Below are 109,841 nucleotides of genomic sequence, written 5' to 3' on the forward strand. Positions count from 1 at the left end.
AGCTCGGCGCTGAAGGCGTGCTCCTCCAGGATCTGATCGCGGCTCCAGCGGCCCGGGCGGTAGAACTTCAGCACCACGCGTTCGCCGTCCTCCAGCACGGCCTGGTAGACGCGGTTTTCGTAGGAGGCCAGGGCCGTGAGCCGGCCATCGCCCCACAGGCCGACCGAGGCCAGTGCGTCGAGCACGGCGTCGGGCGTAAGCCGGGCATAGGCGTGCGAACCGGCATCGGGGACGGCACTCAGATCAGGATCGTATGGTGTGGCAGACATGGGGAGATTGTCGCCGGGCTGGCTTAAGCTTTGCGTCCGCCCGACAACGCCGATCCGCCCGCCGTGCCGCTGCTGCCCCACTTCCTGCAATCCCATGCCATCGCCAGTGCGGCCGGGCCATCCGACGACTGGAGCGCCTGGCACCTCGGCCGTGGCCGCTATGCGGTCTGGGTGGTGACGATGCAGGCGCTGGCCCCGCCTGTGCGCGACGCAGTGCAAGCCGCCTGTGCGCAGGCACGCCGCTGGCTGGGCGCGGCGCTGGTCCCGCACTGCCAGCGGCAACTGCACGTGACCCTGGCCACCGCGGGCTTTCTGGATGGCGGTGCGCAACTGCCGCAGGCCTACGGCGCGGCGCAACTGTCGCGCGACCTGCTCGCGCTGCAGCACCTGCCGGCCGCGCCGCTGCAGCTGGAGTTCGGTGGCTGGGGAAGTTTCGAGATGGCGCCCTACCTTCAGGTGCGCGACGGCAGGCCGGACGGCTGCACGCTGCACGGACTGCATGGCGTGCTCGCGCAGACAGGGCCAGGGCTGGCGCTGACCGAGGCGATGCGCCCCTACGTGCCCCATGTGACGCTGGGCGCCTGGAGCGCTGCCTGGCCCCGTGACCAGGTGCTGCAATGGATGAGCGGCCTGCCAATGCAGGAGCACTGGCAGGCCGCCGTGGGCGAGATCGCGCTGGTCAGCTATGCAGCCGATGTGCTGCACGGGCCGTTGACCTGTCACGCCCGCTACGACCTCCTGGGCCGCAGGCTGCACTGGCTGCAGAGGCCGGACTGGGCCTGATCAGGCCAGGGTGATCTGCACGTCGATGTTGCCGCGCGTGGCGTTGGAGTAGGGGCAGACCTGGTGGGCCGCGTCCACCAGGGCCTGGGCGGCGGCCCTGTCCATGCCGGGCAGGCTGACCTTCAGGCGCGCGGCGATGCCGTAGGCGTTGGGGATGGTGCCCAGGTCCACTTCGGCGTCGATGGCCAGGTCCTGGGGCAGGCTGATCTTCTGCTTGCCGGCCACGGCCTTGATGGCGCCGATGAAGCAGGCCGAGTAGCCGGCGGCGAACAGTTGCTCGGGGTTGGTGCCCGTGCCGCTGGTGCCCGGCGAGGACAGGGTCACATCCAGGCGTCCGTCATCGGTGCGCGAGGCGCCGTCGCGGCCGCCGGTGGTGTGGGCACGTGCGGTGTACAGGACTTTTTCGAGCTGGGCCATGGTGTCTTCCTTTTGCAAAGTTGTCCGGCGTGCGGACGGGTGGAGGAAATCGTCTGCGGGTGGTCGTCAATCGCTGCGGCGCGGCACCAGCCGCTGGCGCAGTGCGCCCAGTTGCTGCGTCAGCGCCTGCAACTCGGGCAGCGTGCACTGCGTGCTCTGCAGCACGCAGGCGGGAATCTTTTCAGCCGCATCGCGCAGCGCCCGGCCTTGCGGGGTGAGCGTGATGCGCACGCGCCTCTCGTCCTGCGCATCGCGCACCCGCTCCAGCAGGCCCGCGCCTTCCAAGCGCTTAAGCAACGGGGTCAGCGTGCCCGAATCCAGATACAGCTGTTCGCCGATCTCGGACACGGTCAGGCCGTCGCGCTCCCACAGCACCAGCATCACCAGGTACTGCGGATAGGTCAGGCCGATGCCATCGAGCAGGGGCTTGTACAGCTTGGTCATGGCCAGCGATGCCGAGTACAGCGCGAAGCAGACCTGGTTGTCCAGGCGCAGAAGCTCGGAGCTGTCGAGAGGAAGGGGGGGGCTGCTGGGCATGGGTTGAATTATTGCTGTCAATTAAATTGTGCACAACTTAATTTGAAAAACCCCTTCGGATCGGAAGGTGAAGATCCGCAGGGGTCGAGGGACCGAGGGGGCCTATCGGCCCGTGAAGCGAGCGGGGCGTTTTTCGATGAAGGAGCGCACGCCCTCGGCCGCATCCTCGCTGCTGGCCAGGCGCTGCTGCACGGGAATGAAGTCGGCCACGGCGGCGGCCTGGCCCAGCTCGATGGCCTTGAGCACATTGAGCCGCGTGGCCACCACGGCCTGCGGGGCCTGGGCGGCAATGCGCTCGGCAATGCGCAGCGCCTCGGCCAGCTCCTCGCCGGCCGGCACCACCTTCTGCACGAAGTTCAGGCGATAGGCCTCGGCGCTGTCGAATTCGTCGGCCGTCAGCAGGTGCAGCATGGCATTGCCCACGCCCGCACGTTCGGCCATGCGCAGCGTGGCGCCGCCCGTGGGCATGATGCAGCGCTGCACCTCCAGCTGGGAAAAGCGGCAGTCATCGGCCGCGACCACGATGTCGGCGCCCAGCATCAGCTCGATGCCCACCGTGAAGCAAATGCCCTTGACCGCCACCACCATGGGCTTGGCGCGGCGCCGGTAGCCGACCAGGCCGTAGTCGTGCGGCTCCACCAGGCCTTGCGGGATGGCCTTCCTGCCCGAGCGCAGGTACTCCGCCATCACCGGCAGGTCCAGCCCCGCCGTGAAATGGCTGCCGAACGCATGCAGCACGCCCACGCGCAATTGCGGGTCGTCGTCCAGCCGGGTATAGGCCTCGGCCAGCTGCTGGAACATGGGGGGCGTCCAGCCGTTGCGCTTGGCGGGACGGTTGATGCCGATCAGCAGCACATGGCCGCGCACTTCGCAGCTGATGCAGCCTTCGGGCGGCGGGGTGGGGGTGTTGATGTCCATGCGTGTCTCCTGCGCATGGACCTTAGAGCAGGCCAGGGACGGGTGCAGTCGCGCAGAGGACGGTTGAAAACGAAATGAATATCTAAGCAATGCTTTCGTTTTCTGAGGTTTGGGAAGCTGATCGATGAAAATCGATAAGTTCGTTTCGATTCATTGCCAGCGCCATTGCCGATCGATAAGATCGAAACCATGCTTTCGATTTCATTGAAGCCATGAAGATCTCCATCGACTCTGTGGATGCACTCGGTGACGCGGTATGGGCCGTTCGCAAGGCGCGGCGCTTGCGCCAGGACGATGCAGCAGGCGCCGCAGGCGTGAGCCATGTCTTTGTGCGGGACGTGGAGCGCGGCAAGCCCACGGTCCAGTTTGGGCGCGTGCTGCAACTGCTGTCCGAACTGGGAATCGAGGTGCTCATCGACCTTCCCGAGGGAACCGAGCAGGCCTATCTGCAGCGCCGCCAGGCCAGGCTGCCACCTGAGTCCCATGGTTCCCACGAGTACCGAACGCGCCAGGGCGCACCGGACGGAGGGCCAGCCGCTGAAGTCAGGGAGGAGCCCGGTGCCCGCGACTCGGACGATGCGTTCTTCCGCACCGCCTTCGAAAAGAACAGGCCGTGACCGCACGCATCCTGGACGTATTCATCAACGGCCGGCTTGCCGGAAAGCTGGTCGAAAACAGGGATGTCTGGGGCTTTGCCTATGAGGAGGAGTGGATGGGCGACCCTCGCGCTTTCCCATTGGCGCCCGGCATTTCCTTGGCAAAGCGCAGGCACATCGACGGATCTACGCACCGCAGCGTCCAATGGTTCTTCGACAACCTGCTGCCCGAGGAAGCACTGCGCAGTGCGATCAGCAAAGAGCTGGAGGTGAATGAGCACGATGCCTTCGGCCTTTTGCAGGCCCTTGGCGCGGAATCGGCCGGATCCCTGGTCCTGCTGCCGCCTGGGGCGGGTGCAGCCGAGCGCGGCGCAAGGAGGCTGGAGTTCGGCGAACTGTCGCTGAGACTCAGGAACTTGCCGCGCACATCCTTGCATGCCGGATCACCCAAGCGCATGTCCCTGGCTGGAGCGCAGCACAAAATGGTGGTGCTGTACGACGAGAAAACCGCTCGCCTGCAGGAACCCTTCCAAGGGACGGCTTCCAGCCATATCCTCAAGCCGGACTCCACGGCCGAAGGCTATCCGCACTCGACCGTCAACGAGGCCTTCACCATGAAGCTTGCCGGGCGCCTGGGGCTTGATGTGCCGCCGGTACACCTGCTGTACACGCCCGAGCCGGCCTATGTCATCAACCGCTTTGACCGCGTGTTTGATGAAGCGTCCCAAGAGTGGCTGCGACTGCATGTGGTGGATGCCTGCCAACTGCTCGACCTGGCCCGGACTTTCAAATATCAAGGAGCCAGCATCCAGACACTGGCGTCGTTGATGGACCGCTGCCGCGAAAAGGCGCAAGCCCGGATGGGCATCTATCAGTGGCTGCTGTTCAACACCCTGGTGGGCAACAGCGACAGTCATCTGAAGAATCTGTCGTTCCTGGTGGACCGGGGCGGCGTCAGGCTGGCGCCGTTCTACGATCTCCTGAGCACCGCCGTCTATCACACGCGGGCTTACGCCGATGAACATGCGGTATGGCCACAGGAGCGGCTGACGGTTCCGCTTGCGGGTGCGGCCTTCTTTGCCGACGTGACCTACGGAAAGCTGCTGGCCGCAGGTACGGCCTTGGGCCTGACCCAGAGCACAAGCGGACGTGTGCTCGACAGGATGCTTGGCATGCTGGCTCCGCAGGCCGATACGTTGATCGCAGAATTCGAGGCTGGCCAGCTCCACCAGCCTGCCGACTCTGCAATGGACCATTCCACAAGAAGTGCCCACCTGAGAATGCTCAGGTCGATACGTCACATCGTCATCGAGGACATGCTGGCGCTGGTGCGCAAAACCAAGTAGCGCGCGGCCACCAAAACAAAAGGCGAAGGCCAGCCTGAGCTGCCTTCGCCTTCGCTTGGCCTTGGGGGCGGTGTATCAGTAGCTGTACACGCCGCGGCCCGTCTTGCGGCCCAGGCGGCCGGCGGCCACCATTTCCTTGAGCAGGGGGCAGGCGCGGTACTTGCTGTCGCCGAATTCCTTGAGGTAGACCTCCATCACGGCCAGGCACACGTCCAGGCCGATCATGTCGGCCAGGGCCAGCGGGCCGATGGGCTGGTTGCAGCCCAGCTTCATGCCGGCGTCGATGTCCTCGGCCGATGCCAGGCCTTCGGCCAGCACGAAGAAGGCCTCGTTGATCATGGGCACCAGGATGCGGTTGACCACGAAGCCGGGTGCGTTCTTCACGGTGATGGGGCTCTTGCCCAGGCGCTCAGACAGTTCCTTGACCGTGGCGTGCGTCTCGTCGCTGGTCTGCAGGCCGACGATGATCTCCACCAGCGCCATCATGGGCACGGGGTTGAAGAAGTGCATGCCGATGAACTTGTCGGCACGGCCCGTCACGGCGGCCAGCTGTGTGATGGAGATGGACGAGGTGTTGGTGGCGACGATGACGTCGGCATCCAGCAGGGCGTCCAGCTGCTTGAGGATCTTGACCTTGAGCTCGTAGTTCTCGGTGGCGGCCTCGATGACCAGCTGCGCGCCCTTGAGCGCCGCGTAGTCGGTCGATGTCTTGATGCGGGCCAGGGCGGCGGCCTTGTCGGCCTCGGTCAGCTTTTCCTTCTTGATCAGGCGGTCCAGGCTGCCCGAGACGGTGGCCACGCCCTTCTGGACGGCGGCATCGGAGATGTCCACCATGACCACGTCGATGCCCGATACCGCGCAGGCCTGCGCGATGCCGTTGCCCATGGTGCCTGCGCCGATGATGCCTACGGTTTGAATTGCCATGACTGTCAGTCTCCTCAAACGAACAAAGTGAATGCGAACGTGAATGCGATCCAGCGATCGTAGCGGGATTCGGAGCATCCACCGGGTTTGCCCCGGCTTGCGGCGCCGCGCAGGCGACTGCAACAGTGGATGGCTACACCGCAGGGGAGGGGGAGGCATGCTGGACTACATCGTGATCGGAGGCGGCTCGGCGGGCTCGGTGCTGGCCGGGCGGCTCAGCGAGGATGCGCAGACGCAGGTGGCGCTGCTGGAGGCCGGGCCCCCCGACTCCAGCGTGCTCATCCACTGCCCGGCGGGCATGGCCGCCATGGCCAAGGGCGTGCGCCACAGCTGGGGCCTGTCCACCGTGCCGCAGCCGGGCCTGGGCGGGCGGCGTGGCCACCAGCCGCGCGGCAAGGTGCTGGGCGGCTCCAGCGCGGTCAACGCCATGGTCTATGTGCGCGGCCAGCCGGCCGACTACGACCACTGGGCCGCCCAGGGCAATCCGGGCTGGAGCTGGAGCGAAGTCCTGCCCTACTTCCTGCGCGCCGAGCACAACGAGCGCGGCGCTGACGCATGGCATGGCACGGGCGGGCCCCTGAACGTGGCCGAGTTGCGCGATCCCAACCCGTTGTCCCGGGCCTTCGTGCAGGCGGGCGTGCAGGCCGGCCATGCGCACAACGCGGATTTCAACGGCCAGGCGCAGGAGGGCGTGGGCCTGTACCAGGTCACCCAGCGCAACGGCGAGCGCCACCACGTCGCCAAGGCCTATCTGGCGCCGCACCGTGCCAGGCCCAATCTGCGCGTGGAAACGGGTGCCCAGGTGCTGCGCATTCTGTTCGAGGGCCGGCGCGCCGTGGGCGTGGAGTACCTGCAGGGCGGTACGGTGCAGCAACTGCACTGCCGGCGCGAGGTGCTGCTTTGCGGCGGCGCACTGCTGTCGCCGCAGCTGCTGATGCTGTCTGGCGTGGGGCCGGGCGATCACCTGCGTTCGCTGGGCATCGATGTGGTCCACCACCTGCCCGGCGTGGGCGCCCATCTGCATGACCACCCGGATGTGGTGCTGGTGGTCGATGGCGCGCAGCTGACCGACAGCTTCGGCCTGTCACTGGGCGGTGCGCGCAGATTGCTGGCCGCCGTGGGCCAATGGCGCAGCCAACGGCGCGGCATGCTGACCACCAACTTTGCCGAGGCGGGCGGCTTCATCCGCAGCAGCCCTGGCGAGGCCGCGCCCGATCTGCAGCTGCACTTCGTGGTGGCCAAGCTGGTGGACCATGGGCGCAAGACGGTCTGGGGCCACGGCTATTCCCTGCATGTCTGCGTGCTGCAGCCGGCCAGCCGCGGCAGCCTGCGCCTGGCCAGTGCCGACCCGCTGGCCCTGCCGCTGGTGGATCCGGCCTTTTTCTCCGACGCGCAGGACCTGCGGCGCATGGTGAACGGCGTGCGCCGCGCCCGCGAGATCCTGGCCCAGCCGGCGCTGGCGACCCTGGGCGGGCGCGAGATGCCGGCCTCGGCCGGTGCGCAGGACGATGCGGGCATCGAGGCCTTCATCCGCAGCCATGCCGACACCATCTACCACCCCGTGGGCAGCTGCCGCATGGGGCCGGGGCCCATGGACGTGGTCGATGCGCAGCTGCGCGTCTACGGCATCAAGGGCCTGCGCGTGGTCGATGCCTCGGTCATGCCGCGCATCGTCAGCGGCAACACCAATGCGCCCACGGTGATGATCGCGGAGAAGGCGGTGGAAATGATCCGCGCCGCAGCGCGCTGAAGAACGGCCGGATCTCAGGCCCTGAAGCGCCTGCGCGTCATCGCCAGCGCAAACCAGTAGGCCGCCACCGTGGTGGCGGCCAGCACCAGGCCGTGGCGCAGCGGGTGGGCCGGCCACTCGTCCATGAACAGCGGGCGCACCAGCTCCACGGCATTGGTCAGCGGCAGCCAGTCCGAGGCCAGGCGCACGGCCTCGGGCAGCTGCTCGCGCGGGAAGAACACGCCGGACAGGAACATCATGGGCGTGAGCACCAGGGTGAAGTAGTAGGTGAAGAAGTCATAGCCCTTGGCCAGGGCGTTGAAGATCAGCGCGATGCTGGAGAACATGATGCCCACGCACAGCAGCACGGGCCAGGCCACCAGCAGCCTGGGCGAGTGGCTGATGCCCAGCGCCAGCATCACGCCCAGGATGGCGGTGACCGTGAACAGCGCCTTGAAGGCGGCCCAGAGCATCTCGGCCAGCAGCACGCTGTCCAGGCTGATGGGCGCGTTCATGATGCCGTCCCAGGTCTTTTGCACATGCATGCGCGAGAAGGCCGAGTACAGCGCCTCGAAGCTGGCGGCATTCATGGCGCTCATGCAGATGGAGCCGCTGGCTAGGAACAGGATGTAGGGCACCTGCCGGCCCGTGGCGCCCACGGTGACCTCGCCCACCAAGGCGCCCATGCCGTAGCCGAAGGCCACCAGCCACATCAGCGGCTCGGCGATGTTGCCGATCAGGCTGGGCAGGGCCAGCTTGCGCCACACCAGCAGGTTGCGCAGGAACACCGGCCACCAGCGCAGCGACAGGTCGGGCGGGCGCCAGATGCTGGGGGTGTCCGATGCGGGTTCGGTCATGGTGGTTCAGCCGTCGGTTCTGATCTGTCGGCCGGTGAGCTTGAGGAACAGGTCCTCCAGGTTGGCCGGGCGGTGCAGGGTGCGCAGGTGGCTGTGCGCGGCCAGCGCCTGCAGCAGCGGGCGCGCGTCGTGCGTATAGAAGAAGACGGTGTCGCCACTGACCTCGGTGCGCCCGGCCAGTGGGCGCAGTGCCGCGTCATGCGCCAGGCCCAGGGCGCCGTTGCCGTAGGCCTCGACCACTTCGGGCTCCAGGTGCTCGGCGATGAGTTCGCGCGGGCGGCCTTCGGCGATCTTGCGGCCGTGGTCCAGCACCAGCAGCCGGGAGCACAGGCGCTCGGCCTCGTCCATGAAATGCGTGGTCAGCAAGATGGCCTTGCCCTGCTGCAGCAGCCACTGCAGACGCTCCCAGATCAGGTGGCGTGCCTGCGGGTCCAGGCCCGTGGTGGGTTCGTCCAGCAGCAGCAGGCGCGGGTCGTTGACCAGGGCGCGCGCCAGGGACAGGCGCCGTTTCATGCCGCCGGACAACTCGCCCGGCCTGGCCGCGGCCTTGTGCGACAGCGCCGCGAAGTCCAGCAGCTGCGGTATGCGGTCACGCATCTGCGCCGTACCCAGTCCGAAGTAGCGCGCGTAGACGCCCAGGTTTTCCGCGCAGCTGAAGTCGGGGTCCAGCGTGTCGTTTTGCGAGACCACGCCCAGCCGCGCCTTGATGGCCAGTGCATCGGCAGGCATGTGCAGCGGCGGCGAGCCGTCTTCGGGGTGGTAGAGAACATGGCCCGCATCGGGTGCCGTCAGGCCCAGGCAGATGCGCAGCGTGGTGGTCTTGCCCGCGCCATTGGGGCCGATCACGCCCAGGCATTCGCCGGGAGCGATGGAAAAGGACAGGTCATCGACCACCGTGGTGTCGCCGTAGCGCTTGCGCAGGTTCAGGGCGTCGAAGAGCGCGGGCATGGAGCGTTTTCCTGGGGTCCGGGGCTAGCGCGCAGGCTTGGCGGCCAGTGCGGGCCTGGCCGGCGCATCCGGCGTCTCCGACGTCTCCGATACAGCAGGCGCATCGGCGCAGGCCTGCTGCTGCGGTGGGCTCAGCCGCACCTGCGTCCAGCAGTCACGCCCGCGGCGCTTGGCAGCGTAGAGGGCGGCATCGGCGGCGGGCAGCAGCATTTCCAGGCGCAGGCCGTCCCAGACCTGGGGCGCGTGGGCGCAGCCGGCACTGAAGCGGACTTCGAAGCCCAGCGTCTGCGTCGAGGCCTGCAGCAGCGCCGACTGCAGCCGGGTGCACAGGGTGTCCACACCGTCGTCCGTGGTGTAGAGCAGCAGGCAGAACTCCTCGCCGCCCCAGCGCGCAGCGATTTCGTCACTGCGCAATTGCTGCTGCAGCAGGCGGGCGAAGAGGCACAGCGTACGGTCGCCCATGGCATGGCCGTATTCGTCGTTGACATGCTTGAAGTGGTCCAGGTCCAGCATCACCAGGGCCAGGGCCTGCCGGTGGCGCTGGGCATGCGCCAGCATGGCGGGGGCGCGCTCCAGCAGGGCGCGGCGGTTGGGCAGGCCGGTGAGCATGTCCTGCAAGGCCATGTCGCGCAGCTGCTGGTTGGTCTCGTCGCGCCAGGCCACCAGCACGGCCACCATCAGCAGCGTGCTGCTCAACGTGACCAGCAGGGCGAATATCTGGTTGGCGCCGCTGTCGGCCGTGAAGCTGGGCAGGAAGGGCGTGGCCAGGGCCAAGTAGCTGCGCACCAGAAGTACCAGCCCCATGAAGACGGCCACGCCGCACATCAGATAGCGCCAGCTGCGTGCCACGGGGCGGCGTGGCGCCAGGCACAGGCCGGCCAGCGCCAGCAGGCTCAGTCCGTGGGCGGCGCTGAACCAGCCGGTGCGCAAGGACAAGTGGGGCAGCAGCAGGGTGAAGCCCAGCGGCCCCAGAAAGCACAGCGCGATCAGGCCGCGTTCCAGCCAGGGCGGCCGGGGCCCCAGCCATTCGCGCAAGGCGCGCGCCATCTGCCACTGTGCCGATGCCGCGCAGGCTGCTGCGCCCAGCGACAGCAGTTCGCGCGAGAGCAGGCCTTGCGGCAGGCGGCTGGCGATGAGGATGAAGATCCAGGCACCGGCCTGGATCAGGAAGAAATGCTGGGCATGGCGCGCGGCACCGCTGACGCGCCGCCCCATGGCCAGCGGCAGGGCGGCCGACATGGCCATCATGTTGAGGGCCACGACCGAGGTCATGGAGAAAAAATCCAGGGTGGGCAGCGTGGATGGCATGTGCGTCCCTGGATGGCGGTGCGAAGCGGGGCCCTTGGAAGAAGGTGGCCGGTGGCGGGGCGCTACTGGAACGCCACCTCCGCGAAGCTGCGCAGCTTGCGGCTGTGCAGGCGCTGGGTGCCGCCCTCGCGCAGGATGTCGATGGCGCGCATGCCGATGCGCAGGTGCTGGTCCACGCGCTCGCGGTAGAAGTGGTTGGCCATGCCGGGCAGCTTGATCTCGCCGTGCAGCGGCTTGTCGGACACGCACAGCAGCGTTCCATAGGGCACGCGGAAGCGGAAGCCGTTGGCCGCGATGGTGGCGCTTTCCATGTCCAGCGCCACGGCGCGGCTCTGGCTGAAGCGCAGCTGGGGCAGGTTGTTGGGCAGCAGCTCCCAGTTGCGGTTGTCGGTGCTGGCCACGGTGCCGGTGCGCATGATGCGCTTGAGGTCGGGCCCGTCCATCTGCGTGACGTCGGCCACGGCCTGCTGCAGGGCCAGCTGGATCTCGGCCAGCGCGGGAATGGGCACCCACAGCGGCAGCTCCTCGTCCAGCACATGGTCCTCGCGCACATAGGCGTGGGCCAGCACGTAGTCGCCCAGCTGCTGGCTGTTGCGCAGGCCCGCGCAGTGGCCCAGCATCATCCAGGCGTGCGGGCGCAGCACGGCAATGTGGTCGGTGATGGTCTTGGCATTGGCCGGCCCCACGCCGATGTTGACCATGGTGATGCCGCTGTGGTCGGCGCGCACCAGGTGGTATGCCGGCATCTGCGGCAGGCGCGGCGGCGGCGTGCCCAGCTCGTCATTGGGCTGGGCCGGCAGGCCGGTGCGGCGCGTGACCACGTTGCCGGGCTCGATGAAGGCCACGTACTCGCTGTCCTCCCGGGCCATCTCGGCGTGGCCCAGGCGGATGAACTCGTCGATGTAGAACTGGTAGTTGGTGAACAGCACGAAGTTCTGGAACCACTCGGGCTGGGTGCCCGTGTAGTGGCGCAGCCGGTGCAGCGAATAGTCCACGCGCGGGGCCGTGAACAGCGACAGCGGCAGGGCCTCGCCCGGCTGGGGGCGCCAGGTGCCGTTGGCGATGCCGTCGTCCATGGCCTCGAGGTCGGGCAGGTCGAACACATCGCGCATCAGCTGCCGGCGCTCGCGCGACAGCGTGCCTTCGATGTGGTCGTTCTCGGCAAACGAGAAGTGGATGGGGATGGGCTTGTCGCTCAGGCCCACTTCCAGCGGCACGCCGTGGCTCTTGATCAGCAGGCGGAACTGCTCGGCGTAGTAGCGCGAGAACAGGTCGGGCCGCGTGAGCGTGGCCTCGTGCGTGCCCGGCCCCTCGACAAAGCCGTAGGCCAGCTGCGTGTCCGCGCGTGACACGGTGGCCGTATGCATGCGCACGAAGGGGTAGTAGGCGTGGACGGGGGCGGCCGGGGTTTCACCGGAGACGAAGCGCTGCATGTTCGTGCGCAGGTGCTCTATCTGCTCGCGGTAGATCTGCTGTACATGCTCCAGGGCCCGCTGGGGGTCGGTGTGCAAGGTGGCTGCGGCCCTTGAGGCCTGCGAGGGGTTGTGAAGCGAAACCATGGGCTATTGTCGTTGGACTGGATGACTGTTGTGCAACTGCCAGGCGCGCGCTCTGTCGGCCGGCATGGGCGGCGCCACAAGGTACCCCTGCATCATGCCGCAGCCCAGGTCGCGCAAAAGCTCCAATTGGGCAGGTGTTTCCACGCCTTCAGCGACGATGTCCAGATGCAGGCTGTGGCCCATCTGCACGATGGCGGTGACGATGGCCGTGTCGTCCTCGCTATCGGGCACGTCGGCGATGAAGGACCGGTCTATCTTGAGCTGGTTGATGGGGTGGCGGCGCAGATAGGCCAGCGAGGAATAGCCGGTGCCGAAGTCGTCGATGGCCAGGCCCACGCCCAGGGCCTGCAGCGCCTGCAAGGTGTCCTGCACCTGGCCGCTGGTGTGCATCAGCGTGGACTCTGTCAGCTCGATGTGCAGCCAGCGCGCTTCCAGGCCGGTTTCCTCCAGCACCAGGGCCACCTCGCGCGCCATGTTGCGCTGGCGAAATTCCAGCGCGGAGACATTCACGGACAGGGGTACGGGCCGCAGCCCCTCGTCCTGCCACTGGCGAGCCTGGCGGCAGGCCTCGCGCAGCACCCAGTGGTCTATGGCCGAGATCAGGCCGCGCGCCTCGGCAAAGCCGATGAACTCGCCGGGCAGCACCAGGCCGCGCTGCGGGTGGCGCCAGCGTACCAGGGCCTCGAAGCCCGCCAGCCGGCCATCGGCCGTGAAGGTCTGGGGCTGGTAGTGCAGCTCGAACTCGCCGCGCTCCAGCGCGCCGCGCAGTTGCTGCTCCTGCATCAGCATCTGGGTGGCCTGGCCGCCGTGGGCGGGTGCGTAGAACTGCAGGTTGCGCCGGCCGCTGTCCTTGGCCGTATGCGTGGCGCTTTCGGCGCGGTTGAGCAGTTCCTCGGCGCTTTTTCCGTCGCCCGGGTACATGGCGATGCCCATGCATGGCGAGACCACCAGCGGCGTGCCGTCGATGGTGCAGGGTGCCTCGATGATGCGTTGCAGGTGCCTGGCCTGGGTCTCGGTCTCCTGCGGATCGGGATCATCGGTGAGCACGACCACGAATTCGTCGCCGCCCACGCGCGCCACCAGATCATGGGCGCGCACGCTGCCGCGCAGGCGCTGGGCGACCTCGCACAGCAGCAGGTCGCCGGCCTGGTGGCCCAGCGAGTCGTTGATGGTCTTGAAATGGTCCAGGTCGATGAGGAGCACGGCCAGCGTGCGCTGCTTGACCGAGGCCAGCGACAGCGCCTGGCGCAGCATCTGGATCAGGCGCACCCGGTTGGGCAGCTGGGTCAGCTGGTCGTGCTGGGCCAGGAAGTCCATGCGCTCCTGGGCCAGCTGGCGCAGCGTGATGTCGCGCACCAGCACGATGCGGTAGGGCCTGCCCCCGGCCGGCATGGTCTTGGCCTCGATCTCCACGGGAATGCGGTGGCCGTCCTTGTGCTGGAGGGCGCCATCGAAACGGTCCTCGCGGCCGCTGCGCATGTACTGCAGCGCGTAGAGGCGGAATTCCGGGCAGATGTAGTCGAGGATGGGGCGGCCGATCAGCTCGTCCAGCGTGTAGCCGGCCAGGCGGGACAGGGCCTCGTTGCCGTCGATGATGAGGCCGTCGCGGTGCATGACGATGGCCTCGGTCGTGACCTCGGTGAACTTGCGCATGCGCTCTTCGCTGTCACGCACCTTCTGCGCCACATGGTGGTGGTGGCTCACGTCGGTGATCTGCACCACGGCGCCCTGCAGCCGGCCCTGCTCGAAGTGCGGCATCAGCAGCGACTCGATATGGCGCGGCGGTCCATCCGGCTGGGGCACCTCGCGCTCGTAGCGCACATGCTCGCCGCGCAGGCCGCGCTCCACCTGCGGCGCGATGAGCTGCCACACGGCCTCGCCCACGATCTCGCGCACGGTCTTGCCCACGGCCTCGGCGGGCGTCAAGCCGAAATTGCGTGCGTAGTTGATGTTGGCGAAGCGGCAGCGCAGCGTGCGCGCATCGAAATAGGCCAGCATAGCCGGAGCCGTGTCTGCTATCAGCCGCAACAGCGCATCATCGGGCCCCGTGTCTTGCGCATCGATGTTCTCTGGCATGCGTCCCCCTCGCTGGGGATTTATAGCGGAATCGCAGAGATTTTGATAGCGCTCTTGTGCGAGGGTGAGCGGCCGCTGACGCGTGGGGGCGCGTGCGGCTGTCGGGCATCAGGGGCCGCCGTGGCGGCCTGTCTTTTTTTTGCAGCGCCGCATCAAGGGCAGGCGCGGCCGGGCGCGGTGCGGCGCAGTGTGGTAGCCCTTGCGGGCGCCTTACTTGAGCAGTTCCTGCACCTGGCCCAGCGCGGCCTGGGCGCATTTGTCGTCCAGGTGGCCGCCAGGCGCGCCGCCGATGCCCACGGCGCCGATCACCTCGTTGCCCACCTTCACCGGCAGGCCACCGCCCAGCAGCAGGTAGCCGGGAATATTCACCAGGTTGGCGGCGCCGGGGTTCTTCTGCGCGCCCTCCATGATGGCCAGCGTGCTGTTCTTGGCCGATGCGGCCGTGTAGGCCTTCAGGCGGCTGGCCTCCAGCGTGTGGGGGCCCGCGTTGTCGGCGCGCTGCACGGCGCGCACGGTGCCGGCGCGGTCCACCACGGTGGCGGTGACGGCATGGCCGTCGGCGGCGCAGGCGGCCACGCTGCGTGCGGCGATCTGGTTGGCCAGCTCCAGCGACATGTTCTTTTCCGTGCGCACGGCATCGGCCTGGGCGGCGGTGGCGATCAGGCCCAGGGTCAGGCCGGCGAGGGTGGCGAGCTTGGTGGTGCGGCGTTGCATGGTCTTCTCCTTGGGGGTCAGGACGGCCCGGGACACAAGCCCGGACGGCATGCATGCACTGTAGAAAAAGCCGTCGCCGCGCACCATTCGGACGGTTACGCGCGCCGCTGCGTAGAAATACGGAGGAGCCGGGCGCGCTGGGCGCGGCGATGGCGCTTCAGGCGCCCGCCGCCGGATCGGCCAGGCTGGCGTAGCGGCGGATGAGCTGCGCCAGGCTGGGCGCATCCAGCTTGGCGAACAGGTTGGCGCGGTGCGTCTCCACCGTGCGGGGCGACAGCTCCAGGCTGCGGCCTATCTCCTTGTTGGTCAGCCCCTGCACGATCAGCCCCAGCACCTCGCGTTCGCGCGCGGAAAGCTGCGCAAAGCGCTGCTGGGCATCGCGGTCGGCCTGCTGGCGTTCGCGCGACTGCACATGCTGGCGCACGGCGCTTTGCAGCGCATCGATCAGCACTTCGTCGTCCACGGGCTTTTCCAGGAACTCGGCCGCGCCGGCCTTGAAGGCGCGCCGGCACATGTCCACCGTGCCATGGCCGGTGAGCATGATCACGGGCTGGTCCACACCCTGCTCCATCAGCCGGCCCAGCAGGGCCAGCCCGCCGATGCCGGGCATGCGCACGTCCAGCACGATGGCGCCTATGCCCTGGCGGTCCAGCCCGTCGAGAAAGGCCAGCGGATCGGCCCAGCACTGCACGCGCAGGCCCACGGTGCCGATCAGCAGGGCCAGGCTGTCGCGCACGGCCTCGTCGTCATCGACCAGATGGATCAGCGGGGACAGGTCTTGGGCGGGCGCGGCAGTCATGGGGTCGGTGGTTCCTGAGGGGCGTTGGGTGCGGCAGGTGCCGGGCCATGGGCCGCAGGCAGCAGCAGCTCGAAGCGCGCTCCGCCTTGCGGCGGGGTGGCGGCGGATGCGGCCAGCTCCAGGCTGCCGCCCATGGATTCGGCCAGGCTCTGGCTGAGCGTCAGGCCCAGTCCCAGGCCCTGGGCGCGGCCCGTGGCAAACGGGGTGAACAGGCGCTGGCGCATCTCGGGCGCCACGCCGGGGCCGCTGTCGTGCACGGCCACCATCAGGCGGCTGTCGCGGCGTGCCAGCTCCACCCGCAGATGGCGGGCTGCGGGCGGCTGCTCGTCCATAGCCTGCAGTGCATTGACCAGCAGGTTGTGCAGTATCTGCTGCACCGCCACGGGGTCGGCCTGGGCGGCGGGCAGATCGGCGGCCTGCACCATGACCTGAACCTGGCGGCGCCGCAGCTCGGGCTCCAGCAGATACAGCGCCTCGGCAACGGCCTGGTTCAGATCCAGCGGCTCGGCCTGGGGTGCCAGCCCCGGCCGCTCCACCAGGCGGCGCAGCCTGCCCACCACGGCCGATGCGCGCTTGGCCTGCTCGGCAGCCTGCCCCATGGCCTGGCGTGCGGCGTCCATCTCGGGCGGGTCCTCGGCCAGCAGGCGGCGCGCGGCCTGGCTGTTGGACAGCACGGCCGTCAGCGGCTGGTTCAGCTCATGCGCCATGCCGGCCGCCAGCTCGCCCAGCGTATTGAGCCGTGCCACCTGGCCCAGCTGCAGCAATTGCTCGGCGCGGCGGCGGGCCACGCGCTGGCGCAGCAGGGCGCGCAGCGCGGCCACGGCCAGCGCACAGCCCAGGGCCCAGCCCAGCATGGCCGTCCAGGGCAGCACCGTGGCGTCCAGCGGCTGGCGCAGGTGCAGCACCAGCGGCTGGCTGGGCGAGGCCAGGGTCTTGCTCACCTCCCACGACCATGTGTTCCAGCCGTGCGCGGCGGCTCGGCCCGGCTGGATCACGAATTCCTGCCCGCCCAGGGCCAGCCATGCGCGCACCGGGCTGGTGGCGGGCGGCAGCGGCCACTCGTCGGCGGGAATCGTGGCGCGCAGGTCCAGCAGCAGCGCGTAGCTGGCCGGCAGCCCGGCCTGCACCAGGTACAGGCGGCCCCGGACCAGGTCGGCCAGGGCCAGTTCGGCCTGGCCGCTGGCCTGGGAGCGGCGCTCGGCCTCGGCCATGCCGGGCGGCCAGGTCTCGGGCCAGGACTCGCCTGCGGTGGCCGCGCGGCGCGCCACATCCAGCACCTGGGGATACAGGCGCTGCAGCTGCCTCCATGGCGCCTGGCCGGATGCGGGTTGGCGCGGCTGCAGCAGGGCCAGCGTGCCCAGAACGGCGTCGTGCTGCACCATGCGCTGGCTCAGCAGCCGGTGGGCAATGCGGGCATCGGTGTCGAAGACCTCGCGCAGCGACTGCAGGCGCTTGTGCGCCAGCCAGGCCGCGCCACAGCCTGCGGCCAGGGCCCAGGCCAGCACCCACCCCGCTGCTCGCTGCCATCCATTCATGGCGCGGATTCTGTCATGCGGCTCGCACACGCGGTGGGCACGCGGTGGTCTAATCCGGAGCACCCCCCCCACGTACCGCAGCGCAGCATGGCCGAACCCACTCCCCCTACTGCCAACGCTCCCGCCCCCGCTTCCGCGGCCGGCTGGATGGCGCCGCACAGCCTGCTGCGCATCTCGGTGGCCGTGGCCCTGCTGACCATCGTGCTCAAGACCCTGGCCTGGTGGCTGACGGGATCGGTGGGCCTGCTGTCGGATGCGCTCGAATCCTTCGTCAACCTGGCCGGCGCCGTGTTCGCGCTGACCATGGTCACCATCGCCAAGCGGCCGGCGGACACCGACCATCCCTATGGGCACCACAAGGCCGAGTACTTCTCTGCGGGCTTCGAGGGCATCCTGGTCATCGGAGCCAGCCTGGCCATTGGCTGGGCGGCGCTGGCGCGGCTGTGGAACCCGCAGCCGCTGGAGCAGCTGGGCTGGGGCCTGGCGCTGTCCGTGGCCAGCTCTGCCCTCAACGGCCTGCTGGCAGTGGCCATGCTGCGTTCGGCGCGCCAGCACCGCTCCATGGCGCTGGAGGGCGATGCCCGCCATCTGCTCACCGATGTCTGGACCTCGGCCGGCGTGGTCATCGGCCTGATGGGCGCAGCGCTCACAGGCTGGCTGTGGCTGGACGCGGCCGTGGCCATGGGGGTTGCGATCAACATCTGCGTGCAGGGCGCGCAACTGGTCTGGCAGTCTTCCCAGGGCCTGATGGACCAGGCCCTGGACGCGCCCGAGCGCCTGCGCATCGACGCCGTTCTGGACCGCCATGCGCACCGCGCGCATGGCGTGGTCTTTGACAACATCTCCAGCCGGCGCGCCGGCGAGCGCAGCTTTGCCGACCTGCACATGCATGTGCCCGGCGACTGGAGCGTGGCCCGCGCCGCCCGGCTGCGCACCGAGATAGAGGCCGAACTGCTGCAGGCCGTGCCCGGCCTGTACGCGCGCATAGAGCTGCTGCCGCTGGGCATGCAGACCGCCATGGAAGCCGCCATCGAGGCGGCAGGCCAGACAGACACTTCTTCCCCATCCACCGACAAGAACCCGAACCCCGAACCATGATCAGCATCCTGCAGCGCGTGCAACAGGCCCGCGTGGAAATCGATGGCCAGGTCGCCGGCAGCATAGGCCCTGGCCTGCTGGCCCTGGTCTGCGCAGAGCGCGGCGACACCGAAGCCGAGGCCGACAAGCTGCTGGCCAAGATGCTCAAGCTGCGCATCTTTGCCGACGACGCGGGCAAGATGAACCGCAGCGTGCAGGACCTGGACGGGCAGGGCGCCTGCGGCGGCCTGCTCATCGTCAGTCAGTTCACGCTGGCGGCCGACACCGGCGGCGGCAACCGCCCCAGCTTCACGCGCGCCGCGCCACCGGCCGAGGGCGAGCGCCTGTACGACTACATCGTGCAGCGGGCGCGCGCCCTGCACCCGGAAGTCGCCACGGGCCGCTTCGGGGCCGACATGCAGGTGCACCTGCTCAACGACGGGCCCGTGACCATCCCGCTGTCGATAGCTCCGGCCACCGCGGCATAGCCTGCCGCAGACCTGCTGTTCTGGGGCGGATTCTGGCGCGATCTGCGAGCGCGGCCTGGTCGGAACAGCCCTGCAAAGCCCGTATTCTTGCGGCCTCAGCATTCATCGACAGACCGACGACCATGAAGAACCATCCGTTCAAAGCCTCCACCCTGGCCCTTGCCATGAGCATGGCCCTGGCGTGGAGCGGCGCGGCCGGCGCCGACACCCTCAGGAAGCCCGCGCTGGACGCCCTGGCCCAGGCGCAGCCGGCACCCACCGACTTCGCCAGCTTCCTGAAGCAGGCCGCAGCCGCGCAGCCTGCCATCGCCCAGGCCGTGCAGCGCCATGCCGCAGGCGCCGCGCTCACGGGGGATGAACTCAACCACATCGCCCGCCTGCTGGGCCTGTACACGCGGCTGACGCAGGAGCGGGCCGTGCTGGCCAGCATCGAGCGCATGGTCGCCCTGCCCACGGTGCGCGATGCCAAGGTGCCGCCCCATGAAAGCCCTGCCATCCTGGCTTTCGGCGAACTGGTGCAGCAGATGGCCAAGGACTTCGGCCTGCAGTACCGCAACGTGGACAACCGCATCTTCGAGGTCACCCTGCCTGCGAACACCACGAACGCCATGAACGCGGGCACCGATGAATTCGGCATCCTTACCCACGCCGACGTCGTGCCCGTCGTCCCCGCCGAATGGGTGCTGGACGGCCAGGCCATCGACCCCTTCAAGGTCACGCGCGTGGGCGACAAGCTCTACGGGCGCGGCACCATCGACGACAAGGGCTCCATCGCCACTGTGCTGTTCGCCATGAAGGCCGTCAAGGACAGCGGCCTGCCCCTGTCGCGCGGCATACGCCTCATGATCGAGACCACCGAGGAAACCGGCGGCGATGCCATGAAGTACTACCAGGGCAAGACCACGCTGCCTGCCTACAACATCGTGCTGGACAGCAAGTACCCGGCCGTCGTCGCGGAAAAGGGCTCGGGCGCGCTCAAGGCCGTGTTCGATGACGTGAAGACCGACCCCGCCCGCCCGGCCATCACCGCCATGGCCGGCGCCGCCTCGGCCAACGCCATTGCCCAGACCGCCACGGCCACCATCACGGCCAGCGACGAAGCCGCCATTGCCGCCATCGCCGCGCGCCTGCAGGCGGCCAAGGGTGACTTCACCACCAGTTATGCCGGGCAGGGCGGGCCGTTCACCATCGACATACAGCACAGCGGCGCGACGGCCACCGTCAAGGTCACGGGCACCTCGGCCCACGGCTCCCGCCCCGAGGAAGGCGTCAACCCCGTACCGCGTCTGACGCTGTTCCTGCAGCAGGTGCTCATGCCCACCGATGGCGTGGCCCTGGTCCAGCCCAATGCCTACAGCAACGCCCTGCGCTACATCAACGGCGCCTTCGGCCTCGACTACTTCGGCAAGCAGCTGGGCGTTGCCTATGCAGACGACTTCATGGGCCCGCTGACCCTGTCGCCCAACCTCATCAAGGCGGCCGACGGCAAGCTCGAAGTCACCACCAACGTGCGCATGCCGCGCGGCAAGACGCCCGAGCAGCTGCGCACCGAAGTCGAGCAGCGCATCACCCGCTGGAGCGAGGCCGCCAAGGTTCCCCTCACCCTGCAGTACACCCAGGGCAACTGGATGGCGCGCGATCCCAAGGGCGCCTGGCTGTCCACCCTGCTCAACATCTTCGGCGACACCACGGGCCTGGACGCCAAGCCCGTGCCCACGGCCGGCAGCACCACGGCCAAGCTCATGCCCAACGCCATCAACTTCGGCCCCGCCATGCCCGGCAAGAAGTACACGGCGCACAACGCGCTCGAATACAAGGAACTGCCCGACCTGCGCGCCGACATGCAGATGTTCACGGAAATGCTGGTGCGGATTGGGAATCTGAAGCAGATGCAGTGATCATTCACTGGGATGTAAAGAAAGGCGCCTTGTGGAAGCAAGGCGCCTTTTTATTCCTGGGGCAGGCCATTGAAGGGGATTGGCAATTTGATACAACTGCCTGCGGGAGGCTGCAATGCAGGATATCAAGGGCCAGGATCTCAAGACCATTCTCCATTCCAAGCGCGCCAACATCTATTACCTTGAGCACTGCCGTGTCCTGGTCAATGGCGGGCGGGTGGAATATGTGACCGATGCCGGCAAGCGCAGCCTGTATTGGAATATTCCCATTGCCAACACCACCAGCATCCTGCTGGGCACCGGCACCTCCATCACGCAGGCGGCCATGCGGGAGCTGGCCAAGGCTGGGGTGCTGGTGGGCTTTTGCGGCGGCGGTGGAACGCCCTTGTTCAGCGCCAATGAAGTTGACGTTGAAGTCGCCTGGCTCACTCCGCAAAGCGAGTACCGCCCCACTGAATACCTGCAGGCCTGGGTCCAATTCTGGTTTGACGATGAACTGCGCCTGCATGCCGCCAAACAATTGCAGGCTTTGCGATTGCAGCGGCTGCAGCAGGAATGGGGTGCACGTGCCTTGCGTGAATCCGGCTTTGCCGTGGACATGGAGCGCCTCAAGGCGCTGGTGCAGCAATTTGCGGCGCTGATGGCCAATGCGCCCGATGTCATGACACTGCTGACCGATGAGGCACGGCTAACCAAGGCCTTGTTCAAGCTCGCCGTGGACGCCGTGGGATATGGCGAATTCACGCGCGCCAAGCGCGGCACCGGCACCGATGCAGCCAACCGCTATCTGGACCATGGCAACTACCTGGCCTACGGACTGGGCGCCACGGCCACCTGGGTGCTGGGCCTGCCCCACGGCCTGGCCGTTCTGCATGGCAAGACGCGGCGCGGCGGCCTGGTGTTCGATGCGGCCGACCTGGTCAAGGATGCCGCCATCCTGCCCCAGGCCTTCCTGTCGGCCATGCGCGGCGACGACGAGCCGCAATTTCGCCGCCAATGCATAGAGGCCCTTACGCGCAGCGAATCGCTGGACTTCATCATCGACACGCTCAAGCGCATTGCCGTCGACACGGCGCGCATGGCCGGCGCGCCCACCACGCCCACAACGCCCGGCGCTGTGCAGGAGGGCGGCACATGAACGTGCTCTTCGTCTCCCAGTGCAGCAAGCGCGCCCTCACCGAAACGCGCCGCATCCTCGACCAGTTTGCCGAGCGGCGCGGCGACCGCACCTGGCAGACGCCCATCACGGCGGCCGGGCTCGACACCGTGCGCAAGCTGCTGCGCCAGAGCGCGCGCAAGAACACCGCCGTGGCCTGCCACTGGATACGCGGGCGTGACCACAGTGAACTGCTGTGGATCGTAGGCGACGGGCGCCAGTTCAACGCCGAAGGCGCCGTGCCCACCAACACCACGGCCAGCAACGTGCTGCGCGCCGAAGATGAAAGCCACTGGCACCACCTGCCACTGATCACGGCGCTGGCCGCTTTGGCGGCCCTGGTGCATGACCTGGGCAAGGCCACCAGGGCATTCCAGGACCGGCTGAACAATCCGGGCCTGCGCGAGCGCAACCACTACCGCCATGAATGGGTGTCGGTGCGGCTGTTCCAGGCTTTCGTGGGCGGCGACAGCGACGCGGCATGGCTGCAAAGGCTGGCAGCCTGTGTGGATGAGGCTGCCGACGCCCGGGCCTTTGAGGCGCAATGGCTGGATCACCGCAGCGGCCGCCTTCTGCGCGATGGCCTGGACGAGCCGCAGGCCAGCCAGCTTCTGCCGTTCAAGGCGCTGCCGCCGCTGGCCACCGCCGTGGCCTGGCTGGTTCTGACACACCATCGGCTGCCCTGCATGCCGGTCGCTGCAGGCCGGCAGGAGTCCGACGACGAGCTGGAGCCCGACCGCCGCCAATGGTGCCGCTTCGGCGCGCGCCCGCGCTTCGTCAACAGCAATGAGATCGAGCAGCTGCTGCAGTGCATCAGCGCCGACTGGAACGAGCCGCGCGAGAAAGCCGACCCGGCGAAAGTGCGCTCCCATTGGGACTTCCCGCAGGGCCTTCCGGTGGCCACGGCCGCCTGGCGCAAGCAGGCGGCGCGCTATGCGCTCAAGCTGCAGGAGTTGGCGGGCCGGTCGCTTGACGCTGCAAGCCTGGGCGATCCGTTCACGCTGCACCTCTCGCGCCTGTGCCTGATGCTGGCCGACCACCACTACTCCAGCATCGAGGACGAAGCGCGCCGCCAGCCTTTCCGCAACGCGGGCTATCCGCTGTACGCCAACACCCGGCGCAAGAGTGCAGCTCCAGGCGCCGCGTCCGCTTTCAACCAGACGCTGGACGAGCACCTGCTTGGCGTGCAGGCCCATGCCACGCTGGTGGCGCGCTCGCTGCCCACGCTGGCGCGCAGCCTGCCGGCACTGCGCAGCCATCGCGGCCTCAAAAAGCGCAGCAGCAACGCGCGCTTCCAGTGGCAGGACAAGGCTGCCGACCTGGCTGCCAGCGTGCGCCACCGGGCCGCCAGCCAGGGCGGCTTCATCGTCAACATGGCTTCCACCGGCTGCGGCAAGACGCTGGGCAATGCCCGCATCATGAACGCGCTGGCCGACCCGGGCGTGGGCATGCGCTGTGCCTTCGCCATCGGCCTGCGCACGCTCACGCTGCAGACGGGGCGGGTGTTCCAGAGCGACCTGGGCCTGGGCGACGACCAGCTCGCCATCAAGGTCGGCGGCGCGGCCAGCCGCGCGCTGTTCGAGTACTGGGAAGCGCAGGCCGAGGCCACGGGTTCGGCCTCGCGCCAGGCGCTGCTCGACGAAGGCGGGCAAGTCCTGTTCGACGGCAATGACCAGCACCCACTGCTGCAGCGCCTGACCGACGATGCGCAGGTGCGCTCGCTGATCGCCGCGCCCGTGCTGGCCTGCACCGTGGACCACCTCACGCCCGCCACCGAAAGCCTGCGCGGCGGCCGGCAGATCGCGCCCATGCTGCGCCTCATGACGGGCGACCTGGTACTGGACGAGCCCGATGATTTCGACATGGCCGACCTGCCCGCGCTCACGCGGCTCGTGCACTGGGCGGGCCTGCTGGGCTCGCGCGTGCTGCTGTCCTCGGCCACCTTGCCGCCAGCGCTGGTGGAGGGGCTCTACCTGGCCTACCGCGCCGGGCGCGAGATCTTCCAGCGCCATCGCGGCGAGCGGCCCGGCGAGCCCGTTGCCATCTGCTGCCTGTGGGTGGACGAATTCCACCAGCAGGCACTGGACTGTGCCGATGGCGCAGGGTTTCGCACAGGCCATGAAGGCTTTGTGCAAAAGCGCGTGGCCCAGCTCGCCCGGGCCGAGGTGCTGCGCCTGGCGGCCATCGCTCCCCTGCCTGCTGGCTGGCAGGGGCTGGACCCGGCCGCGCGGCGCCGGGATTTTGCGCGCATCGCGCTGGAGCATGCATGGCAGTTGCACCAGCAGCCTGGCAACCATGGCATTGACCCCGCCAGCGGCAAGCGTGTGAGCTTCGGCCTCATCCGCATGGCCAACATCGAACCGCTGTTCGACGTGGCCGTGGCCATGTATGGCCAGGGCGCTCCTGCACCGGGCGTGCGAGTGCACCTGTGCGTCTACCACTCGCAATTTCCGCTGCTGGCGCGTTCCAGCATCGAGCGGCACCTGGACACCGTGCTGGACCGCCGCTCCCCCGACGGCGCAGACCCCATCTTCCAGAGGCCGGCCATCCGCGCACTGCTTGATGCCAACGATGAGGTCGAACACCTCTTCATCGTGCTCGGCTCCCCCGTCACCGAAGTGGGCCGCGACCACGACTATGACTGGGCGGTGGTCGAGCCCTCGTCCATGCGCTCGCTGATCCAGCTGGCCGGACGCGTGCGGCGCCACCGGCCGGGTGCGGTGCAGGAGGCCAACATGCGGGTGCTGGACAGCAACCTGCGCGCTTTCGAGCATCCAGGCCGGGCGGCATTCTGCAAGCCGGGTTTCGAGATGGAGCCGGTGGATGACAAGGCGGATACGGCGCGGTACTTCCACCTGCGCTCGCATGACCTGCAATCGCTGCTGGCCAAGCACACCAAGGGCGAGCCCCTCTGGCCCGTGGATGCCCGTGCACGCATCGAAGTGGCCAGGGAGCAGTTCCACCCGGCCAGGAACCTCGTGGACCTGGAACACGCCCGCATGCACGACACCATGCTGCCGCGCCCCGCAGACAGCCCGGATGCCACGCCGGTGCTGCGCGCCGCCAGCCTGCACTGGGCCAGCCCAGCCTGCTTCTGGCTCACGGGCCTGCTGCCGCAGTTCCAGCGCTTTCGCTACGACCCGCTGCCGCGCGTGGATGTGGTGTTTCTGCCGGACGAGGAGGAAGAGGGCCTGCAACTGCACCGCGTGGTCGATAGCCAGCGGCGGGGTGACAAGCTGTATGTGCTGGTGCAGGACAGCCTGCTGCACCGGGAGCCATTGGACCCACGGAAGGGGGCTGTCACTGCATGGGGGCAGGCCGACCTGATGCATGAACTGCTTGCCCTGGCGCAGGGCAAGGGGCTGGCGCTGGATGCCTGTGCAAGCAAGTACGCCACGGCCAGCCTGCCCGACAAGGCACAGGGCTGGCGCTGGCATGGCGCGCTGGGCTTTGTGGGCCGGGCCTGAGGATCAGGCGGTATGCAGCTGCATCGGATGAACTTGCCTCACGGACGCCTGCAACTCCGCGTTCAGCTCTGCCGTGCGCAGGTCGTAGGCGGTCTGAAGGTTCAGCCAGGACTGCGCGTCGCCCCCAAAGAAGCGGCTCAGCCGCAGCGCCGTGTCGGCCGTGATGCCGCGCCGCTCCAGCACGATGTCGTTCACGCGCGAGGCGGGAACGTGCAGGTGCCTGGCCAGCGCGTTGGCGCTCATGTCCATGGGCTTCAGGTAGTCCTCGCGCAGGACTTCACCTGGGTGTATGGGGCGCATCTCTGCTTTGATCATCCAAACTCCAACTCCATGAAGGCGAGTCGATTTCGGCTATCTGTGTTGCACGGATTGGCAGTGCCGCTTGATCTTTGGGTTGGCAAGGTTGCCACTTGGCAGCCTGTTGAAGCACTTCAGTGGCAAAGGCGCTGCTTGTTCAGCAGAAATGTGGCGGTCATCTTGAAGAGGTGACTTTTCTGAGCTTCCTGTTCGAAAGCGGTTGCGAAGATACCACGTAGCGGCTACGATCCAGCTGCCAAGTTGGTTATTTAAACCTGCGGTTTATCGTGAAGAGTTGACTGGTTGGAATTATGGAATGCCACCACCTGCTGCGCTAACAACAGGTGGTGACTGTGTCAACAACGTGCTCTCAAGGCGCTAACCAAGAAAGAGAGGTCACAGTGGCTAGCAATCACGCGCTCAGAAGAGCGTTATGACGACTTTCCAGTCGCAACATCAAGTTCCTCGGTCAGTTCGTTGACCGAGGAATTATCTTTCATTTCTCACGAAAGGTGATCCCTATGTCCAACGCCCCGGCAACAGGGCGCAAGGCAGGTTTTCGTGCGGCAATCGACCAGTTCCTGCAAGAACGATTGCAATCCAAGCTCGAAAAGCTCAAGCCTGACGATCCTCAGCGTGACGAACTCGTCGCATCATTCCTGCGTGATACCTGGGTGGCCAGTGCTGCCAAGCGCGTCGATCAAATCCAGGCCGTCACCCACTCCCTCAAGCCCATACATCCCGATGCGCGCGGCACCAATCTCTATGTGGAGCCGGCCGGCCTGCCCGTGCTGCAGGAACTGGGAAGCCATGCGCTGGGGCAGTCCTTCTCTGGCGATGTGGTGGGCAATGCGGCGGCGCTTGACGTCTACAAGTTCCTCAAGGTCGAGGTGGACGGCACCAGCCTGCTGGCCGCGCTGCTGGCGCAAGACCCGGGCGCGCTCCAGGCCTTGCATGAGGACCCGCAGCAGGCCATGGGCTTGCGCGATGCCTTCGTCGGCCTGACCCAGCCGCGCGCGGGCATACCCAGTTCGCACACGCGGGCCAAGCAGTTGTACTGGCTGACGGGCAGCGATGCCTGTGCCGATGAAGGCTATGAATTGCTGGCGCCGTTGTTTGCTACCTCGCTGGCGCATGCCGTGCATGCGCAGGTGCAGGAAGACCGCTTTGGGGAAAGCAACAAAGCGGCCCGGCAGGCGCGGCGCGAGCGCAAGGCGCATGACCGCGTCTTCCATGACTACCCTGGGCTGGCCGTCCAGAAGATGGGAGGGACAAAGCCACAGAATATTTCCCAGCTCAACAGCGAGCGTGGCGGGGTCAACTACCTGCTGGCTTCGCTGCCACCGGTCTGGCGCAGCAGCGATGTACGGCTGCCGGTGCATGCCAGCTCCGTGTTCGACAAGCTGTTCATCGGTCGTCCCGAGGTGCGAAGCACGGTGCGCAAGCTGCGTGCCTTCCTTGCGACCGACCCGGAGCCCAACCTGCAAACGCGCGAGCGCCGCGAAGCCTTCGTCGATGCGCTGATCGATGAAATGGTCTCGCTCGCCGGCGAAGTGCAGCAGGCCCTGCCAGCTGGCTGGAGCTGCGACTCGGAACGCTTCGGCAAGCTGGTGCGCGAAGAGCAACTGTGGCTGGACCCATTGCGGGCCGAACTGCGCGATGAAGCAGATTTCGCCCGCGAATGGCTTTGGATGGACTGGCCTGCCGAGGTAGGCAAACGCTTTGCCAACTGGCTCAACAGCCAGCTGTTCGGCCAGTTGCCTGTGGGCGACGCCGAGGCGCGTGTGTGGCGGAAAGAGCTGCTGACCGATGAGGATGGTTTTGTGCAGCAGTTGCGTGAACTGCGCAAAAGGCTGGACGCCCCGGCCTATATCCCTATCCGCAAAACGCATGATGAACTGGTGATGCACAGGGGGGGCGTGGTATGAGGCAATCCCCACAACCGCAGGCCATCCTGACCTTCCCCCATCTGCGCGTACAGAACGCCAACGCCATCTCCAGCCCGCTCACCCATGGCTTCCCCTCCATCACCGCCTTCACCGGCCTGATGTGGGCGCTGGAGCGCAAGCTGGCGCAGGCCGGCATCCCCTTGCGCCTGCACGCAGTGGGCGTGGTCTGCCACCACCATCAGGAGCAGGTCAGAGGTTCAGGGAAGTTGTACGACCCTCACACTTTTCATTTGCGCAAGCCTTACGTTGCTACCGCAGACCAAGCTAGAAAGTTGGAGGAAGGTACCCCTCCTTCTATCGTCGAGGAAGGCCGCATCCACCTCGACATCTCCCTGGTCTTCGCCGTTTCGGAAAAACGCGCCGCAGGCGCTGCGGCCACGTTGGTGCAGAGTGCCGGGCCGCAGATGCAGCAATGGGCCGATGAAGCCGGGCAAATCCTGTCGCAAATGCGGGTGGCCGGCGGCAGCCTGCTGCCATCGCGCGCCGCGCCCGGCAGGCGTGTGCGCCCCAGGCTGGCCGTGCTGGCAGAAGACTCCACCGAGCGCAGCCGCCAGTTCCGAGAATGGCGGCGCCAGTGGCTGCCGGGCTTCGCCCTGGTGGGGCGTGACGACCTGCTGGCCGACCGCCTGCACAGGCTGCGCGACAAAGCGGCGCACACCACGCTGCTCGACGCCTGGCTGCATGCATCGCGCTTCAACCACGAGCCCGTGGCAGCGGCCGAAGGCCAGCCCCCGCCTGCCGATGGCAAGCAGCCATGGGCAGACCCCTGGCGCGGCCCGGGCAGCGGCTGGATCGTGCCTGTGCCCGTGGGCTATGCGGCGCTCTCGCCATCGCATGCCGCAGGCGAAGTGCTCAACGCCCGCGATGCCACCACGCCGCTGCGCTTCGTGGAGTCGGTCTACTCGCTGGGCGAATGGATCAGCCCGCACCGCCTCACCCATCTGGAGCAACTGCTGTGGCATGCGCACACCGATGAAAAGCGGGGCCTTTACCGCTGCCGCAGCGGCTACGTGCCAGACCCCGCAGCCGGGGCCGACCCTGACGACGCCGCAGCCCAGGAGCAGGAAGGCGACGACAGCTATGCATACACCTGACCAGCGTCCTTGCACCGCCGCCTTTCACACCGTATTGCCAAAGGATTGAACACCATGTCCAGCACCCTCAAGACCGCATCCGTCCTCGCCTTCGAACGCAAGCTCGACCCCTCCGACGCCGTCTTCCACGCAGGCAACTGGGATGACCGGGCGGCCTCCGCCTCCTGGCCCTCCGTCAAGCTGCGCGAGAAATCCGTGCGCGGCACCATCTCCAACCGCCTCAAGACCAAGGACCAGGACCCGGCCAAGCTCGACGCCGCCATCGAAAACCCCAACCTGCAGACCGTGGACGTGGCAGCCCTGCCCGCCGATGCCGACACGCTCAAGGTGCAGTTCACGCTGCGCGTGCTGTCTGGCGCAGGCACGCCGTCTGCCTGCAACAGCGCCGAATACCAGGCCAGGCTCGCACAAACGGTGCAGGCCTATGCCTCGGCCCAGGGCTTTGCCGAACTGGCCAACCGCTATGCGGCCAACCTGGCGAACGGGCGCTTTCTGTGGCGCAACCGCGTGGGCGCGGAAAGCGTGCAGGTGCAGGTGGTGCAGCTCAAGGATGGCAAGGCCGGGCAGGCATGGTCGTTCGATGCGCTGGCCCACAACCTGCGCACGCTGGAGCAGCCTGACGAGAAAGTGGCGGCGCTGGGCAGCGTGATCGCGCAGGGGCTTGAGGGCAAGGCCCATGTGCTGCTGCAGATCACCGCCTTTGTGCGCCTGGGCGCGGGCCAGGAAGTCTTCCCCTCGCAGGAACTGATCCTCGACAAGGGCAGCACCAAAAAGAGCAAGACGCTCTACCAGATCGGGGAAAAAGGCCAGGAGGTCGCCGCCATCCACTCCCAGAAAATCGGCAACGCCCTGCGCACCATCGACACCTGGTACGACGGCGCGCAGGACCTGGGCCCCATCGCGGTCGAGCCCTACGGCTCCGTCACCACCCAGGGCAAGGCCTGGCGCCAGCCCAAGCAAAAGCAGGACTTCTACACCCTGCTGGACGACTGGCTGCTCAAGGACAAGGTGCCTCCCGTCGAGCAGCAGCACTTCGTGATGGCCGTGCTGATCCGTGGCGGCGTCTTCGGCGATGCGAGCTGATGGCCATGACCTCGCACTACATCGACATCACGCTGCTGCCTGACCCGGAATTCAGCCACGCCCACCTGCTGGGCGCGCTGGTCACCAAGCTGCACCGCGCGCTCGTGCAACTGGGCAGCGCGGACATAGGCATCAGCTTTCCCGGCTACAGCCTGCGTCCACGCACTCTGGGCACCATCCTGCGCCTGCATGGCAGTGAAGCCGCGCTGCGCGGCCTGATGGAACAGCCCTGGCTGCAGGGCATGCGCGATCACGTGCACTGCACGCCACCAGCTTTGGTGCCAGAGGGCGCCGTGCCCTACCTGGTGCAACGCCGGCAATTCAAGACCAGCCCCGACCGCCTGCGCCGCCGCCGCATGCGGCGCAAGGGAGAAACCGCTGAACAGGCCGCGGCCGCCATCCCCGACAGCGTGGAGCGCACCCCGGACCTGCCCTACGTTCAACTGCGCAGCGCCAGCACCGGCCAGCCGTTTTGCCTGTTCGTGGAGCAGAAAGCGGTGCAGGGCACGGCGGGCCAGGAAGGCTTCAATACTTATGGGCTGAGCCTGGGAACTGCTGTTCCCTGGTTCTGACCCTTTTTCTGGCGGCCTGAAGACTGCCTTGTAAATCAACAGCTTGGCGGATGCCCCGGAATTTGGGGTGTTTGCCAGCTGGAGGTGAAAGCTCTTTCAAAATCAATGGATTGGGGAATTTTTTACCTAGTTCGCTGCCGCGTAGGCAGCTCAGAAAAGCCGGGGAGATGCTCAGGATAAAAATTTGCCTGTTCGCTGCCGCGTAGGCAGCTCAGAAATGAAGCCCGCATGAATAAAGGCTTTGCTCCCGGTTCGCTGCTGCGTAGGCAGCTCAGAAACCCTTGGCTGCTGCCTGGGCTGCGCGCTCTGCGTTCGCTGCCGCGTAGGCAGCTCAGAAATGGCAGCAGCGCCCCAGACACCTGCTGCGCCCGTTCGCTGCCGCATAGGCAGCTCAGAAAGCACGCACCCCCTCTCTTGGCTAGCCAGAGGCAGATGCGCAACTACGCGGTGCCCAATGCGATCCGGTTAAAGGCCGTGACGGCAATGAGCGAACAGACCGGCGCTCTCACGGAGCCTGCTGGTGCCACGCTGCAGCAGGGCGCCGCGCCTACTTCACCCGGCTTTCCTCCACGTGCTCCACGAAGGAGGGCGCTTCATTGAAAAGTTGCACGAGCTGCGCCAGGCGCAGGCCATAGGCGCATTGGGGGCGGCTGAACGCCTGGGCGGCCAGGACGATGGCGGCGCGGGCGAGGAACCATGCGTTGTCGAACTTCCATGCCGCGTCGAAGTGGGTGAGCTTCATCTGCCGGATGTGGTTCAGGGCCAGTTCCGTGGCCATGTCCACGTCGGCGTCCTCGTCAACCCAGTCCATGTCGGCGCAGCGCTTGTCGATCAGGGCGGCCAGCTCGGTTTCTGCGCGGTCTATGGACAGGGCAATCATCTGCTGCATGCTGGGCTTGTCTGCGGTGGCCTTCGGCTTGGCATTCATATGGATCCCTCCTCCTGCATGTCTTGGGCACTGAATCTATTGGATATCTACAAATGATAGATGTCAAATAGATTCTTTGTCATGAATCTTTCTGATGTCCAGAATCTGGCGGATGACTGACAAGCAAGTGCCGTCCTACCCGTTGCGTATGCCTGTGGAGCTGCGTGAAAAGCTCACTCTCGTTGCCAAGAACAACAATCGCAGCGTGAACGCAGAAATCATTGCGAGGCTGGAGAGCAGCCTTGACGCAACCGGCGCCAAAGCAGACTTTGGACAGGATGTGGCCGTTCGGTCCGCGATGGCGGCGTCGCTTGCGGATGTGGCCGTTTTGACGCTGACCCAGGACAAGTCATGGAAAGAGGACGTCGCACGCAGGGTTGCTGAAAGCCTGCGTGCAATGCCATTGGTGTCTGCTGAGACAGCACCGGTGGATGCACAGCCGCCAAAGAATAGGCAGCGGCCAAGGAAGGCCTGAGCCGCGGCCCTTCTTCAAAAGCCCCGCCTCACTGCCGCCAGAAAAACACCCCCGCCATCACCAGCCCCGTCAGCACGATGCCTGCGCGCAGCCATTCGGGCGGGATGCGGCGCGCCAGGCGGGCGCCGCCGTAGCCGCCTGCGGTGGCGGCGATCATCATGACCAGGGCCTGCTCCCACTGCACGACGCCGCCGGCCGCATAGATGGCGACGGCAATGGCCGTGAGCAGGGCGGAGACCAGGTTCTTCATGCCGTTCATGGCATGCAGCCTTGTCTGGCCCAGCAGGCCGAACAGGGCCAGCAGCAGGATGCCCAGGCCGCCGTTGAAGTAGCCGCCGTAGATGGCCACGACCAGCATGCCGGCGCCGGCCTTCAGGGGCGATGCATGGGCGGCATGCTCGGCGCTGCCGCGTGATGCCATGCGCCTGAGCTGGGGCGCGAAGGCGAACATGGCGGTGGCGGCCAGCAGCAGCCAGGGGACGACCTTGCGGAACAGGTGGTCGGGCGTGACCAGCAGCAGGGCCGCGCCCAGCGAGCCGCCGATGAGCGACAGCACGATGACGCCGCGCATGCCCAGGCCGGGCGGCGGCTCCATGTCCTGGCGAAAGCCCCAGGCACCGGCCATGTAGCCGGGCAGCAGGGCGACGGTGCCGGTGGCGTTGGCGGCCACGGGCGGCACGCCGGTGAAGACCAGGGCGGGCAGGGTGAGGAAGCTGCCGCCCCCGGCGACGGCATTGAGCGCGCCGGCCACGAAGGCGGCGCTCATGAGCAGTGCGATGTCCCACATGGGTGTTGTCTCCTCCTGGGGCCGGGCATCGGCAGGCCGCCGTGGCCTTGCGCGGCCAGGCCGGTGTTATAGGTCGAGGCCGATCTTAGTGCCGGACCATCGGGCGGGCTGTCGCACCGGCATGGCGGCTGGGTCAGGGCTGCTTTGCGCAAAAGGACAGGATCGCGCCGGCGTGGTGGCCACCAGGCGACTAGGGCGGCTCCACCACCGGGCCGGGCAGGCCCAGCGTGGCGCGCAGCAGGGCGACGCGCGGGTTGGCGACGGCGCTGCGGTAGATCAACGCCACGGGGCCCATGGAGATGGCGGATGTGACATGCACCCTGCGCACCCCCAGCGACCGGTGCGAGGCCTGCAGCGTGGAGTCGGGCACGGCGCTGAGCCCCAGGCCGGCCCGGACCAGTTGCAGGTTGGTGAAGGGGCTGGTGGATTCGATGACGGGCGTGGGCGCGATCACGCCTTCGCGGCGGAACACCTCTTCCATCATGCGGCGCAGCATGGAGCTGCGCGCGGGCAACCGGGGCTATACGGGGAGCCCGGCGGCCGACACCTACCGGTGCGCCGACGGCTGGCTGTTCACGGCCGCCAACACGCCGCAGCAGTTCCGCAGGCTCGCCAGCGTGCTGGGGCTCGATGCGCTGTGCGAGGACGCCACGCTGCTGGACCTCGATGCCTTCAACGCGCCCGAGGGCGGCTTTGTGGCCGCGCGCGATGCGTCCGCGCTGCAGCGGCTGCAGGCCTGTCTGGCCGAGGCCTTCGCCGCACGCAGCGCACGGGACATGGAAGCCCGGCTCAACGCCGTGGGCGTGCCTGCCGCCAGGGTGCGGCGCCTGGGTGAGTTCCTGGGCGAGGCCCGCGCTGCCGGCACCGTGTCACCTGTGAGCTATGGCGCCGGCGGCGCTGCGGTGGACACTCCGGGAATGGGGTTCCGGTGGATGGATGCCGAGCCCCTGCCGGGTGCCCCGGCCCCCGTCCTGGGCGATGGCAACCTTGCGCTGCTGCGGGAGCTGGGGATGGCGGACCAGGCCATCACCCGCCTGTGCCGCAGCGGCGTGTTGGGCGCGCCGCAGTCCTGATTGCCTTTGGATTCCTTTGCCACTGCCTTGCTGGAGACCCCATGTTCAAAGCCTTGCTGCTGACCCAACCCGTACCGCGTGAAACCCGTGCCGAGTGTGTGGAGCTGGACGAAGCCAGCCTGCCCGCCGGCGCGGTGCGCGTGGCCGTCTCGCATTCCACGCTCAACTACAAGGATGCACTGGCCATCACGGGGCGCTCGCCCGTGGTGCGCCAGTTCCCCATGGTGCCGGGCATCGACCTGGCCGGCACGGTGCTGGACAGCGAGGACGCGCGTTTCCAGCCCGGCGATGCCGTGCTGCTCAACGGCTGGGGCGTGGGCGAGACCCACTGGGGCGGGCTCGCCCAGCAGGCGCGCGTGAACGGCGACTGGCTGATCCGCCGGCCCGAGGCCTTCAGCGCACGGGATGCCATGGCCATAGGCACGGCCGGCTATACGGCCATGCTGTGCGTGATGGCGCTGCAGGCGCATGGCATCGCGCCCTCCAGCGGCCCGGTGCTGGTGACGGGGGCCAATGGCGGCGTGGGCAGCATTGCCGTGGCCCTGCTGTCGCGCCTGGGTTTCGAGGTGCACGCCGGCACCGGGCGGCCCGAACAGGCCGAGCACCTGAAGGCGCTGGGCGCGGCGCGGATCGTGGAGCGCAGCAGCTTGGATGCGCCCGGCAAGCCGCTGCAAAAGGAGGTCTGGGCGGCGGCCGTGGACAGCGTGGGCAGCCATACGCTGGCCAATGTGTGCGCCAGCCTGCGCTACGGCGGCTGCGTGGCGGCCTGCGGACTGGCCCAGGGGCTGGACCTGCCGGCTTCCGTGGCACCGTTCATTCTGCGCGGCGTGTCGCTGCTGGGCATCGACAGCGTCTATGCGCCGCAGGCGCGGCGCGAGCAGGCCTGGGCGCGGCTGGCTGCCGAGCTGCCGCGCGAGGTGCTGGAGCGCAATACCGAAGAGGCGGGCCTGGCCGATGCGGTTGCGCTGGCGCCCAGGCTGCTTGCCGGCCAGGTGCGCGGCCGGGTCGTCATCGATACGGCGCGCTGAGGCCCGCGCGGGCCCTACTTGGCGTAGGGGTCGGCAAAGCCCAGCTCGACCATGATCTCGGTCTCGTAGGCTTCCATTTCCTCGGCGTCCTGCTCGCTGGTTTCATGGTCCCAGCCCTGGGCATGCAGCGTGCCGTGCACCAGCAGGTGGGCGTAGTGCTCCTCCAGCGTCTTGTTCTGCTCGCGCGCCTCGCGCTCGACCACGGGGGCGCACAGCACCAGATCGGCCATGGCGGTGGGCTCCTGCTGGTAGTCGAAGGTCAGGACGTTGGTGGCGTAGTCCTTTTGCCGGTACTCGCGGTTGAGCTGCTGGCCTTCCTCGGCATCGACGATGCGCACGGTGATCTCGGCATCGACGGCCAGGGCGTGGCGTATCCAGCGCGTGACCTTGCTGCGGGACAGCACGGCGCGGTGGGCGGGTGCCTCGGCAAAGCGCGCGAATTGCAGGGACAGTTGCAGTTGGTTCAGGGACATGGGGGAGTGCGTGGGCGTGTGCTTGGGCTTGAGCTTTGGAGCGCCCGTGGGCGGGCGTCTGCTGTGGCTGTCGGGATCAAGGCGCTGCAAGGCGCGGTGCGGCACGGCGTGCCGGGGCCTGGCCGCGTGCGTCGTAGGCGTCCACGATGCGGGCCACCAGCGGGTGGCGCACCACGTCGGCGCTGGTGAAGTGGTTGATGGCGATGCCCTTGACGCGCTTCAAGACGCGCTCGGCATCGATCAGGCCGCTCAGGGCGCCCTTGGGCAGGTCGATCTGGCTGACGTCGCCCGTGACCACGGCGCGGGCACCGAAGCCGATGCGCGTGAGGAACATCTTCATCTGCTCGGGCGTGGTGTTCTGCGCCTCGTCCAGGATGACGAAGGCATTGTTCAGCGTGCGCCCGCGCATGAAGGCCAGCGGCGCGATCTCCAGCACATTGCGCTCGAAGGCCTTTTGCACCTTCTCGTAGCCCATGAGGTCGTAGAGTGCGTCGTACAGCGGGCGCAGGTAGGGGTCGACCTTCTGCGTGAGGTCGCCGGGCAGAAAGCCCAGGCGCTCGCCTGCTTCCACGGCCGGGCGCGTGAGCACGATGCGCTGCACGGCGCTGCGCTCCAGCGCGTCCACGGCGCAGGCCACGGCCAGGTAGGTCTTGCCGGTGCCGGCCGGGCCGATGCCGAAGGTGATGTCGTGGCGGGCGATGTTCTCCAGGTAGGCCGACTGGTTGGCCGTGCGCGCGCGCAGGTCGGGGCGGCGCGTGGACAGCTGGATGGCGTCCAGGGGCTGCTCGATGAGTTCGGTGTCGCCGGCCAGCATGAGCTGCAGCGAATCGTCCAGGATGGGGTCGTCGGCCATCTCGTAGAGGGCCTGCAGCAGCTCCAGTGCGTCGTTGGCCTTGGCCTTGGGGCCGTCGATCTTGAATTGCTCGTGGCGGTGGGCGATCTTGACGCCCAGGGCGATCTCGATGGTGCGCAGGTGCGCGTCGGCCGGGCCGCACAGATGGCTCAACCGGTTGTTGTCGTGGGGTGTGAATGTGTGGCGCAGGATCACGCGGATAATTCCAGAGATTCCGGGCGGCGGCCAGCGCGAGGGCGTGGTGCCATACCCTGTGAATGGGCCGGCGTTCGGTTGCGGACGGGCATGAAAAGCCGCCCCTGGGGCGGCAAAGGACACCAATGATAGGCAAATTGACAGGAACGCTGCTGGAAAAAAACCCGCCCGAGGTGCTGGTGGACTGCGGCGGCGTGGGCTACGAGGTGCAGGTGCCCATGAGCACCTTCTACAACCTGCCGGCCAGCGGGGCCAGGGTCAGCCTGCTGACGCACTTCGTGGTGCGCGAGGATGCGCAGCTTCTGTACGGCTTTGGCACGCACAGCGAGCGCCAGGCGTTCCGCGAGCTGATCAAGATCACCGGCATCGGCCCGCGCATGGCGCTGTCGGTGCTCAGCGGCATGAGCGTGGAGGACCTGGCCCAGGCCGTGACGCTGCAGGAGGTGGGCCGCCTGGTCAAGGTGCCGGGCATCGGCAAGAAGACGGCCGAGCGCCTGCTGCTGGAGCTCAAGGGCAAGATCGGCGCCGATACGGGCGCGCAGTCGCTGTTCGTGAACAACGACCAGAACGACATCGTGCAGGCGCTGATGGCGCTGGGCTATTCCGACAAGGATGCGGCCGCCGCGCTCAAGAAGCTGCCGCCCGACGTGGGCGTGACCGAAGGCATCAAGCTGGCGCTGAAGGCGCTGGCCAAGTGAGCGGCGCATGAGCATCCATACCGACGATTTCGGGCAGGGCGGCTTTCCGCAGGGCGGTTTCGCGCCCGACAAGGCACCGGAAAAGCCGCGCATGATTTCGGCAGCGCCGGTCTCGCGCGGGGAAGAGGCCATGGAGCGCGCCCTGCGCCCCAAGCTGCTGCAGGAGTACGTGGGCCAGGCCAAGGCGCGCGAGCAGCTGGAGATCTTCATCGGCGCGGCCCGAAAGCGCAGCGAGGCGCTGGACCATGTGCTGCTGTTCGGCCCGCCGGGCCTGGGCAAGACCACGCTGTCGCACATCATCGCGGCCGAGCTGGGCGTGAACCTGCGCCAGACCAGCGGCCCGGTGCTGGAAAAGCCCAAGGACCTGGCGGCGCTGCTGACCAACCTCGAAGCCAACGATGTGCTGTTCATCGACGAGATCCACCGCCTGTCGCCCGTGGTCGAGGAAATCCTCTACCCGGCGCTGGAGGACTACCAGATCGACATCATGATCGGCGAGGGGCCGGCGGCGCGCTCCATCAAGCTGGACCTGCAGCCGTTCACGCTGGTGGGCGCGACCACGCGCGCGGGCATGCTGACCAACCCGCTGCGCGACCGCTTCGGCATCGTGGCGCGGCTGGAGTTCTATACGGCCGAGGAGCTGGCGCGCATCGTGCGGCGCAGTGCAGGCCTGTTGAACGCGCCCATCGATGACGAGGGCGCCTTCGAGATCGCGCGCCGCTCGCGCGGCACGCCGCGCATTGCCAACCGCCTGCTGCGCCGCGTGCGCGACTATGCCGATGTGCGCGGCGACGGCAGCATCACGCGCGAGCTGGCCGACCGTGCGCTGGCCATGCTCGATGTCGATCCCCAGGGCTTCGACATCATGGACCGCAAGCTGCTGGAGGCCGTGGTGCACCGCTTCGACGGCGGCCCCGTGGGCCTGGACAACATCGCGGCCAGCATCGGCGAGGAGGCGGGCACCATCGAGGATGTGATCGAGCCCTACCTGATCCAGCAGGGCTTTTTGCAGCGCACGCCGCGCGGGCGCATGGCGACCCAGGCGGCGTACCGCCACCTGGGCCTTCCCGTGCCGGGCGACGACGCCAGCTGACGCAGGCTCATTCCTCCGTGCCGGCGTTCCAGAAGGCCTGCAGCACGCCGGGCAGGGCCTCGATGGCGGCGATCACGCGGTCCAGCTCGTCGGAGTCCACCGAGGTGGCGTAGAGCATGGCCTCGATCTCGGTGTCCTGCGGGCCGAAGGCATGGGTTTCCACGCCTCGCACGGGGTAGCTGGCGTTCTCCAGCAGCTCCAGCATCTGCTCGCGCACATCGCCCTGGGCGCCGCGGTGGCAGATGGCGTAGACGTAGTAGGTCGACTCCGTGGATTCGTCATCCACCGGGCGGCGGTTGATGCGGTTGACCACGGGGCGCAGCAAGGTGTTGCTGGCCAGCACGAACAGCGTGGCCAGGCCGGCCTCGGCCACCAGGCTGGCGCCCGCGCAGGCGCCCACGGCGGCCGAGCCCCACAGCGTGGCCGCCGTGTTCAGCCCGGTGATGTTGGCCCCTTCCTTCATGATGGCGCCCGCACCCAGGAAGCCCACGCCCGAGACCACGTAGGCCACCACGCGCGTGGCGCCCTCGGCCCCGCCCAGGCGCACGGCCAGATCCACGAAGACGGCCGCGCCCACGGCGACCAGGGTGTTGGTGCGCAGCCCCGCCGTGCGCTGGCGCACCTGGCGCTCCAGGCCGATGAGGGCGCCGAACACGAAGGCCGTGGTCAGGCTGACGAAGGTGTCCAGCATGGCGCCGGGGTTGAGGTTCTGCAGGGCCTGCATGGGGTTCCGGGCTTTCCTGGTGAATGGGTTGAAGGGGCGTTGAAAGAGGCGCTGAAGGGTGCGTCACTGCCAGCCGTAGCGGCGGATGTAGACGCGCTTGAGCAGCGTGGCCAGGCAAGCGTAGCCCAGCAATATGGCAATCATCCACGGGAAGTAGGCCGCCGGCAGCGCCTGCAGCTTGAAGTAGCCGGCCAGGGGCCCCATCGGCAGGAAGATGCCGGCCGCCATCACGGCCGCCGTGGCCAGCAGCAGCGGCCAGGACGGGCGGCTTTGCAGGAAGGGGATCCTGGGCGTGCGGATCATGTGCACGATCAGCGTCTGCGTGAGCAGCCCGATGACGAACCAGCCCGACTGGAACAGCGTCTGCTGTCCGGGCGTGTTGGCGGCGAAGACGAACCACATCAGCGCGAAGGTCAGGATGTCGAACAGCGAGCTGATGGGCCCGAAGAACACCATGAAGCGGCCCAGGTCGGCCGGGTTCCAGCGCAGCGGCTGGCGCACCAGTTCGTCGTCCACGTTGTCGAAGGGGATGGCGATCTGCGAGAGGTCGTACAGCAGGTTCTGCACCAGCAGGTGCAGCGGCAGCATGGGCAGGAAGGGGATGAAGGCCGAGGCCACCATCACCGAGAACACGTTGCCGAAGTTGGAGCTGGCCGTCATGCGGATGTACTTCAGCATGTTGCTGAAGGTGCGCCGGCCCTCGATCACGCCCTGCTCCAGCACCATCAGGCTTTTTTCCAGCAGGATGATGTCGGCCGCTTCCTTGGCGATGTCCACGGCGCTGTCCACGCTGATGCCGATGTCGGCCGCGCGCAGGGCCGGGGCGTCGTTGATGCCGTCGCCCATGAAGCCGGTGATGTGGCCGTTGGCGCGCAGCGCATGCACGATGCGCTCCTTGTGCAGCGGCGTGAGCCGGGCGAACAGCTGGTGCCGCTCCACCGTCTGGCGCAGCATCTCGTCGTTCATGTGCTCGATCTGCGTGCCCAGGACGATGTGGTCTGCGGGCAGCCCCACATCGCGGCAGACCTTGGCGGCCACCAGTTCGTTGTCGCCGGTCAGCAGCTTGACGGCCACGCCGTGCGCGGCCAGGGCGGCCAGCGCCTCGGCCGTGGTTTCCTTCGGTGGGTCCAGGAAGGCGATGTAGCCGATCAGGGTCAGCTCCGACTCGTCGGCCACGCCGTAGTCGCTCTTGTGCGGCGGCACTTCCTTCATGGCCACGGCGACCACGCGCAGGCCCTCGCGGTTGAGCTCGCGCGTCACGCGGCGCACGCGGGCCAGCTGCTCCTCGTCCAGCGGGCGCGTGCCGTCGCCCTCGCGCAGCCGGGTGCAGGCGCCCAGGATTTCCTCGACCGCGCCCTTGCAGATCAGCTCGTGGTGGTGGCCGCGCTCGGCCACCACCACGGACATGCGGCGGCGCTCGAAGTCGAAGGGGATCTCATCGACCTTGCGGTAGTCCTCGGCCAGGCGCATCTGGGTGTGCAGCTCCACGTGTTCCAGCACGGCATGGTCGAGCAGGTTCTTCAGGCCGGTCTGGTAGTGGCTGTTGAGGTAGGCGAAGCGCAGCGTCTCGTCGCAGGGCTGGCCGAAGGCGTCGGTGTGGCGCTCCAGCACGATGCGGTCCTGGGTCAGCGTGCCGGTCTTGTCGGTGCACAGCACGTCCATGGCGCCGAAGTTCTGGATGGCGTCCAGCCGCTTGACCACGACCTTGCGGCGCGACAGCACCACGGCACCCTTGGCCAGGGTGGAGGTCACGATCATGGGCAGCATCTCGGGCGTCAGGCCCACGGCCACGGACAGCGCGAACAGGAAGGCCTCGGCCCAGTCGCCCTTGGTGTAGCCGTTGATGAACAGCACCACGGGCACCATCACGGCCGCGAAGCGGATCAGCAGCCAGCTGACGCTGTTGACCCCGGTCTCGAAGGCCGTGGGCGCGCGGTCGTTGGAGGTCACCCGCGTGGCAATGGTGCCGAAATAGCTGCGGTTGCCCGTGGCCAGCACCACGGCCAGCGCCGTGCCCGAGACCACGTTGGTGCCCATGAACAGCAGGTTGCTGGCGTCCAGCACGCCGGTGCCATTCGATGCACTGGCGTCGGCGCGCTTTTCCACGGGCAGGGATTCGCCGGTCATGGCGGACTGGCTCACGAACAGGTCCTTGGCGCTGAGCACGCGGCAGTCGGCAGGAATCATGTCCCCGGCCGACAGCACCACGAAATCGCCGGGCACGACCTCGCGCAGTGGCACCTCGTAGCGGCGCGCCTGCTGGCCGAAGCCGCTGTGCGGTGCGTCTGCGGAGTCGGCATCTGCAGGGGCCGGTGGGCCGCCATTGCGGCGCAGCACCGTGGCCGTGCTGCTGACCATGGCCTTGAGCCGCGCGGCGGCGCGGTTGGAGCGGCCTTCCTGCACAAAGCGCAGCAGCGTGGACAGCAGCACCATGGAGGCGATGACGACCGTGGCCTTCATGTCCTCCGTGGCGTAGGAGACCACGGCCAGCAGCGTCAGCAGCAGGTTGAAGGGATTGCGGTAGCAGTACCACAGGTGCAGCCAGCCGGGCAGCGGCCTTTCGTGCTCGACCTCGTTGGGGCCCAGACGTGCAAGCGCGGCGCGGGCCTGCTCGCGGGTCAGGCCGTCTTCGCTGGAGCTGGTGCGCGCCAGCACGGCGGCGATGTCATCGCGCGAGGCGCGCAGCAGCTCGCGCGTGAGGGTCGGCGATACCGAGCGCGAGTGGTGCACGGCCGTGCCCGAGGGCAGGGCATTGCGCCGGAACAGCCCCAGGGCATGGCGGCTGCGCAAAAAGGCCTGGAACAGGTGCTTGAGGTTTTTCATGGCGACCTCCCCGGTGGCTCAGGCCTGGCTCGAGCGAAGGGTGGCGCGCAGCCAGTGCCAGTTGCGCTGGCAGGCGCACAGCAGGCGGCGGCGCAGCGGCGGGCGGGCCACGGTGGCCGACTGCAGCCATTGGCGCCGCGCGTGGGCGGGCAGGTGGCGGTAGACCTCGGCGCGCTCCTGCGCCGCCAGCAGGGACAGAACGTCGGCCTGCTGGCGCTGCGTGAGCGCCACGAGTGCGTGGGCGAAGAGATCGGGGCCGTGTTGCTGCAGCAGGGCGTGCAGTTGCCCGGTATGGCGTGCCGCAATGGCGGCTTGCAGGGCCAGCTGCAAGGTGCTGGCGCGGGTGGTGTGGGAGGTGCGGCTGGCGCGCGTGGAGACGGGTGCTGTTGCGGGCGTGGTTGCCGGCGTGGTCCGCAGCGCGGTGATGACGTGTTGCATGGCGGGCTTCTTTCGTTGCGGCCGAAAGAAGCCCGGCACCTATCCGTCAATGGACGTGCGCGGGTCTCCCGGCCGGGGCCTTGGGAAGGGGCGGAAGGGCCGCAGGCATGTGCGGCCGGACCGTATCGGAGGGGTCAGGGCAAGATCGACTCGGATCGGGGTCCATGGGGGAACTCCTTTCTGACGATGGGGCGGACAAGGCTGCGGCGCGCGCTCAGCGCGGCTGCAGGCTCAGAAAGCTGCGGATGCGGTGCGTGGGCCAGTGGGTCTGCAGGTCCAGGTGCATGGCGTGCTCCATGGCCGATGGGGCCTGGGCCTGCATCTGTGCCTTGGCCTGCATTGCTGCCTGGGAGGCAGCCACGCGCGTGCCGGTGGCGCCGGGGCAGGGCGCGGCAGTGGCAGGCTGCAGGCGTTGCATTGCGGGGCGAGCGAACGGTGTGGACATGGCTTTCTCCTTGGCGAACCAGGAAGACTGCCGCGGGCAGGGCCGTCAAGCAGCGTGTGCCGCGCGCTGCAACGGGGCAGGCACGGACACGCGGTCAGTGAACCACAGCAACTGGAATCTCAGGTGCAGGGGCGGCATGCCTGATGCAAGCCAAATGCCACTGCAGCGCCGGGCGGGCGCGAAGATCCAAGGGGAAACGCAGCAATGGAAGGAAGCCGGCCGACATGGCCGCTCCCTTCACAGGAGTCGGTCAGTCAGCCAGCAGCGTAGCCATTGCGGCGCGCTGTTTGTCACTGGTTGAACTGGCACTGTCCACGGAAGGACTCCTGAAAATGCGATCCCGCCATTGTGCCTTGCGAGCTGCCTCGGGTCAACCCTGATGTCGATGCGCCACGGGCCAGCCAGCCCTGCACGATCAGCAACTGCGCCGCGTAGTAGGTGGTCAGCACGGCAGCTTGCGCCCCGTCGAAAGGCTGCACGAAGCGGTTGATGGCCAGCAGCGAGTCGCTGGCCATGAAGAAGCAGGCGCCGATGGCCACGGTCCAGGCGGGCTGGCCGCCCAGGTGCCTGGCGCGGCCCAGGGCCTGGGCCGCCATCAGCGCAATGACCAGCACATAGGCGGCCACGGGCAGGCGCAGCGCGGCGGGCAGCCCCCCCTGCCAGAGCACGGCATACATGGCAACGCCCAGGGCCAGCGTGGCGGCCAGCGAGGGCCGGTGCGCAAACCAGGGCGCATCCTGGCGCAGCAGCACGATATAGGCCAGGTGGGCGAGCAGAAAGCTGGCCAGGCCCGGGATGAACAGATCGGGCAGCATCAGGAACACGTCGCCCGCCATCGAGGCCGCCAGCGCCGCGGCCAGCCAGCAGGCGCCGCGCGCGGGTTTCGCCAGCGCCGAGAACGCCGCGCTGCCGCGCCACATCTGCATGACAGCGATCAGCGCAAAGACCATGGCCAGCGGCTTGAACAGCCAGTGCCAGTGCAGCATGTCCAGCACGCTGGTGGCGGTGGCCAGCGCGCCGGCCTCGATGGCCAGGGCCACCCACAGGCTGATGCGCCCCTGCATGGCCGCGCCCAGTGCCCACTGGCAGGCCAGCAGCACGCCAAACCACAGCGCATTGCGCGCCGTCGAGGACTGGTCGGCATGCCACAGGAACAGCGACACCCCGGCGATCAGCGCCACGAACTGCAGGCCCGCAAACCAGCGCAGGCTGCGCTGCATGTCGGGTGCGTAGAGCACGCGGTGCGCGTCCAGGTCGAAGGCCGGCCTGGGAAAGCGCTGCGCCACGTCGGCAGGGCGCCACCCGGGCGGCTTGAGCCAGACGCGCAGCTTGTCGCCCCAGCGCCGCGCATGCCAGCTGTCATGGATGAGTTGCCGGTACACCACGGCGTTGGCCCACAGCGGATCCCAGCTTTGCAGCAGGCCGCGCGTGCCGTAGACGCAGGGCTCGCTGTCGTCCTCGGGCTTGAAGGTGCCGAACAGGCGGTCCCAGACGATGAGGATGCCGCCGTAGTTCCTGTCCAGGTAGCAGTCATTGACGGCGTGGTGCACGCGGTGGTTGCTGGGCGCGCAGAACCAGCGGTCGAACCAGCCCAGGCGCCGCACCTGCTCGGTATGGACCCAGAACTGGTAGAGCAGATCGATCAGGCCCACGATGGCAAACACCAGCGGCGGCACGCCGGCCAGCGCCATGGGAAGGTAGAACAGCCAGCCCAGCAGCGCGCCCGAGCTGGTCTGGCGCAGCGCCGTCGACAGGTTGTAGTCCTGGCTCTGGTGGTGCACGGCATGCGCGGCCCAGAGCACGGCCACCTCGTGGCCCATGCGGTGAAGCCAGTAGTAGCAGAAGTCGTAGAACAGCAGGGCCAGCAGCCAGCCGGGAATGCTGGTCCAGAAGGCATCGTTGCGCCACAGCGCCAAGTGCTCGAAGGCCAGCGTGTACAGGCCCACGCGCAGCAGCGTGGAGAAGACGGCGCTGGTCTGGCTGAGCATGCCCAGGCTGATGGAGCTGATGGCGTCGGCCAGCCGGTAGGCATTGCGCCCGCGCCACAGGCTCACGCCCCATTCCAGCGCGATCAGCAGCAAAAAGGCAGGCGTGGCGAAGACAATGACTTGGCTGGGTGAGAGCATGGTCAGCCAATTCTGGGCATGGCGGCGGGGCAGCGCCTTAGGCGAGAACCCTAGGACACGGAATCACAAGGGTTGAAACGGATTGCAATAAATAGGGCTTCGTGGCAAGCGTGTGGCAGGAAAATTGCGCCCTATGGCAGAATCGCCCGCTTTCCACGCGCTGGCCGTCCCTGCCCTGCAGGCCATTGCCAGCCCGCACCGCCTTCGCCGGCATGCGCCGCGCATGCCCACGCTCCATGCACCTGTCCCGACGCTCCCTGCTATCGGCTGCAGCCTCAGTGGCTGCGGCCCTTGCTACTGCACCCGCCGCCCATGCCGCGCCGGGCGCGGGCAAGCCCTGGCCGGCAGGCGGGCCCATCACGCTGATCGTGCCCTTCGGCGCGGGCAGCGATGTGGACGCCACGGCGCGGCTGGTGGCCGAAAAGCTGGGTGCGCGGCTGCGCCAGTCGGTGGTGGTGGACAACGTGCCGGCCTCCGGCGGCGTGCTGGGCGTGAGCAAGGTGGCGCGCTCGCATGCCGATGGCTACACGCTGCTGCTGGGCTTTGACGGGCCGGTGAGCATTGCGCAACTGGTGAACTCCTCCGTGCGCTATGACGCCGAGCGTGATCTGGCTCCCGTGGGCCTGACTTCGGTGGCGCCCATGGTGATCGTGGCCCGCCCTGGCCTGCCCGTGCACAACCTCAACGAGCTGATCAGCATGGCCCGCGCCCGGCCCGGCGCGCTGACCTATGCCACCCCGGGCGTGGGCACGGTGCTGCACCTGGCCATGGAGCGGCTGCAGGAGCGTGCCCGCATCCGCCTGGTCCATGTGCCCTATCGTGGCGTGGCACAGGTCACCAGCGAGGTCATGGGCGGCCAGGTCGATCTGGGCATTCTGATGACCACCGGCGCCACGCCGCTGGTGCAGCAGAAAAAGCTGGAAGGCGTGGGCGTGACCTCGGCACAGCGCATCGACGTGATTCCCGAGGTGATGAGCTTTGCGGAGGCTCCTGATTTGAAGGGCTTCGAGCTGGAAGCCTGGACCGGCCTGTTCGCCCCCGCCCGCACGCCCGAGCCCGTGGTCAGCCGCCTGGCCGCCGAACTGGCCGAGGTGCTGAAGCTGCCCGAGGTCCGTAAGCGCCTGCAGGACAGCGGCGCCACGCCCGGCTCGGGCACGCCGGCCACGTTCGCCCAATTCCTGAAGAAGGAAAAGGCGAGCTATACGCAGATTGTCAAGTCCGCCAATATCCAGGTGGAATAGGCCGCGCTGACGGTCAGCGGGTGACCGCTTTTTTCCATTGAATGAAGACTGGGCCGGCGAAATCGGCGGCATTGTCTGCAGTCGCCTTTGTGCGCCGAGTGCCACGTATTGGTGTGTGAAATCTGTTACCCTCTGCTTACATTTTTAAGGGGGCGGTGTGGGGGTGGAGAAAATCATGCGCCGGGCCATGGCATGGCTCTGGCTTTTTGCGCTTGCAGCGTCGGGCGCTGCAATGGCCGAGGACCGGCCCAATGTCACTTTTGCGGGAGTCGCCTATTCGGGCGATGCCAGTTCGCAGCAGCAGCGATTCCCTTATTCAAAGCAGTATGAGAGCCGCCTGAAGGCCGCCGGACACAGTGCCTATGCGCGGGCACTGGCATTCGTGCAGCAGGCGCCTGCACAGCATCTGCAGATATCCACCAATCCCATCGATGAGCTCAAGGGGCGCGACCAGGCCCTGGTGGTTTCTCTGGTGCTCAATTCCGAGACGGTCTCCGTGGAAAGCTTTGGCGGCGTGCGCAAGCTGTTCATCCTGATTCGTGGACAGGCCCTGTTTTTTGACTTCAAGTCCATGACGGCGGTGCGTTCGTATCCGCTCAGCTTTGCCTTCATCGACAACCTGCGCCACGAGCCGTCGCAAGAGGAAATCATGGAGCGCGTGACCAAGGTATACGAAGGCGCGGGAGGCAAGCCCGGCATCTTCGGCCGTTTTGCCCAGGTGCTGGCCACGGCCACCGTGCCCTCGCAGACGCCGCGTTTCCTGCAGGTCACCGATATCCAGATTCCCGCCGCCATGGCCGAGATGCTGCCCGGCTATCTGCAGGACCCGCAGGTGCACAAGACCTGGGCCGCCGATATCGTGGGCGAGGCCATTTCCAGCCGCATTGGTGTGCCCATCATTCCTTTTGCCATGGGCTATGCCGTGGGCAATGTGATGCGCATGCAGGTGCTTGACGGAGAGGTCTACACGCTGCAGCTGCCCAGTGCCGACTACGCCATCAGCGTCGATTTCAAGGGATTCAAGAAGCTCAAGTTCAAGGAGTCCAGCGCCGGCACCAGCTATGTCTACGGCACCTTTGCCGATATGCGCATCCAGGAACCCAATGGGCCGGTGTTTCTCGGCGCCTCGCTGAAGAACGCGGAAGTGAAGGTAGTGCCTTCCACGCAAACCCATGTCGATGATTTTCCGGCGTTCTATGACTCGCTCAACGGCCTTTTCGTGAAGCTGGCCGAGACGGTGGCGGCTGGACGGGGCAATGACTGGCTCAAGTCGGCTGCGGCCGAGAGCGACATCGAAGCGCAAATTGTCAAAACAAAAGACCTGATGAATCTATGCAAGTAATCCAGAAAATCCTCCTGTGCCTTTCCATGGCGCTGTTCGCGGCCGGTGCGGGCGCGCAGGTGCAGCAGGCACGCGGCAAGGCATCGGTCAGCTACCAGGATTCAAAGGTCAGCCCGCAGGACAAGGAGCGTGCGCTGATGGCGGCCCAGCTCAAGGCCGTGGAGTTCTACTACGCCGAAGCGGGCCAGTCGGAGGCCGAGAATTTCGACGCCGTGCGCGACAAGATCCTGGCCAACCCCGATCGCTACATCCTTGAGCACACCGTGCTCAGCGAAGAGGACAACGCCGACAGAAAGCAGTACACGGTCTCCGTGCGCGTGGCGCTGAACGTGGCCAATCTGCGCAATGCCGTCAAGGCCAACTCTGCCGTGGCCAGGGGCGGTCCCGCAGGCCGGTCGCCGCTGGCCTTCATGTTCGTCTCGCGCCAGGTGGCCACGACCAAGTCCTTCGATGACCGTGTCTACAAGCGCGTGGACGAGACCGAGGACGTCAAGGCCCAGGTCAGCGCTTCCGAAAAGGGCAGCGAGGGTGAATCCATCCGTGGCGGACGCATCAGCACGAATGCCTCCACGGCGACCTCGGGCAACGCCTCGGTCAAGAGCAGCCGCACTTCCGAAACCGGCGGCAGCACGACGCGCCGCTCGGCCGAGTCCACCTGGCGCGTGATCCCCAGCGCCAACCTGGCCCAGGTCTTTTCCTCCAACTTCGCCAAGGCCGGCTTCAAGGTGTCAGAGGCTGCCATGGTGGAGCCCTATACGGGCGGCCACTTCAAGGTCGCGGCCGTGGAGAACGACTACAAGAGCGGCATGGACCTGCAGCCCTCGACCCTGGCGGCCATGGTGGCCGGCATGCGCACGGCGCAGATTCCCTACATCGCCCTGGGTACGCTGGATGTGGGCATGGGTGAGCCCGATCCCCAGACCGGCCTGATGCGCGTGAGCGTGACGGTCAACGCCAAGATCCTGGACATCGCCCAGACCATTCCCGACACGATTGCCGCCGTCGGCCCGGTGCTGTATGCGGGCACCGGCCCGTCCGAGGATGAGGCGCGCAACAACGCGCTGAAGCTGGCCGCCAACAACGCGGCCCGCGATCTCACCAGCCAGGTCACCAATCTGGGCCTGCGCTGAGCGCTGCGGCTTCCAAGGTCCGGCTGCCATGCAGCCGGACCTTTTTCCTTTCGTTCGTTTTCCACGTTTTTATCTTCGCCGTCCGCGTTCACGGACTGCTGCAACCCGAGTCCATCTCCATGAAAAAGCTCTTCACCACCGTCGCCGTTGCCGCCGCCATGGCCAGCCCCGCCCTGACACAGGCCCAGTTCTCCATGCCCTCCATCCCGGGTGTCGGCAAGCTCATGGGCGGCAGCGGCTCTGCCGACGTGGCCGGCCAGGGCGACGCACTGGTGCGCAGCTATGTGGGCGCCAGCAAGGAGGTGCTCAGCGCCAATGCCAAGATGGCCACGGCCCTGGGCCTGAAAGAGCAGGCCGCCAGCGCCGCCAGCACGGCGGACAGCCTGGGTGATGGCGCCACCATCGGCGCGCTGGGAGATGGCAACAAGGTGGTCTCCGACACCAGCGGCGCGATTGCCGAATCCATGGCGAAGAAGCCCGTGCTCGATGCCGCCTCCAAGGCCACCTTCGCCGAGGGGCTGGTGCACCTGGTCAACGGCAGCGTGAAGTACGCCGGCATGGGCAAGGATGTATCGGTCATGGGCAAGAGCCTGCAAAGCGCCAACCCCATGCAACTGACCAAGCTCACCTCCGCAGCCTGGGTGGTGTCCAAGTTCCCCGGCTCGGCCTCCGACCTGTTCAGCACCGTGCAGACGGCCATTGCCTTCGCGCGGGCCAACGACATCGAGGTGCCGGCCAATGCGGCTGACGCCACGGCCGCGCTGGGCACGCTCAAGCTGTGATCCGGTACAGGCAAGGAGCACTTTCTATGCGTATCCGCATCATTGCGGCCGTCGTGGCTGCCTGCGCCGCCATGTCCGGCTGTGGCGACAAGCCGTCCGAGCAGCCCAGGACCGACGCGCCTGAACAACCCCAAAGCGTCGCCCCGCCCGTGCCCGACGTGGGCAGGCTGGAGACCGTCGAGGTCCAGGTCATCGGCCTGGGCCAGTCCCCTGGTGAAGCCATGGCGCAGGCGCTGCAGATGGCGCTGCTGCAGGTCAATGGCGCGGTGATCCAGTCTGCCTCCGTCACGGCCAAGTACGGTCTCGACGTGGCGCTGGGGCAGGACGCCGCCTCGCTGCGCGCCAGCGCCTTCGCCGAGGTGGTCAAGCAGAAGTCCGGTGGCGTCATCCAGTCGGTCCAGGTGGTGGATCTGGAAGAACCCAAGCCTTGGGCCAAGCGCTACAAGTACACCATCAAGGCCAACATTTCCAAGTTCAAGCCTTCGGCCGAGATGCAGAAGATCAAGGTCGTGGTCGGGCCGATGCGCTTCGAGCAGGCCTCGCTGCCCATGGGCGACCGCAGCGTTGCAGCCGCCGAGTTGTCCGCCACATTGCGCCAGCGCATCAGCGACGCCCTGGTGCAGACGGGCCGCTTTGCCGTGCTGGACCGCGAATTCAGCCCCGAGATCGAGCAGGAACTGGCCATCATCGCCACGGGCCAGGCGCCCAGCGCCGAGCTGGCCAAGCTGTCCCAGGCTGCCAGCGCCGATCTGGTGTGGAGCGCCCGCGTCAGCAGCTTTGCCTACAACCGCCATGCACGCCAGCTCAAGACCAGCGACCGCCAACTGGTGAGCTACTCGGGCGGCTGGGCCCTGTCGCAGAAGCTGGTGAACGTGGCCACGCGCCAGGTCACGGCCTCGGATTCGCTGCGCGGCTCCGTCCCTTCCACGGCGCCGACCACGCTGGGCGCGGGCGTGGATGGCAACAAGGTCATGACCGACATGAGCGATGCGCTGGTTGCCGGCGTGGTCAGCTCCATCCTGCAGCGCACCTTTCCGCTGACCGTGGTCGCCCGCGATGGCGAAAGCGTGGTGCTGAGCCAGGGCGGCCAGGCTGTGAAGGAGGGCGCACGCTACCAGGTGGTGGCCATAGGCAAGGAGATGAAGGACCCGCAGACCGGACAAAGCCTGGGGCGCCTGGAGTCACCGTGCTGCGAACTGGTGATTGATCGCGTGACCCCCAACCTCTCCTACGGCCACCTGGAGAACATGCGCGGCGGCATGGAAGACCTGCCACCGGGCGGGCTGCAGGTGCGTGAGGTGCTGAAGGCATCCGCCGCGCCCGTGCTGGCCGCACAGGCGGCATCAGGCGACGGGGCCGGTGAGCCCCAGGCCGCACCGGCACGTGCTGCACAACCGCCCGCAGCACGCCGCGCGGCATCGCCCGCCAAGGAGGCCGATGCCCCGGTCGGCAAGAAGGACGACGACAACTGGTAAGCGACAAGTGGCGGGGAGGTGCGCTGCGGCGCCCTTCCCCGTGCGGGTGCTTAGCTGAAAACCTCGTCGCGCGCACCGCCTTCCAGGTGCTGCACATCGCCCCAGCCAACCAGGCCCAGGCCCTGGGGCGTCCACAGCAGGCGGTTGATGGCCGCGTTGCCCAGCGCCCAGGTGCGCGGCGCCTGCACTTCCTGGTGCGTGGCCAGGCGGTAGAGCACATCCATCACGCCGCCATGCGCCACGATCACGATCTGCCCGCCTGCGTGGCGGCCGGCCAGGCGGTCCACCGTGGCCGAGATGCGGTCGCGCAGCATCAGCAGCGACTCGCCGCCGCCTGCGGGCACGAACTCGGGATCGCGCTTGCGCCAGCGCAGCGCGTCCTCCGGGTGGGACGCCTCGATATCGTTGAAGGTCTGGCCCTCGAAGCTGCCGAAGCAGCGTTCGCGCAGGCCCTTGTCGGCCGTCAGCGTCGCGCCCGTGGTCGCGGCCACGGCCTCGGCCGTGGCATAGGCACGCAGAAGGTCGCTGCTGTAGATGGCGGCCACCGGCTCGCCCGCCAGGGCCTTGCCGGCCTGGGCGGCCTGCCACAGGCCCAGGTCGTTGAGAGGAATGTCCAGATGGCCCTGGATGCGGGCGTCCACATTCCAGGCGGTTTCTCCGTGGCGGATGGCAATGATGCGCGTGGCTTGCATGAGGGGCTGGCGTGGGGTGCTGCAAAAAGGAGCAGGCATTGTCCCGCAAGCCAGGCAAGCCTGCATCGCGCGCCGCCGTTGAAACTGGCGCGGCCCAACTCAGGGACGCCGAGCAAGAGCCGCCTCGCGGCGGGGGCGCCCAGCCGAAGGTGTCGTCCCCCTCCGCGAAGCGAGAAGGGGGAAGCGGCGCAGCCGCTCAGGGGGTCAGATCAGCGATTTAGCGTTGTCCAGCACGAAGTCGCAGGCCTTTTCCTTGAGGTCGCCCTTGAGCTTGTCGATGCTGAAGCTCTTGCCGTTGGAGCCGGTGACCAGGCCGCCCAGGCCGTTCTGGAATCCCGTGTCCTTGGGCTCTTCCTGCTTTTGCATGCCCAGCTTGCCCAGCAACTGGTCCTTGACCTGGGCCGCCTTGTCGGCATTGAGGTAGTTGTTCTTCATGCAGTAGGAGATGACGCCTGCCGCATTGCCGGCCGTGGCCGAGGGGCTCAGGCCCAGGGCGGACAGCGCGCCCGCACCGCCTGCGCCCGCACCCAGCATGCCGCCGAGGCCGGAGCCGGCGCCTTCGCTGCTGGCGGCGGCCTTGTCACCGCCAAGGCCCGAGGCCTGGCGCAGCGAGTCGCCCAGGCCCGACGCCTGGGCAGGCAGGGCGCCCAGGCCCAGCATGGCGCACAGCAGTGCGCTGGCAATGGATGTCTTCATGGATGCTTCCTTTCCGCGGAAACCCGCAGGCTCGATACAGGGTCTGAAATTAGCACGCCGTGCGGCGCAGACCTGTGCCCGATTGCAAACCTTTGCCAGAGCGGGCCGTGTCGGTCTTTCGCGTTTTCACTAGCTGTCAAAGCCGTTGGCCTGTCCATGATGGCCGCACATCATTGGCGGGCCGCGGCGGCAGTCTTGTTATTTGGAAATGGCTTTTAAGTATAAAAATCAATTCAACAAGCTGAAAAAGTTATTTAAAGTGGGGCGCACCTATATGGCCCGCTTCTTGCGGCGCCCGGGCTGCTGCGTCGCATGGCCGCCGCCTTTCCAATCAATCCACAGGGGAGCAGACAAATGATCATGAAGATTCTGGGCAGTTCTTTGCTGGCCGCAGGCCTGTTGACCTCGGCCGCGCTGGCCCAGGCCGAGACCGTGCGCTGGGCGCGCGGCTCCGATCCGACTTCGCTGGACCCGCATGCCTTCAACGTGGGCACCAATTTCGTGCTGCTGCACCAGATCTACGAAACCCTGGTCATCCGCTCGGCCGACGGCAAGCTGGTGCCCACGCTGGCGACCTCGTGGAAGATGACCTCCGACCCGTCGGTCTGGGAGTTCAAGCTGCGCCCCAACGTCAAGTTCCATGACGGCACGCCGTTCACGGCGCGCGACGTGGTCTTCTCGCTGAACCGCGCCAAGGGCGAGAACGCCCAGGTCAAGTCCCTGCTGTCCTCGATGGAGGAGGCCAAGGCCGTTGACGATCTCACGGTGCAGGTGAAGACCAAGGGCCCGAACCTGATCTTCCCCGACAACCTGACCAATCTCTTCATCATGAGCGAGAAGTGGTCCAAGGCCAACGGCGCCGAGACCACGCAGGACACGGCCAGCAAGACCGAGAATGGCGCCACGCGCGCGGCCAACGGCACGGGCGCCTATGTGCTGGCCAGCCGCGAGGTCGATTCCCGGACGGTGATGAAGCTCAATCCCGACTACTGGGGCAAGGGCCAGTTCCCGCTGCAGGTGACCGAACTGGTCTACCTGCCCATCAAGTCCCCGGCCACGCGCGTGGCGGCCCTGCTGTCGGGCGAGGTGGATTTCGCCCAGGACATTCCCGCGCAGGACGTGGCGCGCCTGAAGCAGGACAAGCGCCTGCGCATCAATGAAGGCCCCGAGAACCGCTCCATCTTCCTGGGCCTGAACGTGGGTGCGGCAGAGCTCAAGAGCAGCAACGTCAAGGGCAAGAATCCGCTGGCCGATCCCAAGGTGCGCCAGGCCATCGAGCTGGCCATCGACCGCGATGCGATCAAGCGCTCGGTGATGCGCGGCCTGTCGATTCCCACCGGCGTGATCGCGCCGTCGTTCGTCAATGGCTACGACAAGGCCTTCGCGGCCTATCCCAAGGCGGATGCCGCCAAGGCCAAGCAACTGCTGGCCGAGGCGGGCTACCCCAACGGCTTCACCATCACGCTGAACACGCCCAACGACCGCTATGTGAACGACGAGGCCATCGCCACGGCGGTGGCCGGTTTCCTGGGTCGCATCGGCATCAAGACCGAAGTCTCGGCCCGGCCGATCGCCATGCACAGCGTCTCGCTGACCAAGGCGGACAGCGACTTCTACCTGTACGGCTGGGGCGTGCCCACCTACGACTCGGCCTACATCTTCGACTTCCTGGTGCATACGCGCGGCAAGGACAGCCGGGGTGCGCAAAATGCCACGCACTACAGCAATGCCGATGTGGATGCCAAGATCCTGTCCCTGTCCTCGGAGAGCGACAAGGCAAAGCGCGATGCCACCATCAAGAGCATCTGGGAGACCGTGCAAAAGGAGCGCTTCTACATTGCGCTGCATGACCAGGTGATCCACTTCGCGTCCGTGCCCCGGCTCAATGTGCCCGTGCACCCGGACAACGCGCTGCACTTCAAGTTCGTCAAGTTCGAGAAGAAGTAAGCGCCGATGCTGGTCCATCTGCTGCGCCGGCTGGGCCAGTCCGCCCTGGTCCTGCTGGCCGTCTCCTTTGTCTCGTTCATGGTGTTCCGCCATATCGGCGATCCCACGATCAGCCTGCTGGGCGAGGACGCGACGGTTGCCGAGCGCGAGGCGCTGACGGAAAGCCTGGGCTTCAACAAGCCCGTGCCGCTGCAGTACCTGGCATACGTGGGCAAGGTGCTGCAGGGCGACCTGGGCATCTCCTACCGGCTCAAGCGTCCCGTGACCGAGATCATTGCCGAGCGCCTGCCCGCCACGCTGGAGCTGGCGATGACGGCGGCGCTGTTCGCCCTGGTCATCGGCGTGGCGCTGGGCGTGTACACGGCCATACGGCGCGAGGGCTGGCTGAGCCGCTCGATCATGACGGTGTCGCTGGTGGGTGTGTCCCTGCCCACCTTCCTGATCGGCATCGCCCTGATCTACCTGTTTGCCGTGGAGCTGCGCTGGCTGCCGTCCTTCGGGCGCGGCGAGACGGTGAAGCTGGGCGGCTGGGAGACCGGACTGCTGACGGCTTCGGGCTGGTCGGCGCTGATCCTGCCGGCCATCACGCTGGGCTTCTACAACATGACGCTGATCATGCGCCTGGTGCGCGCCGAGATGCTGGAGGTGCTGCGCGCCGACTACATGCGCTTCGGCCGTGCGCGCGGGCTGCGTGAGCGCGATCTGTACTTCGGCCATGCGCTGCGCAATACCCTGATTCCCGTGATCACCATCGCGGGCCTGCAGATCGGCTCGCTGATCGCCTTTGCCATCGTCACCGAGACCGTGTTCCAGTGGCCCGGCGTGGGCCTGCTGTTCATCTCCTCCATCCAGGGCGTGGACGTGCCGCTGATCGCCGCCTACCTGATGTTCATCGCGCTGCTGTACGTGGGCATCAACCTGCTCGTCGATTTCCTGTACGTGATCGTGGACCCCCGCTTGAGAAACCGATGACCGATTCCGCCAAACAAGCAATCCCTGCCACGGGCTGGCGCGCCAGCGACTCGCCGGTCAAGCGCGCGTTTGCACGCTCGCGCCTGGTGCAGGCGGCGGCGCTGGTGCTGGCGCTGATCGTGGCGGCCACGCTGCTGTCGCCCTGGCTGGCGTGGCAGAACCCCTTCGATCCGGCCAATCTGGACCTGATGGATGCCTTCACGCCGCCGGGCCAGGCGGGCACCAGCGGCACGCTGTACGCGCTGGGATCGGACGACCAGGGCCGCGATGTGTGGAGCGCCATCCTCTACGGGCTGCGCATGTCGGTGCTGGTGGGCGTGTCGGCCGTGGGGCTGTCCCTGCTGATCGGCGTGCCGCTGGGCCTGGTCTGCGGCTATGCGGGCGGCTGGTTCGACACGCTGATGATGCGCATCGCCGATGTGCAGCTGACCTTTCCCGTGATCCTGGTGGCGCTGCTGGTCTTCGGCATCGCACGCGGCCTGCTGCCCGAGGGCTACCGCGACGACATGGCGGTCTTCGTGATCATCGTGGCCATCGGCCTGTCCGACTGGGTGCAGTACGCACGCACCGTGCGCGGCGCGGTGATGGTGGAAAAGCACAAGGACTACGTGCTGGCGGCCCAGCTCATAGGCCGCAGCCGCGTGGCCATCCTGGTGCGCCACATCCTGCCCAACCTGCTGGCGCCCATCCTGGTGATCGCCACCATCAGCTTCGCGCATGCCATCGTGGCCGAGTCCACGCTGTCCTACCTGGGCGTGGGCCTGCCGCCCACCCAGCCTTCGCTGGGCACGCTGATCCGCATCGGCCAGGGCTTCCTGTTCTCGGGCGAGTGGTGGATATTGCTGTTCCCCTCGCTGGTGCTGCTGGCGCTGGCGCTGTCCGTCAACCTCGTCGGCGACTGGCTGCGCGACGCACTGAACCCCAAGCTGCAATGAGCACGACACAACAATCCGGGCAGCCCCCCGCACAGCCTGCGGTGCTGAGCGTTCGCGGCCTGTCCGTCACCTTCGACACCTACAAGGGCCCCGTGCAGGTGCTGGACGATGTGAGCTTCGACATCGCGCCCGGCGAGATCCTGGGCGTGGTCGGCGAGTCGGGCGCGGGCAAGTCCATGACGGGCGCCGCCGTGATCGGCCTGATCGAGCCGCCGGGCCGCATCTCGGCCGGCACGGTGCAACTGCGCGGCGAGCGCATCGACACGCTGCGCGGCGAGGACCTGCGGCGCATGCGCGGCCGGCGCATAGGCTCCATCTTCCAGGACCCGCTGACCAGCCTGAACCCGGTCTATACCGTGGGCCGGCACCTGGTGGAGACCATCCGCACGCACCTGCCCGTCTCCGAGAAGGAGGCCGAGGCCCGCGCGCTGGCCCTGCTCGAAGAGGTGGAGATCCCGCAGGCGCGCGAGCGCATGGCCCAGTATCCGCACCAGCTCTCGGGCGGCATGCGCCAGCGCGTGGCCATCGCCCTGGCGCTGTGCGCCGAGCCCGAACTCATCATTGCCGACGAGCCCACCACGGCGCTGGACGTGTCCGTGCAGGCGCAGATCATTGCCCTGCTGCGCCGTGTGTGCAAGGAGCGCGGCGCGGCCGCCATGCTGATCACGCACGACATGGGCGTCATCGCCGAGACGGCCGACCGCGTCATGGTCATGTACCAGGGCCGCGTGCTGGAAACCGGCCCCGTGCGCCAGGTGCTGGACGCGCCGCAGCAGCCCTACACCCAGGTGCTGATGGGCGCCATTCCCAGCGTGCACCACCGCGTGCAGCGCCTGCCCGTGCCCGAGGTGGGCGGCGGCCCTGCCGCGCCCGCCGTGCCCTGGCAGCCCGGGGCCGGTGCGCAGGAGCCCGCGGCTGCCCTGCTGGAGGTCAGGGATCTGTGCAAGGAGTTCGACCTGTCCAGCGGCTGGCTGGCCCGGCTGCTGGCGCGCGAGGACAAAAAGATCCTCAAGGCCGTGGACGGCGTCGGCTTTTCGATCCGCAGGGGCTCCACCTTCGGCCTGGTCGGCGAGTCCGGTTCGGGCAAATCCACGGTGGCGCGCATGGTGGCCGGGCTGACGCCGCCCACCAGCGGCACCGTACTGTTCGACGGCGTGGACAAGTGGAGCCCGGCCGCCCAGACCGTGGCCATGCGCCGGCGCTTCCAGATGATCTTCCAGGACCCGTATGCCAGCCTGAACCCGCGCTGGACTGTGCAGGAACTGATTGCCGAACCCCTGCAGGTGCTGGCCCTCACGGCCGGCAAGGACGAGACGGCCGAGCGCGTGCAGGAGGCGCTGCGCCGCGTGCGCATGAAGCCCGACGATGCGCGCAAGTATCCGCACCAGTTCTCGGGCGGGCAGCGCCAGCGCATCGCCATCGCGCGTGCCCTGGCCAGCCGGCCCGAATTCATCATCTGCGACGAGCCCACCTCGGCGCTGGACGTCTCGGTCCAGGCCCAGGTGCTCAACCTCATGCGCGACCTGCAGGAGGAGTTCGGCCTGACCTATCTGCTCATCAGCCACAACCTGGCCGTGATCCGCCACATGTGCGACGACATCGGCGTCATGCAGCGCGGCCGCCTGGTCGAGACCGGCGAGGCCGGCGCCGTGCTCGATGCACCGCAGCATGCATACACGCGTGCGCTGATGGCTGCCGTGCCGGATATGGAGCATGTGCACTGAGGCAAGTGCACTGCCATGGCTTGGCGTTCAGGTCGCGGCAACGACTCGCACGTCGAACCGGACCTGAAGCCAGTTCTTGATGGCGGCAAAGATGGCGGCAAGATTGTCCATGCTGGGGTTGCCTTTCGGCGAGAGCATGCGGTGCAGGCTCTTGCTCGGCTTGTGCGTGAGGTCGGCCAGCGTCTCGAATCCCACCGTTGCGTTGACGAGATCGCGCAGGACGAGGCGTGCCGTTTCTGGCTCACCGCTCAGAAAAAGAGTGGCCGCCTCATCAAGCAGCGCCTGTGCGAAAGCAGGGTCGCGCTCAATGCGCTGAATGACCGTTTGTTTGAAATCGCGGGTGAGCGTCATGCCTTCGTTCCTCTTTTGGCATTGTCCGAGGGGCGTTGCCTCTTGCGAGCCTTGTATTCGCTGTGCAGGGCCACGGCTTCGTCGATGGCCTTCTGCTGACCCTTTTTCGTGCTGCCCCCGAACAGGATGATCAATCTTTCCCCGTCCTTGGCGAGATAGATGCGGTAGCCCGGGCCCCAGTCGATCTTGTATTCGCCAATACCCCGGAACCATTCGATATTGGAGGTGTTGCCCAACTCCATGCGGGCCATGGCGACGGCCACCTTGGCGGCCGCCTGGCCATCCAGCCCGTTGAACCATGTCTGGTACGCGCTGCTGCCGTCTTCGCGGATGTACTCCTGGAGCTGGATTCGCATGGATTGGATGGTAACTTATGAGTTACCAACGCTGCAAGGCGCTGTCCACATGACCTACAGCGTTCTCATGTTCCCAGGAACGAATGACAGCGATGGACCCAAAAAAGGCCTGCGGATGCAGGCCTTTGCTTCTGAGGACACGATGGCTTACCGGGCGGGTGCTGGTGGCGTGGCCGGTGCTGCCTGCGCCGCAGGTGCCCCCTGGGCCGGCTGCTGCGCTGGCGCGCCACCCTGCTGCACCGGACCGATGGTGGTGCGCACCACGCGCGAGCCCTTGGGCGGGTTGGGGAAGCCGGTGAGCGCGGCGTCGAACAGGATGCCGAAGATGGCCGGGTCGTCGGTCCACACATCCTGGCGCTGGGCCGAGGTCTCGTAGACGATCTGCTGCGTGGTGGCGTTGCGCATCACGATGCTGACGGCGCGGTAGTACTCCAGCGGCGGGCCGTCGAACATGAAGCTGCCGCCAAAGCCCATGCCCCAGCCGCGCCCGTAGCCCACGCCCCAACCCCAGCGCGGGCCGCCCCAGCGGTCGTAGTAGGGCCAGGCGGCGTAGTCGCGCGCATAGCGTGCGTCGGCGCCGATCTGCACGATCAGGCTGGCCCGGGAGTCGTCGCGCTGCAGGCCCACGCGGCCCAGTGCCTGCTGGGCCTGGGATTCGATGGCAGCGAAGTGCGTCTGCGCCTCGCGTTGCGAGGGCAGCACTTCCAGGCGGTAGGTGGGCGGCGCGGGCAGGGCGCCCAGCGTGGAATAGCTCTGGACGGTGCTCTGGACTTCGCGCACGCTGGCGCAGCCCGTAAGCAAGGCCGTGGCCACGATGGCCAGGACATGGATGCAGCGCAGCTTCATGGTGTACTCCTTGGTCGAAAAAAGGCCCGTTTGCACGGGCCTTGGTTGGAGTGGGGCGATTGTTATAGGTTCAGCCGTCAGGACGACAGTTGTACCACCTGCAGACCGGGCAGCGATGCGGACACTGGCATCTCTTCATGGTCGAAGGCCATGTCGCCGTTGGGGTCGGCAATGCCGGTGGCCTTGGCGTTCTTGAAGTCGTGCAGCTCGGGATCCATCATGTGCGTGGTCACGATGTGGCCCATGGCGCGGAACATGCTTTCCACGCGGCCCGGGAATTTCTTGTCCCATTCGCGCAGCAGCTCGCCCACGGCCACGCGCTGCAGGCCGTCCTGGCTGCCGCAGAGGTTGCAGGGGATGATGGGGAAGTTCTGGTACTGGGCCCAGCGCACGGTGTCCTTCTCGGGCACGTAGCACAGCGGGCGGATCACCACATGCTTGCCGTCGTCCGAGACCAGCTTCGGGGGCATGCCCTTCATGCGGCCGCCGTAGAACATGTTGAGCATCAGCGTCTGCACGATGTCGTCGCGGTGGTGGCCCAGGGCCACCTTGGTGCAGCCCAGCTCGTCGGCCACCTTGTACAGGATGGCGCGGCGCAGGCGCGAGCACAGGCCGCAGGTGGTCTTGCCCTCGGGCACGACGCGCTTGACCACGCTGTAGGTGTCCTGCGTTTCGATGTGGTAGTCCACGCCGATGCTCTTGAAGTACTCGGGCAGCACATGATCGGGAAAGCCGGGCTGCTTCTGGTCGAGGTTCACCGCCACCAGCTCGAATTTGACGGGCGCGCGCTTTTGCAGCTTGCGCAGCACGTCCAGCATCGTGTAGCTGTCCTTGCCGCCCGACATGCAGACCATGATCTTGTCGCCTTCCTCGATCATGTTGAAGTCGGTGATGGCGCGGCCCACCTCGCGGCACAGGCGCTTTTCGAGCTTGATCTGCTCGCGCTCGATCTTGATGCGGTTGCCGCCTGCGGTGTCTGCGGGGGCGTCGGCGGCGGCTTCTTCGGCCAGCCAGGGGTTGTCGGTCACTGCGTTCATGGGGTTCACCATTGTCCTGTCTCGACGCGAATGGCCACTTCGCAGTCGTCAAAAATTTCGAGCTTGGCGATCTTCACGCGCACGCCCATCACGCCGGGCAGCTGCATCAGGCGCTGGGCCAGCTTGCCGATCAGGCTCTCCAGCAGGTTCACATGCTCGGCCGTGCATTCATCGATGATGATCTGGCGCACCTTGCGGTAGTCCAGCACATGCAGGATGTCGTCGTCGCGCGGAGCCAGCGGCTGCGTGCCCAGGCTCAGCTCGGCATCGACCTGGATGGGCTGGGGCATCTGTTTTTCGTGGGCGAGGATGCCCAGGTTGGCGTCGAAACGCAAACCCGTGAGCGTCAGGATCTGTTGTCCGGTGGCGGAGTTCATGGGGAAAAGCCGTGGAGTGTGGGGATGGGCGCGGGCAGGCGCCTACATCATGGAAAAGTCGCGCTCGAAGCGCTGCAGGTGCTGGCCGCCATCGACCAGCAGCGTGGTGCCCGTGATGGACTGGTTGTCCAGCGCAAAGCACACGGTGGCGGCCACGTCGGCCGCGCTGGACGAGCGGCCCAGCGGGCTGAGGCGGTGCAGGGCCTCGAAGCGCTCCTGGCTCAGCATGTGGCTGGTCAGCGTCAGGCCCGGGGCCACGCCGACCACGCGCACGCGCGGCGCCAGGGCCAGCGCCAGCATGGTGCCTGCGGCCTCAAGCGCTGCCTTGGACAGCGTGTAGCTGAGGAAATCGGGGTTCTGGTTCCAGAGCTTCTGGTCCAGCATGTTGATCACGGCGCCGCTGGCATGCTCCTCGCCGGCCGCCACGCGGTCCTCGATATGGGCATGCAGCGCCTGGGCCAGCAGGATGGGCGCGCCGGTGTTGCTGCGCAGGTGGGCTTCCAGGGCCACGTAGCTGAAGCTGCCGGCGTCGTCATGCTCGAACAGAGAGGCGTTGTTGACCACGGCGTCCAGGTGGCCGAAGTGCGCAACGGCACGCGGCACCAGGGAGCGCACCGAGTCCTCGTTGAAGAAATCGGCATCCAGGGCGGCGCTGTCGCCGGCCAGTTCAGCGCAGGTGGCGGCCGTCTCCAGCGCCTCGTCGTGGGAATCGCGGTAGTGCACGGCCACCTGCCAGCCGGCGCTGGCAAGCGCGAGCGCGATGTCGCGCCCCAGGCGGCGGGCCGCGCCGGTCACCAAAACTGTGCGTGTTCGGGCAGGTGAGGACATTCGAGGACAATGTACGGATCGTGACGACAGAACCCTCAATTTTAACGGCCGCCCTGCAAACCCGTATTGCGCAAGAGATTGCGTCCTCGGGCGGATGGCTGGCTTTCGACCGTTTCATGGCCCTGGCGCTGTACGAGCCGGGCCTGGGCTACTACGCCAATGACACCGCCAAGTTCGGGCTGATGCCATCGTCGGGCAGCGATTTCGTGACCGCGCCCGAGATGTCCCCGGTCTTCGGCCAACTGCTCGCAGCCCAGGTGGCCGAGGCGCTGCAGCGCACGCACACCCGCGAAGTCTGGGAGTTTGGCGCCGGCACGGGCGCGCTGGCGCTGCAGGTGCTGGACGAGCTGGCGGCCCTGGGCGTGCGGCCGGACCGCTACACCATCGTCGACCTGTCGGGCACGCTGCGTGCGCGACAGCAGCTCAGGCTGGTGAAGTACGAAAGCCTGGTGCACTGGGCCGATGCCCTGCCCGATAGGCTCGAAGGCGTGGTCATCGGCAACGAGGTGCTGGATGCCATGCCCGTGCAGCTGCTGGTGCGCAAGGCAGGTGTCTGGCATGAGCGCGGCGTGGTGCTGCAGCCGGACGGCAGCCTGGGCTGGGAAGACAGGCCCACGCCACTGCGCCCGCCGATGGACATCGAGGGCGAGCACGACTACCTGACCGAAATCCACCCGCAGGGCGAGGCCTTCATTCGCACGCTGGGCGAGCGCATGGCGCGCGGCGCGGCATTTTTCATCGACTACGGCTTTGGCGAATCCGAGTATTTCCACCCGCAGCGCCACATGGGCACCCTGGTGTGCCACCGGCTGCACAAGGTGGACGACGATCCGCTGGCCGATGTCGGCCTCAAGGACATCACGGCCCATGTGAACTTCACGGGCACGGCCGTGGCAGCGCAGGAGGCGGGCTTCGAGGTGCTGGGCTATACCTCGCAGGCCCATTTCCTCATCAACTGCGGCCTGGGCCCCAAGCTCGACGCACTGGCCCAGGGCCCGCGCGCCATGGCCACCAAGCTGATGATGGAGCACGAGATGGGCGAGCTGTTCAAGGTCATCGGCCTGGCCAAGGGCGTGGAGCCCTGGGACGCCATGGGCTTTGTGCGCGGCGACCGCACGCACCGCCTGTAGCGGGCCGGGGCCCGCCTGCCTCAGCGCTGGACGCTGCGGCCGTTGCTGACGTCGTGGACCGTCTGGTCCTTGAGGTTGATGCGGTAGATCTCGCGCGTGACGTTGCCCGAGAAACCCAGCTCCACGATGGACAGGTTCTCGAACGTGGTCGTGAAGCCGCCGGGCAGGATGCGGTTCAGGCGCGCGGCGGTCTCGCCCATGGCGCGCTCGATCTCGGGCGTGAAGGTGGCTTCGCTGTAGACCAGGGTGTTGTGCGGGTTGTGGCTGCGCACCTCCTTGCCGGCCTGCACCTGGTTGATGCCGCTGACACCCACGCTTTGCACCATGGCCTTGGCCGAGTCGTTCATGCGGGCATAGACGGGTCCTGTCACGCGCGGCAGCGGGCCGTCGCGCAGCGGCGCCATGGCGGCGGTGGCGCGGGTGTTGAAGTCCATCATGGCCTCGTAGGCCGGGCCCGACTTGACGATGCCCAGGTCCAGCCACCAGGGCTTGCCGGCCCCCTTGGCGGCCTCGGTGGTGTAGAAATTCTTCAGGTGAACGTCCTGCAGCACGGGCGGCAGCGCCGGCAGGGCCGCCAGCATCTTGCGCGGCGTGGACGGGTCGGCGCTGTGGATATGCACCACGGTGACATGGGGCAGGTTGAAGGTGTTGGCCTCGGCCACCAGCTTCAGGCGCAGCAACTGCTCGTGCACCACGGGCGTGACCTGGCTGTCCATGATGGCCGTGGCATCGGCCGGCAGGCGGTAGACCAGGCCATAGGTGGCCTGGTGGGCGCGGAAATCACTGCGCTGCAGGGCGCTGTTGTCGATGGCGCCGGGTCGGGCTGTCGGCGCAGGTGCGCTGGCGCAGGCGGTCATCAGCAAGGCGGCGGGCAGGGCTGCGGCAAGAAGAAGGCGGCGGTTGCGTTGCATGGCGAATTCGTGGTGGTCGGCCTGGAGGCGATGAAGAGGGGGGGGGACAGCGGCAATGTAGGCAGTCCATATGTCGTGTGCATGACGCGGTGTACTCTGTATGGCCCGGTCCCGCGCCGCCGTACACTCGGCGCCATGATCCGCTGGCTCCTCGTCATCTTTCTGGCCCTGCTGCTGTTCAATGGCCTGCACGCCTGGCTGGAACGCATAGGCCTGGGCCGCCTGCCGGGCGACTTCCGCTTTCGCCTGTTCGGCCGCGTGATCTTTCTGCCCATTGCCAGCACCGTGTTGCTCAGCGTGATTGCCGCCCTGATCGCCAAGCTGGTCTGAGCATGGCTTGAAGCATGGGCGCAGCGCCCGTATATGCATGCAATTGCCCCCATGACTCGCCAACAAGAGGCCGCCCATGTCCGACAAGCTGCATTTCGTCTGCCCCCATTGCCACACCACCAACCGCATTGCGGCCGACCAGTTGGGCAGCGCGCCTGACTGCGGCAGCTGCCATCAACCGCTGGTCACCGGCCAGCCCGTGGCGCTGGATGCGCAGAGCTTCGCCAGGCATGTGGGGCGCAGCCAGGTGCCCGTGGTGGTCGATTTCTGGGCCCCCTGGTGCGGCCCCTGCCGCATGATGGCTCCGGCCTTCGAGCAGGCGGCTCAGGCGCTGGCGCCCGGCGTGCAGCTGGCCAAGCTCGATACCGAGGCGCACCCCCACGCTGCCGCGCCCTGGAACATCCGCAGCATCCCGACCATGGTGGTGTTCAAGGAAGGACGCGAGATCGCCCGTGTCTCCGGCGCGCTGCCTGCCGGCGAGATCGTGCGCTGGGTGCGCTCGGTCGTCTGATGGTTGCCGGGCCGCAAGGACCGGGCGCCTTCAGGCCCTTCCTCAGGCCTGCACTTCACCCGGCAGATAGAAGCAATAGCCGCTGTTGCGCAGCGTCTTGACAGGCAGCTGCTGGCCGCTGGCCTCTTGCACCTTGCGCCTCAGCCGGCGCATCTGGGTGTCCAGGCGGCGCTGGTCGTAGACCAGATAGTCTCCACCCAGCGCCTGCACGATCTGGCGGCGGCTGACGCTGGCCCCTGCCTTGCCCATCAGGCAGTGCAGCACCAGCAGGTCCTGGTGTGACAGCGCCACAGGGGGCGAGGCGGGGGGCTGCAGGCGGCTGGGGCCAAGCTGCAGCAGCCACGGCGCCTGGCGCTGCTGCAGGCCCAGGCGCCGCACCAGGGCGGCCAGGGTGGCTTCCAGCTCGTCGAGATCGCAGCCTTTGCCCAGGTAGTGGTCGGCGCCGATCTCCAGGCCGTCGATGCGGTTGGCGCTGCTGTTGAGCGCGCTGAAGACGATGATGCCCAGTTGCTGGCCCTGCTGGCGCAGGCGCTGGATCAGCGCCAGGCCGTTGCCGTCGGGCAGGCCGATGTCGATGATGGCCAGCCGGTGGCGCCGCGCATCGAAATGGCGGTCGAACTCCTGCAGGCTGGCCACGCACTGCGGTGCATAGCCCAGGGATTCGAGGAACTCGCCCAGTTCATGGCGCAGCACGGGCTCGTCTTCGAGCAGGATCACATCAAGCATGGACTGGGAGGAGGGCAGGCGGGTGACAGCGCAGACAGCTGGTGTACGCTGGCGGCCCCGTGGTGGACTTCAGATGCGATATTACCGTGCAACCCTCATCGTGCTGGCCTGGCTGCTGTGCCCACTGCTGCTCCAGGCCCGAACCCTCGTGTTGGACCCCGATGTGCCCATGCAGGAGACCGCAGGGCAGTGGCAGCGGCTCGATGACGCTTCGGGCCTGCTCGATGTCCGGCAGGCCGACCTGGCGCCCGGGTGGAAGGCGATGCCAGGGCACCTGAACGCCAGCTTCACGCAGGCGGCGGTCTGGTTGCGCATGCCGCTGCAGGTGCAGCAGCCCGGCAGCTGGATGCTGTTGCTGGGCAATGCCCTGCTCGATGAGGTGGAGGTCCATGTGCGCCGGCCTGGCGGCCCCTGGCAGCTGCTGGGGCGCAGCGGCGAAGAGATTCCGCGTCACGCCTGGCCGGTGGACTACCGCAGTCCCGCATTCCAGTTCGAACCTGCTGCCGCCGGGTCATACGAGTTGCTGGTGCGCCTGCGTGCGCGCAACGCGCTCGTCACCCGTATCGATCTGTGGCAGCGACTGGCGTTCGACAACCATACGCGGCGCGAGGCCCTCTCGTTCGGCCTGTACTTCGGGCTGTACCTGCTGTTGATTGGCGTGCAACTGGTGTTCTGGCTGGGCACGCGGGCTCCGGTGAGCGGCCTGTTTCTGGCCTATCTCAGCGTCTGCGTGCTCAATGAGGTGGTATCGCTGGGGCTGGTGCAGCAGTTGACGGGCCTGCCGGGTTTCTGGAGCGACCGCCTGCTGGGATGCGGCATTGCCGGCGCCCTGGCGATCTCCATGCAACTGGCCTGCAGGCAGTTGGAGCTGGCATCGCTGTATCCGCGGCTGGTGCGCCAGATCGTGCCGCTGCTGTGGCTGTTCAGCCTGTGCTGCATGCTGCTGGTGGTGTCGGGACACTACTCGGCGGGCATGGTCCCGGTGCAGGCCATGACCCTGCCGCTGACCGTGGGCTTTCTCGCATTCGCCCTTTGGCTGTGGCGGCGCGGCCATGCCCCGGCACGGTTCTTCATGCTGGCGTTCGGCATCTTCTATGCCGGCGTGCTGATCTCTTTTCTGCGCAACCTGGGCTGGCTGCCCATGAACGCGCTGACCGCGCTGGTGTCCACGCATGCGTCCGCGCTGGGCACCATGGCGCACATGCTGCTGCTCAGTGGCTGGATCATCGGCGGATACGAGCGCAGGCGCCGCATTCGAGAGCGCGAGCAGGTCCGGCTGGAGGCGGAACTGCGGCAGCGACAGTTGCGCGAAAGTGAACTCAGCGAGGCGCTGGCGCTGGAGCGCAGGGTGCGCCAGGAGCAGCGCGACTTTGTCGCCATGGTCTCGCACGAGCTGCGCACGCCGCTGGCCATCATCCTGACCAGTGCGCAGCAACTGGCGCGCAATCTGGCGGCACCGCCCGACAAGACGCTGGCACGCAGCCGCAACATCCGCGAAGCCGCCCAGCGCCTGCTGGCCCTGGTGGACGACTGCCTGGCCGACGACCGCATGGCCGACCCCCAGCCCCATGCCGAGCCGCGCCTGCAGCCGTGCGACCTGCATGCGCTGGTGGATGGCTTGTGCCTGGACTTTGCGCCCGGCCGCATCGTCTGCCAACTGGGCGGGGGCACGCAGCAATTGATCACCGATGCCGGCCTGCTGCGCATCGCGCTGCGCAATCTGCTGGCCAATGCAGACCGCCACACGCCCGAGGGCGAATCGGTCCGCCTGGACGTGACCAGGCAGGGCGAGGGTCTGGAGATCCAGGTCTCGAATCCGGCAGAGCCCATTGCCCAGGCGGACCAGGACCAGTTGTTCGAAAGGTATTACCGTGGCCGCAACGCCCAGCACCGGCCCGGCGCCGGGCTGGGCCTGTACCTGGTGCGGCGCATCGCCGAGCGGCTGGGCGGCAGCGTGGCCTTGTTGACGGCAGGAGGCGAGCAGCCCGTGTGCCTGCGACTGGTCCTGCCCGTGGCGCGAGCCTGATTCCCGTGTGTGGCGGCCTTTGCGCTCAGGCCGCCTGCGCCAGCCAATCTGCCACGGCCTGTGCGCGCGCCGCCTGCACGGCCTCGCCTATGGCCTTGCCCTGTTTGCCGCGCGCGGCGGCCTGGGCCGCGATGTCCGAGGTGGAGATGGACAGCGCGGCAGCCAGCGCATCGCGCAGGCGGGCACGCTGGGGATAGGGCCGGTCTTCGAAACCCAGTCTTCCGCGTGCATCGCACTCACAGGCCATGAGCGCCTGCTCGAAGCGCGCGGGCTTGCGGATGGCGTCGCAGCGCTCCAGCAGGCGGACGATGGCGGCGCCGTTGAGTTCGCCGCTGCGGTGGATGTTGCCGTGCTCGCGCGCCACCACGTCGCCCAGTTCGCGGCAGTCCGTGGGCACGCGCAGACGCTCGCCCACTTTCTCGGCCAGCCGGGCGCTGCGCTGCTCATGGCCTATGTGGCGCGGCAGCACATCGGCCGGCGTCGTTCCCTTGCCCAGGTCGTGCACCAGGCAGGCGTATCGCACGGGCAGGGGGGCGTCGAGCTGTGCGGCCATGTCCAGCACCATCATGGCGTGCACGCCGGTATCGACCTCGGGGTGGTACTCGGCGCGCTGGGGCACGCCCCACAGCCGCTCCAGCTCGGGCAGCAGCACGGCCAGCGCACCGCACTCGCGCAGCAGCTCGAACATGCGCGAGGGACGGCGCTCCATCAGGCCACGGCTGATCTCCTGCCACACGCGCTCGGGCACCAGGGCATCCACCTCGCCGGCGGCCACCATCTCCCGCATCAGGGCCATGGTTTCCGGCGCCACCGTGAATTCGTGGAAACGTGCCGCGAAGCGCGCCACGCGCAGGATGCGCACCGGGTCTTCGCGGAAGGCCCCGGTCACATGGCGCAGCACCCGGGCCTGAAGATCGGCCTGGCCGTGGTAGGGATCGGTGATGGCGCTTTCACCATCCCAGTCCGCAGGAGCGGCCATGGCATTGATGGTCAGGTCGCGCCGGGCCAGATCCTGCTCCAGCGTGACATCGGGCGCCGCCTGCACGACGAAACCCCGGTACCCCAGGCCGCTCTTGCGCTCGGTACGCGCCAGCGCGTATTCCTCGTGCGTCTCGGGATGGAGGAAGACCGGGAAGTCCCGCCCCACTGGCAGAAAGCCGCGCGCGGACATTTGTTCGGGCGTGGCGCCGACCACCACCCAGTCGCGGTCATGCACGGCCCGCCCCAAAAGACGGTCGCGCACCGCGCCGCCCACCATGTACACCTGAAATTCGCTCATGCCGCAATGGTAGGGCCTGGGCGGTGACATGATGGCGGGCTGCCTCCACGCACCGATGGAGTGCCGAGCGCATGCTTTCTTTCGGATTCTTTCTGGAGACACACTCAAGCAGCACCAGCCGGACGGCCGCTGCACTGGCTCCGCAACCGCGGCATTGCGCAGGCCGCGCCCACCCCAGCGCAGCAGTGCTCCGACTTTTGCTGGTGCGCCGCTCAGCCGGCCGCAGGCGCGCTGCGGTAGGGTTCCTCGAACGGCCGGAAATCGTGCTCGGCCAGTGCGCCCTGCACCCAGTCCTGCACGCCCGGCAAGGCGCGCACGCGGCGCACGTAGGCGTCGATGGCCGGGGCCAGCGGCAGCTCGTAGGTCGTCAGGCGCATGCACACGGGCGCGAAAAAGGCATCGACGATGCTGAACTGGTCATACAGCATGGGGCCGCTGGCCGTGGACAGCAGCGGCTGCCACAGCTCGGACAGGTGCTGGACATCGTCGCGCAGGTCCGCGCGCTCGGCCCACAGCCGCGCGCCGACCTCGGGCAACTGGGCCTCGATGTTCATGGGGCACAGCGAGCGCAGCGCGCCGAAGCCGCTGTGCATCTCGGCACAGAGGCTGCGCGCGCGGGCGCGGTTCAGGGCCAGGGTCGGCCACAGGTGTTTTTCAGGGAATTTCTCGGCCAGGTACTCGCAGATGGCCAGGCTGTCCCAGATGGCCATGCCTTCGTCCATGAGCACGGGCACGCGGCCCGAGGGAGACAGCGCGCGGGCGCGCTGCTTGAAGGCGGACTGCTCGTCGAAGCTGTCAAAGCGCAGCATGACTTCTTCGAAAGCAATGCCGGCCTGGCGCATCAGCACCCAGGGGCGCATGGACCAGGATGAGTAATTCTTGTTGCCGATATAGAGCGTGAGCATGGCCGCAACCTCCGCGATAGGCCCTACAGCTTAGCAAGCATGGCAGGAAAACCCATGTAGGAGCCGGGCGCTGCCTGGGCGCGCTCTAATGCGTGCCATGCAAAACGATAGCTCTTCCCCCCAGGCGCCAGCGGGGCGCCACACGGCTGCGCTGGTCCTGTTTTCCGGCGGCCAGGATTCGACCACCTGCCTGGCGCAGGCGCTGTCGCTCTACGAGCGCGTCGAGACCCTGGGTTTCGACTACGGCCAGCGCCACAGCGTGGAAATGCAGGTGCGCCAGCAGGTGCGCGAGCGGCTGGCCAGGGATTTTCCCGGATGGGCACCGCGCCTGGGTGACGACCATGTCCTCTCGCTGGACGTGCTGCAACAGATCGGCGGCTCCTCCCTGACCGAGGACGTGGCCTTCGCCATGCAGGCCGACGGCCTGCCCAACACCTTCGTGCCCGGCCGCAACCTGCTGTTCCTGACCCTGGCCGGCGCGCTGGCCTACCGTCGCGGCCTGTCGGTCATCGTCACCGGCGTCTGCGAGACCGACTACTCCGGCTACCCCGACTGCCGTGACGACACCATGAAGGCCATGCAGCTCGCCCTGAACCTGGGCCTGGAGCGGCGCCTGCGCATCGAAACCCCGCTTATGTGGATAGACAAGGCCCAGACCTGGCAAATGGCCCACGACCTGGGTGGCGACACCCTGGTGGACCTCATCCAGCGCGACACCCACACCTGCTACCAGGGCACGCGCGAGACGCTGCACGACTGGGGCTACGGCTGCGGAACCTGCCCCGCCTGCGACCTGCGAGCCCGCGGCTGGCATCAATGGCAGGCGCAGCGCGAGACAGCAAACTAAAGAAGCACAGCGCTAAAAACCGGCGCGGCCAAAAGCGAGGGACACCGAGCAAGGGTCGCCCCGCAGTGAGGGTGTCGTCCCCCTCCCCCGCGAAGCGGGCAGAGAGGGGAAAGGCGCGCAGCGCCTCAGGGGGTGCTTGTTCTACACCGGCCAGACGACTCCGTGGTCGTTCAAGATGGCGTCCAGCGGCAGGTCATGCGGCTCGGGCTCGAACTCGTCCACATAGCCGCAGCCGTAGCCCAGGCCCACGGTGAAGGGCCTGGGCTGCAGCTCGGCCAGGGTGCGGTCGTAGAAACCGCCGCCATAGCCCAGGCGGTAGCCACCGGCCGCGTAGCCCACGCAGGGCACGAACAGCAGGGTGGGGGTGAGGGTTTCGGTGTCCTTGGGCTTGGGAATGCCGTAAGCATCCTCTTCCATGGGACAGCCCGGGTACCAGGCGTGAAAGCTGAGTGTCTTACGCTGCTTGTCGATCACGGGCAATCCGATGCGGCGTCTTTGTGGGGTACCCTGTAGCTCGCCATCTTCCTTCCACCGGTGAAGCGCTGGCAGCGGGTCGAACTCCCCCTTGATCGGCCAATAGGCGCCGATGATGCTGTCGGGCCGCTGTATCAGCCAAAAGCGCATGACCTGCTGCAGCGCGTCGGCGCGCTGCAATCGGTCGGGAAGGTTGAGGCGCTGGTCTATCAAGCTGCGGCGCAGGGCTGCTTTGTCCATCAGATAATTTCCTCCATGCACTGGCTGAAGATTTTGACACCGCTTCTGGCGGCTTCCCTCTGGACCACCGCAGCCACGCCTGCGCTGGCGCAAAACCGTGGCGACGACGTCCTGCTGGAAATGCAGCAGGCCTTTCGCAAGGGCGACAAGGCCAAGCTCACGCAGCTGCTGCCTTCTGCGCGTGGCCATGTGCTCGAACCTTGGGCCGCCTATTGGGAACTCAAGGCCCGGCTCGAAGAAGCCAGTGCCGACGAGATTCTGGGGTTTTTCAAGCGCTGGCCCGGCACCTACCAGGAAGACCGGCTGCGCAATGACTGGCTGCTGCTGCTGGGGCAGCGGCGCGACTGGGGCATGTTCGACCAGGTGCACGGGGCGTTTCGCATGCGCGATGACCGTTCCGTCAACTGCTATGCCCTGCTGATCGACAACCTCAAGGGCCAGCCTGCCGCCAATCTCGGCCAGCAGGTCCGCGACCTGTGGTGGGCCCAGCGCGACGCCGACGACGGCTGCACCTATGCTGCCGGCGAGCTGTACGCAGCCAAGCAGATCAGCGAGCCCGAAGTCTGGCGCAAGGCACGCCAGTCGGCCGAGGCCAATCGCCAGAAGGCCACGCGCGATGCCGTGGCCATCGTCGCGCCCGAGGCCCTGCCCCAGGTGGCGCAGGTATTCGCCTCGCCGGCGAAATACCTTGCCGGGCAGACGCGCGTGCGCGGTGCCGTGCCCAAGGAACTGGCGCTGCTGGCGCTGATCCGCATGGCGTCCAGCGACCCGGCGGCGGCGGCCACCCAGCTGGAAGGCGGCTGGGGTGCCCGGCTGACGGCCGAGGAGAACAACTGGGCCTGGGGCGTGATCGGCAAGCAGGCCGCGCTCAAGCTGCAGCCCGAGGCTGCGGCCTATTTCGGCAAGGTGCGCAAGGACGGCGATCTCAGCGACGAACTGCTGGGTTGGAAGGTGCGTGCCGCGTTGCGTGCAGGCGACTGGCGCACGGTGCGCCGCGCCATCGACGCCATGGGGCCTGAGCGCACCGAACACACATGGACCTACTGGAAGGCCCGCGCCCTGCTGTCGGGCCGCCCCAGCGAGCAGGAGCGCTCCGAGGCGCGCCAGCTGCTGGAGGACATGGCCGGCCCCGGCAGTTTCTACGAGCAACTGGCGCTGGAGGACATCGGCCAGCGCGTGACGGCCCCACCGCCGCCTGCGCCGCCCACGGCACAGGAGAAGGCCGCCGCCCGCGCCAACCCCAGCCTGGTGCGCGGCCTCTACGCCATCCAGAACGGCCTGCGCAGCGAAGGCGTGCGTGAATGGAACTACGCCACCAACCTGCACCAGGCCGGCGGCATGAACGACCGCGAACTGCTGGCCGCCGCCGACCTGGCCTGCCAGCAGCAGGTCTGGGACCGCTGCATCAACACCAGCGAGCGCACCCGCAGCTTTGCCGACTGGAGCCAGCGCTTTCCCATGCCCTTCCACGACACGGTGCTGGCGCGCTCGCGCTCCATCGGCCTGGACCCGGCCTACGTCTATGGACTGATCCGCCAGGAAAGCCGCTTCATCATGGATGCGCGCTCGGGCGTGGGCGCCTCGGGCCTGATGCAGGTCATGCCGGCCACGGCCCGGTGGACGGCGCGCAAGATCGGCATGACGGACTTTTCCCCGTCCATGATCAATGACCGCGATGTGAATATCACCATAGGCACCGCCTATCTGAAGCTGGCGCTGGACGATTTCGACGGCTCCATGGCGCTGGCTGCGGCCGGCTACAACGCCGGCCCCGGCCGCCCGCGCAACTGGCGCAACGGCCCGGTGCTCGACGCCGCCATCTGGGCCGAGAACGTGCCCTTCACCGAGACGCGCGACTATGTGAAGAAGGTGCTGTCCAACACCACCAACTACGCGGCGCTGATCACGGGCCAGCCCCAGTCGCTCAAGAGCCGCCTGGGCACCATCGGCCCCCGTGATGCGGCCACGCCCGACCCCAGCAAGGACCTGCCCTGAGCCGCACTTGACATTCCTGCGGGGTGCGGCGATGCCTGTCGGCGCTACACTTGGTTACCGACTGGCGGGCCGCATGCCGCGGCCCCGGATACCGCAGGGGTTTCAAGAATGACAACAACAGGGAGCCGCGCGGCCTGGGTCGCGCTGGGTCTTGCATGGGCGTGCACGGCGGCAGCGCAGCCCGTCTACAAATGGGTGGATGCCGAAGGGCGCACGCACTACGGTTCGCAGCTGCCCGTCGACCAGGCCGATGCCGGCCAGATCAAGGTCTCGCCCAATGGCAGCTCGGGCGCAGGCTCGGGCCGGTTTGGCGAAGAGCGCAATCCCGACGGCACGAAGAAGCTGCCCAGGCAGGTGCGCGAGCTGGCGGACGGCGTGGCCAAGGGCCTGAGCAAGGTCGATTCCAAGGAGGTGCCGCTGAACTGCGCAGCCGCCGTGGACAACATCCGCAGCCAGGTGGACACCATGGTCGAGAACGGCCAGAAGAACCTCAAGGGCGGCTACATCACGCAGGCGCAGTTCGATGCAACCGCGGGCAAGTTCCGCGAGGCGCGCACGCACGCCACGGTGGCCGACTGCCAGGCCTCCACGGGCCGCTCCAAGGCCATGTACCAGTGCATGTCCAACAGCTACAACCACCTGATCGGCTGCGCGGAAAAGCACAAGCCCTGAAGGGATCCGATCCCTCAGGTCTCGGCCCACATGCGCAGCAGGTTGTGATATTGGCCCGCGAGGCTGAGGGTTTCATCGGTCTCGCCCAGCTTCTCGCGCAGGCGCTGGATGGTCTGGTCCATCTCGAACAGCATGGCGCGGCGTGTGTCGTCGCGCACCATGCTTTGCGCCCAGAAGAAGGCGCACACGCGCTCGCCCCGGGTGACGGGCTCCACGCGGTGCAGGCTGGTGGAGGGATAGAGGATCAGGTCGCCGGCCGGCAGCTTGACCTCGTGCGTGCCGTAGGTGTCCACCACGACCAGCTCGCCGCCATCGTAGTCCTCGGGATCGCAGAGGAAGAGGGTGCAGGACACATCGGTGCGCATCCACTGCTGCGCGCCTGGCAGGCGCCGTGCCGCACCGTCCACGTGCAGGCCATAGGTTTCACTGTCCGCGTAGCGGTTGAACAGCGGCGACATGGTGCGCGCGGGCAGGGCGGCACTGAAGTACAGCGCATTGGCCGCCAGCGCCTGCTCGATGGTGCGGCCCTGCTCCAGTGCCACGGGCGAGTCTTCGGGCAACTGGCGGTTGCGCTTGACCCGGGCGCCTTGGCTGCCCGCCGTGGCACGGCCATCCACCCAGTCGGCGGCGTCGATGGCTGTGCGGATCGCAGTGACCTGCTGGCGCGTGAGCACGTCGGGAATGTGCAGCATCATGGTGCGGGTCCTCCTCGCATGGAAAAAGCCCCGGCGGGGCCGGGGCGGTACTGGGATTGTCGGCGCTCTGCGCGCGGCGAGGCCGGCGCGGCCGCCCGTCTTGCATCCACTCAGAAGCGGAAGTTCGCCGTCACGCGCACGGAGCGCGGCGTGCCCGGGAAATAGCGGTAGCCGCTCTTGTTGATGGCGCCCACATACTCCTTGTCGAACAGGTTGTAGAAGTTCAGCTGGATGTCGGCGTTCTTGTTGATGCGGTAGCTGGCCATGGCGTCGAAGACCCAGTAGGCATCGGTGAAGTTGGGCGTGCCCACGGCGCCGTCGGTGCCACGCTTGAGTCCGCCCGAGTAGCGCGCCCCGCCAGCCAGCGTCAGGCCGAACGGGAACTGGTAGCTGGTCCACAGCGAGAAGGCGTTCTTGGGCGTATAGGTCAGGCCGCTGGAGCCGTCCTGCGCCACGGTGGCGCCCGTGTCCACCTTGGTATCCTGCAGCGTGTAGCCGGCAGTCACGCCCCAGGCGGGCGTGATCTGGCCCGTGGCGCCCAGCTCCAGGCCCTGCACGATCTTCTTGCCGGTCTGTCCCACGGTGCCGTCAGGGTTGGTGACGATCTCGTTGGTGATCTCGGTGCGGAACAGCGCGCCTGTCAGCAGCAGGCGCTTGTCCATCAGCTCCCACTTGGTTCCCAGTTCGGCGGTCTTGGCCTTTTGCGGGTCCATGTTGGGGTTGTTGGCGTTGTTGGCGGCCGTGGACAGCGTGAAGTTGGCTCCGCCCGGTGGCTGCTGCGACAGGGCGTAGTTCACGTACACGCTGCCATTGGGCGCGGGCTTGTAGAGGCCGCCGATCTTCCAGCTCAGCAGGGTGTCGGAGGCCTCCAGGCCCACGGCGCTGGGCAGCACGGTGCCTGCAGGATTGCTGCCGCAGGCCGGGCCGCTGCGGCCGCCGCAGACGGCGCGTGCGTCGTACTGCGTCTTGTAGCGGTCCAGGCGCAGGCCGGCGTTGGCCTGCCATTGCTCGTTGAACTTGAGCGTGTCGAAGGCGTACAGCGCGAAGGTGTCGGTCGAGCCCTTGCTGTCGGCGCCGTTGCGCGACCAGTTCAGGCCGGAGTTGGGCACCTGCGGGTCATAGAGGCTGGCATTGGGCCAGGCGCCCGTGGTGCCCGTGCCGTAGTTGCTCTGCTTTTCGCGCGTGATCTCCACCCCGGTGCTCAGCTCGTGCCGCACGCTGCCTGTCGCCAGCTTGGTCGTCAGGTTGGTCTGGTTGGTGACGATGTCGTTGACCTGGTTCTTGAAGGTCGGCAGGCTGCGTGCCACGGTCCAGTCGGCGGGATTGCTGCTGTTGTTGCTGGACAGCGTCATGAAGGCCGTGAGCAGGTAGTCCTGCTTGGTGCGGCCCCAGCGCGTGGTGTTGCGCAGCGTGGTGTCGGGCGTGAAGTCGTGCTCCACGCGCAGCGTGACCATGTCGGCCGTCACGTCGTCGTGGTCGGCGCTGGTGCCGTAGAAGCGGCTGGGGTCCACGGGGCGGCCCGCGTTCAGGCGCGCATCGGTGTTGCTGTAGCCGGGCAGGCCGATGGTGGGCACGCCGCCGTCCGGCACATTGCTTTGCTTGACGTGCAGCACGTTCAGGTAGGTGCGCGTGTCGGTGTTCAGTCCGAAGGCGAACGACGGTGCGATGCCCCAGCGGTCATTGGCCACGCGGTCGCGGCCGGCGACGCCGGCGTCCTGCACCATGGCGTTGAGCCGGAAGGCCGCACCGCCCATGCCGGTCAGGCTCTTGTTCCAGTCCACGGTGGAGCGCTTGTAGCTGCCCGAACCCGCGCCCAGCGAGGCGCCGAAGCTGTCGGCCAGGCTGGGCTGCTTGGTGACCATGTTGATGGCGCCGGTGGGCGCGCTGCGGCCGTAGTCGGTGCTGGCCGGGCCCTTGGTGACTTCCACCTGCTCGGTGTTGAACACGTCGCGCGAGATGGAGCCCACGTCGCGCACGCCGTCCACATAGATGCTGTTGGAGGTGTCGAAGCCGCGCATGTAGATGGCATCACCCGTGCTGGTGTTGCCGTTCTCGCCCGCGTAGAAGGTGCCGGCGCCGGGCACGTTGCGCAGCGCCTCGGTCAGCGTGGTGGCGCCTTGTTCCTGCAGCACCTGCTCCTTGATGACGGAGATGGTCTGCGTCGTGTCCACCAGCGGCTGCGTGAACTTGGGGGAGGAGACCTGTGCGGGTTCGTAGCCGGTGCTGCGCGAGCCTTCGACGGTCACTTCCTTGAGGCTGGGCGCGGTCCTGGCGCTGGGCGTCTGTGTCTGGGCCACGGCCGGCATGCCCAGGGTGGCCAGGGCCGCGGCTGCAGCGATGATGCCGGCCGACGGCGAGCGGCCAGCGCTGTCGTGTTTGCGGCTTTTGATGTACGAGTTGGAGTTCGCCATGGTTGAACGGAAAGCGGGATGGGCAGTGAACATGCTGGCTTGCTGGCCGGCGTTGCGCGGGCGGCTGGAGAGCTGTCTTGGCTTGCCGGTGCTGGCTGGATCAGGCAGTTTTGCCTGGATTGAGAATGGTAATGATTCCTAATAAAAATATAAGAATAGTCTGATAAGTGAATGGATGGCCGTTGCCGCCCAGCAACAGCCCTGTCTCGGAACTTCAGCGCGGCGACCAGCCTGGCCGAGCGCGCCCCGCCCGGGATATGGTGCGCGCCGCGCGCTGTTCAGGCTGGCGATGTAACGCTGGTTGGCGAGGTTGTAGACGTTCAGCTGCAGGCTCAGGTTCGCGCTGAGCTCCCAGGCCATGAAGGCGTACAGCGCAAGGGTCTTGGTGTGGCCTTCGTTGATCTGGCCGGCATAGCGGATGTCCTGGCCCGTGATCGCATCGCTGACGCCGGGATCGTAGAGATTGGCGGGCGCCAGGGCGCCTGCGCCCGTACTCGGAACCCGAGGCGCCCTTGACGATCTCGATGTCCTCGATGTTGAAGGTGTCGCGCATCGGGCTGCCCAGGTTGCGCACGCGGTCGATGAAGATGCTGCCCGTGGTGCCGCAGCTGCGCAGTGCTTGCGGCCGGTGATGTGATTGGCGTGGTTTGCGCCTATCGCAGATCTGTTTCGTTCAGGCGTTGTGAACCCATTCGCCCTCGCGCTGCGCCGCGCCCGATTGCACCAGCGCATCCACCAGCGTGCGGCTCCAGTGCTCGGCGGTCTCGTGGCTGAAATAGCCTGTATGCAGCATGCCGAAGTAGGGCGTGGCGTCCAGCCAGGCCAGCAGTTCAGTGGTGCGCACGCGCTGCCAGTCCAGCAGCCGGTACTTGAGCAGCACCTTGGCCGCGTAGAGGGCATGGCGCTCGGGGGCGCGCACAAAGCCGTCCAGGCGGCGGCGCGCCGTGTCCAGCGCCGCGGCCACGCCCGTGAAAACGCCGCCGTGGCCGGGGACGATGGTGAGCGGTGCCAGGGCCTCGATCACATCCAGCGTGGCGGCCACTTCCTCGAAGGCCTGCAGGCCCTCGATTTCGGGAAACACCACGCCGAAGCCGTTTTCCCAGAGCGCATCGGCCGAGATCAGTGTGCGGCTGGCAGGCTCGAACAGGATGATGGAGTGCGGGTCATGCCCCGGCGCGGCATGGATCTGCCAGTCGCGCCCGGCCAGCCGCACGCTGGCGCCGGGCTGCAGTACGCCGGTCAGCGCAAATGGCGGGCATTCCTGGCCGGTGGGGGTGTAGCTCAGCGCCTCGGGATTCCAGTGGCGCACGAATTCGGCCTGGCCCGGCGCGACATAGGTCCGGGCCTGCGGCCAGCGCGCCTGCAGTGCGGCATTGCCGCCGCAGTGGTCGCTGTGCAGATGGGTGTTGAGGATACGCGCCAGCGGCTGGCCCGCCAGCGTCTGCTCGATCAGCAGCACGGTCTGATCGGCATGGCTGACGTAGCCGGTATCGACCACGGCCGCGCCGTCGTCCTGCGGATCGGCAGGGTCGGCCGCGAAGACGATGTTGTTGGCCGACAGCCAGCCGCGCTCCAGCACGGTCATGCCGGGGGGCAGCGCGGCGCTGTCGCTGGTTGGTGCGGAGGTTGTCATGAGGAGGTGGGCAGCTTTTGCCCGAGGCTAACAGCCGCAGGCAGCCACGGCTGACGCGTGGGCTACAGCTGCGGCTGTCCGGATTTCAGGCGGGATCGCGCAGGGCGCGCCGCAGGATCTTGCCCACATTGGTCTTGGGCAGTTCGTCGCGGAACTCCACCTGCCGCGGGCGCTTGTAGCCGGTGAGCTGGTCATGGCAAAAGCGCATCACCTGGTCCTCGGTCAGTGCCGGGTCGCTGCGCACCACGTAGACCTTGATGGCCTCGCCCTGGCGCTCGTCAGCCACGCCCACGGCCGCGCATTCGAGCACGCCGGGGCACATGGAGATCACGTTCTCCAGCTCGTTCGGATAGACGTTGAAGCCGCTGACCACCATCATGTCCTTCTTGCGGTCGATGATGCGGGTGAAGCCTTCCTGGTCCATCACGCCGATGTCGCCGGTACGCATGTAGCCGTCGGCCGTGAAGGCCTTGGCGGTTTCGTCGGGCTGGTTGTAGTAGCCGCGCATGACGTTGGGGCCCTTGATGCACAGCTCGCCGGCCTCGCCGGCCGGGAGATCGCGGCCTTCGTCGTCCTTGATGGCGATGGAGATGCCCGGCAGCGGCAGGCCGATGGTGCCGCTGAAGGCTGTGGCGGTGACGGGGTTGTTGGTGCCGATGGCGCAGGTCTCGCTCATGCCCCAGCCCTCGATCATCACGCTGCCCGTGACCTGCTGCCACTGGCGCGCCGTGCCCTCGCTGGCGGCCATGCCCCCGGCCTGCGACACGCGCAGCTGCGAGAAGTCCAGCTCGCGGAACTGGGCGTTGTTGAGCAGGGCGTTGAACAGGGTGTTGACGGCCGGCAGGATGTGGAAGGGCCGTTTCTGCAGCACCTTGACGAACTTGGGGATGTCGCGCGGATTGGGGATCAGGCTCAGGCTGGCGCCCATGCGCATGGCAAACAGGCTCACCGTGAGCGCGAAGATGTGGTACAGCGGCAGCGCCGCGATGATGTGCGTGTCCTGCGCGCTGACGCGCCCGTGCAGGGCCGGCGTGAACCAGGCATGCGCCTGCAGCGTGGCGGCCACGATGCAGCGGTGGGTGAGCACGGCACCCTTGGACAGCCCGGTGGTGCCGCCCGTGTATTGCAGGAAGGCCACCGAATCCAGTCCCGCCTGGCTGGGGCGCAGCTCTTTCTGGGCGCCGCGCGCCAGCGCCTGGGAAAAGGTCGTGACCTCGCGCACGGTGCCGCCCTCACCGTCCAGCGGCAGGCTGTAGGCCGGCACCATCTTGGCCAGGTGGCGCACGGCGAAGGTGATCCAGCTGCCATACATGCCGCCCAGCAGATCGCCCATGGCCGTGACGCAGACATGGCGGATGGCGCTGCGCTCGATCACGTCGGCCAGGGTGTGGGCGAAGTTCTCCAGGATGATGATGGCCGTGGCGCCCGAGTCCTTGAGCTGGTGCTCCAGCTCGCGCGGGGTGTACAGCGGATTGACGTTGACACAGGTGTAGCCGGCGCGCAGCACGGCCGCCATGCTCACGGCGAACTGCGGCACATTGGGCAGCATGATGGCCACGCGCGCATCGGGCTCCAGCCCCAGACCCTGCAGCCAGGCGCCCAGGCGCGTGGACAGCTGGTCCAGCTCGCGGTAGCTCATCCAGCGGTCCATGCACACCGAGAAGGGCAGGTCCGCATGCTGGGTGAAGGCCTCCTCCAGCAGATGTGTGAGCGAGCGGTATTGCTCGGGATGCACCTCGTGGGGCACATCGGCGGGATAGTTCTTGAGCCAGGGCGCAGCGTCCATGCAGGGTACCTTGGGTTGCTGGTGAGACAGGGGAACGGCAAAGGGGCAGGCGCCGGTCGGCCGGCCACCGCTGCGGCTGATTCTGGTCAGGCGGGTGCTTTGCGGTCTACGCGGGGTTGTCCTAGGCAGGGGCCGCCGTCCCCCACGAAAGTGCGGCCGCTCTGTGCTACGTTGGCGTTTTTTTCAGGGAGGGCGGGCTGCCGTGAACGCACGCATTCTGCAAATGGTGGCGCTGGGCACGCTGGCCGGCGCCATGGCCTGGCTGGCATGGTGGTGGCCGGAATCGCGCGGGCTGGCGCTGGCAGGAGCGCTGCCGGGCCTGTGCTGGCCGGGCCTGCATCTGGGCCTGCAGATGGTGTTGATGCGCCGCGTGGTGCGCAAGGCCGGCGCACCCGTGCCCGCATGGCGCACGGTGGCGGCAGCCTGGCTCGCCGAGTGGGCATTGGCCGTGCAGGTGTTTGGCTGGCGCCTGCCCTTCCGGGTCCATGCCGAGGCCGATGGCTGGCCAGGTGACCCGGCCGCAGGACAAAACGCAAGCCCGGTCACAGGCCAGGTCGGCATGGTGCTGGTCCACGGTTTCTTCTGCAATCGCGCGGTCTGGGCGCCATGGCTGCGGCGGCTCAAGGAACGCGGCATTGCCTGCGCGGCCATGACGCTGGAGCCGGCGCACGGCGCATCCATCGACGCCATGGTGGCCGACCTCGATGCCTGCGCACGCCGCATGGCCCAGGCCACGGGGCAGGCGCCGCTGATCGTGGCCCACAGCATGGGCGGGCTGGTGGTGCGTGCCTGGCTGGGCCGGTTGTCCGCGCAGGAGCGCCGGCAACTGGCTGCCCATGTGGTGACCCTGGCCACGCCGCACCGCGGCACCTGGATGGCGCGCTTCGCCCATGGCCTGCCGGCGCTTCAGATGCGCGAGGACAGTTCCTGGCTGCAGCGCCTGGGGCCGCCGCCGCCCGAGGTGGCCTTCAGCTGCTGGTGGAGCTGCTGCGACAACATCGTCTTTCCCTTCCCCGTGGCCACGCTGCCAGGGCAGCACGCGCACCGCCTGGACGACGTGGCCCATGTGCAGCTGGTGTTCGACGAGCGCGTCTGGCGCTTTTGCCTGGAGCTGCGCGAGCGGCTTCAGGACGCGGAAGTCTGCAGGGCCACTTCACCGGGCAGCAGCGCATCGGCCGCGATGGTCGGCTGATCGCGCAGCTGGCGGTACAGCGGCTCGAAATCGGCGGCCGTGAGGTCGAACAGCTGCTGCAGGTCGTCGATCACGAAGTAGGTGTGCTGGTAGGTGTCGATCTTGTAGAGCGTGCGCATGGCGCGCTCCAGCGACAGCGGCAGGCGCTGCGGCTCGGGGCTGCGCACCGAGTAGTTGAGCTCGCCCGAAGAACTCAGAATGCCCGCGCCGTAGGCGCGCAGGCCGCCCTGCTCGCGGATCAGCCCGAACTCGATGGTGTACCAGTACAGGCGCGACAGCATCTCGCAGGCGCCCAGCTCGGCGGCCTTGAGCCCGCCCTGGCCATAGGCCTGGATATAGTCGGCGATGACGGGGTTGAACAGCAGCGGCACATGGCCGAAGAGGTCATGGAAGACATCGGGCTCGACGATGTACTCGAACTCCTCGGGCTTGCGGATCCAGTCCGTGACCGGGAATTTGCGGTTGGCCAGCAGCGAGAAGAAGGGCACCTCGGGAATCAGGCCCGGCACGCCGACGATCTCCCAGCCCGTGGCGCGGCGCAGGCGCTCGTTGACTTCCTCGAAGCGCGGAATGCGGTCCTTGGCGCCCAGCGAGGGCAGGGCGTCGATGAAGTGCTGGCTGGCCAGTCCCGGCAGCAGGGCGGACTGGCGTTCGTACAGGCGCCGGTAGGTGTCGTGGTCGGCCTCGGTGTAGGCGTCGTAGTCCTGCGCGCAGGTGTAGTCGTCGCTGGCGCGGCTGTAGTCGCCGCGCGGGGGGCGGTCGGCCTGGCCGTAGACCACGGGTGCCACACCGGGGGCGTGGGCAGGGGCGTGGGACGAGGTGGGGGTCGCTGCGGTGCTCATCATGGTGCTCTCCAGGGATCTTGTCATTGCTGCCCCGGGCCGGGGGCAGGCAAGGCACCTGCGCGGCTCAGAGCTGGCGGATTCGGGCGGCCTGCACCAGCAGGCCGTATTTGCTGTGCTCGGAGCGCACAAAGCGCGCGAACTCCTGCAGCTGAAGGTCTTCGGGCAGCACGCCCATGGCGGTCAGCGTTTCCTGCACCGGACTGCTGCGCATGGCCTTCGAGAACACGGCGGCATGGCGCTGGGCCAGGTCGGCGGGCCAGCCGGCAGGCGCGAACAGGCCGAACCAGTTGGCGAGGTTGAAGCCCGGTACCGTGTCGTTGAGGCTGGGCACCTCGGGCAGCAGCGGCACGCGTTCCAGCGTGGTCACGGCCAGGGCCTGCAGCCGGCCTGCACGGATGTGCGGCAGCGAGGACGCCAGGCTGTCGAACAGCAGATCGGCCGATCCGTCGAGCAGGGCCGACAGCGCCGGCTGCGTTCCGCCAAACGGCAGATGCAGCAGCGGCAGCCGCGTGAGCATCTGGTACATCTCGCCCGACAGGTGCCCGCTGCTGCCCGGCCCGCCCGAGGCATAGCGCAGCGGCTGGCGGTGCTTGGCAAGAAAGCGCTGCAGGTCCAGCGCCGTGCGTATGCGCCACTGGCGCGCCAGATCGCTGCGCATCACCAGCACATTGGGCATGCGCGCCACCAGCACCAGCGGCTGGAAGTCGCGCAGCGGGTCGTAGCCCAGCTGGGGCTGCAGCCAGGGCAGCACGGCGTGCGTGGCGGCCGCGCCCATCAGCAGCAAGCGGTCCTGGGCCGTGGCCTGGGCCACCATGTTCGAGCCCTTGGCGCCGCCTTCGCCCGGCACGTAAAGAATGTGGATGGCCCCCAGCTTCGCGGAGCTGGCCTCGACCAGAGGACGCGCCGTGCGGTCCAGGGGGCCGCCGGCTGCATAGGGAACGATCAGGGTCAGGGCGTCGGATTTCGCGTCGCGCGCCGGGGCTGTCAAGGCTGTCGAGGCTGTCGGGGGCGGCTGGGGCTGTGCCGAAGCCGGCAGCCAGGGCAGGGCGGCCAGGGCCGCCAGCAGGCTGCGCCGCGCCATCCGGGCCGACGGCTGCGGGCCGGCTGCCGCAGGTGCACGTACTGGCGCAGATGCACGGGCATGGCGTGGCATGGCGCGGGTGGCGTCGTGGCGGGGCGTCATGGCGTGAAGCGAAATGGAGGCGATCCCCGCAGTATAGGCAGCGCCGACTGCCGCTGAGGCCGCACGCGCCCATGTCCTGCGCGCGCCGGGCCGTCTGTGCGCGGGCGGGGAACTGGGCCAGGTTCAGCGGGGCTTTCATGGGGGTCTCCGGCCTTTTTGTGCAGGACAGTGTTTCGGGCGCCCCAGGCATGGCCTGCGGGCTTGCGATCAGTGCTGTCACTGTAGGCGGGAGGGGCTTCAGCTTTTTGCCGTTTGCCCTTGGTGGGAAAATGCGGAATGCATGAAAATTGCGGAATTCTTTTGTTTATCGCAATTTAACTGGTTAATTCGGGTTAACCCTGAAGAAATTCGTACTTATTTACGAGTCCACCGCCATGAGCGCCACGCACACCATCGACAAACTGGATCGGGCCATTTTGCGCCGCCTGCAGGCCAACGGCCGGGAAACCTATGACGTCATCGGGGAGCAGGTCGGCCTGTCTCCCAGTGCCGTGCTGCGCCGGGTCAAGCGCCTGGAAGACAGCGGCGTGATCGACCGCTATGTGGCCCTGGTCCAGCCGGAGACCGTGGGCCTGGGGCTGACCGCCTATCTCAACGTGCGCCTGGAGAAGTACACCGAGACCAGCAAGCGCAACCCCATGGACGTGTTCCGCGCCAGCGTGCAGACTTGGCCCGAAGTGGTGGAGTGCGTGTCGCTGACCGGGGAGATGGACTATCTGATGCGTGTGGTCGTGGCCGACATGCAGCACTACACGCGCTTCGTCATGGACACCTTGCTCAAGCATCCCAGCGTGCAGGATTGCAAGACCAGCTTCGTGATGGATCGCGTCAAGGTGACCACGGCCGTGCCTTTGTAGCCTTCGGGCTCGACAGGCGCCAGGCCGTTGGGTGTTGCAGGGAGGAGAAATTGGTTTGCATGCCAAAACCTTACGGTTTTGTTGCATTGCAATATCTTCGTTGCTCGACCTCGGGTTTTTACCTATATTTGAGCCATGAATGCATCCAAAGACTGGTTGAAGGCGTCCTGGCAGGCCGGCCGGGACATGTTGCGTGCGAGCGCAGGCCAGCCGCACCGTCCCGATGGGCGCTCCGCGTCCATGGTGCCCATTCGTTCGCTGGGCCCGTCCCACCGCGAACGCGTGGTGGCGCATTTGCTCAAGCTCGATGAAGGCGACCGCTACCTGCGCTTCGGCTATGCGGCCAGCGACGAGCAGGTTCGCCGCTATGCGATGCAGCTTGATTTCGAGCGCGACGACATCTTCGGCATCTACAACCGCCGGCTCGAGCTGATCGCCATGGCGCATCTGGCCTTTGCCTCGCATCCCGAGCACAAGAGCTGCGCCGAATTCGGCGTTTCCGTGCTCAAGCAGGCACGCGGCCGCGGCTACGGCGGGCGCCTGTTCAACCGCGCGGTGATCCATGCACGCACCAAGGGCGTGTCCATGATGTTCATCCACGCGCTGTCGGAGAACACGGCCATGCTCAAGATTGCGCGCAAGGCCGGCGCCACCATCAAGCGCGATGGCTCCGAGTCCGAGGCCTACCTGCAGCTGCCGCCCGCCGGCATCGACACGCACATGGCGTCGCTGATGACCGAGCACATCGGCGAGGTGGACTACCAGCTCAAGAAGCAGGCCAAGCAGTTCTGGGATTTCCTGGCCGACGTGCAGGAAATCCGCCGTGGCGTGCAGGATGGCCGCCACCAGGCCGGCGAATAGGCGCAAAACGCCGCAAAGGGAATTGGCGCAGCGCATGCAGGGGTGACGGAGCAATCCGCTATCCTTGCGGCTTGTTTCACTACCGCACGTCCTGCACTCCAAGACAGTGTCCGACCCCCATCCTGCGCGCTCTTCCGAGAAGGAAAGCAAGCGAAGCTTCCTGCAAAAGGTGGCCGAGTTCATCCACCCGGCCCCTGATTCTCCTGACGAGCTGATCGAGACCCTGGCCGACGCCGAGGACAATCAGGTCATCGGCCCCGAGTCTCGCGTCATGCTCGAACGCGTGATACGCATGGCCGACATGACGGCCGGCGACGTCATGGTCGCAGCCCCTCGCATGGACCTGGTCAACATCGACGCTCCGTTCGATGAACTGCTGCACCAGGTCATCACCACTGCACATTCGCGTTTCCCGGTCTACCAGGGCGAGCGCGAGAACATCATCGGCATCCTTCTGGCCAAGGACCTGCTCAAGCTGCAGCGTTCACCGGACCTGAACATCCGCGCCCTGCTGCGCCCCGCCGCCTTCGTGCCGGAGAGCAAGGGCCTGAATGATCTGCTGCGCGAGTTCCGGGGCAACCGCAACCATCTGGCCGTGGTCATCGACGAGTTCGGCCGCGTGGCAGGCCTGGTGACCATCGAGGATGTGCTGGAGGAAATCGTCGGCGAGATCGAGGACGAGTTCGACATCCCCGAGGACGAAGGCGACATCTTCGCCCTGGCCGACAACAGCTACCGCGTGGCGGGCGACACCACCATCGAGCATGTGAACGAAGCCTTCGAGGTCGCCCTGCATGCCCGCGATCCCGAAGATGAGTTCGACACCATCGGAGGCCTGATCGCCCACGAAATGGGCCATGTGCCCAAGCGCGGCGAGCAGATCCATCTGGCCGGCCTGGAATTCACCGTGCTGCACACCAAGGGCGGCGCCGTGCGCTGGTTCAAGGTGGTGCGCGATCCCGCAGCCGACAGTCTGCTGCGCAGCTGAGGCTGCCCCTTTCTATCCCCACCGACATCTCTCCCGTACCTGGCCGATGCCCCTGTCCAGTTCTTCCGCTTTTTCGCAAGACGGCCGGCGCATGGGCCGGCTCGCCGTGGGCGTGCTGCTGCTGCTTGCGGGTGCAGCCCAGGCCCTGTCGCTGGCCTGGCCCTGGGCGCGCGGCCAGGGCGACGGGCCGCTGAGCCTGGTCGGCGGCTATGGCCGCCCGCTGTGGTGGCTGCAGATTCTGTCGCTGGCCGTGCTGGCACGCGCCCTGCAGACGGCACAGCGCCCGGCCCAGGCGGCGGGGCGGGCCATGCTCTATGCCACCGCCTGGCTGGTGGCCACCTTCTGGTGGCTGTTCATCTCCATGCATGTCTATGGCGGCCTGCCTGCGCCGCTGGCCGTTGCCGCCGTGCTGGCGCTTGCGGCCTTCCTGGGCAGCTACTACGCGGTGGCCGCCTGGGGCTGGCACAAGCTGCGCCCCACCAGCACGGCGGGCGGCGCCTTGCTTTTCGCCGCCGTCTGGCTGCTGGCCGAATTGGCGCGTGGCTGGCTGTGGACCGGCTTTCCCTGGGGCGCGGGGGGTTATGCCCACGTCGAAGGGCCCCTGTCGGTGCTGCCGCGCTGGATCGGCGTCTACGGCACGGGGGCGGTGGCGTCCTGGCTGGCATATTGGCTGGCCGCCTTGGCGGCCGGTTCGCGGGGCGGGCAAGCCCTTCGGCCTGCACGGTGCGCGGCCACTGTGGCGGCCCTGGTTCTGGCCTGGGGCGGGCTGTGGTGGCTTCGCGATGCCGCCATCAATGCACCATCGGCCGAACGGCCAGCGCTGAGCGTGGCCATGCTGCAGGGCAATATCCCGCAGGATGAGAAGTTCGAGGCCGGCAGCGGCATTCCGCTGGCCCTGGGCTGGTACGGGCGGGAGCTGCGCGCGGCCACGGCGCAGCTGGTGGTCGCACCCGAGACGGCCGTGCCCCTGCTGCCCCAGCAGTTGCCCGAGGAATACCTGGACCTGCTGCGCGAACCGTATCTGAAGAAGGGAGGCCGGCAGGCGGCGCTGCTGGGCATTCCGCTGGGCTCGGAAGAGGCCGGCTATACGAACTCGGTCGTGGGCTGGCAGCCTGGCCAGATCCAGGACTACCAATACGACAAGCACCATCTGGTGCCCTTCGGGGAGTTCATCCCGCCGCTGTTTCGCTGGTTCACGCAGATGATGAACATACCGCTGGGCGACTTCAACCGCGGCGCGCTGGGCCAGCCTTCCATGGCCTGGGCTGGCGAGCGGCTGTCACCCAACATCTGCTACGAGGATTTGTTTGGCGAAGAGCTGGGTGCACATTTCGGCAATGCAGCGACGGCGCCCACGGTGCTGGTGAATTTCAGCAACATCGGCTGGTTTGGCGACAGCGTGGCGATCGACCAGCATCTGGCCATCAGCCGCATGCGGGCGCTGGAGTTCGAGCGCCCCATGCTGCGCGCCACCAATACCGGCGCCACGGTGGCCATCGACCACCGGGGCGTGGTGACGCACGCGCTGGTGCCTTACGAGCGCGCGGTGCTTGAGGCCAGTGTGCAGGGCCGCGAGGCCTTGACACCGTTTGCGCGCTGGGTGAATGCAGCAGGTCTGGTCCCGCTGTGCGCCGCTGCTGCGGCGGTGCTGCTGGTGGCCTGGATCGGCCGCCGCAGGGCCTCGGTTCAGGGGCTGTAGCCAAGTCCCGCGACCTGAGTCGGCGTGGCTTTTGTGGCAGAGTTTTGATGCGGCCTCGGGGTTTTGTTGCAGTCTGGCAACGTTCAGCCCCGATAATGCGCGGCTGCATGGTCCGCTGCGGGCCGCACCCATTCAGAGATAGAGGTGGCGTCAGTGCCGCCGTGGAGCAAGTTAGACAATGGCCGATTCTTTTTCGTATGAGCAACTGATCGCTTCGGGCGAAGGCAAGCTGTTTTCCGCAGACAGCGGGCGTCTGCCACTGCCTCCCATGCTGATGTTCGACCGCATCACGCACATCGACACGGATGGTGGCGCCCACGGCCTGGGCAAGATCGTCGCCGAACTCGACATCAAGCCTGATCTCTGGTTCTTCGACTGCCATTTCCGGGGCGATCCCGTCATGCCCGGCTGCCTGGGTCTGGACGCCATGTGGCAACTGATCGGCTTTTACCTGACCTGGCTGCGCCTTCCCGGCCGGGGCCGTGCGCTGGGCGCCGGCGAAGTCAAGTTCACGGGCGAAGTGGGTCCTGACGTCAAGCTCGTGACCTACGAAATCGACATCAAGCGCGTGATCAAGCGCAAGCTCAACATGGCCATCGGCGATGCACGCCTGCTGGCCGACGGCAAGGAAATCTACGTCGCCAATGACCTGCGCGTGGGCCTGTTCCTGCGCGAGGGTGAAGGCCAGGGAACGGCAGCATGACCAAACGTCGCGTAGTCATCACCGGCGCGGGCATTGTCTCGTGCATCGGCAACGACCTCGATACCGTGGAGACCTCGCTGCGCGAGGGGCGCACGGGCATCAAGGCCATGCCGAAGTTCACCGAACTGGGCATGCGCAGCCAGGTGGCCGGTGTGCCGGAGATCGACGTCGAGGCACGTATCGATCGCAAGCAGCTGCGCTTCATGGGCGATGCCGCTGCCTATGCGCAGATCGCGCTGGAAGATGCCATCGCCCAGGCCGGCCTGGCTCCCGAGCAGGTCAGCCATCCGCGTACCGGCCTGATCATGGGCTCGGGCGGCGGGTCGCCGGCCAACCAGATCGAGGCGGCCGACACGCTGCGCGAAAAGGGCATTCGCCGCGTCGGGCCCTACCAGGTCACGCGCTGCATGAGTTCCACGGTGTCCGCCTGCCTGGCGACCAACTTCAAGGTCAAGGGCATCAACTACTCCATCACCTCGGCCTGCTCCACCTCGGCGCACTGCATCGGCGCAGCGGCGCAGCAGATCGCCTGGGGCATGCAGGACGTGATGTTTGCCGGCGGCGGCGAAGAGCTGTCCTGGGGCATGGCACTGCTGTTCGACGGCATGGGGGCCATGTCCAGCAAGTACAACGACCAGCCCGAAAAGGCTTCGCGCGCCTATGACGCCCACCGCGACGGTTTCGTGATCGCAGGTGGCGGTGGCGCGGTGGTGCTGGAAAGCCTGGAGCACGCCCAGGCCCGGGGTGCGAACATCCTGGCCGAAGTCGTGGGCTTTGGCGCCACCAGCGATGGCGAGGACATGGTCGCGCCCTCGGGCGACGGCGCCATCGCCTGCATGCAGCAGGCCCTTGAAGGCCTCGAAGGCGGCGTGGACTACATCAACACCCACGGCACCTCCACGCCCGTGGGCGACATGCAGGAAGTGCGCGCCATGCGCGCGCTGTTCGGCGACCAGGTGCCGCCGTTCTCCTCCACCAAGTCGCTGACTGGCCACTCGCTGGGCGCCACCGGCGTGCAGGAAGCCATCTACTGCATGATCATGATGAACAAGGGCTTCATCGCGGGTTCGGTCAACGTGGACACGCCCGATCCCGCGCTGAACGACATGCCCCTGGTCACGCGCACACGCGATGCCCAGCTGAACACCGTGCTGTCCAACAGCTTCGGCTTCGGTGGCACGAACGCCTCGCTGGTGCTGCGCCGCTGGCAGGGCCAGTGAATACGCCCTGGTGTGTAAAAGGCGTGTCCTGAAGGAAAAAGCCCGCCTCCTGCGGGCTTTTTCACTGGTGAACGCCGACAATGCCCAGGTCGCGCGGGAGGCAGCACTGCAGGCTGCCGCCTGAACCCCGAACCAAGAACAATGAAATTTTGCAAGGTTGAACCATGATTCTTGTCACAGGCGGCGCCGGCTTCATCGGCGCCAATTTCGTGCTGGACTGGCTGGCTGCCGGCGATGAGCCGGTGCTCAACGTGGACAAGCTCACCTACGCGGGCAACCTCAAGAGCCTGGAGAGCCTGCAGGGCGATGCGCGCCATGTCTTCGTGCAGGCCGACATCGGCGATGGCGAAGTCCTGGCCCGCCTGCTGGCCGAGCACCAGCCGCGCGCCGTGGTCAACTTTGCGGCCGAAAGCCATGTGGACCGTTCCATCCACGGCCCCGAGGACTTCATCCAGACCAATGTGGTCGGCACCTTCCGCCTGCTCGAGGCCGTGCGCGGCTACTGGAGTGCGCTGGATGCCGAGGCCAAGGCGGCCTTCCGCTTCCTGCATGTCTCCACCGACGAGGTCTATGGCAGCCTGGCGCCAGCGGCACCGGCCTTCACCGAAGACCATAACTACGAGCCCAACAGCCCGTACTCGGCCAGCAAGGCCGCCAGCGACCACCTGGTGCGCGCCTGGCATCACACCTACGGCCTGCCCGTGCTGACCACCAACTGCAGCAACAACTACGGCCCGCTGCATTTCCCCGAGAAGCTGATCCCCCTGATGATCGTCAACGCCCTGGCCGGCAAGCCTTTGCCCATCTATGGCGATGGCATGCAGGTGCGCGACTGGCTCTATGTGCGCGACCATTGCAGCGCCATCCGCCGCGTGCTGGAGGCCGGCAAGCTGGGCGAGACCTACAACGTGGGCGGCTGGAACGAAAAGCCCAACGTCGAGATCGTGAACACCGTCTGCGCGCTGCTCGACGAGCTGCGCCCCAAGGCCGATGGCACCAGCTACGCTGCCCAGATCACCTATGTGAAGGACCGCCCCGGTCACGACCGGCGCTATGCCATCGACGCGCGCAAGCTCGAGCGCGAACTGGGCTGGAAGCCCGCGGAGACCTTCGAGACCGGCATCCGCAAGACCGTGCAGTGGTACCTGGACAATCCCGAGTGGGTGGCCGATGTGCAGTCCGGCGCCTACCGCGAATGGGTCAGCCGCCAGTACACGGAGGGAGCCGGCGCATGAAGCTGCTGCTGCTGGGCCGCAATGGACAGGTGGGCTGGGAGCTGCAGCGCAGCCTGGCGCCGCTGGGCGAGTTGATTGCGCTGGAGCGCCAGGGCGACGCCGGTGGCCAGGGCCTGTGCGGCGATCTCTCTCGCCTCGATGAACTCGCACGGACCGTGCGCGCTCTGCGTCCCGATGTCATCGTCAATGCCGCCGCCCACACGGCCGTGGACAAGGCCGAAAGCGAGCCGGAACAGGCGCGGCTGCTCAATGCGCTGGCTCCCCAGGTGCTGGCCCGCGAGGCGGCGCAGACCGGCGCGCTGCTGGTGCACTACAGCACGGACTACGTCTTCGACGGCAGCGGCAGCGCTGCGCGCACGGAGACCGAGGCCACGGCGCCGCTGTCCGTCTATGGCGGCAGCAAGCTCGAAGGCGAGCAGCTGATCCAGGCTTCGGGCTGCCGCCACCTGATCTTTCGCACCAGCTGGGTCTATGCGGCGCGCGGCGGCAACTTCGCCAAGACCATGCTGCGCCTGGCCCAGGAGCGTGAAGTACTGAGCGTGATCGACGACCAATGGGGCGCACCGACGGGCGCGGACCTCATCGCCGACGTCACGGCCCATGCCATTCGCCAGCTGCAGCGCCAACCCGGCGACCAGGGCCTGTACCACCTGGTGGCCGGTGGCGAGACCACCTGGCATGCCTATGCCAGCCACGTGATCGCCCGCGCCCGCGAACTCGCGCCCGACCGGCCCTGGAAGGTGCAGCGCATAGCTGCCGTGCCCACCAGCGCCTTTCCCACCCCGGCGCAGCGTCCGCACAATTCCCGCCTGAACACCGACCGGCTGCAGCAGACCTTCGGCCTGCGCCTGCCCCACTGGCAGGCAGGCGTGGACCGCATGCTGCAGGAAATCATCTGAGCGCGGCTGCGCGCTTCAGCAGAACCCCAGGATCCAGGACATGAACCAGACACGCAAAGGCATCATCCTCGCGGGCGGCTCCGGCACCCGCCTGCACCCGGCCACGCTGGCCATCAGCAAGCAGCTGCTGCCGGTCTACGACAAGCCCATGATCTACTACCCGCTGAGCGCTCTCATGCTCGCGGGCATCCGAGAAATCCTCGTGATCAGCACCCCGCAGGACACGCCGCGCTTCGAGCAATTGCTGGGCGACGGCTCGCAGTGGGGCCTGAAGCTGGAGTACGCCGTCCAGCCCAGCCCGGATGGCCTGGCCCAGGCCTTTTTGATCGCCGAGGACTTCCTGGCCGGCGCCCCCAGCGCCCTGGTGCTGGGTGACAACATCTACTACGGACACGACTTCCCCCGCCTGCTCGAACGCGCTGACGCGCGCAGCGAGGGCGCCACGGTGTTTGCCTACCACGTGCAGGACCCCGAGCGCTATGGCGTGGCCGAGTTCGACGCCCAGGGCCGCGTGCTTTCCCTGGAGGAAAAACCCAGGCAGCCCAGGAGCAACTACGCGGTCACGGGCCTGTATTTCTACGACAGCCAGGTCGTTGAGCTGGCAAAGTCCATCAAGCCCTCGGCGCGCGGAGAGCTGGAAATCACCGACCTCAACCGCCTGTACCTGGACAAGGGCCAGCTCAATGTGGAGCTCATGGGCCGTGGCTATGCCTGGCTGGACACGGGCACGCACGACAGCCTGCTGGAGGCCGGCCAGTTCATCGCCACGCTGCAGCAGCGCCAGGGCCTGAAGGTGTCATGCCCCGAGGAGATCGCCTTCCGCCAGGGCTGGATAGACCGTGCCCAGCTCGAGACGCTGGGCCAGGCGCTGGCCAAGAACGGCTACGGCCAGTACCTGCTGCAGATCCTCAAGGAAAAGGTGCACGCATGAAGGCAACACCCCTGGCCATTCCCGAGGTGATGCTGATCGAGCCCAAGGTCTTTGGTGACGATCGCGGCTTCTTCCTCGAAAGCTTCAACCAGCAGGCCTTCAACCAGGCCACGGGCACGGACCACCAGTTCGTGCAGGACAACCACAGCCGCAGCAAGAAGGGCGTGCTGCGCGGCCTGCACTACCAGCTGCCTCCCCATGCCCAGGGCAAGCTGGTGCGCGTGGTGCGCGGCGCCGTGTTCGATGTGGCCGTGGACATCCGCAAGGGCTCGTCCACCTTCGGCCAATGGGTGGGCGCCGAGCTGACGGAAGACAACCACCGCCAGCTGTGGGTGCCCCCAGGCTTTGCCCACGGCTTCATGGTGCTCAGCGACAGCGCCGACTTCCTCTACAAGGCCACGGCCTTCTACGCGCCCCAGGCCGATCGCGGCATTGCCTGGGACGACCCGGCCATCGGCGTGCAGTGGCCGCAGCTCGATGTGGAGCTGTCGCTGTCGGACAAGGACCTCAGGCAGCCGCTGCTGGCGGATGCCGAGCTGGCCTGAGCCAGTTCACATCTGGTCCGGCAGCACCCCGCCCGGCACGGCTTCCTCCAGAAAGCCGGCGATCAGCCGGGCCTGGCGGCGTTCGCGCAGGCAGTACAGGTATTCGGGCAGGCGCGGCACGGGGCCTGCGAAGGGCAGGACGACGATGTCGGGGTGGGCCGAGGCTTCATGCCGGGCGAAGACGCTGATGCCCATGTCGCGGATCACGGCCTCGCGGATGGCTTCGCGGCTGGCGATTTCCATGACGTGGCGCGGTGCCAGGCCGGCGGCGGCCAGCATCTGTTCGGTGAGCTGGCGCGTCATGGAGCCGCGCTCGCGCAGGATCAGCGTGTCTTGCACCAGATCGGACGCCTGCACCATGGTGCGCTGCGCCAGCCGGTGGCTGCGGTGCACCAGCAGGGCCAGCGGGTCCTGGCCCAGTTCCACGCGCAGCAGGCGCGGATCACCTTCCAGGTGCGATGAGGTCGCCAGGTCCACCTGGTAGTCCACCAGCGCCTGCACCATCTGGCGCGAGTTGCCGCCCACGATGGCCACTTCCACCCGCTCGAAGCGCCGCTGGTAGCGCTTGACGATGTCCAGCACGTAGTAGGGCGCCGTCGCACCGATGCGCAGCTGGCCCTGGCTGGCATCGCCCGAATGGCGCAGCGCCGACTCCAGCTGGATGGTCTGCAGCAGCAGTTGCTCGACCTGGGGCAGCAGGCGCAGCCCGGCATCGGTGATGGACAGGCGCCCGCCCTGGCGATGGAACAGCTCCACGCCGTAGTGCTCTTCCAGCGCGCGGATCTGGGTGGTCACGGTGGGCTGGCTCAGCGAAAGCTGGCGTGCCGCCTGCGTGATGCTGCCCAGGCGGGCCACCCAGAAGAAGGACTTGAGCTGCGTGACGAACATGGCGGGGTGTTGGGGTCAGGAATGCCTGGCGCCATTTCAACATGGCGCCGTGATGCGCAGGGCCGGCGTGGCCGGGTATGTCCCTGGAAACAACTCCTGCGCCTGAAGGCACACTTCTTGCATACCAGTTTGCGTGCCAGTTTGTGTGCCAGCTGATTCATGGGTCTCGGCTGGTCTTGTGTCAGTGATTGCTCGTGATCAAGGAGCGCAGCAATGGATATTCGCAATCCCTCGCCGGGTCTTTACAACGAAGACCTGGCGCCCACCAAGGACCGCCGCTGGGGCGCCTTCAGCATTTTCAACGTCTGGACTTCGGACGTGCACAGCCTTTGGGGCTACTACCTGGCGGCCAGCCTGTTTCTGCTGTGCGGCAGCTTCGTCAATTTTCTGATCGCCATCGGCATCAGTTCTCTGGTCATCTTTTTTCTGATGAACCTGGTGGGCTATGCGGGCGAGAAGACCGGCGTGCCCTATCCGGTGCTGGCGCGTGCGTCCTTCGGGGTATGGGGCGCGAATCTGGCTGCCCTGGTGCGAGCCATCGTGGCCTGCTTCTGGTACGGGGCGCAGACGGCGGCCGCCTCGGGCGCCATGGTGGCGCTGCTGGTGCGCAATGAGGCGTTGCTGTCCTTCCACCAGACCACGCACTGGCTGGGCCATTCGGGTCTGGAGGTGATCTGCTACGTGGTCATCTGGGCCTTGCAGTTGCTGATCATCCAAAGGGGCATGGAGACCGTGCGGCGATTCCAGGACTGGGCCGGGCCTGCCGTGTGGATCGCCATGCTGGTGCTGGCCATCGGCCTGTGCGTGAAGGCCGGTGGCTTCAGCTTCGACCACGGCATTCCCATGGATGTGCTGCTGGACAAGACCAAGGATGCGGGGGTGAGCGGCGCGCCGGGCAGCTTCTGGGCGCTGATGGCCGTGGGCGCGACCTGGATCACCTACTTTGCGGCGCTGTACCTGAACTTCTGCGATTTCTCGCGCTATGCGAAGAACAAGGAAGCGGTGGCCAAGGGCAACCTCTGGGGCCTGCCCGTGAACCTGATCGCGTTCTCGCTGGTGGCCGGCATCACCACGATTGCGGCCTTCAAGGTCTATGGCGAGGTGCTGCTGCACCCCGAGCAGATCTCGGCCAAGTTCGACAGTTGGGTGCTGGCCCTGCTGGCCGCCGTCACCTTTGCCGTGGCCACGCTTGGCATCAACGTGGTGGCCAACTTCGTCTCGGCGGCCTTCGATATTTCCAACGTGTTTCCCAAGCGCATCGACTTCAAGCGCGGCGGATACATCGCCGCACTGATCGCCCTGGCTCTCTACCCCTTTGCACCATGGGAGGGCGGCGCTGCCCACTTCGTGAACGCCATCGGCGCCACCATGGGGCCGCTGCTGGGCATCATCCTGGTGGACTACTACCTGGTGGCCAAGGGCAACATCAACGTGGCCGCGCTGTATGACGAACATGGCGAGTACCGCTACGAGGGCGGCTGGAACGTCAACGCGCTCATCGCCACCGGCATCGGCAGCGTGTTCTCCACCATCCTGCCCAACTTCACCAGCCTGCTGCCGGTCTGGTGGGGCACCTACGGCTGGTTCTTCGGCGTGCTGATCGGCGGCAGCGTGTACTGGGTGATGGCCACGCTGCGCCCGCGCCGCATTCCGGCCGTGGCCTGAGGAGGCCGCCATGTCCGAGCCGCAGGATGCGCCGGCCACCGGGCCGGCCTTGATTGCCGAGCGCGTGATGCGCTCCATCGTCGAGCGCAAGCTGCGCCCTGGCGAACGCCTGGGCGAAAAGGAGCTGGCCGAGGTCTTCGGTGTGAGCCGCACCATGGTGCGCGAGGCGCTGATGCAGCTGCAGGCGCGCGGCTTCGTCGAGGTGCGCTCGCGCCAGGGTTGGTACGTGGTCGAGCCCTCGTTCGAGGAAGCCCAGGAAACCTATGCCGCGCGCCGCGTGCTGGAGTCCGGCATGCTGCGCGACGCGGGCCGGCCGCTGCAGGCGGCCATACGCACGCTGCGCGAGCATGTGGCCCAGGAGCGCGGCGCCATCGCCGAGGCCGACAACGCCGGCCAGCGCAGCGTGCTGCTGGCCGACTTCCACGTCTGCCTGGCCGAGCAACTGGGCAACCGCTTTCTCACGGCCATGATGGCCGACCTGTCGGCGCGCACCACCCTGGTGTCTGCGCTGTACCAGTCGCAGACCGAGGCCCAGCACTCCAATGCCGACCACGAGGCCATCGTCGATGCGCTGGCGGCCGGCGACATGGCGCGCGCCGAGCAGTTGATGCGCGAGCACATCGACGCGCTGGCCGCCAGGCTGGATCAGAACCTTGCCCACCGCGCGCGCCTGCAGGACCGGCTGCTGGATGCGCTGCAGCCGCAGACGGCCCAGGCTGAGCGCCCGGGCAGGGTAAAGCCGCGCCGCTGAAGAAGGCGGGAGCGGGGCGGGGGCGCCGCGGGGCGGAGGGCACCCAAATCCGCCAATACCCGCTTCGCCAAATTTCCGTTGTGTGACACGGACGTTTCACCTGCGCTTTCTACAGTGGGTGTCAGAGGTGGCGACCCTGCCGCCTGTCCACGAACCCACAACGGAACTGACACGCCATGCGCCACACCCTTGCCTCCCTGGGCCGCCGCCTTGCCATTGCCTCTGCGGTGCTGACCGTCGCCTCCTTCGCACCCCTGGCCCATGCGGCCAAGACCGAGCTGCTGGTCTACAGCGCCCTGGAGGCTGACCAGATCAAGGCCTACAAGAGCGGCTTCGAGAAGGCCCATCCCGAGATCGAACTCAAGTTCGTGCGTGACAGCACGGGCATCATCACGGCCCGCCTGCTGGCCGAAAAGGCCAATCCCCAGGCCGACGTGATCTGGGGCGTGGCCGCCACCTCGCTGATGCTGCTGGACAAGCAGGGCATGCTCCAGCCCTACGCGCCCAAGGGCCTGGACAAGGTGCGAGCCAACATGCGCGATCCGCGCGCCCAGCCGACCTGGGTGGGCATGGACCTGTGGTCCTCGGCCATCTGCTTCAACACCGTGGAGGCCGGCAAGCGCAAGCTGCCGGTGCCCGCCAGCTGGGCCGACCTGGTCAGGCCCGAGTTCAAGGGCACGATCACCATGCCCCACCCGGCCTCCAGCGGCACGGGCTACCTGATGGTCGCGGCCTGGCTGCAGATCATGGGCGAGGACAAGGGCTGGGCCTACATGGACGCCCTGCACCAGAACATGGGCGTGTACACGCACAGCGGCTCCAAGCCCTGCCGCCAGGCGGGGGCCGGCGAGTTTCCCGTGGGCCTGAGCTTCGAGTACCGCGCCAGCAAGACCAAGAAGGACGGTGCGCCCATCGACATCGTTTTCCCTCGGGAAGGCCTGGGCTGGGATGTGGAGGCCACGGCCATCCTCAAGACCAGCAAGAAGCAGGAAGCCGCCAAGGCCCTGGCCGACTGGGCCGTCACGCCCGAGGCCAACAAGCTCTACGCCGCCAACTTCGCCGTGCTGGCCTTGCCCGAGGCGCAGGAAAAGCTGGAGTTCATTCCTGCCGATCTCGAAAAGCGGCTGGCGAAGAACGACTTCGATTGGGCCGCGGCCAACCGCGAGCGCATCCTGGCCGAGTGGAGCCGCCGCTACGAAGCCAAGGCAGAGAAAAAGTAAGCCGGAGCCACGCCATGCTGCGCATAGACCATATCGCCAAGCGCTACCGCGAGCAGCAGGTGCTGCGCGGCATTGACCTGAACGTGGAGGCGGGCGAGTTCGTCAGCCTGCTCGGCCCTTCGGGCTGCGGCAAGACCACGCTGCTGCGCATCGTCTGCGGCATCGACATGCCTGACGAGGGCAGGGTGCTGTTCCAGGGCGATGACATCACGCGCTGGCCGGCCGCACGCCGTGGCTTCGGCGTGGTGTTCCAGAGCTATGCGCTGTTTCCCAATCTCACGGCCGCGCAGAACGTGGCCTTCGGGCTGAACGGGCAGCCTGCGGCGCAGGCGCGCGAGCGCGTGGCCGAGATGCTGTCCCTGGTGGGTCTGGGCGCGCAGGCCCAGCGCTACCCGGCCCAGCTGTCGGGCGGCCAGCAGCAGCGCGTGGCACTGGCCCGCGCGCTGGCGCCCCGGCCGCGCCTGCTGCTGCTCGACGAGCCGCTGTCCGCGCTCGATGCCCAGGTGCGCACCGAGCTGCGCAGCGAGATCCGCCAGCTGCAGCGCCAGCTGGGCATCGCCTCCATCATGGTCACGCACGACCAGGAAGAGGCCTTGTCCATGGCCGACCGCGTGGTGCTCATGCACCAGGGCCGCATCGAGCAGCAGGGTTCGCCCGAGCAGCTCTATGCCCAGCCCGTGAGCCAGTTCGCGGCCGGTTTCGTGGGCCGCATGAACCTGCTGCCGGCCACGGCCGAGGGGGCGGACCAGGTGCGCATCGGCGAAGCCAGCCTGCGCTGTGCGCTGGCCGGCTTCGAGCGTGGCGACGCGCTGCTGGTCGGCGTGCGTCCGGAAAGCGTGGTGCTGCACCCGGCCCAGCCCACGGCGTTGCCCAACCTGTTGCGCGCCCGCGTGGTGGAGACCTCCTTCCTCGGATCGATGGCCCTGGTGCGCCTGTACAGCCCCACGCTGCAGTGCCAGGTTGACGCCCAGTGGCCCCTGCGCCACGACGTGGGCCTGCCCGACTGGCTGCAGGGCGAGGTGCTGATGGAGTTGCCCGCCGCTGCGCTGCAGCCGTTGGCGGCGCCCGATGCGAGGAAGGCCGCATGAGCGCGCATCCCATGGACACGGCCGTTTCCGTGCCGGTGCCGGTGCCGGTGGACCGCTTCGCTTGCGCCCGCCGCAGCGCGCCTGCAGGGCCCGTGCGTCCGCAGGGGCGCAGCGCAGGCTGGGAGCGCTGGTGGCTGGGCGCCCTGGTGCTGGGCGCACTGGCCTGGCTGCTGGCCACCATCGCCCTGCCGGTGGCTAGCCTGCTGGGCAGGAGTTTCTGGGACGACACGGGCCGCTTCACGGGCCTGGCCCAGTTCATCACCTATGCGCGCATGCCGGGCGTGACGCAATCGCTGTTCAACAGCCTGTGGCTGTCGGCCGTGAGCAGCACGGTCTGCGTGCTGCTGGCCTATGCCTACGCCTATGGCGTGGTGCGCAGCTGCATGCCGCTGGCGCGCTGGTTCCGCGCGCTGGCCCTGGTGCCGCTGCTGGCGCCCTCGCTGCTCATGGCCATCAGCCTGATCTACCTGTTCGGCAGCCAGGGCCTGCTCAAGGGCTGGCTGCAGGGGGGCTCGGCCTACGGGCCCTTCGGCATCATCGTGGGCTCGGTGCTCTGGACCTTTCCGCATGCGCTGATGATCCTGTGCACCACGCTGGCCTCGGGCGATGCGCGCCTGTACGAGGCGGCCGCCACGCTGGGCGCCAGCCGCTGGCGCAGCTTCCGCCAGGTCACGCTGCCGGCCAGCCGCTACGGGCTGATGATTTCGTGGATCGTGGTTTTCGTGCTCGTGGTGACCGACTTCGGCGTGCCCAAGGTCATTGGCGGCAACACGGCCATGCTGGCCACCGACATCTACAAGCAGGTCATCGGCCAGCAAAACCTGTCCATGGGTGCCGTGGTGGCCATGCTGCTGCTGGTGCCGGCCGGCCTGGCCTTTGCGGCCGAGCGCCATTTGCGTGCGCGCCAGGCGGCCACCATGGGCGTGCGCTCCGTGCCGCTGGTGCCCCAGCCCCATGCGCCGCTGGACCGCGCGCTGTTCGCCTACTGCGCGCTGGTGGCGCTGGCGCTGCTGGCCGTCATGGGCACGGCCGTGCTGGCCTCCCTGGTCAGCTACTGGCCGTACAACCTCACGCTGACATTCAAGAACTACCGCTTCGACATGATGGACGGCGGCGGCTGGGCCAGCTATGGCAACTCGCTGTCCATGGCGCTGGCCACGGCCGTGCTGGGCGCGGTGCTGAGCTTTGTGACCGCCTACCTGGTGGCCAAGCCCGTGCGCTGGGCACGCACGCGCCAGTGGCTGCATGCCGTGGCCACGCTGCCCATGGCCGTGCCGGGGCTGGCGCTGGGCCTGGGCTACATCCTGTTCTTCAATGCCCAGGGCAATCCGCTGCACTTCCTGTACGGCAGCATGGCCATCCTGGTGCTGTGTTCGGTGGCGCATTTCTTCTCGGTGGCGCACATCACGCAACTGGCCGCGCTGCAGCAGCTCGATGCCGAGTACGAGCGCGTGGCCGATTCCATGGGTGTGGCCTTCTGGACGCTGCTGTGGCGCGTGCACCTGCCGGTATGCCTGCCAGTGGTCATGCAGGTGGCCGGCTATTTCTTCGTCAACGCCATGACCACGGTGTCGGCCGTGGTGTTCCTGTACTCGCCCGAGACCACGCTGGCCTCGGTGGCCGTGCTGGCCATGGACGACGCGGGCGACACCGCGCCGGCCGCCGCCATGGCCACGCTGATCTTTGCCACGGCCGCTGCGGGCCGGCTGCTGATCGCGGCGCTGGATGCCTGGGTGCAGCGGCGCACGCAGCGCTGGCGCCAGCGCTGACTTTTTTCCTTTCCCTCTCCTCTGTTTTCTCCCATGAAGAACTACGACCTGATCGTGGTGGGGGCCGGCATTGTCGGCCTGGCCCACGCCTATGCGGCTGCGCGCCGTGGCCGCAGCGTGCTCGTCATCGAGCGCGATGCGGCCTGCATCTCCGCCTCCATCCGCAATTTCGGCTTTGTCACTGTCACGGGGCAGCAGGCGGGCGCCCACTGGCAGCGGGCCATGCGTTCGCGCGATACCTGGGCCGAGATCGCGCCGCAGGCTGGCATCGAGGTCGTGCACCGCGGCCTGTGGCTGACGGCGCGCCGGGCCAGCGCCGAGGCCGTGCTCCACGCCTTTCTGAGCACCTCCATGGGCGAGCGCTGTGAGCTGCTCACGCCGGCCCAGGCCGCCGAACGCCACCCGGCACTGCGCACCGAAGACCTCAGCGCCGTGCTCTACAGCCCGCATGAGCTGCGCGTGGAGTCGCGCACAGCCATTGCCAGGTTGGCGCAGTGGCTGGAGCAGGCCATGGGCGTGGATTTCCGCTTTGGCGAGGCCGTGCTCGACGTGGCCGCGCCCCGGGTGCGCAGCACGCGCGCCAGCTACCACGGCGAACGCGTGGTGGTCTGCAACAACGCCGACCCGGGCGGCCTGTTCGCCGGCCTGTGGACGCCGCACCGCATCCAGCTGTGCCAGCTGCAGATGCTGCGCGTGCGGCCGCAGCCGGGCTTGCAGCTCAAGGGCTCGGTCATGGGGGACCTGAGCATGGTCAGATACGAGGGCTACAGCGCCCTGCCCGAAGCCGCCGCGCTGCGCGCCGAACTGGAGCGGGAGGAGGGCGAGAGCCTGGCCCACGGCATCCACCTGATCGCCGTGCAAAGCGCCGACGGCAGCCTGGTGGTGGGCGACTCCCACCACTACGGCGCAGCGCCCCAGCCCTTTGCCAGCGAAGCCGTGGACCGGCTGATGCTGCGCCACATGAACGAGGCCCTGCACCTGCGCGATGCGCAGGTGGTGGAGCGCTGGGTGGGCGTCTACCCGAGTGCGCAGGACGCGCCCTGCGTGGTGCATGCGCCCGACGAGGCCACGCGCGTGGTCGCTGTGACGGGTGGGTCCGGCGCCAGCACGGCGTTCGGTCTGGCCGAGGAGGTCTGGAGCGCGTGGTGAGCGGCAGCCGGCCTACTTGCCGAACATCACCCACAGCAGCGCCAGCACCATGATCGTGGCCAGCACGGCCAGCGTGATCTTGAGGGCGCTGTAGGGGCGCTCGCCCGCGATCTGGCCCGTGTAGCCGTTGGCGATGATCTGGAAGGTCCTGCTGCCGTAGGTGTAGCCCACCAGCCAGACCGGCACGAGGATGTGCTTGAAGGTGCGGCCCTGGTACTCGCGCTGCATCTGCAGGTTGCGGTAGGTGTCGCCGGGCACCTGGCGCGCGCACAGGGCGCGCAGCTGCTCGTCCATGTCCTGCACGTTGACCTGGGCGGCCTTGCCCAGGTCGATCTGGTAGCGCTCCACCGTCCAGCCGCGCACGAACTCGGGCGTGTAGGGCTTGAGGTCGGTGGTGGTGGGGAAGGGCTCCACCTGGCGCAGCAGGTTGGCGTGCACGCCCACGGTGCCGGGCACCAGCTCGTCGTCGAAGAAATGGGCGAGGCTGCCCGAGGCCGGCTCCCAGCGCACATGGCGCACCTGGCGCGTCTGCACGTTGCCGTTGCTGTCGCGGTAGGACTCGGTGGTGTAGTAGTAGAAGCCCGCCTCGGCCTGCCAGTCGGCGCTGGCGTGGGCGTCGAAGGTCCAGTAGGGCAGGTAGACGCCGTGCAGCGTGTCGGTCAGCGCGGCGGATTTCAGGCGGTTGGGCGCGAACCAGCGGCTGCCGTACCACTGGCGTATGCGGTCGCGGATCTGGCCGTCGCTGATCTTGAAGGGCAGGATGCTCTGCGGCGTGATGGCATCGCCCTGGCCCTCGTGGGCCACGATGGAGGGCGAGCCGCAGAAGTCGCAGCGCTTGGCCACGGTGCGGTTCACGAAGACCGAGATCGCGCGGCAGTTCTGGCACTGGACCTCGTAGCGGTCCTCCGTGCCCCAGCCCCGGCCGGACTTGGGGTTGCGCAGCGCCTCGGCCAAGTCCTGCTCGACCACATCGCGGCCCAGTTCCTCGCGCGTTTCCTCGCTCCAGGGCACCGTGGTGCCGCAGTACGGGCACTTGAGCGCCTGGGCCTGGGCATTCCATTCGAGGTTGGCGCCGCATTCGGGGCAGGGGTGCTTGCGCACCATGGCCGGCGCGGCGGCAGCGGCCTCCCAGGAACCGGAGGCGGGGGAAGTCGAGGTGCTGGAGGAACTGGAGGAGGGCGCGCTCACGGCATCGGTCCTGGAAAACGGGACGCGGCGCCAGGCAGGGCCTGGCGCCGCAAGGGGTCAAACCACGGAAATGTCAGCCGCGCAGGAACTCATCGAGTGCGGCTTGCGCAATGCGCCACTGGCTGCCGATCTGGCGCGCCTTGAGGTTGCCGGCCTGGATCTCGGCCAGCACATCGGCCTCGCTGACACCCAGCACCTGGGCCGCCTGTGTCGGAGTCAGCACCTGCAGGCCACCGGCGGCGGGTGCTGCCGGCGCCTGGGCGGCCTGGGCGGCGGCAGGCGAGAACGGGTCGGAGGCCTGGCCGGCCGGTGCGCCGCCGGCGCCGCCGCCGTTTTGCATGCTCTTCATCATCTCCTGCGCCATGCCGAAGCCCATGGCCATGGTGGCGGGCAGGGTGGCTGCGGCAGCGCCTTCGCCGCCTGTGGTCATGGCCTGGCCCATCTGGTACTTGACGTAGTCGTTGAGGTTGCCGATGGCCGTCATGCTGGAGCGCTTGTCGATGGCCTGCTCCACCTCGGGCGGTACGGACACGTTCTCCAGCACGAAGCTGGTGATCTCCAGGCCGTACTTGTCCGTCATGGCCGGGTTGATCAGCGGCAGCAGCGCATCGCCCAGCTCGCCATAGCGCTGGGCCACGTCCAGCACGGGCACCCGGGCCTTGGCCAGCGACTCGGTGAACACGCTGATGATGCGCGAGCGCATGGTGTCGGCGAACTCGTCGATGCGGAAGTTCTGGTCCGTGCCGGCCACTTCCTTGAGGAACTTGGCCGGCTCGACGATGCGGAAGTCATAGGTGCCGAAGGCGCGCAGGCGCACGGCGCCGAAGTCCTGGTCGCGCACCATCACGGGGTTGGAGGTGCCCCACTTGTTGCCCGTGAACAGCCGCGTGTTGATGAAGTAGACATCGCACTTGAACGGCGAGTTGAAGCCGTACTTCCAGCCCTGGATGGTGGACAGGATGGGAATGTTCTGCGTGGTCAGCGTGTGCTTGCCGGGGCTGAACAGGTCGGCGTACTGGCCGGCCGAGACGAACTGCACCTGCTGCGACTCGCGCACGATGAGCTGTGCGCCGTTCTTGATTTCCTTGTCGTCGTCGGGCCAGCGGTAGGAGAGCGTGTCGCGCGAGTCATCGGTCCACTCGATGATCTCTATCAGTTGCTTGGTGATGATGTTCATCAGGTTCATGGCAGGCTCCGAAACGGTGGTGGTCCACGACAAAAAAGGTCAATGGGCCATTCTAGGCGGCGTGCATGGCGGCGGGGAGAACGGCCACCGGCCGCTGCCCCGGTGAATTGTCAAAAAATGATCCGGATGCGTCGTGCAAGGCGGGCTTTCGGGTCTTCGCGCGCCACGGCCTTTGCCGGCATGTGTCGCCTGCTCCGTTTTTTGATGCAGATCGCCCTGTGGAGCGTCTGCCGTGGGGCCGCAGGCCCGCGCCACGGCGCAGGGCCGGGCGGCGCCTTAAAATCGTCGTTTGCGCGGCGCGAGCCGCCTCTCATTCACCGGCGCGGCCCCGGCCTGCGTGCGACGCCTGAAACAAGTCATGCTCACTTTCCAACAAATCATCCTCAAGCTGCAGTCCTACTGGGCCGACCAGGGCTGCGCGCTGCTCCAGCCCTATGACATGGAAGTGGGCGCGGGCACCTCGCATACCGCCACCTTCCTGCGCGCCCTGGGTCCCGAGCCCTGGAAGGCCGCCTACGTGCAGCCCAGCCGCCGCCCCAAGGACGGCCGCTACGGCGACAACCCCAACCGCCTGCAGCACTACTACCAGTTCCAGGTCGTGCTCAAGCCCGCGCCCGACAACATCCTGGAGCTGTACCTGGGCTCGCTCGAGGCCCTGGGCTTCGATCTCAAGAAGAACGACATCCGCTTTGTCGAGGACGACTGGGAAAACCCCACGCTGGGCGCCTGGGGCCTGGGCTGGGAAGTCTGGCTCAACGGCATGGAGGTGACCCAGTTCACCTACTTCCAGCAGGTCGGCGGCATCGACTGCAAGCCCGCCACCGGCGAGATCACCTATGGCCTGGAGCGCCTGGCCATGTACCTGCAGGGCGTGGACAACGTCTACAACCTGACCTGGACCGACGGCCTGAGCTACGGCGACGTCTACCACCAGAACGAGGTGGAGCAGTCCACCTACAACTTCGAGCACTCGGACGCCGACTTCCTGTTCACCGCCTTCAGCGCCCACGAAAAGCAGGCCAACCACCTGATCGGCGAACAGCTGGCGCTGCCGGCCTACGAGCAGGTGCTCAAGGCCGCCCACACCTTCAACCTGCTCGATGCGCGCGGCGCCATCAGCGTGACGGAGCGTGCCGCCTACATCGGCCGCATCCGCAACCTGGCCCGCGCCGTGGCCAAGGCCTATATGGACAGCCGTGCGCGCCTGGGCTTCCCCATGGCGCCCAAGGCCCATGCCGACGAAGTGCTGGCCGAGCTGGCCAAGGCCGCCGAACAACAGGGCAAGAAGGCCGCCTGAGGCGGACACCGCTGCACCGAGAGAACACCAGACCATGAACGCATCGAATCTTCTTGTTGAACTTTTTGTCGAAGAGCTGCCCCCGAAGGCGCTGCAAAAGCTGGGCGACGCCTTTGCCGGCGTGCTGTTCGAGCAGCTCAAGGCCCAGGGCCTGCTGGCCTCCAGCGAAGCGCGCCTGACGGCCTATGCCTCGCCGCGCCGCCTGGCCGCCCACATCACCGAAGTGCTGCCCCAGGCCGAGGACAAGGCCGTGTCGCAAAAGCTCATGCCCGTCTCCGTGGGCCTGGACGCCGACGGCAAGCCCACGCCCGCACTGATCAAGAAGCTGGCCGCCCTGGGCGCCGGCGAAGAAGCCGTTGCCAGCCTGACCCGCCAGGGCGAAGGCAAGGCCGAGGCCCTGTTCCACGCCTCCACCGTGCGCGGCGTGATGCTGGCCGACGGCGTGCAAAAGGCGCTGGACGAAGCCATTGCCAGGCTGCCCATCCCCAAGGTCATGCGCTACCAGCTGGCCGACGGCTGGAGCAGCGTCCATTTCGTGCGCCCGGCCCACGGCCTGGTGGTGCTGCACGGCACCGAGGTGCTGATCGGCGTCAAGGCCCTGGGCCTGACGGCCGGCACGGCCACGCATGGCCACCGCTTCGAGGCGGCGGTCGATCCCGTGGTCATCCGCTCCGCCGATGACTACGCCGCGCAACTGCGCGAGGAAGGCGCCGTCATCGCCAGCTTCGCCGAGCGCCGTGCCGAGATCGCGCGCCAGCTGCAGGCCGCTGCCGAGCGCGTGGGCGGCGGTGTCCGTCCCATCGAGGACGAGGCCCTGCTGGACGAAGTCACGGCCCTGGTCGAGCGCCCCAATGTGCTGGTCTGCGAGTTCGAAAAGGAATTCCTCGACGTGCCGCAGGAATGCCTGATCCTCACCATGAAGGCCAACCAGAAGTACTTCCCGCTGCTGGACGCCGCCGGCCGGCTGACCCACCAGTTCCTGGTGGTCAGCAACATCAGCCCCCAGGATGCCAGCGCCGTCATCGGCGGCAACGAACGCGTGGTGCGCCCGCGTCTGGCCGACGCCAAGTTCTTCTTCGACCAGGACCGCAAGAAGACCCTGGCCTCGCGCGTGGACGGGCTGGGCAAGGTGGTCTACCACAACAAGCTCGGCACCCAGGGCGAGCGCGTGGAGCGCGTGCGCTCCATCGCCAAGAGCATTGCCCGCCAGCTGGGCGACACGGGCCTGGCCCAGCAGGCCGACCTGGCCGCGCAACTGGCCAAGACCGACCTCGTGACCGACATGGTGGGCGAGTTTCCCGAACTGCAGGGCACCATGGGCCGCTACTACGCGCTCAACGATGGCCTGGACGTGGCCGTGGCCGATGCCATCGAGGACCACTACAAGCCCCGCTTTGCGGGCGACGAACTGCCGCGCGGCAACGCCGGCGTGGTCGTGGCCCTGGCCGACAAGCTGGAAACCCTGGTCGGCATGTTCGGCATCGGTAACCTGCCCACGGGCGACCGCGACCCCTTCGCGCTGCGCCGCCACGCCCTGGGCGTGATCCGCATGCTGGTCGAGAAGGACCTGGCGCTGGACCTGGAAACCCTGCTGGTCAGCGTGCTGCCCGCCTTCGGCGACAAGATCGAGGACGCCACGCCCCAGCTGGCCGACTTCATCTACGACCGCCTGGCCGGCAACCTGCGCGAGCAGGGCTTCTCGGCCCAGGAAGTGGACTCCGTGCTGGCCCTGCGCCCGCAGCGCCTGTCCGACGTGCAAAAGCGCCTGGAAGCCGTGCGCGCCTTCGGCGAGCTGCCCGAGGCACCGGCCCTGGCCGCCGCCAACAAGCGCGTGGGCAACATCCTCAAGAAGGCCGACCAGGCCGTGCAGGCCCAGGTCGACGCGGCCGTGCTGGCCGAGGTGGCCGAGAAGGACCTGTACGCAGCCCTGCAATCGGTGGCGCCCAAGGCGCAGCAGCAGTTTGCTGCCGGCGACTACACGGCCAGCCTGCAGACCCTGGCCGCGCTGCGCGCCCCGGTCGATGCCTTCTTCGAGCATGTGATGGTCAACGCCGAAGACCCGGCGCTCAAGGCCAACCGCCTGGGCTTGCTGGCCACGTTGCACGAAGCCATGAACCGCGTGGCGGACCTTTCGCGACTGGCGTGAATGGAGCACCCCCTGAGGCGCTTCGCGCCTTCCCCCCGTGGCACGGCGCCTCTCTACTTGCTTCGCAAGGGAGGGGGACGGCACCCTCGGTGCGGGGCGGCGCGGCCGGCCTAGGCCCTTCCTCGGTGTCCCTCGTCTTGGGACGCGCGCAATTGAGTTCTGACATTCTTGGGACCCGACCATGAAAATTGCGATCCTGGACCGTGACGGAACCCTCAACCAGATCGGTGAAGAGGGGTTCATCGGCTCGGCCGAGGCCTGGAAGGCCCAGCGCGGTGCGCTGGAAGCCGTGGCGCGCCTGAACCGGGCGGGCTGGCATGTGGTGGTCGCCACCAACCAGCCAGGCCTGGGCCGGGGCCTGTTCGACGTGACCGAGCTCAATGCCGTGCACGCGCGCATGCATCGCGAAATGGCGGCGGCAGGCGCGCGCGTCGATGCGGTTTTCTACTGCCCCCATGCCCCGGACGAGGAATGCCATTGCCGCAAGCCCGGCACGGCGCTGTTCGAGCAGATTGCCGAGCGCTTCGGCGTCGAGGGGCAGCAGCTGTGGGTCATAGGTTCCTGCGTGGCCCACCTGCAGGCCGGAGCGGCCATGGGCGCACGCCTGCACCTGGTCTGCACGGGCGCCAGCGCCGGAGTGTCTCTGGACGGCGAACTTCCGCCCGGATTGCCTGCCGGCACCCGGCGCCATGCCAGCCTGGCCGCGCTGGCCGATGCGCTGGTTCCGGCAGATGCCGCACCCGCTCCCTGAACGCCTGAACGTCCGAATGGCGCTTTGCCCATGCGCCGCCGGCCTGCTGTCCTGCGCACAATGCTATCTTTGTGAATTCCGATTCCTGAGGGCGCAAGGCCCGGGCCAGCCGCCCGGCCGCTGCGCCGCTTTCTGCACCACACTGCCGCCATGTCCCTGATCCGCTCCACCCTCCACATGCTCTGGATGGGCATCACCGTGATCCCCTACACCCTGGCCGTGCTGCTCACGCGCTGGCTGGGCGGCGGGCCGCGCCGCGTCTATGCCGTGGCGCGCGCCTGGCTCAAGCTGTCGGTGGACAGCGCCCGCGTGATCATGGGCGTGCGCCACCGCGTGCAGGGCATGGAGAACCTGCCCACCGACCCCAAGCAGGGCGTGGTGCTGCTGGTCAAGCACCAGTCCACCTACGAAACCTTCCTCATGCCGGCGATCATGCCGCGCCCGCTAGCCTATGTGTTCAAGAAGGAACTGCTCATGGTGCCCTTCTTCGGCTGGTCCATCGGCAGCATGGACATGATCCATATCGACCGAAAGCACGGGTCGCGCGCATTCCACAAGGTCGTGGAGCAGGGCCGGCGCCTGCTGGCCCAGGGCACCTGGGTCATCATGTTCCCCGAAGGCACGCGCATCCCGCGCGGCGAACGCGGCGAGTACAAGACCGGCGCCACGCGCCTGGCCATCATGACCGGCGTGCCCGTGGTGCCCATTGCCGTCACCTCGGCCAAGTGCTGGCCGCGCAAGGCCTTCATCAAGACGCCGGGCGTGGTCGATGTCTCCATCGGCAAGCCCATCCCTTCCGTGGGCCGCAAGCACGAGGAGCTGATGGTGGAAGTCGAAAACTGGATCGAATCCGAGATGCAGCGCCTCGACCCCGAGGCCTACCGCGCCTGAGGCAGGAATCGGCATGGCGGACACGGCACAGCGTTCCTGGGATTGGTTGGTGCCGCCCGCCGTGGAAAGACAGGACGGCGGGCTGAGGCCGCGCCGTGAGCGATCCGCTCAACCCGAAGCGCCGCAGGCTTTGCCTGCACCTGCACCCACCCCGCCCGCCGGCTCCGTGCACAGTTCCTTCGTTCATCCGCAAGCCAACCAGCAGGCGGTTCTCCAGGGGCAGGTGCTGCACTTTCGGTTGCAGCGGTCGCGCCGGCGCACCATAGGCTTCACCATCGGCACGCAGGGGCTGGTGGTCAGCGCGCCCGCATGGGTGAGCATGACGGCCATCGGGCAGGCACTGGATGCGAAGTCGGGCTGGATACTGCGCAAGCTCCAGGAGGCCGGACAGCGCCAGCGGGCCCAGCAGTCGGCACGCATCCGGTGGGAGCACGGCGGCCAGATCGACTATCTGGGGCGTCCCCTGGCGCTGCTTCTCACCGGTGGCGAAGCCCAGCCGCTGCGCACCCGCCAGGTCCACCGCGAACAGGCGGCCGACGGCAGCCATTCCCTGCACCTGCCGCTGGCGCCAGACGCATCGGCTGCCGAGGTGCGCGCCTGCGTGCAGGCCTGGATGCTGCGCGAGGCCCGCTCCTGGTTCACGGCCAGCCTGCAGCGCCATGCGCCGCTGCTGGGCGTGCAATGGACCAGCCTGCGCCTGACCAGCGCGCGCACGCGCTGGGGCAGCGCCAACACCGCAGGGGCCATCCGCCTGAACTGGCGGCTCATGCAGCACACGCCCGAGGTCATCGACTACGTGGTCGTGCACGAGCTGTCCCACCTGCGCCACATGGACCA

General features: G+C 67.5%; 102 protein-coding genes and 1 CRISPR repeat array (2 of these 103 only partly in view). Of the genes, 56 read left to right on the forward strand and 46 right to left on the reverse strand.

Annotated features, from left to right (window positions below):
• Positions 1-269, reverse strand: partial view of a serine/threonine protein kinase gene (locus ACN20X_RS05920; protein WP_016446558.1) — the 5' portion only. 796 nt of this gene lie to the left of the window's left edge; the window shows 269 of its 1,065 coding nt (coding positions 1-269); its start codon is at positions 267-269; the stop codon falls past the left edge of the window.
• A 30-nt stretch (positions 270-299) separates the two neighbouring features.
• On the opposite strand from ACN20X_RS05920, the gene ACN20X_RS05925 reads away from it, so the two are divergent.
• Complete coding sequence (locus ACN20X_RS05925) at positions 300-1,052, forward strand: 2'-5' RNA ligase family protein (RefSeq protein WP_017407204.1); 753 nt, start codon at positions 300-302, stop codon at positions 1,050-1,052.
• On the opposite strand, the gene ACN20X_RS05930 is transcribed toward ACN20X_RS05925, so the two are convergent.
• The 3 genes from ACN20X_RS05930 to ACN20X_RS05940 all read right to left on the reverse strand — a co-directional run bounded on the left by ACN20X_RS05930 (position 1,053) and on the right by ACN20X_RS05940 (position 2,924).
• On the reverse strand, positions 1,053-1,469 hold the full coding sequence (locus tag ACN20X_RS05930; protein ID WP_016451896.1) for an organic hydroperoxide resistance protein: 417 nt from the start codon (positions 1,467-1,469) through the stop codon (positions 1,053-1,055).
• Between the two features lie 66 nt (positions 1,470-1,535).
• Positions 1,536-2,006: a MarR family winged helix-turn-helix transcriptional regulator gene (locus ACN20X_RS05935; RefSeq protein ID WP_016451895.1), complete on the reverse strand. Its 471-nt coding sequence runs from the start codon at positions 2,004-2,006 to the stop codon at positions 1,536-1,538.
• 102 nt (positions 2,007-2,108) lie between these two features.
• A complete protein-coding gene (locus ACN20X_RS05940) occupies positions 2,109-2,924 on the reverse strand; it encodes a crotonase/enoyl-CoA hydratase family protein (protein ID WP_047218472.1) in 816 nt (271 codons plus the stop codon).
• Between the two features lie 212 nt (positions 2,925-3,136).
• Here ACN20X_RS05940 and ACN20X_RS05945 point away from each other — a divergent pair, with 212 nt between their 5' ends.
• Complete coding sequence (locus tag ACN20X_RS05945) at positions 3,137-3,541, forward strand: helix-turn-helix domain-containing protein (protein ID WP_016446553.1); 405 nt, start codon at positions 3,137-3,139, stop codon at positions 3,539-3,541.
• A complete protein-coding gene (locus ACN20X_RS05950) occupies positions 3,538-4,866 on the forward strand; it encodes a HipA domain-containing protein (protein WP_016446552.1) in 1,329 nt (442 codons plus the stop codon). Before ACN20X_RS05945 ends, ACN20X_RS05950 begins: the two co-directional genes overlap by 4 nt.
• A gap of 75 nt (positions 4,867-4,941) precedes the next feature.
• On the opposite strand, the gene ACN20X_RS05955 is transcribed toward ACN20X_RS05950, so the two are convergent.
• A complete protein-coding gene (locus tag ACN20X_RS05955) occupies positions 4,942-5,790 on the reverse strand; it encodes a 3-hydroxybutyryl-CoA dehydrogenase (RefSeq protein ID WP_126311268.1) in 849 nt (282 codons plus the stop codon).
• Positions 5,791-5,947: 157 nt separating this feature from the next.
• Here ACN20X_RS05955 and ACN20X_RS05960 point away from each other — a divergent pair, with 157 nt between their 5' ends.
• Positions 5,948-7,540: a GMC family oxidoreductase gene (locus ACN20X_RS05960; protein ID WP_016451894.1), complete on the forward strand. Its 1,593-nt coding sequence runs from the start codon at positions 5,948-5,950 to the stop codon at positions 7,538-7,540.
• Between the two features lie 14 nt (positions 7,541-7,554).
• Here the strand turns inward: ACN20X_RS05960 and ACN20X_RS05965 are convergent, their stop codons facing one another.
• The 8 genes from ACN20X_RS05965 to ACN20X_RS06000 all read right to left on the reverse strand — a co-directional run bounded on the left by ACN20X_RS05965 (position 7,555) and on the right by ACN20X_RS06000 (position 17,315).
• Positions 7,555-8,376, reverse strand: a complete 822-nt coding sequence (locus ACN20X_RS05965) for an ABC transporter permease (RefSeq protein ID WP_017406567.1) — start codon at positions 8,374-8,376, stop codon at positions 7,555-7,557.
• A 6-nt stretch (positions 8,377-8,382) separates the two neighbouring features.
• Entirely contained in the window at positions 8,383-9,324 is a 942-nt protein-coding gene (locus ACN20X_RS05970; RefSeq protein WP_034366837.1) for an ATP-binding cassette domain-containing protein, read from the reverse strand.
• Between the two features lie 24 nt (positions 9,325-9,348).
• Positions 9,349-10,632: a GGDEF domain-containing protein gene (locus tag ACN20X_RS05975; RefSeq protein ID WP_209670175.1), complete on the reverse strand. Its 1,284-nt coding sequence runs from the start codon at positions 10,630-10,632 to the stop codon at positions 9,349-9,351.
• Positions 10,633-10,694: 62 nt separating this feature from the next.
• Positions 10,695-12,191, reverse strand: coding sequence for an AMP nucleosidase (locus ACN20X_RS05980; RefSeq protein WP_016446546.1), 1,497 nt, complete (start codon positions 12,189-12,191; stop codon positions 10,695-10,697).
• 3 nt (positions 12,192-12,194) lie between these two features.
• Positions 12,195-14,267, reverse strand: coding sequence for a putative bifunctional diguanylate cyclase/phosphodiesterase (locus tag ACN20X_RS05985; protein WP_016446545.1), 2,073 nt, complete (start codon positions 14,265-14,267; stop codon positions 12,195-12,197).
• Between the two features lie 210 nt (positions 14,268-14,477).
• Positions 14,478-14,981, reverse strand: a complete 504-nt coding sequence (locus ACN20X_RS05990) for a GlcG/HbpS family heme-binding protein (RefSeq protein ID WP_473210373.1) — start codon at positions 14,979-14,981, stop codon at positions 14,478-14,480.
• 157 nt (positions 14,982-15,138) lie between these two features.
• The gene (locus ACN20X_RS05995; protein ID WP_016446543.1) at positions 15,139-15,780 is read right to left on the reverse strand and encodes a response regulator transcription factor; all 642 of its coding nucleotides are present in this window, start codon (positions 15,778-15,780) and stop codon (positions 15,139-15,141) included.
• A complete protein-coding gene (locus tag ACN20X_RS06000) occupies positions 15,777-17,315 on the reverse strand; it encodes a sensor histidine kinase (RefSeq protein ID WP_473210374.1) in 1,539 nt (512 codons plus the stop codon). Before ACN20X_RS06000 ends, ACN20X_RS05995 begins: the two co-directional genes overlap by 4 nt.
• Positions 17,316-17,402: 87 nt before the next feature.
• Here ACN20X_RS06000 and ACN20X_RS06005 point away from each other — a divergent pair, with 87 nt between their 5' ends.
• The 5 genes from ACN20X_RS06005 to cas3f all read left to right on the forward strand — a co-directional run bounded on the left by ACN20X_RS06005 (position 17,403) and on the right by cas3f (position 25,401).
• Complete coding sequence (locus ACN20X_RS06005) at positions 17,403-18,413, forward strand: cation diffusion facilitator family transporter (protein WP_473210375.1); 1,011 nt, start codon at positions 17,403-17,405, stop codon at positions 18,411-18,413.
• A complete protein-coding gene (dtd, locus tag ACN20X_RS06010) occupies positions 18,410-18,880 on the forward strand; it encodes a D-aminoacyl-tRNA deacylase (RefSeq protein ID WP_017406418.1) in 471 nt (156 codons plus the stop codon). Before ACN20X_RS06005 ends, dtd begins: the two co-directional genes overlap by 4 nt.
• Before the next feature lie 122 nt (positions 18,881-19,002).
• Complete coding sequence (locus ACN20X_RS06015; RefSeq protein ID WP_016451887.1) at positions 19,003-20,778, forward strand: dipeptidase; 1,776 nt, start codon at positions 19,003-19,005, stop codon at positions 20,776-20,778.
• Between the two features lie 115 nt (positions 20,779-20,893).
• On the forward strand, positions 20,894-21,916 hold the full coding sequence (gene cas1f / locus ACN20X_RS06020) for a type I-F CRISPR-associated endonuclease Cas1f (RefSeq protein ID WP_016451886.1): 1,023 nt from the start codon (positions 20,894-20,896) through the stop codon (positions 21,914-21,916).
• Complete coding sequence (cas3f, locus tag ACN20X_RS06025; RefSeq protein ID WP_016451885.1) at positions 21,913-25,401, forward strand: type I-F CRISPR-associated helicase Cas3f; 3,489 nt, start codon at positions 21,913-21,915, stop codon at positions 25,399-25,401. The genes cas1f and cas3f overlap by 4 nt, the downstream gene beginning before the upstream one ends.
• A gap of 3 nt (positions 25,402-25,404) precedes the next feature.
• Here the strand turns inward: cas3f and ACN20X_RS06030 are convergent, their stop codons facing one another.
• Positions 25,405-25,716, reverse strand: a complete 312-nt coding sequence (locus tag ACN20X_RS06030) for a HigA family addiction module antitoxin (protein WP_016451884.1) — start codon at positions 25,714-25,716, stop codon at positions 25,405-25,407.
• A gap of 503 nt (positions 25,717-26,219) precedes the next feature.
• Here ACN20X_RS06030 and csy1 point away from each other — a divergent pair.
• Genes csy1 through cas6f form a run of 4 tightly spaced genes read left to right on the forward strand, consistent with a single transcriptional unit; the run spans position 26,220 to position 30,396 of the window.
• Positions 26,220-27,626 carry a type I-F CRISPR-associated protein Csy1 gene (gene csy1, locus ACN20X_RS06035; RefSeq protein ID WP_016451883.1) on the forward strand — a complete coding sequence of 469 codons (1,407 nt, stop codon included), beginning with the start codon at positions 26,220-26,222 and terminating at the stop codon, positions 27,624-27,626.
• A complete protein-coding gene (gene csy2, locus ACN20X_RS06040) occupies positions 27,623-28,741 on the forward strand; it encodes a type I-F CRISPR-associated protein Csy2 (protein WP_016451882.1) in 1,119 nt (372 codons plus the stop codon). The genes csy1 and csy2 overlap by 4 nt, the downstream gene beginning before the upstream one ends.
• Before the next feature lie 54 nt (positions 28,742-28,795).
• Positions 28,796-29,824 (forward strand): type I-F CRISPR-associated protein Csy3, encoded by a 1,029-nt coding sequence (gene csy3, locus ACN20X_RS06045; RefSeq protein WP_016451881.1) that lies wholly within the window; start codon positions 28,796-28,798, stop codon positions 29,822-29,824.
• 5 nt (positions 29,825-29,829) lie between these two features.
• A complete protein-coding gene (gene cas6f / locus ACN20X_RS06050; protein WP_016451880.1) occupies positions 29,830-30,396 on the forward strand; it encodes a type I-F CRISPR-associated endoribonuclease Cas6/Csy4 in 567 nt (188 codons plus the stop codon).
• Positions 30,397-30,525: 129 nt separating this feature from the next.
• Positions 30,526-30,794: direct repeats of the CRISPR family, unit length 28 nt; unit sequence GTTCGCTGCCGCGTAGGCAGCTCAGAAA.
• Positions 30,795-30,943: 149 nt separating this feature from the next.
• Here the strand turns inward: cas6f and ACN20X_RS06055 are convergent.
• Complete coding sequence (locus tag ACN20X_RS06055) at positions 30,944-31,324, reverse strand: hypothetical protein (RefSeq protein WP_016451879.1); 381 nt, start codon at positions 31,322-31,324, stop codon at positions 30,944-30,946.
• 112 nt (positions 31,325-31,436) lie between these two features.
• Here ACN20X_RS06055 and ACN20X_RS06060 point away from each other — a divergent pair, with 112 nt between their 5' ends.
• Positions 31,437-31,799: an Arc family DNA-binding protein gene (locus tag ACN20X_RS06060; protein WP_080649881.1), complete on the forward strand. Its 363-nt coding sequence runs from the start codon at positions 31,437-31,439 to the stop codon at positions 31,797-31,799.
• Positions 31,800-31,827: 28 nt separating this feature from the next.
• Here ACN20X_RS06060 and ACN20X_RS06065 read toward each other — a convergent pair whose 3' ends face one another.
• Both ACN20X_RS06065 and ACN20X_RS06070 read right to left on the reverse strand, forming a co-directional pair.
• Positions 31,828-32,586: a sulfite exporter TauE/SafE family protein gene (locus tag ACN20X_RS06065; protein ID WP_016451878.1), complete on the reverse strand. Its 759-nt coding sequence runs from the start codon at positions 32,584-32,586 to the stop codon at positions 31,828-31,830.
• A gap of 190 nt (positions 32,587-32,776) precedes the next feature.
• The gene (locus ACN20X_RS06070) at positions 32,777-33,082 is read right to left on the reverse strand and encodes a LysR substrate-binding domain-containing protein (RefSeq protein ID WP_080649880.1); all 306 of its coding nucleotides are present in this window, start codon (positions 33,080-33,082) and stop codon (positions 32,777-32,779) included.
• Here ACN20X_RS06070 and ACN20X_RS06075 point away from each other — a divergent pair.
• Both ACN20X_RS06075 and acuI read left to right on the forward strand, forming a co-directional pair.
• Positions 33,069-33,659 (forward strand): CoA transferase, encoded by a 591-nt coding sequence (locus ACN20X_RS06075; RefSeq protein WP_227469589.1) that lies wholly within the window; start codon positions 33,069-33,071, stop codon positions 33,657-33,659. The genes ACN20X_RS06070 and ACN20X_RS06075 overlap by 14 nt on opposite strands.
• Positions 33,660-33,700: 41 nt before the next feature.
• Positions 33,701-34,687 (forward strand): acrylyl-CoA reductase (NADPH), encoded by a 987-nt coding sequence (acuI, locus tag ACN20X_RS06080; RefSeq protein WP_016451875.1) that lies wholly within the window; start codon positions 33,701-33,703, stop codon positions 34,685-34,687.
• A gap of 14 nt (positions 34,688-34,701) precedes the next feature.
• On the opposite strand, the gene ybeY is transcribed toward acuI, so the two are convergent.
• Together ybeY and ACN20X_RS06090 are read right to left on the reverse strand one after the other, a co-directional pair.
• Complete coding sequence (gene ybeY, locus ACN20X_RS06085; protein ID WP_016446534.1) at positions 34,702-35,160, reverse strand: rRNA maturation RNase YbeY; 459 nt, start codon at positions 35,158-35,160, stop codon at positions 34,702-34,704.
• Between the two features lie 76 nt (positions 35,161-35,236).
• A complete protein-coding gene (locus tag ACN20X_RS06090; RefSeq protein ID WP_016446533.1) occupies positions 35,237-36,208 on the reverse strand; it encodes a PhoH family protein in 972 nt (323 codons plus the stop codon).
• A gap of 125 nt (positions 36,209-36,333) precedes the next feature.
• Between ACN20X_RS06090 and ruvA the strand changes: the two genes are divergently transcribed.
• Positions 36,334-36,906 (forward strand): Holliday junction branch migration protein RuvA, encoded by a 573-nt coding sequence (gene ruvA, locus ACN20X_RS06095; RefSeq protein WP_016446532.1) that lies wholly within the window; start codon positions 36,334-36,336, stop codon positions 36,904-36,906.
• A 7-nt stretch (positions 36,907-36,913) separates the two neighbouring features.
• Positions 36,914-37,999, forward strand: a complete 1,086-nt coding sequence (gene ruvB / locus ACN20X_RS06100; protein ID WP_016451874.1) for a Holliday junction branch migration DNA helicase RuvB — start codon at positions 36,914-36,916, stop codon at positions 37,997-37,999.
• A 7-nt stretch (positions 38,000-38,006) separates the two neighbouring features.
• Here the strand turns inward: ruvB and ACN20X_RS06105 are convergent, their stop codons facing one another.
• The 5 genes from ACN20X_RS06105 to ACN20X_RS06125 form a co-directional block, all read right to left on the reverse strand.
• On the reverse strand, positions 38,007-38,723 hold the full coding sequence (locus ACN20X_RS06105; RefSeq protein ID WP_012203158.1) for an MgtC/SapB family protein: 717 nt from the start codon (positions 38,721-38,723) through the stop codon (positions 38,007-38,009).
• A 63-nt stretch (positions 38,724-38,786) separates the two neighbouring features.
• On the reverse strand, positions 38,787-41,546 hold the full coding sequence (gene mgtA, locus ACN20X_RS06110) for a magnesium-translocating P-type ATPase (RefSeq protein ID WP_151019740.1): 2,760 nt from the start codon (positions 41,544-41,546) through the stop codon (positions 38,787-38,789).
• Between the two features lie 18 nt (positions 41,547-41,564).
• Positions 41,565-41,984, reverse strand: coding sequence for a hypothetical protein (locus ACN20X_RS06115; protein WP_016446529.1), 420 nt, complete (start codon positions 41,982-41,984; stop codon positions 41,565-41,567).
• A 214-nt stretch (positions 41,985-42,198) separates the two neighbouring features.
• Positions 42,199-42,429: a hypothetical protein gene (locus ACN20X_RS06120; RefSeq protein ID WP_016451872.1), complete on the reverse strand. Its 231-nt coding sequence runs from the start codon at positions 42,427-42,429 to the stop codon at positions 42,199-42,201.
• A 290-nt stretch (positions 42,430-42,719) separates the two neighbouring features.
• The gene (locus ACN20X_RS06125) at positions 42,720-44,555 is read right to left on the reverse strand and encodes a lysoplasmalogenase family protein (RefSeq protein WP_473210376.1); all 1,836 of its coding nucleotides are present in this window, start codon (positions 44,553-44,555) and stop codon (positions 42,720-42,722) included.
• 236 nt (positions 44,556-44,791) lie between these two features.
• On the opposite strand from ACN20X_RS06125, the gene ACN20X_RS06130 reads away from it, so the two are divergent.
• The 5 genes from ACN20X_RS06130 (at position 44,792) to ACN20X_RS06150 (ending at position 50,525) form a co-directional block, all read left to right on the forward strand.
• Positions 44,792-45,796, forward strand: a complete 1,005-nt coding sequence (locus tag ACN20X_RS06130; RefSeq protein WP_016451870.1) for a Bug family tripartite tricarboxylate transporter substrate binding protein — start codon at positions 44,792-44,794, stop codon at positions 45,794-45,796.
• Positions 45,797-45,983: 187 nt separating this feature from the next.
• Positions 45,984-47,138 carry a hypothetical protein gene (locus tag ACN20X_RS06135; RefSeq protein ID WP_228676823.1) on the forward strand — a complete coding sequence of 385 codons (1,155 nt, stop codon included), beginning with the start codon at positions 45,984-45,986 and terminating at the stop codon, positions 47,136-47,138.
• Positions 47,129-48,268 carry a hypothetical protein gene (locus tag ACN20X_RS06140; protein ID WP_016451868.1) on the forward strand — a complete coding sequence of 380 codons (1,140 nt, stop codon included), beginning with the start codon at positions 47,129-47,131 and terminating at the stop codon, positions 48,266-48,268. Before ACN20X_RS06135 ends, ACN20X_RS06140 begins: the two co-directional genes overlap by 10 nt.
• Before the next feature lie 119 nt (positions 48,269-48,387).
• Positions 48,388-49,050, forward strand: coding sequence for a hypothetical protein (locus ACN20X_RS06145; RefSeq protein WP_012203166.1), 663 nt, complete (start codon positions 48,388-48,390; stop codon positions 49,048-49,050).
• A 26-nt stretch (positions 49,051-49,076) separates the two neighbouring features.
• Positions 49,077-50,525: a CsgG/HfaB family protein gene (locus ACN20X_RS06150; protein WP_473210377.1), complete on the forward strand. Its 1,449-nt coding sequence runs from the start codon at positions 49,077-49,079 to the stop codon at positions 50,523-50,525.
• Positions 50,526-50,575: 50 nt separating this feature from the next.
• On the opposite strand, the gene ACN20X_RS06155 is transcribed toward ACN20X_RS06150, so the two are convergent.
• Both ACN20X_RS06155 and ACN20X_RS06160 read right to left on the reverse strand, forming a co-directional pair.
• Positions 50,576-51,217, reverse strand: coding sequence for a histidine phosphatase family protein (locus tag ACN20X_RS06155; RefSeq protein WP_016451866.1), 642 nt, complete (start codon positions 51,215-51,217; stop codon positions 50,576-50,578).
• A 204-nt stretch (positions 51,218-51,421) separates the two neighbouring features.
• Positions 51,422-51,913 carry a YjjA family protein gene (locus ACN20X_RS06160; protein ID WP_016446524.1) on the reverse strand — a complete coding sequence of 164 codons (492 nt, stop codon included), beginning with the start codon at positions 51,911-51,913 and terminating at the stop codon, positions 51,422-51,424.
• A gap of 354 nt (positions 51,914-52,267) precedes the next feature.
• On the opposite strand from ACN20X_RS06160, the gene ACN20X_RS06165 reads away from it, so the two are divergent.
• From ACN20X_RS06165 to ACN20X_RS06180, 4 genes are read left to right on the forward strand one after another with little or no spacing between them, the layout of a single operon-like run.
• A complete protein-coding gene (locus tag ACN20X_RS06165; protein ID WP_151019531.1) occupies positions 52,268-53,860 on the forward strand; it encodes an ABC transporter substrate-binding protein in 1,593 nt (530 codons plus the stop codon).
• Positions 53,861-53,866: 6 nt separating this feature from the next.
• Entirely contained in the window at positions 53,867-54,832 is a 966-nt protein-coding gene (locus tag ACN20X_RS06170) for an ABC transporter permease (RefSeq protein WP_016446522.1), read from the forward strand.
• Positions 54,829-55,767, forward strand: coding sequence for an ABC transporter permease (locus ACN20X_RS06175; protein ID WP_473210378.1), 939 nt, complete (start codon positions 54,829-54,831; stop codon positions 55,765-55,767). The genes ACN20X_RS06170 and ACN20X_RS06175 overlap by 4 nt, the downstream gene beginning before the upstream one ends.
• The gene (locus ACN20X_RS06180; protein WP_473210379.1) at positions 55,764-57,491 is read left to right on the forward strand and encodes an ABC transporter ATP-binding protein; all 1,728 of its coding nucleotides are present in this window, start codon (positions 55,764-55,766) and stop codon (positions 57,489-57,491) included. Before ACN20X_RS06175 ends, ACN20X_RS06180 begins: the two co-directional genes overlap by 4 nt.
• A gap of 27 nt (positions 57,492-57,518) precedes the next feature.
• Here ACN20X_RS06180 and ACN20X_RS06185 read toward each other — a convergent pair whose 3' ends face one another.
• The 6 genes from ACN20X_RS06185 to ACN20X_RS06210 all read right to left on the reverse strand — a co-directional run bounded on the left by ACN20X_RS06185 (position 57,519) and on the right by ACN20X_RS06210 (position 61,286).
• The gene (locus ACN20X_RS06185) at positions 57,519-57,842 is read right to left on the reverse strand and encodes a helix-turn-helix domain-containing transcriptional regulator (protein WP_012203174.1); all 324 of its coding nucleotides are present in this window, start codon (positions 57,840-57,842) and stop codon (positions 57,519-57,521) included.
• Entirely contained in the window at positions 57,839-58,198 is a 360-nt protein-coding gene (locus tag ACN20X_RS06190; protein ID WP_047217758.1) for a type II toxin-antitoxin system RelE/ParE family toxin, read from the reverse strand. The genes ACN20X_RS06185 and ACN20X_RS06190 overlap by 4 nt, the downstream gene beginning before the upstream one ends.
• A gap of 147 nt (positions 58,199-58,345) precedes the next feature.
• The gene (locus ACN20X_RS06195) at positions 58,346-59,044 is read right to left on the reverse strand and encodes a DUF4136 domain-containing protein (protein ID WP_043789896.1); all 699 of its coding nucleotides are present in this window, start codon (positions 59,042-59,044) and stop codon (positions 58,346-58,348) included.
• Between the two features lie 77 nt (positions 59,045-59,121).
• Positions 59,122-60,093, reverse strand: a complete 972-nt coding sequence (gene ttcA, locus ACN20X_RS06200) for a tRNA 2-thiocytidine(32) synthetase TtcA (RefSeq protein WP_016446517.1) — start codon at positions 60,091-60,093, stop codon at positions 59,122-59,124.
• A complete protein-coding gene (locus ACN20X_RS06205; protein WP_016446516.1) occupies positions 60,087-60,458 on the reverse strand; it encodes a dihydroneopterin aldolase in 372 nt (123 codons plus the stop codon). The genes ttcA and ACN20X_RS06205 overlap by 7 nt, the downstream gene beginning before the upstream one ends.
• Before the next feature lie 42 nt (positions 60,459-60,500).
• The gene (locus tag ACN20X_RS06210) at positions 60,501-61,286 is read right to left on the reverse strand and encodes an SDR family oxidoreductase (RefSeq protein ID WP_016446515.1); all 786 of its coding nucleotides are present in this window, start codon (positions 61,284-61,286) and stop codon (positions 60,501-60,503) included.
• A gap of 116 nt (positions 61,287-61,402) precedes the next feature.
• On the opposite strand from ACN20X_RS06210, the gene ACN20X_RS06215 reads away from it, so the two are divergent.
• On the forward strand, positions 61,403-62,416 hold the full coding sequence (locus tag ACN20X_RS06215) for a class I SAM-dependent methyltransferase (RefSeq protein ID WP_016446514.1): 1,014 nt from the start codon (positions 61,403-61,405) through the stop codon (positions 62,414-62,416).
• A gap of 20 nt (positions 62,417-62,436) precedes the next feature.
• On the opposite strand, the gene ACN20X_RS06220 is transcribed toward ACN20X_RS06215, so the two are convergent.
• Positions 62,437-63,327 carry a hypothetical protein gene (locus ACN20X_RS06220; RefSeq protein WP_016446513.1) on the reverse strand — a complete coding sequence of 297 codons (891 nt, stop codon included), beginning with the start codon at positions 63,325-63,327 and terminating at the stop codon, positions 62,437-62,439.
• A 135-nt stretch (positions 63,328-63,462) separates the two neighbouring features.
• Here ACN20X_RS06220 and ACN20X_RS06225 point away from each other — a divergent pair, with 135 nt between their 5' ends.
• Together ACN20X_RS06225 and trxC are read left to right on the forward strand one after the other, a co-directional pair.
• Positions 63,463-63,657 (forward strand): DUF2905 domain-containing protein, encoded by a 195-nt coding sequence (locus ACN20X_RS06225; protein ID WP_012203183.1) that lies wholly within the window; start codon positions 63,463-63,465, stop codon positions 63,655-63,657.
• A 76-nt stretch (positions 63,658-63,733) separates the two neighbouring features.
• Complete coding sequence (gene trxC / locus ACN20X_RS06230; protein WP_016446512.1) at positions 63,734-64,168, forward strand: thioredoxin TrxC; 435 nt, start codon at positions 63,734-63,736, stop codon at positions 64,166-64,168.
• Positions 64,169-64,210: 42 nt separating this feature from the next.
• On the opposite strand, the gene ACN20X_RS06235 is transcribed toward trxC, so the two are convergent.
• Positions 64,211-64,894 (reverse strand): response regulator transcription factor, encoded by a 684-nt coding sequence (locus ACN20X_RS06235; protein ID WP_016446511.1) that lies wholly within the window; start codon positions 64,892-64,894, stop codon positions 64,211-64,213.
• Positions 64,895-64,967: 73 nt separating this feature from the next.
• On the opposite strand from ACN20X_RS06235, the gene ACN20X_RS06240 reads away from it, so the two are divergent.
• Positions 64,968-66,920, forward strand: coding sequence for a sensor histidine kinase (locus ACN20X_RS06240; protein ID WP_047326229.1), 1,953 nt, complete (start codon positions 64,968-64,970; stop codon positions 66,918-66,920).
• Positions 66,921-66,945: 25 nt separating this feature from the next.
• Here ACN20X_RS06240 and ACN20X_RS06245 read toward each other — a convergent pair whose 3' ends face one another.
• Positions 66,946-68,199 carry a multifunctional CCA addition/repair protein gene (locus tag ACN20X_RS06245; RefSeq protein ID WP_046983873.1) on the reverse strand — a complete coding sequence of 418 codons (1,254 nt, stop codon included), beginning with the start codon at positions 68,197-68,199 and terminating at the stop codon, positions 66,946-66,948.
• Positions 68,200-68,411: 212 nt separating this feature from the next.
• Complete coding sequence (locus ACN20X_RS06250; protein WP_016446508.1) at positions 68,412-69,104, reverse strand: glutathione S-transferase family protein; 693 nt, start codon at positions 69,102-69,104, stop codon at positions 68,412-68,414.
• 88 nt (positions 69,105-69,192) lie between these two features.
• Between ACN20X_RS06250 and queC the strand changes: the two genes are divergently transcribed.
• Positions 69,193-69,951: a 7-cyano-7-deazaguanine synthase QueC gene (gene queC, locus ACN20X_RS06255; protein ID WP_034348362.1), complete on the forward strand. Its 759-nt coding sequence runs from the start codon at positions 69,193-69,195 to the stop codon at positions 69,949-69,951.
• A gap of 141 nt (positions 69,952-70,092) precedes the next feature.
• On the opposite strand, the gene ACN20X_RS06260 is transcribed toward queC, so the two are convergent.
• On the reverse strand, positions 70,093-70,665 hold the full coding sequence (locus ACN20X_RS06260) for a 5-formyltetrahydrofolate cyclo-ligase (protein ID WP_016446506.1): 573 nt from the start codon (positions 70,663-70,665) through the stop codon (positions 70,093-70,095).
• 15 nt (positions 70,666-70,680) lie between these two features.
• On the opposite strand from ACN20X_RS06260, the gene ACN20X_RS06265 reads away from it, so the two are divergent.
• The gene (locus ACN20X_RS06265) at positions 70,681-72,660 is read left to right on the forward strand and encodes a lytic transglycosylase domain-containing protein (protein WP_016446505.1); all 1,980 of its coding nucleotides are present in this window, start codon (positions 70,681-70,683) and stop codon (positions 72,658-72,660) included.
• 108 nt (positions 72,661-72,768) lie between these two features.
• On the forward strand, positions 72,769-73,332 hold the full coding sequence (locus tag ACN20X_RS06270) for a DUF4124 domain-containing protein (RefSeq protein ID WP_047326228.1): 564 nt from the start codon (positions 72,769-72,771) through the stop codon (positions 73,330-73,332).
• 14 nt (positions 73,333-73,346) lie between these two features.
• On the opposite strand, the gene ACN20X_RS06275 is transcribed toward ACN20X_RS06270, so the two are convergent.
• From ACN20X_RS06275 to ACN20X_RS06290, 4 genes are all read right to left on the reverse strand, one after another.
• Positions 73,347-74,027: a Fe2+-dependent dioxygenase gene (locus tag ACN20X_RS06275; protein WP_016446503.1), complete on the reverse strand. Its 681-nt coding sequence runs from the start codon at positions 74,025-74,027 to the stop codon at positions 73,347-73,349.
• Positions 74,028-74,137: 110 nt separating this feature from the next.
• Positions 74,138-76,438 carry a catecholate siderophore receptor Fiu gene (locus ACN20X_RS06280; RefSeq protein WP_133072466.1) on the reverse strand — a complete coding sequence of 767 codons (2,301 nt, stop codon included), beginning with the start codon at positions 76,436-76,438 and terminating at the stop codon, positions 74,138-74,140.
• Between the two features lie 673 nt (positions 76,439-77,111).
• Entirely contained in the window at positions 77,112-78,071 is a 960-nt protein-coding gene (locus ACN20X_RS06285) for an MBL fold metallo-hydrolase (protein ID WP_133072447.1), read from the reverse strand.
• Positions 78,072-78,156: 85 nt separating this feature from the next.
• Complete coding sequence (locus ACN20X_RS06290) at positions 78,157-79,857, reverse strand: long-chain-fatty-acid--CoA ligase (RefSeq protein WP_016451850.1); 1,701 nt, start codon at positions 79,855-79,857, stop codon at positions 78,157-78,159.
• A 202-nt stretch (positions 79,858-80,059) separates the two neighbouring features.
• On the opposite strand from ACN20X_RS06290, the gene ACN20X_RS06295 reads away from it, so the two are divergent.
• A complete protein-coding gene (locus ACN20X_RS06295) occupies positions 80,060-81,049 on the forward strand; it encodes an esterase/lipase family protein (RefSeq protein ID WP_016451849.1) in 990 nt (329 codons plus the stop codon).
• Here the strand turns inward: ACN20X_RS06295 and phhA are convergent.
• Positions 80,983-81,894, reverse strand: coding sequence for a phenylalanine 4-monooxygenase (phhA, locus tag ACN20X_RS06300; protein ID WP_016446498.1), 912 nt, complete (start codon positions 81,892-81,894; stop codon positions 80,983-80,985). The two genes, ACN20X_RS06295 and phhA, sit on opposite strands and share 67 nt — an antisense overlap.
• 64 nt (positions 81,895-81,958) lie before the next feature.
• Complete coding sequence (locus ACN20X_RS06305; RefSeq protein WP_223275136.1) at positions 81,959-83,077, reverse strand: Bug family tripartite tricarboxylate transporter substrate binding protein; 1,119 nt, start codon at positions 83,075-83,077, stop codon at positions 81,959-81,961.
• 374 nt (positions 83,078-83,451) lie between these two features.
• Here ACN20X_RS06305 and ACN20X_RS06310 point away from each other — a divergent pair, with 374 nt between their 5' ends.
• The 10 genes from ACN20X_RS06310 (at position 83,452) to rfbC (ending at position 93,015) form a co-directional block, all read left to right on the forward strand.
• Positions 83,452-83,934, forward strand: a complete 483-nt coding sequence (locus ACN20X_RS06310) for an Lrp/AsnC family transcriptional regulator (protein WP_016446496.1) — start codon at positions 83,452-83,454, stop codon at positions 83,932-83,934.
• A gap of 135 nt (positions 83,935-84,069) precedes the next feature.
• Positions 84,070-84,795: a GNAT family N-acetyltransferase gene (locus ACN20X_RS06315; RefSeq protein ID WP_016446495.1), complete on the forward strand. Its 726-nt coding sequence runs from the start codon at positions 84,070-84,072 to the stop codon at positions 84,793-84,795.
• A gap of 106 nt (positions 84,796-84,901) precedes the next feature.
• Positions 84,902-85,783, forward strand: coding sequence for an HlyC/CorC family transporter (locus ACN20X_RS06320; RefSeq protein ID WP_016446494.1), 882 nt, complete (start codon positions 84,902-84,904; stop codon positions 85,781-85,783).
• A 91-nt stretch (positions 85,784-85,874) separates the two neighbouring features.
• Complete coding sequence (gene lnt, locus ACN20X_RS06325) at positions 85,875-87,482, forward strand: apolipoprotein N-acyltransferase (RefSeq protein ID WP_017404270.1); 1,608 nt, start codon at positions 85,875-85,877, stop codon at positions 87,480-87,482.
• 178 nt (positions 87,483-87,660) lie between these two features.
• Positions 87,661-88,185, forward strand: coding sequence for a bifunctional 3-hydroxydecanoyl-ACP dehydratase/trans-2-decenoyl-ACP isomerase (gene fabA, locus ACN20X_RS06330; protein ID WP_016446492.1), 525 nt, complete (start codon positions 87,661-87,663; stop codon positions 88,183-88,185).
• Positions 88,182-89,405, forward strand: coding sequence for a beta-ketoacyl-ACP synthase I (gene fabB, locus ACN20X_RS06335; protein WP_016446491.1), 1,224 nt, complete (start codon positions 88,182-88,184; stop codon positions 89,403-89,405). Before fabA ends, fabB begins: the two co-directional genes overlap by 4 nt.
• Positions 89,406-89,569: 164 nt before the next feature.
• On the forward strand, positions 89,570-90,640 hold the full coding sequence (gene rfbB, locus ACN20X_RS06340) for a dTDP-glucose 4,6-dehydratase (RefSeq protein WP_016451847.1): 1,071 nt from the start codon (positions 89,570-89,572) through the stop codon (positions 90,638-90,640).
• Complete coding sequence (gene rfbD, locus ACN20X_RS06345) at positions 90,637-91,539, forward strand: dTDP-4-dehydrorhamnose reductase (protein WP_016451846.1); 903 nt, start codon at positions 90,637-90,639, stop codon at positions 91,537-91,539. Before rfbB ends, rfbD begins: the two co-directional genes overlap by 4 nt.
• Positions 91,540-91,579: 40 nt before the next feature.
• Positions 91,580-92,470, forward strand: coding sequence for a glucose-1-phosphate thymidylyltransferase RfbA (gene rfbA / locus ACN20X_RS06350; protein ID WP_016451845.1), 891 nt, complete (start codon positions 91,580-91,582; stop codon positions 92,468-92,470).
• On the forward strand, positions 92,467-93,015 hold the full coding sequence (gene rfbC / locus ACN20X_RS06355) for a dTDP-4-dehydrorhamnose 3,5-epimerase (protein ID WP_016451844.1): 549 nt from the start codon (positions 92,467-92,469) through the stop codon (positions 93,013-93,015). The genes rfbA and rfbC overlap by 4 nt, the downstream gene beginning before the upstream one ends.
• A 6-nt stretch (positions 93,016-93,021) precedes the next feature.
• On the opposite strand, the gene ACN20X_RS06360 is transcribed toward rfbC, so the two are convergent.
• Entirely contained in the window at positions 93,022-93,903 is an 882-nt protein-coding gene (locus tag ACN20X_RS06360) for a LysR substrate-binding domain-containing protein (protein WP_016451843.1), read from the reverse strand.
• Positions 93,904-94,116: 213 nt separating this feature from the next.
• Here ACN20X_RS06360 and ACN20X_RS06365 point away from each other — a divergent pair, with 213 nt between their 5' ends.
• The 6 genes from ACN20X_RS06365 (at position 94,117) to ACN20X_RS06390 (ending at position 101,545) form a co-directional block, all read left to right on the forward strand.
• Positions 94,117-95,568: an NCS1 family nucleobase:cation symporter-1 gene (locus ACN20X_RS06365; RefSeq protein ID WP_016451842.1), complete on the forward strand. Its 1,452-nt coding sequence runs from the start codon at positions 94,117-94,119 to the stop codon at positions 95,566-95,568.
• Positions 95,569-95,578: 10 nt separating this feature from the next.
• The gene (locus tag ACN20X_RS06370) at positions 95,579-96,319 is read left to right on the forward strand and encodes a GntR family transcriptional regulator (RefSeq protein WP_016446484.1); all 741 of its coding nucleotides are present in this window, start codon (positions 95,579-95,581) and stop codon (positions 96,317-96,319) included.
• A gap of 176 nt (positions 96,320-96,495) precedes the next feature.
• The gene (locus tag ACN20X_RS06375) at positions 96,496-97,539 is read left to right on the forward strand and encodes a putative 2-aminoethylphosphonate ABC transporter substrate-binding protein (RefSeq protein ID WP_016451841.1); all 1,044 of its coding nucleotides are present in this window, start codon (positions 96,496-96,498) and stop codon (positions 97,537-97,539) included.
• 14 nt (positions 97,540-97,553) lie between these two features.
• On the forward strand, positions 97,554-98,627 hold the full coding sequence (locus ACN20X_RS06380; protein WP_016446482.1) for an ABC transporter ATP-binding protein: 1,074 nt from the start codon (positions 97,554-97,556) through the stop codon (positions 98,625-98,627).
• The gene (locus ACN20X_RS06385; RefSeq protein WP_016451840.1) at positions 98,624-100,396 is read left to right on the forward strand and encodes a putative 2-aminoethylphosphonate ABC transporter permease subunit; all 1,773 of its coding nucleotides are present in this window, start codon (positions 98,624-98,626) and stop codon (positions 100,394-100,396) included. The genes ACN20X_RS06380 and ACN20X_RS06385 overlap by 4 nt, the downstream gene beginning before the upstream one ends.
• Positions 100,397-100,429: 33 nt before the next feature.
• Positions 100,430-101,545 carry a TIGR03364 family FAD-dependent oxidoreductase gene (locus ACN20X_RS06390; RefSeq protein WP_016451839.1) on the forward strand — a complete coding sequence of 372 codons (1,116 nt, stop codon included), beginning with the start codon at positions 100,430-100,432 and terminating at the stop codon, positions 101,543-101,545.
• A 12-nt stretch (positions 101,546-101,557) separates the two neighbouring features.
• Here ACN20X_RS06390 and ACN20X_RS06395 read toward each other — a convergent pair whose 3' ends face one another.
• Together ACN20X_RS06395 and ACN20X_RS06400 are read right to left on the reverse strand one after the other, a co-directional pair.
• A complete protein-coding gene (locus tag ACN20X_RS06395; protein ID WP_016451838.1) occupies positions 101,558-102,733 on the reverse strand; it encodes a TFIIB-type zinc ribbon-containing protein in 1,176 nt (391 codons plus the stop codon).
• Between the two features lie 73 nt (positions 102,734-102,806).
• A complete protein-coding gene (locus ACN20X_RS06400) occupies positions 102,807-103,919 on the reverse strand; it encodes an SPFH and helix-turn-helix domain-containing protein (protein ID WP_016451837.1) in 1,113 nt (370 codons plus the stop codon).
• A 358-nt stretch (positions 103,920-104,277) separates the two neighbouring features.
• Here ACN20X_RS06400 and glyQ point away from each other — a divergent pair, with 358 nt between their 5' ends.
• The 5 genes from glyQ to ACN20X_RS06425 form a co-directional block, all read left to right on the forward strand.
• Positions 104,278-105,216: a glycine--tRNA ligase subunit alpha gene (glyQ, locus tag ACN20X_RS06405; protein ID WP_016446477.1), complete on the forward strand. Its 939-nt coding sequence runs from the start codon at positions 104,278-104,280 to the stop codon at positions 105,214-105,216.
• A 34-nt stretch (positions 105,217-105,250) separates the two neighbouring features.
• Complete coding sequence (gene glyS / locus ACN20X_RS06410) at positions 105,251-107,362, forward strand: glycine--tRNA ligase subunit beta (RefSeq protein ID WP_047473163.1); 2,112 nt, start codon at positions 105,251-105,253, stop codon at positions 107,360-107,362.
• A 181-nt stretch (positions 107,363-107,543) separates the two neighbouring features.
• The gene (locus ACN20X_RS06415; RefSeq protein WP_016446475.1) at positions 107,544-108,113 is read left to right on the forward strand and encodes a D-glycero-alpha-D-manno-heptose-1,7-bisphosphate 7-phosphatase; all 570 of its coding nucleotides are present in this window, start codon (positions 107,544-107,546) and stop codon (positions 108,111-108,113) included.
• Positions 108,114-108,263: 150 nt separating this feature from the next.
• The gene (locus ACN20X_RS06420) at positions 108,264-109,004 is read left to right on the forward strand and encodes a lysophospholipid acyltransferase family protein (protein ID WP_016446474.1); all 741 of its coding nucleotides are present in this window, start codon (positions 108,264-108,266) and stop codon (positions 109,002-109,004) included.
• A 13-nt stretch (positions 109,005-109,017) separates the two neighbouring features.
• Positions 109,018-109,841: the 5' portion of a M48 family metallopeptidase gene (locus ACN20X_RS06425; RefSeq protein ID WP_151019756.1), read on the forward strand. The gene runs 97 nt beyond the window's last position; the window shows 824 of its 921 coding nt (coding positions 1-824); the start codon lies at positions 109,018-109,020; the stop codon falls past the right edge of the window.

The organism is Delftia sp. PX-1 (assembly GCF_055797465.1).

What these genes read in the sequence shown, in the direction of transcription:
- ACN20X_RS05930 (WP_016451896.1), bottom strand. Translation starts at nt 1,469, where the DNA reads ATGGCCCAGCTCGAAAAAGTCCTGTACACCGCACGTGCCCACACCACC.
- ACN20X_RS05935 (WP_016451895.1), bottom strand. Translation starts at nt 2,006, where the DNA reads ATGCCCAGCAGCCCCCCCCTTCCTCTCGACAGCTCCGAGCTTCTGCGC.
- ACN20X_RS05940 (WP_047218472.1), bottom strand. Translation starts at nt 2,924, where the DNA reads ATGGACATCAACACCCCCACCCCGCCGCCCGAAGGCTGCATCAGCTGC.
- ACN20X_RS05945 (WP_016446553.1), top strand. Translation starts at nt 3,137, where the DNA reads ATGAAGATCTCCATCGACTCTGTGGATGCACTCGGTGACGCGGTATGG.
- ACN20X_RS05955 (WP_126311268.1), bottom strand. Translation starts at nt 5,790, where the DNA reads ATGGCAATTCAAACCGTAGGCATCATCGGCGCAGGCACCATGGGCAAC.
- ACN20X_RS05960 (WP_016451894.1), top strand. Translation starts at nt 5,948, where the DNA reads ATGCTGGACTACATCGTGATCGGAGGCGGCTCGGCGGGCTCGGTGCTG.
- ACN20X_RS05965 (WP_017406567.1), bottom strand. Translation starts at nt 8,376, where the DNA reads ATGACCGAACCCGCATCGGACACCCCCAGCATCTGGCGCCCGCCCGAC.
- ACN20X_RS05970 (WP_034366837.1), bottom strand. Translation starts at nt 9,324, where the DNA reads ATGCCCGCGCTCTTCGACGCCCTGAACCTGCGCAAGCGCTACGGCGAC.
- ACN20X_RS05975 (WP_209670175.1), bottom strand. Translation starts at nt 10,632, where the DNA reads ATGCCATCCACGCTGCCCACCCTGGATTTTTTCTCCATGACCTCGGTC.
- ACN20X_RS05980 (WP_016446546.1), bottom strand. Translation starts at nt 12,191, where the DNA reads ATGGTTTCGCTTCACAACCCCTCGCAGGCCTCAAGGGCCGCAGCCACC.
- ACN20X_RS05985 (WP_016446545.1), bottom strand. Translation starts at nt 14,267, where the DNA reads ATGCCAGAGAACATCGATGCGCAAGACACGGGGCCCGATGATGCGCTG.
- ACN20X_RS05990 (WP_473210373.1), bottom strand. Translation starts at nt 14,981, where the DNA reads ATGCAACGCCGCACCACCAAGCTCGCCACCCTCGCCGGCCTGACCCTG.
- ACN20X_RS05995 (WP_016446543.1), bottom strand. Translation starts at nt 15,780, where the DNA reads ATGACTGCCGCGCCCGCCCAAGACCTGTCCCCGCTGATCCATCTGGTC.
- ACN20X_RS06000 (WP_473210374.1), bottom strand. Translation starts at nt 17,315, where the DNA reads ATGAATGGATGGCAGCGAGCAGCGGGGTGGGTGCTGGCCTGGGCCCTG.
- ACN20X_RS06005 (WP_473210375.1), top strand. Translation starts at nt 17,403, where the DNA reads ATGGCCGAACCCACTCCCCCTACTGCCAACGCTCCCGCCCCCGCTTCC.
- dtd (WP_017406418.1), top strand. Translation starts at nt 18,410, where the DNA reads ATGATCAGCATCCTGCAGCGCGTGCAACAGGCCCGCGTGGAAATCGAT.
- ACN20X_RS06015 (WP_016451887.1), top strand. Translation starts at nt 19,003, where the DNA reads ATGAAGAACCATCCGTTCAAAGCCTCCACCCTGGCCCTTGCCATGAGC.
- cas1f (WP_016451886.1), top strand. Translation starts at nt 20,894, where the DNA reads ATGCAGGATATCAAGGGCCAGGATCTCAAGACCATTCTCCATTCCAAG.
- cas3f (WP_016451885.1), top strand. Translation starts at nt 21,913, where the DNA reads ATGAACGTGCTCTTCGTCTCCCAGTGCAGCAAGCGCGCCCTCACCGAA.
- ACN20X_RS06030 (WP_016451884.1), bottom strand. Translation starts at nt 25,716, where the DNA reads ATGATCAAAGCAGAGATGCGCCCCATACACCCAGGTGAAGTCCTGCGC.
- csy1 (WP_016451883.1), top strand. Translation starts at nt 26,220, where the DNA reads ATGTCCAACGCCCCGGCAACAGGGCGCAAGGCAGGTTTTCGTGCGGCA.
- csy2 (WP_016451882.1), top strand. Translation starts at nt 27,623, where the DNA reads ATGAGGCAATCCCCACAACCGCAGGCCATCCTGACCTTCCCCCATCTG.
- csy3 (WP_016451881.1), top strand. Translation starts at nt 28,796, where the DNA reads ATGTCCAGCACCCTCAAGACCGCATCCGTCCTCGCCTTCGAACGCAAG.
- cas6f (WP_016451880.1), top strand. Translation starts at nt 29,830, where the DNA reads ATGACCTCGCACTACATCGACATCACGCTGCTGCCTGACCCGGAATTC.
- ACN20X_RS06055 (WP_016451879.1), bottom strand. Translation starts at nt 31,324, where the DNA reads ATGAATGCCAAGCCGAAGGCCACCGCAGACAAGCCCAGCATGCAGCAG.
- ACN20X_RS06060 (WP_080649881.1), top strand. Translation starts at nt 31,437, where the DNA reads ATGACTGACAAGCAAGTGCCGTCCTACCCGTTGCGTATGCCTGTGGAG.
- ACN20X_RS06065 (WP_016451878.1), bottom strand. Translation starts at nt 32,586, where the DNA reads ATGTGGGACATCGCACTGCTCATGAGCGCCGCCTTCGTGGCCGGCGCG.
- ACN20X_RS06075 (WP_227469589.1), top strand. Translation starts at nt 33,069, where the DNA reads ATGCGGCGCAGCATGGAGCTGCGCGCGGGCAACCGGGGCTATACGGGG.
- ACN20X_RS06070 (WP_080649880.1), bottom strand. Translation starts at nt 33,082, where the DNA reads ATGCTGCGCCGCATGATGGAAGAGGTGTTCCGCCGCGAAGGCGTGATC.
- acuI (WP_016451875.1), top strand. Translation starts at nt 33,701, where the DNA reads ATGTTCAAAGCCTTGCTGCTGACCCAACCCGTACCGCGTGAAACCCGT.
- ybeY (WP_016446534.1), bottom strand. Translation starts at nt 35,160, where the DNA reads ATGTCCCTGAACCAACTGCAACTGTCCCTGCAATTCGCGCGCTTTGCC.
- ruvA (WP_016446532.1), top strand. Translation starts at nt 36,334, where the DNA reads ATGATAGGCAAATTGACAGGAACGCTGCTGGAAAAAAACCCGCCCGAG.
- ruvB (WP_016451874.1), top strand. Translation starts at nt 36,914, where the DNA reads ATGAGCATCCATACCGACGATTTCGGGCAGGGCGGCTTTCCGCAGGGC.
- ACN20X_RS06105 (WP_012203158.1), bottom strand. Translation starts at nt 38,723, where the DNA reads ATGCAGGCCCTGCAGAACCTCAACCCCGGCGCCATGCTGGACACCTTC.
- mgtA (WP_151019740.1), bottom strand. Translation starts at nt 41,546, where the DNA reads ATGAAAAACCTCAAGCACCTGTTCCAGGCCTTTTTGCGCAGCCGCCAT.
- ACN20X_RS06115 (WP_016446529.1), bottom strand. Translation starts at nt 41,984, where the DNA reads ATGCAACACGTCATCACCGCGCTGCGGACCACGCCGGCAACCACGCCC.
- ACN20X_RS06120 (WP_016451872.1), bottom strand. Translation starts at nt 42,429, where the DNA reads ATGTCCACACCGTTCGCTCGCCCCGCAATGCAACGCCTGCAGCCTGCC.
- ACN20X_RS06125 (WP_473210376.1), bottom strand. Translation starts at nt 44,555, where the DNA reads ATGCTCTCACCCAGCCAAGTCATTGTCTTCGCCACGCCTGCCTTTTTG.
- ACN20X_RS06130 (WP_016451870.1), top strand. Translation starts at nt 44,792, where the DNA reads ATGCACCTGTCCCGACGCTCCCTGCTATCGGCTGCAGCCTCAGTGGCT.
- ACN20X_RS06135 (WP_228676823.1), top strand. Translation starts at nt 45,984, where the DNA reads ATGGCATGGCTCTGGCTTTTTGCGCTTGCAGCGTCGGGCGCTGCAATG.
- ACN20X_RS06140 (WP_016451868.1), top strand. Translation starts at nt 47,129, where the DNA reads ATGCAAGTAATCCAGAAAATCCTCCTGTGCCTTTCCATGGCGCTGTTC.
- ACN20X_RS06145 (WP_012203166.1), top strand. Translation starts at nt 48,388, where the DNA reads ATGAAAAAGCTCTTCACCACCGTCGCCGTTGCCGCCGCCATGGCCAGC.
- ACN20X_RS06150 (WP_473210377.1), top strand. Translation starts at nt 49,077, where the DNA reads ATGCGTATCCGCATCATTGCGGCCGTCGTGGCTGCCTGCGCCGCCATG.
- ACN20X_RS06155 (WP_016451866.1), bottom strand. Translation starts at nt 51,217, where the DNA reads ATGCAAGCCACGCGCATCATTGCCATCCGCCACGGAGAAACCGCCTGG.
- ACN20X_RS06160 (WP_016446524.1), bottom strand. Translation starts at nt 51,913, where the DNA reads ATGAAGACATCCATTGCCAGCGCACTGCTGTGCGCCATGCTGGGCCTG.
- ACN20X_RS06165 (WP_151019531.1), top strand. Translation starts at nt 52,268, where the DNA reads ATGATCATGAAGATTCTGGGCAGTTCTTTGCTGGCCGCAGGCCTGTTG.
- ACN20X_RS06170 (WP_016446522.1), top strand. Translation starts at nt 53,867, where the DNA reads ATGCTGGTCCATCTGCTGCGCCGGCTGGGCCAGTCCGCCCTGGTCCTG.
- ACN20X_RS06175 (WP_473210378.1), top strand. Translation starts at nt 54,829, where the DNA reads ATGACCGATTCCGCCAAACAAGCAATCCCTGCCACGGGCTGGCGCGCC.
- ACN20X_RS06180 (WP_473210379.1), top strand. Translation starts at nt 55,764, where the DNA reads ATGAGCACGACACAACAATCCGGGCAGCCCCCCGCACAGCCTGCGGTG.
- ACN20X_RS06185 (WP_012203174.1), bottom strand. Translation starts at nt 57,842, where the DNA reads ATGACGCTCACCCGCGATTTCAAACAAACGGTCATTCAGCGCATTGAG.
- ACN20X_RS06190 (WP_047217758.1), bottom strand. Translation starts at nt 58,198, where the DNA reads ATGCGAATCCAGCTCCAGGAGTACATCCGCGAAGACGGCAGCAGCGCG.
- ACN20X_RS06195 (WP_043789896.1), bottom strand. Translation starts at nt 59,044, where the DNA reads ATGAAGCTGCGCTGCATCCATGTCCTGGCCATCGTGGCCACGGCCTTG.
- ttcA (WP_016446517.1), bottom strand. Translation starts at nt 60,093, where the DNA reads ATGGTGAACCCCATGAACGCAGTGACCGACAACCCCTGGCTGGCCGAA.
- ACN20X_RS06205 (WP_016446516.1), bottom strand. Translation starts at nt 60,458, where the DNA reads ATGAACTCCGCCACCGGACAACAGATCCTGACGCTCACGGGTTTGCGT.
- ACN20X_RS06210 (WP_016446515.1), bottom strand. Translation starts at nt 61,286, where the DNA reads ATGTCCTCACCTGCCCGAACACGCACAGTTTTGGTGACCGGCGCGGCC.
- ACN20X_RS06215 (WP_016446514.1), top strand. Translation starts at nt 61,403, where the DNA reads ATGGCCCTGGCGCTGTACGAGCCGGGCCTGGGCTACTACGCCAATGAC.
- ACN20X_RS06220 (WP_016446513.1), bottom strand. Translation starts at nt 63,327, where the DNA reads ATGCAACGCAACCGCCGCCTTCTTCTTGCCGCAGCCCTGCCCGCCGCC.
- ACN20X_RS06225 (WP_012203183.1), top strand. Translation starts at nt 63,463, where the DNA reads ATGATCCGCTGGCTCCTCGTCATCTTTCTGGCCCTGCTGCTGTTCAAT.
- trxC (WP_016446512.1), top strand. Translation starts at nt 63,734, where the DNA reads ATGTCCGACAAGCTGCATTTCGTCTGCCCCCATTGCCACACCACCAAC.
- ACN20X_RS06235 (WP_016446511.1), bottom strand. Translation starts at nt 64,894, where the DNA reads ATGCTTGATGTGATCCTGCTCGAAGACGAGCCCGTGCTGCGCCATGAA.
- ACN20X_RS06240 (WP_047326229.1), top strand. Translation starts at nt 64,968, where the DNA reads ATGCGATATTACCGTGCAACCCTCATCGTGCTGGCCTGGCTGCTGTGC.
- ACN20X_RS06245 (WP_046983873.1), bottom strand. Translation starts at nt 68,199, where the DNA reads ATGAGCGAATTTCAGGTGTACATGGTGGGCGGCGCGGTGCGCGACCGT.
- ACN20X_RS06250 (WP_016446508.1), bottom strand. Translation starts at nt 69,104, where the DNA reads ATGCTCACGCTCTATATCGGCAACAAGAATTACTCATCCTGGTCCATG.
- queC (WP_034348362.1), top strand. Translation starts at nt 69,193, where the DNA reads ATGCGTGCCATGCAAAACGATAGCTCTTCCCCCCAGGCGCCAGCGGGG.
- ACN20X_RS06260 (WP_016446506.1), bottom strand. Translation starts at nt 70,665, where the DNA reads ATGGACAAAGCAGCCCTGCGCCGCAGCTTGATAGACCAGCGCCTCAAC.
- ACN20X_RS06265 (WP_016446505.1), top strand. Translation starts at nt 70,681, where the DNA reads ATGCACTGGCTGAAGATTTTGACACCGCTTCTGGCGGCTTCCCTCTGG.
- ACN20X_RS06270 (WP_047326228.1), top strand. Translation starts at nt 72,769, where the DNA reads ATGACAACAACAGGGAGCCGCGCGGCCTGGGTCGCGCTGGGTCTTGCA.
- ACN20X_RS06275 (WP_016446503.1), bottom strand. Translation starts at nt 74,027, where the DNA reads ATGATGCTGCACATTCCCGACGTGCTCACGCGCCAGCAGGTCACTGCG.
- ACN20X_RS06280 (WP_133072466.1), bottom strand. Translation starts at nt 76,438, where the DNA reads ATGGCGAACTCCAACTCGTACATCAAAAGCCGCAAACACGACAGCGCT.
- ACN20X_RS06285 (WP_133072447.1), bottom strand. Translation starts at nt 78,071, where the DNA reads ATGACAACCTCCGCACCAACCAGCGACAGCGCCGCGCTGCCCCCCGGC.
- ACN20X_RS06290 (WP_016451850.1), bottom strand. Translation starts at nt 79,857, where the DNA reads ATGGACGCTGCGCCCTGGCTCAAGAACTATCCCGCCGATGTGCCCCAC.
- phhA (WP_016446498.1), bottom strand. Translation starts at nt 81,894, where the DNA reads ATGATGAGCACCGCAGCGACCCCCACCTCGTCCCACGCCCCTGCCCAC.
- ACN20X_RS06305 (WP_223275136.1), bottom strand. Translation starts at nt 83,077, where the DNA reads ATGACGCCCCGCCACGACGCCACCCGCGCCATGCCACGCCATGCCCGT.
- ACN20X_RS06310 (WP_016446496.1), top strand. Translation starts at nt 83,452, where the DNA reads ATGAGCGCCACGCACACCATCGACAAACTGGATCGGGCCATTTTGCGC.
- ACN20X_RS06315 (WP_016446495.1), top strand. Translation starts at nt 84,070, where the DNA reads ATGAATGCATCCAAAGACTGGTTGAAGGCGTCCTGGCAGGCCGGCCGG.
- lnt (WP_017404270.1), top strand. Translation starts at nt 85,875, where the DNA reads ATGGGCCGGCTCGCCGTGGGCGTGCTGCTGCTGCTTGCGGGTGCAGCC.
- fabA (WP_016446492.1), top strand. Translation starts at nt 87,661, where the DNA reads ATGGCCGATTCTTTTTCGTATGAGCAACTGATCGCTTCGGGCGAAGGC.
- fabB (WP_016446491.1), top strand. Translation starts at nt 88,182, where the DNA reads ATGACCAAACGTCGCGTAGTCATCACCGGCGCGGGCATTGTCTCGTGC.
- rfbB (WP_016451847.1), top strand. Translation starts at nt 89,570, where the DNA reads ATGATTCTTGTCACAGGCGGCGCCGGCTTCATCGGCGCCAATTTCGTG.
- rfbD (WP_016451846.1), top strand. Translation starts at nt 90,637, where the DNA reads ATGAAGCTGCTGCTGCTGGGCCGCAATGGACAGGTGGGCTGGGAGCTG.
- rfbA (WP_016451845.1), top strand. Translation starts at nt 91,580, where the DNA reads ATGAACCAGACACGCAAAGGCATCATCCTCGCGGGCGGCTCCGGCACC.
- rfbC (WP_016451844.1), top strand. Translation starts at nt 92,467, where the DNA reads ATGAAGGCAACACCCCTGGCCATTCCCGAGGTGATGCTGATCGAGCCC.
- ACN20X_RS06360 (WP_016451843.1), bottom strand. Translation starts at nt 93,903, where the DNA reads ATGTTCGTCACGCAGCTCAAGTCCTTCTTCTGGGTGGCCCGCCTGGGC.
- ACN20X_RS06365 (WP_016451842.1), top strand. Translation starts at nt 94,117, where the DNA reads ATGGATATTCGCAATCCCTCGCCGGGTCTTTACAACGAAGACCTGGCG.
- ACN20X_RS06370 (WP_016446484.1), top strand. Translation starts at nt 95,579, where the DNA reads ATGTCCGAGCCGCAGGATGCGCCGGCCACCGGGCCGGCCTTGATTGCC.
- ACN20X_RS06375 (WP_016451841.1), top strand. Translation starts at nt 96,496, where the DNA reads ATGCGCCACACCCTTGCCTCCCTGGGCCGCCGCCTTGCCATTGCCTCT.
- ACN20X_RS06380 (WP_016446482.1), top strand. Translation starts at nt 97,554, where the DNA reads ATGCTGCGCATAGACCATATCGCCAAGCGCTACCGCGAGCAGCAGGTG.
- ACN20X_RS06385 (WP_016451840.1), top strand. Translation starts at nt 98,624, where the DNA reads ATGAGCGCGCATCCCATGGACACGGCCGTTTCCGTGCCGGTGCCGGTG.
- ACN20X_RS06390 (WP_016451839.1), top strand. Translation starts at nt 100,430, where the DNA reads ATGAAGAACTACGACCTGATCGTGGTGGGGGCCGGCATTGTCGGCCTG.
- ACN20X_RS06400 (WP_016451837.1), bottom strand. Translation starts at nt 103,919, where the DNA reads ATGAACCTGATGAACATCATCACCAAGCAACTGATAGAGATCATCGAG.
- glyQ (WP_016446477.1), top strand. Translation starts at nt 104,278, where the DNA reads ATGCTCACTTTCCAACAAATCATCCTCAAGCTGCAGTCCTACTGGGCC.
- glyS (WP_047473163.1), top strand. Translation starts at nt 105,251, where the DNA reads ATGAACGCATCGAATCTTCTTGTTGAACTTTTTGTCGAAGAGCTGCCC.
- ACN20X_RS06415 (WP_016446475.1), top strand. Translation starts at nt 107,544, where the DNA reads ATGAAAATTGCGATCCTGGACCGTGACGGAACCCTCAACCAGATCGGT.
- ACN20X_RS06420 (WP_016446474.1), top strand. Translation starts at nt 108,264, where the DNA reads ATGTCCCTGATCCGCTCCACCCTCCACATGCTCTGGATGGGCATCACC.